The organism is Reyranella sp., from assembly GCF_965279465.1.
Classification (GTDB): Bacteria; Pseudomonadota; Alphaproteobacteria; order Reyranellales; family Reyranellaceae; genus Reyranella.
In genome coordinates this window covers 1,121,521-1,234,614 of the sequence record NZ_OZ257242.1, presented here as the reverse complement: position 1 = coordinate 1,234,614, position 113,094 = coordinate 1,121,521, and the positions used below count along the sequence as shown (strand labels likewise).

At 66.1% G+C, this 113,094-nt stretch carries 104 protein-coding genes and 1 pseudogene (2 of these 105 cut by a window edge); 61 read left to right on the top strand and 44 right to left on the bottom strand.

All coding sequences use genetic code 11. The features are described 5' to 3' along the window. The 12 genes from ACQY8M_RS05945 to ACQY8M_RS05890 form a co-directional block, all read left to right on the top strand. A protein-coding gene (locus ACQY8M_RS05945; RefSeq protein WP_428669844.1) for a sugar ABC transporter substrate-binding protein crosses the window boundary here: on the top strand, window positions 1–388 show its end. It extends 503 nt beyond the left edge of the window; 388 of the gene's 891 nt are visible here — the last part of the coding sequence; its start codon lies beyond the left edge, outside the window; it ends in the stop codon at window positions 386–388. A 6-nt stretch (window positions 389–394) separates the two neighbouring features. Beyond that, a complete protein-coding gene (locus ACQY8M_RS05940; RefSeq protein WP_428669842.1) occupies window positions 395–739 on the top strand; it encodes a ComEA family DNA-binding protein in 345 nt (114 codons plus the stop codon). A 4-nt stretch (window positions 740–743) separates the two neighbouring features. After that, window positions 744–2,126 carry a tRNA uridine-5-carboxymethylaminomethyl(34) synthesis GTPase MnmE gene (mnmE, locus tag ACQY8M_RS05935; protein WP_428669840.1) on the top strand — a complete coding sequence of 461 codons (1,383 nt, stop codon included), beginning with the start codon at window positions 744–746 and terminating at the stop codon, window positions 2,124–2,126. A gap of 65 nt (window positions 2,127–2,191) precedes the next feature. After that, complete coding sequence (locus ACQY8M_RS05930; protein WP_428669838.1) at window positions 2,192–4,273, top strand: catalase; 2,082 nt, start codon at window positions 2,192–2,194, stop codon at window positions 4,271–4,273. Between the two features lie 3 nt (window positions 4,274–4,276). Then, window positions 4,277–6,904 carry a DNA ligase D gene (gene ligD / locus ACQY8M_RS05925; RefSeq protein ID WP_428669836.1) on the top strand — a complete coding sequence of 876 codons (2,628 nt, stop codon included), beginning with the start codon at window positions 4,277–4,279 and terminating at the stop codon, window positions 6,902–6,904. Window positions 6,905–6,911: 7 nt separating this feature from the next. Beyond that, window positions 6,912–7,808, top strand: a complete 897-nt coding sequence (locus ACQY8M_RS05920) for a Ku protein (protein WP_428669834.1) — start codon at window positions 6,912–6,914, stop codon at window positions 7,806–7,808. 100 nt (window positions 7,809–7,908) lie between these two features. Further along, complete coding sequence (locus tag ACQY8M_RS05915) at window positions 7,909–8,124, top strand: hypothetical protein (RefSeq protein ID WP_428669832.1); 216 nt, start codon at window positions 7,909–7,911, stop codon at window positions 8,122–8,124. A gap of 5 nt (window positions 8,125–8,129) precedes the next feature. Continuing rightward, window positions 8,130–8,540 (top strand): PIN domain-containing protein, encoded by a 411-nt coding sequence (locus ACQY8M_RS05910; RefSeq protein WP_428669830.1) that lies wholly within the window; start codon window positions 8,130–8,132, stop codon window positions 8,538–8,540. A gap of 55 nt (window positions 8,541–8,595) precedes the next feature. Next, window positions 8,596–10,503 (top strand): tRNA uridine-5-carboxymethylaminomethyl(34) synthesis enzyme MnmG, encoded by a 1,908-nt coding sequence (gene mnmG, locus ACQY8M_RS05905; protein ID WP_428669828.1) that lies wholly within the window; start codon window positions 8,596–8,598, stop codon window positions 10,501–10,503. A 2-nt stretch (window positions 10,504–10,505) separates the two neighbouring features. Beyond that, the gene (gene rsmG / locus ACQY8M_RS05900) at window positions 10,506–11,165 is read left to right on the top strand and encodes a 16S rRNA (guanine(527)-N(7))-methyltransferase RsmG (protein WP_428669826.1); all 660 of its coding nucleotides are present in this window, start codon (window positions 10,506–10,508) and stop codon (window positions 11,163–11,165) included. Beyond that, the gene (locus ACQY8M_RS05895; RefSeq protein WP_428669824.1) at window positions 11,107–11,973 is read left to right on the top strand and encodes a ParA family protein; all 867 of its coding nucleotides are present in this window, start codon (window positions 11,107–11,109) and stop codon (window positions 11,971–11,973) included. Before rsmG ends, ACQY8M_RS05895 begins: the two co-directional genes overlap by 59 nt. Then, window positions 11,970–12,884, top strand: coding sequence for a ParB/RepB/Spo0J family partition protein (locus ACQY8M_RS05890; protein ID WP_428669822.1), 915 nt, complete (start codon window positions 11,970–11,972; stop codon window positions 12,882–12,884). Before ACQY8M_RS05895 ends, ACQY8M_RS05890 begins: the two co-directional genes overlap by 4 nt. Before the next feature lie 249 nt (window positions 12,885–13,133). Here the strand turns inward: ACQY8M_RS05890 and ACQY8M_RS05885 are convergent, their stop codons facing one another. Continuing rightward, window positions 13,134–16,904, bottom strand: coding sequence for a PAS-domain containing protein (locus ACQY8M_RS05885; protein ID WP_428669820.1), 3,771 nt, complete (start codon window positions 16,902–16,904; stop codon window positions 13,134–13,136). Between the two features lie 349 nt (window positions 16,905–17,253). Between ACQY8M_RS05885 and ACQY8M_RS05880 the strand changes: the two genes are divergently transcribed. The 4 genes from ACQY8M_RS05880 to ACQY8M_RS05865 all read left to right on the top strand — a co-directional run bounded on the left by ACQY8M_RS05880 (window position 17,254) and on the right by ACQY8M_RS05865 (window position 21,119). Continuing rightward, window positions 17,254–17,979 (top strand): response regulator, encoded by a 726-nt coding sequence (locus tag ACQY8M_RS05880; RefSeq protein ID WP_428669818.1) that lies wholly within the window; start codon window positions 17,254–17,256, stop codon window positions 17,977–17,979. Window positions 17,980–18,079: 100 nt separating this feature from the next. Continuing rightward, entirely contained in the window at window positions 18,080–18,487 is a 408-nt protein-coding gene (locus ACQY8M_RS05875) for an encapsulin-associated ferritin-like protein (RefSeq protein WP_428669816.1), read from the top strand. Next, a complete protein-coding gene (locus ACQY8M_RS05870) occupies window positions 18,484–19,299 on the top strand; it encodes a family 1 encapsulin nanocompartment shell protein (protein WP_428669814.1) in 816 nt (271 codons plus the stop codon). Before ACQY8M_RS05875 ends, ACQY8M_RS05870 begins: the two co-directional genes overlap by 4 nt. A gap of 35 nt (window positions 19,300–19,334) precedes the next feature. Continuing rightward, window positions 19,335–21,119, top strand: a complete 1,785-nt coding sequence (locus ACQY8M_RS05865) for a tetratricopeptide repeat protein (RefSeq protein ID WP_428669812.1) — start codon at window positions 19,335–19,337, stop codon at window positions 21,117–21,119. Here the strand turns inward: ACQY8M_RS05865 and holA are convergent. From holA to ACQY8M_RS05850, 3 genes are all read right to left on the bottom strand, one after another. After that, window positions 21,091–22,140 (bottom strand): DNA polymerase III subunit delta, encoded by a 1,050-nt coding sequence (gene holA / locus ACQY8M_RS05860; RefSeq protein ID WP_428669810.1) that lies wholly within the window; start codon window positions 22,138–22,140, stop codon window positions 21,091–21,093. The two genes, ACQY8M_RS05865 and holA, sit on opposite strands and share 29 nt — an antisense overlap. A gap of 7 nt (window positions 22,141–22,147) precedes the next feature. Then, the gene (gene leuS, locus ACQY8M_RS05855; protein WP_428669808.1) at window positions 22,148–24,751 is read right to left on the bottom strand and encodes a leucine--tRNA ligase; all 2,604 of its coding nucleotides are present in this window, start codon (window positions 24,749–24,751) and stop codon (window positions 22,148–22,150) included. Window positions 24,752–24,838: 87 nt separating this feature from the next. After that, window positions 24,839–25,405, bottom strand: coding sequence for a DUF3576 domain-containing protein (locus tag ACQY8M_RS05850; protein WP_428669806.1), 567 nt, complete (start codon window positions 25,403–25,405; stop codon window positions 24,839–24,841). A gap of 398 nt (window positions 25,406–25,803) precedes the next feature. Between ACQY8M_RS05850 and ACQY8M_RS05845 the strand changes: the two genes are divergently transcribed. Next, window positions 25,804–27,183 (top strand): porin, encoded by a 1,380-nt coding sequence (locus ACQY8M_RS05845; RefSeq protein ID WP_428669804.1) that lies wholly within the window; start codon window positions 25,804–25,806, stop codon window positions 27,181–27,183. Window positions 27,184–27,232: 49 nt separating this feature from the next. Here ACQY8M_RS05845 and ACQY8M_RS05840 read toward each other — a convergent pair whose 3' ends face one another. The 8 genes from ACQY8M_RS05840 to ACQY8M_RS05805 form a co-directional block, all read right to left on the bottom strand. Beyond that, window positions 27,233–28,000 carry a class I SAM-dependent methyltransferase gene (locus tag ACQY8M_RS05840; RefSeq protein WP_428669802.1) on the bottom strand — a complete coding sequence of 256 codons (768 nt, stop codon included), beginning with the start codon at window positions 27,998–28,000 and terminating at the stop codon, window positions 27,233–27,235. Next, window positions 27,997–28,683 carry a LutC/YkgG family protein gene (locus ACQY8M_RS05835; protein WP_428669800.1) on the bottom strand — a complete coding sequence of 229 codons (687 nt, stop codon included), beginning with the start codon at window positions 28,681–28,683 and terminating at the stop codon, window positions 27,997–27,999. The genes ACQY8M_RS05840 and ACQY8M_RS05835 overlap by 4 nt, the downstream gene beginning before the upstream one ends. Beyond that, entirely contained in the window at window positions 28,680–30,113 is a 1,434-nt protein-coding gene (locus ACQY8M_RS05830; RefSeq protein WP_428669798.1) for a LutB/LldF family L-lactate oxidation iron-sulfur protein, read from the bottom strand. Before ACQY8M_RS05830 ends, ACQY8M_RS05835 begins: the two co-directional genes overlap by 4 nt. Beyond that, window positions 30,113–30,913 (bottom strand): (Fe-S)-binding protein, encoded by an 801-nt coding sequence (locus ACQY8M_RS05825; RefSeq protein WP_428669796.1) that lies wholly within the window; start codon window positions 30,911–30,913, stop codon window positions 30,113–30,115. The genes ACQY8M_RS05830 and ACQY8M_RS05825 overlap by 1 nt, the downstream gene beginning before the upstream one ends. A 53-nt stretch (window positions 30,914–30,966) precedes the next feature. Further along, complete coding sequence (gene mltA / locus ACQY8M_RS05820) at window positions 30,967–32,070, bottom strand: murein transglycosylase A (RefSeq protein ID WP_428669794.1); 1,104 nt, start codon at window positions 32,068–32,070, stop codon at window positions 30,967–30,969. Window positions 32,071–32,088: 18 nt separating this feature from the next. Continuing rightward, window positions 32,089–32,820, bottom strand: a complete 732-nt coding sequence (locus tag ACQY8M_RS05815) for a Tim44/TimA family putative adaptor protein (RefSeq protein ID WP_428669792.1) — start codon at window positions 32,818–32,820, stop codon at window positions 32,089–32,091. 103 nt (window positions 32,821–32,923) lie between these two features. Continuing rightward, window positions 32,924–33,760: a class I SAM-dependent methyltransferase gene (locus ACQY8M_RS05810; RefSeq protein ID WP_428669790.1), complete on the bottom strand. Its 837-nt coding sequence runs from the start codon at window positions 33,758–33,760 to the stop codon at window positions 32,924–32,926. Between the two features lie 33 nt (window positions 33,761–33,793). Then, the gene (locus ACQY8M_RS05805; RefSeq protein ID WP_428669788.1) at window positions 33,794–34,642 is read right to left on the bottom strand and encodes an MBL fold metallo-hydrolase; all 849 of its coding nucleotides are present in this window, start codon (window positions 34,640–34,642) and stop codon (window positions 33,794–33,796) included. A gap of 216 nt (window positions 34,643–34,858) precedes the next feature. On the opposite strand from ACQY8M_RS05805, the gene hspQ reads away from it, so the two are divergent. Continuing rightward, window positions 34,859–35,182 (top strand): heat shock protein HspQ, encoded by a 324-nt coding sequence (hspQ, locus tag ACQY8M_RS05800; protein ID WP_428675317.1) that lies wholly within the window; start codon window positions 34,859–34,861, stop codon window positions 35,180–35,182. A 10-nt stretch (window positions 35,183–35,192) separates the two neighbouring features. On the opposite strand, the gene ACQY8M_RS05795 is transcribed toward hspQ, so the two are convergent. The 5 genes from ACQY8M_RS05795 to ACQY8M_RS05775 form a co-directional block, all read right to left on the bottom strand. Beyond that, window positions 35,193–36,701, bottom strand: a complete 1,509-nt coding sequence (locus ACQY8M_RS05795) for an ABC transporter ATP-binding protein (protein ID WP_428669786.1) — start codon at window positions 36,699–36,701, stop codon at window positions 35,193–35,195. A 10-nt stretch (window positions 36,702–36,711) separates the two neighbouring features. Then, window positions 36,712–37,386 (bottom strand): biuret amidohydrolase, encoded by a 675-nt coding sequence (biuH, locus tag ACQY8M_RS05790; RefSeq protein ID WP_428669784.1) that lies wholly within the window; start codon window positions 37,384–37,386, stop codon window positions 36,712–36,714. Window positions 37,387–37,396: 10 nt separating this feature from the next. After that, window positions 37,397–38,323, bottom strand: coding sequence for an ABC transporter permease (locus ACQY8M_RS05785; RefSeq protein WP_428669782.1), 927 nt, complete (start codon window positions 38,321–38,323; stop codon window positions 37,397–37,399). Next, complete coding sequence (locus ACQY8M_RS05780; RefSeq protein WP_428669780.1) at window positions 38,323–39,360, bottom strand: ABC transporter permease; 1,038 nt, start codon at window positions 39,358–39,360, stop codon at window positions 38,323–38,325. The genes ACQY8M_RS05785 and ACQY8M_RS05780 overlap by 1 nt, the downstream gene beginning before the upstream one ends. Window positions 39,361–39,546: 186 nt before the next feature. Continuing rightward, the gene (locus tag ACQY8M_RS05775; RefSeq protein WP_428669777.1) at window positions 39,547–40,659 is read right to left on the bottom strand and encodes a BMP family ABC transporter substrate-binding protein; all 1,113 of its coding nucleotides are present in this window, start codon (window positions 40,657–40,659) and stop codon (window positions 39,547–39,549) included. Window positions 40,660–40,875: 216 nt separating this feature from the next. Here ACQY8M_RS05775 and ACQY8M_RS05770 point away from each other — a divergent pair, with 216 nt between their 5' ends. Next, entirely contained in the window at window positions 40,876–41,511 is a 636-nt protein-coding gene (locus ACQY8M_RS05770) for a GntR family transcriptional regulator (RefSeq protein ID WP_428669775.1), read from the top strand. A 55-nt stretch (window positions 41,512–41,566) separates the two neighbouring features. Here the strand turns inward: ACQY8M_RS05770 and ACQY8M_RS05765 are convergent, their stop codons facing one another. From ACQY8M_RS05765 to ACQY8M_RS05745, 5 genes are all read right to left on the bottom strand, one after another. Then, window positions 41,567–42,427 (bottom strand): transporter substrate-binding domain-containing protein, encoded by an 861-nt coding sequence (locus ACQY8M_RS05765; RefSeq protein ID WP_428669773.1) that lies wholly within the window; start codon window positions 42,425–42,427, stop codon window positions 41,567–41,569. Continuing rightward, window positions 42,424–43,587 (bottom strand): radical SAM family heme chaperone HemW, encoded by a 1,164-nt coding sequence (gene hemW, locus ACQY8M_RS05760; protein WP_428669770.1) that lies wholly within the window; start codon window positions 43,585–43,587, stop codon window positions 42,424–42,426. The genes ACQY8M_RS05765 and hemW overlap by 4 nt, the downstream gene beginning before the upstream one ends. Next, window positions 43,584–44,198 (bottom strand): RdgB/HAM1 family non-canonical purine NTP pyrophosphatase, encoded by a 615-nt coding sequence (gene rdgB / locus ACQY8M_RS05755; protein WP_428669767.1) that lies wholly within the window; start codon window positions 44,196–44,198, stop codon window positions 43,584–43,586. Before rdgB ends, hemW begins: the two co-directional genes overlap by 4 nt. Continuing rightward, window positions 44,198–44,917: a ribonuclease PH gene (rph, locus tag ACQY8M_RS05750; protein WP_428669765.1), complete on the bottom strand. Its 720-nt coding sequence runs from the start codon at window positions 44,915–44,917 to the stop codon at window positions 44,198–44,200. Before rph ends, rdgB begins: the two co-directional genes overlap by 1 nt. A 68-nt stretch (window positions 44,918–44,985) precedes the next feature. Beyond that, window positions 44,986–45,318, bottom strand: coding sequence for a hypothetical protein (locus ACQY8M_RS05745; protein ID WP_428669763.1), 333 nt, complete (start codon window positions 45,316–45,318; stop codon window positions 44,986–44,988). A gap of 99 nt (window positions 45,319–45,417) precedes the next feature. Between ACQY8M_RS05745 and hrcA the strand changes: the two genes are divergently transcribed. After that, a complete protein-coding gene (gene hrcA, locus ACQY8M_RS05740; RefSeq protein WP_428669761.1) occupies window positions 45,418–46,503 on the top strand; it encodes a heat-inducible transcriptional repressor HrcA in 1,086 nt (361 codons plus the stop codon). 31 nt (window positions 46,504–46,534) lie between these two features. On the opposite strand, the gene ACQY8M_RS05735 is transcribed toward hrcA, so the two are convergent. The 3 genes from ACQY8M_RS05735 to ACQY8M_RS05725 form a co-directional block, all read right to left on the bottom strand. Next, window positions 46,535–50,881: a hypothetical protein gene (locus ACQY8M_RS05735; RefSeq protein WP_428669759.1), complete on the bottom strand. Its 4,347-nt coding sequence runs from the start codon at window positions 50,879–50,881 to the stop codon at window positions 46,535–46,537. Window positions 50,882–50,904: 23 nt separating this feature from the next. Next, window positions 50,905–54,144 carry a hypothetical protein gene (locus tag ACQY8M_RS05730; RefSeq protein WP_428669757.1) on the bottom strand — a complete coding sequence of 1,080 codons (3,240 nt, stop codon included), beginning with the start codon at window positions 54,142–54,144 and terminating at the stop codon, window positions 50,905–50,907. Between the two features lie 227 nt (window positions 54,145–54,371). After that, complete coding sequence (locus tag ACQY8M_RS05725) at window positions 54,372–54,983, bottom strand: L,D-transpeptidase family protein (RefSeq protein WP_428669755.1); 612 nt, start codon at window positions 54,981–54,983, stop codon at window positions 54,372–54,374. A 52-nt stretch (window positions 54,984–55,035) separates the two neighbouring features. Here ACQY8M_RS05725 and ACQY8M_RS05720 point away from each other — a divergent pair, with 52 nt between their 5' ends. Then, complete coding sequence (locus tag ACQY8M_RS05720) at window positions 55,036–55,737, top strand: fumarylacetoacetate hydrolase family protein (protein ID WP_428669753.1); 702 nt, start codon at window positions 55,036–55,038, stop codon at window positions 55,735–55,737. A gap of 41 nt (window positions 55,738–55,778) precedes the next feature. Here the strand turns inward: ACQY8M_RS05720 and ypfJ are convergent, their stop codons facing one another. Then, window positions 55,779–56,702, bottom strand: coding sequence for a KPN_02809 family neutral zinc metallopeptidase (gene ypfJ, locus ACQY8M_RS05715; protein ID WP_428669751.1), 924 nt, complete (start codon window positions 56,700–56,702; stop codon window positions 55,779–55,781). 36 nt (window positions 56,703–56,738) lie between these two features. On the opposite strand from ypfJ, the gene ACQY8M_RS05710 reads away from it, so the two are divergent. Together ACQY8M_RS05710 and ACQY8M_RS05705 are read left to right on the top strand one after the other, a co-directional pair. Then, a complete protein-coding gene (locus tag ACQY8M_RS05710; RefSeq protein WP_428669749.1) occupies window positions 56,739–57,560 on the top strand; it encodes an exodeoxyribonuclease III in 822 nt (273 codons plus the stop codon). Window positions 57,561–57,573: 13 nt separating this feature from the next. Further along, window positions 57,574–57,822, top strand: coding sequence for a GlsB/YeaQ/YmgE family stress response membrane protein (locus tag ACQY8M_RS05705; protein WP_428669747.1), 249 nt, complete (start codon window positions 57,574–57,576; stop codon window positions 57,820–57,822). Here ACQY8M_RS05705 and ACQY8M_RS05700 read toward each other — a convergent pair. The 3 genes from ACQY8M_RS05700 to ACQY8M_RS05690 are packed head-to-tail and all read right to left on the bottom strand — an operon-like array spanning window position 57,819 to window position 61,523. Beyond that, window positions 57,819–58,307, bottom strand: a complete 489-nt coding sequence (locus tag ACQY8M_RS05700; RefSeq protein ID WP_428669745.1) for a class I SAM-dependent methyltransferase — start codon at window positions 58,305–58,307, stop codon at window positions 57,819–57,821. The two genes, ACQY8M_RS05705 and ACQY8M_RS05700, sit on opposite strands and share 4 nt — an antisense overlap. A gap of 26 nt (window positions 58,308–58,333) precedes the next feature. Continuing rightward, window positions 58,334–58,789, bottom strand: a complete 456-nt coding sequence (locus ACQY8M_RS05695) for a cyclic nucleotide-binding domain-containing protein (RefSeq protein ID WP_428669743.1) — start codon at window positions 58,787–58,789, stop codon at window positions 58,334–58,336. Window positions 58,790–58,808: 19 nt separating this feature from the next. Further along, a complete protein-coding gene (locus tag ACQY8M_RS05690) occupies window positions 58,809–61,523 on the bottom strand; it encodes an ATP-binding cassette domain-containing protein (RefSeq protein WP_428669741.1) in 2,715 nt (904 codons plus the stop codon). 167 nt (window positions 61,524–61,690) lie between these two features. On the opposite strand from ACQY8M_RS05690, the gene ACQY8M_RS05685 reads away from it, so the two are divergent. The 13 genes from ACQY8M_RS05685 (at window position 61,691) to ACQY8M_RS05625 (ending at window position 75,128) form a co-directional block, all read left to right on the top strand. After that, window positions 61,691–62,971: a glycosyltransferase family protein gene (locus ACQY8M_RS05685; protein ID WP_428669739.1), complete on the top strand. Its 1,281-nt coding sequence runs from the start codon at window positions 61,691–61,693 to the stop codon at window positions 62,969–62,971. A gap of 17 nt (window positions 62,972–62,988) precedes the next feature. Next, the gene (locus tag ACQY8M_RS05680) at window positions 62,989–64,245 is read left to right on the top strand and encodes a glycosyltransferase (RefSeq protein ID WP_428675316.1); all 1,257 of its coding nucleotides are present in this window, start codon (window positions 62,989–62,991) and stop codon (window positions 64,243–64,245) included. Between the two features lie 86 nt (window positions 64,246–64,331). Next, window positions 64,332–65,441, top strand: coding sequence for a glycosyltransferase family 4 protein (locus tag ACQY8M_RS05675; RefSeq protein ID WP_428669737.1), 1,110 nt, complete (start codon window positions 64,332–64,334; stop codon window positions 65,439–65,441). Continuing rightward, a complete protein-coding gene (locus ACQY8M_RS05670) occupies window positions 65,438–66,028 on the top strand; it encodes a histidine phosphatase family protein (protein WP_428669735.1) in 591 nt (196 codons plus the stop codon). The genes ACQY8M_RS05675 and ACQY8M_RS05670 overlap by 4 nt, the downstream gene beginning before the upstream one ends. Beyond that, window positions 66,025–67,137 (top strand): glycosyltransferase family protein, encoded by a 1,113-nt coding sequence (locus ACQY8M_RS05665; RefSeq protein ID WP_428669733.1) that lies wholly within the window; start codon window positions 66,025–66,027, stop codon window positions 67,135–67,137. Before ACQY8M_RS05670 ends, ACQY8M_RS05665 begins: the two co-directional genes overlap by 4 nt. Window positions 67,138–67,285: 148 nt before the next feature. Next, on the top strand, window positions 67,286–68,050 hold the full coding sequence (locus ACQY8M_RS05660; RefSeq protein ID WP_428669731.1) for a polysaccharide deacetylase family protein: 765 nt from the start codon (window positions 67,286–67,288) through the stop codon (window positions 68,048–68,050). Further along, window positions 68,047–68,553 carry a hypothetical protein gene (locus tag ACQY8M_RS05655; protein ID WP_428669729.1) on the top strand — a complete coding sequence of 169 codons (507 nt, stop codon included), beginning with the start codon at window positions 68,047–68,049 and terminating at the stop codon, window positions 68,551–68,553. The genes ACQY8M_RS05660 and ACQY8M_RS05655 overlap by 4 nt, the downstream gene beginning before the upstream one ends. Beyond that, window positions 68,550–70,526, top strand: coding sequence for a dipeptide ABC transporter ATP-binding protein (locus tag ACQY8M_RS05650; RefSeq protein WP_428669727.1), 1,977 nt, complete (start codon window positions 68,550–68,552; stop codon window positions 70,524–70,526). Before ACQY8M_RS05655 ends, ACQY8M_RS05650 begins: the two co-directional genes overlap by 4 nt. A 1-nt stretch (window position 70,527) precedes the next feature. Beyond that, window positions 70,528–71,526 carry an ABC transporter permease gene (locus tag ACQY8M_RS05645; protein ID WP_428669725.1) on the top strand — a complete coding sequence of 333 codons (999 nt, stop codon included), beginning with the start codon at window positions 70,528–70,530 and terminating at the stop codon, window positions 71,524–71,526. 1 nt (window position 71,527) lies between these two features. Next, complete coding sequence (locus ACQY8M_RS05640) at window positions 71,528–72,709, top strand: ABC transporter permease (RefSeq protein WP_428669723.1); 1,182 nt, start codon at window positions 71,528–71,530, stop codon at window positions 72,707–72,709. Window positions 72,710–73,095: 386 nt separating this feature from the next. Further along, window positions 73,096–73,713 carry a heme ABC exporter ATP-binding protein CcmA gene (gene ccmA, locus ACQY8M_RS05635; RefSeq protein ID WP_428669721.1) on the top strand — a complete coding sequence of 206 codons (618 nt, stop codon included), beginning with the start codon at window positions 73,096–73,098 and terminating at the stop codon, window positions 73,711–73,713. After that, window positions 73,710–74,375 carry a heme exporter protein CcmB gene (ccmB, locus tag ACQY8M_RS05630; protein WP_428669719.1) on the top strand — a complete coding sequence of 222 codons (666 nt, stop codon included), beginning with the start codon at window positions 73,710–73,712 and terminating at the stop codon, window positions 74,373–74,375. Before ccmA ends, ccmB begins: the two co-directional genes overlap by 4 nt. A 33-nt stretch (window positions 74,376–74,408) precedes the next feature. Further along, window positions 74,409–75,128, top strand: coding sequence for a heme ABC transporter permease (locus ACQY8M_RS05625; RefSeq protein ID WP_428669717.1), 720 nt, complete (start codon window positions 74,409–74,411; stop codon window positions 75,126–75,128). A 170-nt stretch (window positions 75,129–75,298) separates the two neighbouring features. On the opposite strand, the gene ACQY8M_RS05620 is transcribed toward ACQY8M_RS05625, so the two are convergent. Then, window positions 75,299–75,592, bottom strand: a complete 294-nt coding sequence (locus ACQY8M_RS05620) for a CopG family ribbon-helix-helix protein (protein WP_428669715.1) — start codon at window positions 75,590–75,592, stop codon at window positions 75,299–75,301. Between the two features lie 70 nt (window positions 75,593–75,662). Between ACQY8M_RS05620 and ccmD the strand changes: the two genes are divergently transcribed. From ccmD to ccmI, 6 genes and pseudogenes are all read left to right on the top strand, one after another. Continuing rightward, complete coding sequence (gene ccmD / locus ACQY8M_RS05615; RefSeq protein WP_428669713.1) at window positions 75,663–75,824, top strand: heme exporter protein CcmD; 162 nt, start codon at window positions 75,663–75,665, stop codon at window positions 75,822–75,824. A 32-nt stretch (window positions 75,825–75,856) separates the two neighbouring features. Further along, entirely contained in the window at window positions 75,857–76,300 is a 444-nt protein-coding gene (gene ccmE, locus ACQY8M_RS05610; RefSeq protein WP_428675315.1) for a cytochrome c maturation protein CcmE, read from the top strand. Further along, a complete protein-coding gene (locus ACQY8M_RS05605) occupies window positions 76,297–78,246 on the top strand; it encodes a heme lyase CcmF/NrfE family subunit (protein ID WP_428669711.1) in 1,950 nt (649 codons plus the stop codon). The genes ccmE and ACQY8M_RS05605 overlap by 4 nt, the downstream gene beginning before the upstream one ends. A 94-nt stretch (window positions 78,247–78,340) precedes the next feature. Further along, the gene (locus ACQY8M_RS05600; RefSeq protein WP_428669709.1) at window positions 78,341–78,844 is read left to right on the top strand and encodes a DsbE family thiol:disulfide interchange protein; all 504 of its coding nucleotides are present in this window, start codon (window positions 78,341–78,343) and stop codon (window positions 78,842–78,844) included. Window positions 78,845–78,948: 104 nt separating this feature from the next. Then, window positions 78,949–79,389: pseudogene (locus ACQY8M_RS05595) on the top strand (cytochrome c-type biogenesis protein); the annotation flags it as partial. A 93-nt stretch (window positions 79,390–79,482) separates the two neighbouring features. Further along, entirely contained in the window at window positions 79,483–80,808 is a 1,326-nt protein-coding gene (ccmI, locus tag ACQY8M_RS05590) for a c-type cytochrome biogenesis protein CcmI (RefSeq protein WP_428669707.1), read from the top strand. Window positions 80,809–80,908: 100 nt separating this feature from the next. Here the strand turns inward: ccmI and ACQY8M_RS05585 are convergent, their stop codons facing one another. From ACQY8M_RS05585 to dcm, 7 genes are all read right to left on the bottom strand, one after another. Continuing rightward, window positions 80,909–81,133 carry an addiction module protein gene (locus ACQY8M_RS05585; protein WP_428669705.1) on the bottom strand — a complete coding sequence of 75 codons (225 nt, stop codon included), beginning with the start codon at window positions 81,131–81,133 and terminating at the stop codon, window positions 80,909–80,911. A gap of 141 nt (window positions 81,134–81,274) precedes the next feature. After that, window positions 81,275–81,631, bottom strand: a complete 357-nt coding sequence (locus tag ACQY8M_RS05580; protein ID WP_428675314.1) for an HNH endonuclease — start codon at window positions 81,629–81,631, stop codon at window positions 81,275–81,277. A gap of 502 nt (window positions 81,632–82,133) precedes the next feature. After that, window positions 82,134–83,738, bottom strand: coding sequence for an ATP-binding protein (locus ACQY8M_RS05575; RefSeq protein ID WP_428669703.1), 1,605 nt, complete (start codon window positions 83,736–83,738; stop codon window positions 82,134–82,136). 12 nt (window positions 83,739–83,750) lie between these two features. Then, window positions 83,751–84,167, bottom strand: a complete 417-nt coding sequence (locus ACQY8M_RS05570; RefSeq protein WP_428669701.1) for an EcoRII N-terminal effector-binding domain-containing protein — start codon at window positions 84,165–84,167, stop codon at window positions 83,751–83,753. Window positions 84,168–84,169: 2 nt separating this feature from the next. After that, entirely contained in the window at window positions 84,170–86,065 is a 1,896-nt protein-coding gene (locus ACQY8M_RS05565; RefSeq protein WP_428669699.1) for a DEAD/DEAH box helicase, read from the bottom strand. Continuing rightward, window positions 86,062–86,550, bottom strand: a complete 489-nt coding sequence (locus ACQY8M_RS05560) for a very short patch repair endonuclease (RefSeq protein ID WP_428669697.1) — start codon at window positions 86,548–86,550, stop codon at window positions 86,062–86,064. The genes ACQY8M_RS05565 and ACQY8M_RS05560 overlap by 4 nt, the downstream gene beginning before the upstream one ends. Continuing rightward, window positions 86,543–87,841, bottom strand: coding sequence for a DNA (cytosine-5-)-methyltransferase (gene dcm / locus ACQY8M_RS05555; protein WP_428669695.1), 1,299 nt, complete (start codon window positions 87,839–87,841; stop codon window positions 86,543–86,545). Before dcm ends, ACQY8M_RS05560 begins: the two co-directional genes overlap by 8 nt. A 204-nt stretch (window positions 87,842–88,045) precedes the next feature. Here dcm and ACQY8M_RS05550 point away from each other — a divergent pair, with 204 nt between their 5' ends. After that, window positions 88,046–88,429 (top strand): nuclear transport factor 2 family protein, encoded by a 384-nt coding sequence (locus ACQY8M_RS05550; RefSeq protein WP_428669693.1) that lies wholly within the window; start codon window positions 88,046–88,048, stop codon window positions 88,427–88,429. 363 nt (window positions 88,430–88,792) lie between these two features. Here ACQY8M_RS05550 and ACQY8M_RS05545 read toward each other — a convergent pair whose 3' ends face one another. Beyond that, window positions 88,793–89,140, bottom strand: a complete 348-nt coding sequence (locus ACQY8M_RS05545) for a hypothetical protein (RefSeq protein ID WP_428669691.1) — start codon at window positions 89,138–89,140, stop codon at window positions 88,793–88,795. 113 nt (window positions 89,141–89,253) lie between these two features. Here ACQY8M_RS05545 and ACQY8M_RS05540 point away from each other — a divergent pair, with 113 nt between their 5' ends. From ACQY8M_RS05540 to ACQY8M_RS05485, 12 genes are all read left to right on the top strand, one after another. Continuing rightward, window positions 89,254–89,934 carry an MSMEG_1061 family FMN-dependent PPOX-type flavoprotein gene (locus ACQY8M_RS05540; protein ID WP_428669689.1) on the top strand — a complete coding sequence of 227 codons (681 nt, stop codon included), beginning with the start codon at window positions 89,254–89,256 and terminating at the stop codon, window positions 89,932–89,934. Window positions 89,935–90,106: 172 nt separating this feature from the next. Beyond that, window positions 90,107–91,048 (top strand): fatty acid desaturase, encoded by a 942-nt coding sequence (locus tag ACQY8M_RS05535; protein WP_428669687.1) that lies wholly within the window; start codon window positions 90,107–90,109, stop codon window positions 91,046–91,048. Beyond that, entirely contained in the window at window positions 91,045–92,019 is a 975-nt protein-coding gene (locus tag ACQY8M_RS05530) for an alpha/beta fold hydrolase (protein ID WP_428669685.1), read from the top strand. The genes ACQY8M_RS05535 and ACQY8M_RS05530 overlap by 4 nt, the downstream gene beginning before the upstream one ends. 32 nt (window positions 92,020–92,051) lie before the next feature. Next, window positions 92,052–93,506 carry a thioredoxin family protein gene (locus ACQY8M_RS05525; protein WP_428669683.1) on the top strand — a complete coding sequence of 485 codons (1,455 nt, stop codon included), beginning with the start codon at window positions 92,052–92,054 and terminating at the stop codon, window positions 93,504–93,506. Then, window positions 93,503–94,027 (top strand): UGSC family (seleno)protein, encoded by a 525-nt coding sequence (locus ACQY8M_RS05520; protein WP_428669681.1) that lies wholly within the window; start codon window positions 93,503–93,505, stop codon window positions 94,025–94,027. The genes ACQY8M_RS05525 and ACQY8M_RS05520 overlap by 4 nt, the downstream gene beginning before the upstream one ends. 145 nt (window positions 94,028–94,172) lie before the next feature. Next, window positions 94,173–94,658 carry a sigma-70 family RNA polymerase sigma factor gene (locus ACQY8M_RS05515; RefSeq protein ID WP_428669679.1) on the top strand — a complete coding sequence of 162 codons (486 nt, stop codon included), beginning with the start codon at window positions 94,173–94,175 and terminating at the stop codon, window positions 94,656–94,658. A 108-nt stretch (window positions 94,659–94,766) separates the two neighbouring features. Then, window positions 94,767–95,732 carry a FecR family protein gene (locus tag ACQY8M_RS05510; RefSeq protein WP_428669677.1) on the top strand — a complete coding sequence of 322 codons (966 nt, stop codon included), beginning with the start codon at window positions 94,767–94,769 and terminating at the stop codon, window positions 95,730–95,732. Between the two features lie 129 nt (window positions 95,733–95,861). After that, entirely contained in the window at window positions 95,862–98,318 is a 2,457-nt protein-coding gene (locus tag ACQY8M_RS05505; protein WP_428669675.1) for a TonB-dependent siderophore receptor, read from the top strand. Between the two features lie 173 nt (window positions 98,319–98,491). Further along, window positions 98,492–98,806: a hypothetical protein gene (locus ACQY8M_RS05500; protein ID WP_428669673.1), complete on the top strand. Its 315-nt coding sequence runs from the start codon at window positions 98,492–98,494 to the stop codon at window positions 98,804–98,806. Window position 98,807: 1 nt separating this feature from the next. Then, window positions 98,808–100,376: a PepSY-associated TM helix domain-containing protein gene (locus ACQY8M_RS05495; RefSeq protein WP_428669671.1), complete on the top strand. Its 1,569-nt coding sequence runs from the start codon at window positions 98,808–98,810 to the stop codon at window positions 100,374–100,376. After that, a complete protein-coding gene (locus tag ACQY8M_RS05490; protein WP_428669669.1) occupies window positions 100,373–101,080 on the top strand; it encodes a DUF4198 domain-containing protein in 708 nt (235 codons plus the stop codon). The genes ACQY8M_RS05495 and ACQY8M_RS05490 overlap by 4 nt, the downstream gene beginning before the upstream one ends. Before the next feature lie 14 nt (window positions 101,081–101,094). Next, window positions 101,095–101,415, top strand: coding sequence for a DUF3325 domain-containing protein (locus ACQY8M_RS05485; protein ID WP_428669667.1), 321 nt, complete (start codon window positions 101,095–101,097; stop codon window positions 101,413–101,415). A 4-nt stretch (window positions 101,416–101,419) separates the two neighbouring features. Here ACQY8M_RS05485 and ACQY8M_RS05480 read toward each other — a convergent pair whose 3' ends face one another. The 3 genes from ACQY8M_RS05480 to ACQY8M_RS05470 form a co-directional block, all read right to left on the bottom strand. Further along, a complete protein-coding gene (locus tag ACQY8M_RS05480) occupies window positions 101,420–102,478 on the bottom strand; it encodes an alpha/beta fold hydrolase (RefSeq protein ID WP_428669665.1) in 1,059 nt (352 codons plus the stop codon). Further along, window positions 102,453–104,804 (bottom strand): DUF3772 domain-containing protein, encoded by a 2,352-nt coding sequence (locus tag ACQY8M_RS05475; RefSeq protein WP_428669663.1) that lies wholly within the window; start codon window positions 104,802–104,804, stop codon window positions 102,453–102,455. The genes ACQY8M_RS05480 and ACQY8M_RS05475 overlap by 26 nt, the downstream gene beginning before the upstream one ends. Before the next feature lie 106 nt (window positions 104,805–104,910). Then, complete coding sequence (locus ACQY8M_RS05470) at window positions 104,911–106,422, bottom strand: IS4 family transposase (RefSeq protein ID WP_428669661.1); 1,512 nt, start codon at window positions 106,420–106,422, stop codon at window positions 104,911–104,913. Window positions 106,423–106,643: 221 nt separating this feature from the next. On the opposite strand from ACQY8M_RS05470, the gene ACQY8M_RS05465 reads away from it, so the two are divergent. Both ACQY8M_RS05465 and ACQY8M_RS05460 read left to right on the top strand, forming a co-directional pair. After that, window positions 106,644–107,741: a malate/lactate/ureidoglycolate dehydrogenase gene (locus tag ACQY8M_RS05465; protein ID WP_428669659.1), complete on the top strand. Its 1,098-nt coding sequence runs from the start codon at window positions 106,644–106,646 to the stop codon at window positions 107,739–107,741. 9 nt (window positions 107,742–107,750) lie between these two features. Continuing rightward, window positions 107,751–108,371, top strand: coding sequence for a glutathione S-transferase (locus ACQY8M_RS05460; RefSeq protein ID WP_428669657.1), 621 nt, complete (start codon window positions 107,751–107,753; stop codon window positions 108,369–108,371). 60 nt (window positions 108,372–108,431) lie between these two features. On the opposite strand, the gene yddG is transcribed toward ACQY8M_RS05460, so the two are convergent. After that, window positions 108,432–109,313, bottom strand: coding sequence for an aromatic amino acid exporter YddG (gene yddG / locus ACQY8M_RS05455; RefSeq protein WP_428669655.1), 882 nt, complete (start codon window positions 109,311–109,313; stop codon window positions 108,432–108,434). A gap of 69 nt (window positions 109,314–109,382) precedes the next feature. Between yddG and ACQY8M_RS05450 the strand changes: the two genes are divergently transcribed. Then, window positions 109,383–110,138, top strand: a complete 756-nt coding sequence (locus ACQY8M_RS05450) for a DUF1499 domain-containing protein (protein WP_428669653.1) — start codon at window positions 109,383–109,385, stop codon at window positions 110,136–110,138. 6 nt (window positions 110,139–110,144) lie between these two features. Here ACQY8M_RS05450 and ACQY8M_RS05445 read toward each other — a convergent pair whose 3' ends face one another. Both ACQY8M_RS05445 and ACQY8M_RS05440 read right to left on the bottom strand, forming a co-directional pair. Next, a complete protein-coding gene (locus ACQY8M_RS05445) occupies window positions 110,145–111,578 on the bottom strand; it encodes a sensor histidine kinase (RefSeq protein ID WP_428669651.1) in 1,434 nt (477 codons plus the stop codon). A 54-nt stretch (window positions 111,579–111,632) separates the two neighbouring features. Beyond that, on the bottom strand, window positions 111,633–112,259 hold the full coding sequence (locus ACQY8M_RS05440; RefSeq protein WP_428669648.1) for a glutathione S-transferase family protein: 627 nt from the start codon (window positions 112,257–112,259) through the stop codon (window positions 111,633–111,635). Between the two features lie 222 nt (window positions 112,260–112,481). Between ACQY8M_RS05440 and rpmH the strand changes: the two genes are divergently transcribed. The 3 genes from rpmH to yidD all read left to right on the top strand — a co-directional run. Beyond that, on the top strand, window positions 112,482–112,616 hold the full coding sequence (rpmH, locus tag ACQY8M_RS05435; RefSeq protein WP_085934982.1) for a 50S ribosomal protein L34: 135 nt from the start codon (window positions 112,482–112,484) through the stop codon (window positions 112,614–112,616). Between the two features lie 91 nt (window positions 112,617–112,707). Further along, entirely contained in the window at window positions 112,708–112,998 is a 291-nt protein-coding gene (gene rnpA, locus ACQY8M_RS05430) for a ribonuclease P protein component (protein ID WP_428669646.1), read from the top strand. Then, window positions 112,995–113,094 carry the start of a membrane protein insertion efficiency factor YidD gene (gene yidD / locus ACQY8M_RS05425; RefSeq protein ID WP_428669644.1) on the top strand. It continues 206 nt past the right edge of the window, so 100 of the gene's 306 nt are visible here — the first part of the coding sequence; its start codon is at window positions 112,995–112,997; its stop codon lies beyond the right edge, outside the window. The genes rnpA and yidD overlap by 4 nt, the downstream gene beginning before the upstream one ends.

The following is a 113,094-nucleotide window of genomic DNA, read 5'->3' as shown; positions in this document are numbered from 1 at the left end:
CCAACGTGCACCGGCCCGGGAGGCAATGGCCGAGCTCCTGGCTGCGTATCCGAAGATCGACGGCGTATGGACCGCCAACGACATGATGGCCTTCGGCGCCGTCGACGCCCTCGCGGCCGCGGGACGGCGCGCCGAGGTCGTCGGCGTCAACGGGCTGCCCGAAGCGATCGCCAACATCCAGAGTGGTACGATGCTCGCCACGGCCGATTTCAGTGCGCTCAACATCGCCGCCATCGCCACCCGCGCCGTGCTGCGCCATCTCGATGGCAAGCCGGTGCCAAAAGAGATCATGGTGCCGGCCGCGCTGATCGACCGGCGCAACATCGACCAATGGACGGTGCCGATGGCCGACCGGCCCTGTCCCGGCTGGGGCGAGATCGTGCGATAACCAGCCATGCGCTACGCCGTCTTCATCGCCTTTGCGCTGGCGTTCTGCGGACCTCTCGCCTGGGCGCAGACACGCCCGGCGCCGCCGCCCGCGTCCGCACCGGCCAGCAACCAGCTCGAGCTCAACAGCGCGAGCCGCGACGCCCTCATGACGCTCGACGGCATCGGCGAGGTGCGGGCGGACGCGATCATCCGGGCGCGGCCGTTCAAAGCCAAGACCGAGCTGGTCGAGCGCCGGCTGATCCCCGAGGCGCTGTACGAGAAGATCTCCGACAAGGTGTTCGCCCGCCCGCCGCCGCCCGCGCCACCGCCGCCGAAACCTGCTCCGGCCGCACCCGCCAAGCGCGGCTGACGTCATGGACGACACGACGATTTATGCGCTCGGCACGCCGACACCCTCGCGGGCGCATCCCGGCGCGCTCTCGGTCATTCGCCTCAGCGGTCCGCGGGCGGCCGATGCGTTGATCTTCCTGACGGAGCGGAAAGCCTTCGAACGCGGCCGTTCGGCACGTGAGCCCGCCCTGCCCGCGCCGCGGCGCCTGGCGTTGCGCACAGTCCTCGATCCGCTGAGCGCCGAGACGATCGATCGCGGGCTGGTCGTCTGGTTCGAGGCCCCCAACACCGAGACCGGCGAGACCATGGCCGAGCTGCATCTGCATGGCGGGCGCGCCGTGGTGAATGCGGCGCTGGCGGCGATCCAGCGGCTGGGCTTCTGCCGCCTGGCCGAGCCCGGCGAGTTCACCCGCCGCTCTTTCGAGAACGGGAAACTCGGCCTCACCGAAGCCGAGGCGATCGCCGATCTGGTCGGCGCCGAGACGGAGCAGCAACGGCGATTGGCGCTTCAGCAAATGGACGGCGCGCTGCACCGTCTCTACGAGGACTGGCGCATGCAGGGCCTCGGAGCCCTCGCCCATCTCGAGGCGGCGATCGATTTCCCGGACGAGGATCTGCCCGAGGGCCTGGCCGCTGCGGTGACGGCTGCCATCATCCGGCTGCGGGACCAGATCTCGGCCCATCTCGACGACCGGCGCGGCGAGCGCCTGCGCGACGGGCTGAGCATCGCCATCATCGGTCCGCCCAACGCGGGCAAGTCCTCGCTGCTCAACCTGCTGGTGCGGCGCGAGGCGGCGATCGTGTCGGAGACCGCCGGCACTACGCGCGACGTGATCGAGGTTCATCTCGACCTCGGCGGCTGGCCGGTCGTGCTGGCCGACACCGCCGGCTTGCGTGAGACCGGCGATGCGATCGAACAGGAAGGCGTGCGTCGCGCCCGGGCTCGGGCCGACGAGGCCGACCTGCGGATACTTGTGCTCGACGCCAGCGATACCGGTTGGTCGGTCACCCTGCAGGCGCTGACCGCGGCGGCGACGCGCTGGGTCGCGGCGCGAGACATCGTTGTCGTCAACAAGATCGACATCGCGCCCGTCGAGGCAACCGGCGCCGTGGCCTTGTCGGCTAAGTCGGGCGCCGGCTTGCCCGAGTTGTTGGCGCGTATCGAGCGCTCGGCCAGCGAGTTGATGGAGCAGGGTGCCGGCGTGCCGCCGCTCACCCGTGCGCGTCACCGCGAAGCGCTGATGGAAGCCCACGCAGCTCTCGACCGCGCCCTTGAGGCGCCGGAGATAGCGCTGTCCGCCGAGGACCTGAGGCTCGCCATGCGCGCGCTGGGCCGGATCACAGGCACGGTCCGCATCGACGAGCTGCTCGACGTCATCTTCCGGGACTTCTGCATCGGCAAGTAGGAACCGCGGTTCCCCTACTCACGTTCATCTTGTCGAGAGTCATTGCCAGGACGTGGGGATTTTTCATGACCAAGCCGACCAAGCGTTCGTCGAGGACGCCTTCCGCCGTTGTTACGGAAGGTGGCGAGACGCATCAGACCACCACTTCTGGCGACAACACGCTGACGACCAACCAGGGCATCCCGGTTTCGGACAACCAGAACTCGCTGAAGAGTGGCGCGCGCGGTCCGACTTTGCTGGAGGACTTCGTCCTTCGCGAGAAGATCACGCACTTCGACCACGAGCGCATTCCGGAGCGCATCGTGCATGCGCGCGGCTCCGCGGCCCATGGCTACTTCCAGCCCCTGCGCGGCGCTTCGAAGTTCAGCAAGGCGGCCTTCCTGCAGGACCCGAACAAGAAGACGAAAGTGTTCGCCCGTTTCTCGACCGTGGCCGGCGGCGCCGGATCGGTCGATACGCCGCGCGACGTGCGCGGCTTCGCGGTGAAGTTCTATACCGAGGAAGGCAACTTCGACCTGGTCGGCAACAACATCCCGGTTTTCTTCATCCAGGATGCGATCAAGTTTCCGGACCTCGTCCATGCCGTGAAGATGGAGCCGGACCGCGGCTTCCCGCAGTCGGCCACGGCGCACGACACCTTCTGGGACTTCATCTCGCTCATGCCCGAGAGCATGAACATGGTGATGTGGATCATGTCGGACCGCACGATCCCCTACTCGCTGCGCCACATCGAGGGCTTCGGCGTCCACACGTTCCGGATGATCAACGACAAGGGCGAGTCGACCTTCGTGAAGTTCCATTGGCGGCCGTCGGTCGGCGCCATGTCCACCGTATGGGACGAGACCGTGAAGATCGCCGGCGCCGATCCCGACCATCATCGCCGCGATCTGTTCGAGACGATCCAGGCCGGCGACTTCCCGGAATGGACGCTCTCCGTGCAGGCGTTCGACCAGGAAACCGCGGACTCGCTCGATTTTGACATCCTCGACGCCACCAAGATCATTCCCGAGGAGATTATCCCGCTGACGCCGATCGGCCGCATGGTGCTCGACCGCTATCCGACGAACTTCTTTGCCGAGACCGAGCAGGTCGCCTTCCATCCCGGCAACCTGGTGCCCGGCATCGACGTGACCCCCGATCCGCTATTGCAGGGCCGGTTGTTCTCCTACCAGGACACGCAGCTCATCCGTCTCGGCGGGCCGAACTTCCACCAGATCCCGGTCAACGCGCCGGTCTGTCCGTTCCGCAACTTCCAGCGCGACGGCCACATGCAGATGCAGGTGCCGGCGGGGCGGGTTTCCTATGAGCCCAACTCGCTCGATCCGGACGGTCCGCGCGAGAACCCGGCCCGCGGCTTCGCGAGTTTCCCCGATCCGGAGTCGGGCCCGAAGCTGCGCAAGCGGCCGGAGACCTTCGCCGACCATTACTCGCAGGCACGCCAGTTCTATCGCTCGATGACCCCGCCCGAGCAGACCAACATCGTGAGCGCACTCACCTTCGAGCTCAGCAAGGTCGAGACGGTCTCGGTGCGCACGCGCATGCTGGGCCATCTCGACCTGATCGATCCGGACCTCGGCAAGCGGGTCGCCGCCGCGATGGCGATGACCGGGATGGCCGACAAGATCGCCCCGGCCGTCGCGCCGCGCGACGACCTGAAGCCCTCTCCCGCGCTCAGCCTGGTGGCCAAGGCGCCGGCCACGATCAAGGGCCGCACGCTCGCCGCCCTGATCACCGACAGTAGCGATGCCAAGGCGATCGTTGCGTTGCAGAAGGCGGTGAAAAAGGAAGGCGCGACCCTCAAGCTGGTCGCGCCCAGGATCGGTCCGATGAAGAATGGCCTGACGCCCGACATGACGATCGACGGTGGACCATCCTGCCTGTTCGACGCGGTGGTGCTGCTGCCGGGTCAGGCCGAGATGCCGATCCTGCTGGGCATGGCGGCTTCCATCAACTGGCTCCGCGATGCCTTCGGGCATCTCAAGGCGATCGGCTTCAACAATGCCGCACAAGCGATGTTCGGCAAGGCCGGCCTGGATGCGGCAGCGCCAGGCATCGTCTCGGTCGGCAAAGGCGTCGACGACTTCATCGCTGCGGCGAAGAAGCATAGGATCTGGGACCGTGATCCTCTGGTGAACCCGCCCCGGTGAGTCATGCGCCGAGACAGCCTCGCACCCTATCGCGCCAAGCGTGATTTCGGGCAGACGGCCGAGCCTTCGGGCAAGGCCTCCGTCTCGGCGGCGCCGCAGTTGCGTTTCGTCATCCAGCGTCACGACGCGACGCGGCTGCATTACGACTTCCGGCTCGAGCTCGATGGCGTGTTCAAGTCGTGGGCGGTGACAAAGGGCCCGTCGCTCGACCCCAAGGTCAAGCGGCTGGCGGTCGAGGTCGAAGACCATCCGCTCGACTACGGCGACTTCGAAGGCACCATTCCCAAAGGCCAGTACGGCGGCGGGACGGTGCAACTCTGGGATCGCGGCTACTGGATCCCCGAGGGCGATCCGCATGAGGGGCTGAAGCGCGGCGACCTGAAGTTCACCCTGGCCGGCGAGCGGTTGTCGGGCAGCTGGGTGCTCGTCCGGATGAAGTGGGATCGCAAGGGCGGCGGCGGGAAGCGGACCAACTGGCTCCTGATCAAGCATCGCGATGATGCGTCGAAGGACGGTAGCGACGATGCGGTGCTCGAGGAGAACGAGACCTCGGTCGCGTCGGGTCGCACCTTGCGCGAGATCGCCATCGGCAGCGGCAAGGCGCCGACGCCCTTCATGACGGCGAGGAAGCGGACTGCGGGCGCGGTCTGGGACAGCAAGAAGAAGGGCGGCGGCGACAAGGCGGTGGCACCCGAGCCCAAGGGCGAAGCGAAGAAGGTCCGCGCGATGCCGGACTTCATCGAACCGCAGCTGACCAAGCTCGTCGACCGCGCGCCGTCGGCCCCCGGCTGGGTGCATGAAATCAAGCTCGACGGCTATCGGCTGCAGCTGCGCGTCGAGGACGGCAAGGCGACACTGAAGACGCGCAAGGGTCTCGACTGGACGAAGAAATTTCAGGCAATTGCCGATATCGCCGAGCAGTTGCCGGACTGCATGATCGATGGCGAGGCCTGCGCCCTGGACCATACCGGTGCGCCCGATTTCGCCGGGCTGCAGGCGGCATTGTCGGAAGGCAAGTCCGAAGACCTGATCTACTTCGCCTTCGACCTGATGTTCGCCGACGGAGAGGACTTGCGGCAATTGCCGCTGGTCGACCGCAAGGCGCGGCTGGAGGAGCTGCTCGCCGGGTTGAAGGACAAGCGCAAGCAGATCCGGTACGTTGAGCATCTCGAGACGGCAGGCGACGCGGTGCTTTCCTCGGCCTGCCGGATGCATCTCGAAGGCATCGTCTCGAAGCAGCGGGACGCGCCCTACCAGTCGACGCGTTCGGGCACCTGGACCAAGGCCAAGTGCCGCGGCGGCCAGGAAGTGATCATCGGCGGCTGGACGCAAGAGGGTCGTAAGCTTCGCTCGCTTATCGCGGGCGTGTATCGCGGAGAAGGAAAGCACGCCAAGCTGGTTCATGTGGGTCGGGTCGGCACGGGCTTCAGCGAGCCGGTGATGCGCAAGCTGCTGCCGGAGCTGAAGAAGGTCGAGAGCAAGACCAGCCCATTCGCGGCCGGTGCGAGCCCGCGCAAGGAAAGCAACATGCATTGGGCACGGCCGGAACTCGTCGCCGAGATCGAGTTTGCCGGCTGGACCGGTGACGGCAATGTACGGCAGGCTGCGTTCAAGGGGCTGCGTGCCGACAAGCCGGCCGCTGAGATTGAAGCTGAGAAGCCCGCCAAGCCGGAGAAGACCAAGGTGGCCAAGCCGAAGTCTGCCGTATCGGGTCCTGCGCCATCTGGTCCTGCCGTTGTGATGGGTGTGACGATCTCCCATCCCGACAAGCCGCTGTGGCCGGACGAGAAGCCGCCGATCACGAAGATCGAGCTGGCGCGCTATTTCGAGGCGGTCGGCGACTGGATGATGCCGCATCTCGAGGGCCGGCCCTGCTCGCTGGTGCGCACGCCCGACGGCATCAAGGGCGACCAGAAGTTCTTCCAGCGCCATGCCATGCCCGGCAGCTCCCACCTGATCACCGAGGTCAAGGTGAGCGGCGACCGGAAGCCCTATGTCCAGCTCGATCGCAAGGAGGCTCTCGCCGCCGTCGCGCAGATCGGTACGACCGAGCTGCATCCGTGGAACAACCAGCCGGGCGTTCCCGATCTGCCGGGACGGCTGGTGTTCGATCTCGATCCCGCACCCGACGTCGGCTTCGACGAGGTGATCAGGGGGGCGCTCGAGCTGCGCAAGCGGCTGGAGAAGCTCGGCCTGGCGACTTTCTGCAAGACCACCGGCGGCAAGGGCCTGCACGTCGTCACGCCGCTGACCAACGACAGGAAGAGTCCCGACTGGGATGCTGCCAAGGCCTTCGCCAAGGAGGTGTGCCGGCGGCTCGCGGACGAGGAACCTGACCGTTATCTGCTCAGCATGGCGAAGAAGGACCGGACCGGTCGCATCTTCCTCGACTATCTTCGGAACGACCGGACCTCGACGGCCGTCGCGCCGCTCTCGCCGCGCGCGCGCGACGGAGCGACCGTGTCGATGCCGCTGGTGTGGAGCCAGGTGAAGGCCGGCCTCGACCCGAAGCGTTTCACGATCCGCACCGTGCCGGCGCTGCTCAAGAAGACCAAGGCCTGGCGCGACTACGACAAGAGCGCCGTACCGCTGCGGCAGGCGATCCAGGCGCTGATCAATTCCAAGGGGTGACGCGGCGATGGCGAAGGCACAACGCAAGGCGATGCGGCCGACCTGGGAGGGTCATCTGCGTCTGTCGCTGGTGACCTGTCCGGTGGCGCTTTACACCGCGACCGAGCGCACCGCCGATGTCCACTTCAACCTGATCAATCCGAAGACCAACAACCGCATCCGCATGCAGACGGTTGATGCCGTCACCGGCCGCGCCCTCGACCGCGCTGATCTGGTGAAGGGCTTCGAAGTCTCGAAGAACAAATACATCCTGCTCGACAAGGATGAACTCGATGCGGTGAAGCTCGAGTCGACGCGCATCATCGACATCCGGGAATTCGTCGATGCCGACGCAATCGACCGCATCTACTGGGACGAGCCCTACTACCTCGCCCCGGCCGGCAAGACGGGCATTGAGGCCTTCGCCGTGATCCAGGCCGCCATGAAGAAGCAAGGCAAGGTCGCGCTGGGCCAGCTGGTGCTGCATCAACGCGAACGGCCATGCGCGCTCGAACCCCGCGATGGCGGTATACTGCTCACCACCTTGCGGACTCATGACGAGATCCGCAGCAGCGCCGGCGTGTTCGAGCGTCGCCTGCCCAAGCCCGACGCCGGCATGCTCGATATCGCCGAGAAGATCATCGCCCAGCAGGAGGCGAAATTCGACCCGACGCGGTTCAAGGACCGCTACGAGGATGCGCTGCGCGAGCTGATCGCGCGGAAGAGGAAGGGCCAGCCCGTAACTGCCGAGGAGCCTGAGGCAAAGGACGAGAAGGTCGTCGATTTGATGGCCGCCCTGAGGGACAGCTTGAAGGGCGGCGGCGCATCGCGCGCCAAGGCCGAACGTTTCATGGCTGCGCGCAAGGACAAGGCAAAGACGAAGGCGAAGACCAAGAAGAAGCCGGCCCGCAGGCGCGCCGCCTGATGGTGAGGTCCTGACGCAGCATTCTCAGCCTGAATGATCTTGCCTTGAAATGCGCTGTTCGAGGCGTTACTGTGTTTCTGTGAGAAATATCACAGTTTCTGTGGACGACGAAGTGTACCGTCGGGCGCGCATGAAGGCTGCGGAGCGGGACACATCTGTGTCAGCCCTTGTTCGGCAGTTCCTCATCGATCTGGCAGCAGATGGCGGCGAATTCGAGCGGCTGAAACGACTTGAGACGGCCGTGCGTGAGCAGATCACCAATTTCAGCGCGGCCGACCGGCTGAGTCGCGAAGAATTGTACGATAAGCGGCGATAGACTGGGTGCTTCGGTTCGTTGACACCAATGTCCTGCTGTACTCGATCAGCAGTTCGCCATCCGAGCGACGAAAGCGCGAGCACGCGATCGAGGTTCTGGAGGGGAACAACGTGGCGCTGTCAGCGCAGGTGCTGCAGGAATTCTATTGTCAAGCGACCAGGGCGACGCGTTCAAACCCCGTCCCGCATCAGGCCGCTGTTGCGTTGATCACGGCGTGGAGCCGCTTTCCTGTTCAGAAGATCTCGCTGAATATCGTGAGGGCTGCACTCGAGATCTGCGGAAGGCACCACCTGTCCTATTGGGACAGCGCGATCATCGCCTCTGCGCAGGCGTTGGGTTGCGAAGAGCTGCTCTCGGAAGATATGCAGCACGGTCGCCGTATCGGCTCCCTTCTCATTGTGGATCCATTCCAATGACGGCAACCTCAGGCTGCCCTTGACCGGGGAACCGTAATCGCCGACTTACCGCACCATGCGCACAAGCTTTCGCTATGACGTGATCGTGGTGGGTGGCGGCCATGCCGGCTGCGAAGCGGCAGCGGCCTCGGCGCGACTTGGCGCGCGCACGCTGCTGCTGACCCATCGACTGGATACGATCGGCGAGATGTCTTGCAATCCGGCCATCGGCGGGCTGGGCAAGGGCCATCTGGTACGGGAGATCGACGCGCTGGATGGCGTGATGGGACGGGCAATCGACCGAGCCGGCATCCAGTTTCGCATGCTCAATCTTTCCAAGGGGCCCGCCGTTCGCGGACCGCGCGCCCAAGCCGATCGAAAGCTCTATCGGCAGGCCATGCAGTCGCTGCTGGGCGAGCAGGCCAATCTTGAGATTTGCGCGAAGGCAGTCGCGGATGTTGTTGTGAATGCGGCTGGCGCCTGTGCGGGCGTGGTCACGGAGGATGGCGAGGAGATCGGCGCGGGCCGCGTGGTGTTGACCACCGGAACTTTCCTTCGGGGCTTGATTCATTTGGGAGAGATCAAGATCCCGGCGGGACGCGCGCGTGGCCAGAGGGATGGCGTTCCCGGTGATATCGCAGGAGATGCCGTCGAGCCACCGTCGACTGCACTGGCCCTGCGATTGCGGGCGGCTGGGTTTGCCTTGGGCCGGCTCAAGACCGGCACTCCGGCGCGGCTCGATGGCCGCACGATCGACTACGGCGCGTTGGAACGGCAGGATGGCGATACGCCGCCGCAGCCCTTCTCCTATCTGTCCCGCGAGATCACCACGCCGCAGGTCGCCTGCCACATCACGGAGACGACGGCGGCCACCCACGAGATCATCCGGGCCAACCTTCACCGGGCTCCGATGTACTCCGGCCAGATCGAGAGCGTGGGACCTCGCTATTGTCCGTCGATCGAGGACAAAGTCGTCCGCTTCGCCCAGCGCGAGCGGCACCAGATCTTTCTCGAACCCGAGGGTCTGGACGACCCGACCGTCTATCCCAACGGCATATCGACCTCCCTGCCGCAGGAGGTTCAGGCGGAATTGCTGCGGACCATCCCTGGGCTCGAGCGGGCCATCATGCTTCGGCCGGGTTATGCGATCGAGTATGACCATATCGATCCCCGAGAGTTGCATGCGACCCTGGAGACGCGGCAAATGCCGGGCCTTTACATGGCCGGGCAGATCAACGGGACGACCGGCTACGAGGAAGCTGCCGCGCAAGGTCTGATCGCCGGCCTCAATGCCGCGTTAGCCGCCGCCGGCTCGCCGGCGTTTCAGGTCGATCGCGCTGACGGCTATCTGGGGGTTCTGGTCGACGATCTTGTCAGCCTGGGCGTGACTGAACCGTACCGGATGTTCACCTCGCGTGCCGAGTATCGACTATGGCTGCGCGCGGACAATGCGGACCAACGCCTGACCCCCAAGGGATTGATCGTGGGATGTGTCGGCTCGGAGCGAGCCCAAGTGTTTCACGTGAAACACCAAGCCTTGAAAGATGGGCGCGCGCGCCTCACGGCGCTTCGGTCTAGCCCTTCGGCCCTGGCCAAGCGCGGCGTTGCGATCAACCAGGATGGCATCGTTCGCTCGGCGATGGATTTGCTGGCCTATCCGGATATCGATTGGGGTCGCCTCGTCGCCCTGTGGCCGGAACTTGCTGGCATCCCTCCGGCAATTGCGGAGCAGTTGTCGGTCGATGCCCGCTACGAAGGTTACCTCGGTCGCCAGCGTCAGGACATCGCGGCCTATCGGCGCGACGAGGCTTTGGAACTGCCGGATGGTCTGGACTATTCAGAGGTCGGCGGACTTAGTAGCGAAATCCGGCAGAAGCTTGAAATCCATCGGCCGGCGACCCTGGGCCAGGCTGCCCGGATTTCCGGTGTGACGCCGGCCGCGTTGGTATCGCTGCTTCGCTTCGTTCGGCGCCGCGCGGCCTGACCATGAGCCATATTCATGCCGGGCGAGAGCTCTTTTTGGAGGAGATGCGAGACCTTCGTGTGGATGTTTCACGTGAAACACGAGACCAATTCGAAGCTTTGGTCTACACATTGGGGCGATGGCAAAAAGCAATCAATCTGGTTGGAAAGGCGACGCTGGCAGAAGTCTGGACACGCCACATTCTCGATTCGGCGCAGCTTCTACCCCTGATCCCGAAAGATGCCAGAACACTGGTCGATCTCGGCAGCGGCGGTGGATTTCCCGGTCTGGTCCTCGCGGCGCTACGGCCCGACCTCGGCATAACCTTGATCGAATCGGACGCCCGGAAAGGTGCCTTCCTGGGCGAGGCCGGCCGCCGTATGGGCTTGAAAAACCTGCCAAAAGTCGTCGTCAGCCGGATCGAAGCCGCGCCCGCGGTCAAAGCCGATATCGTCACCGCCCGCGCCCTCGCTCCGCTCGCCCAGTTGCTCGCTTGGGCCTCCCCGCATCGTTCGGATACTGCTATTTGCCTTTTCCACAAAGGCAAAGGCTGGCAAGCCGAATTGACCGAGGCCATGACCGACTGGGACATTCAATCCCAATCTTTTTCCAGCGTGACCGATCGTGACGCCGTCCTCCTCCGAGTTACCCAGTTCAGCGCCAAAGGTCTTCGCGATCGCTAACCAGAAAGGTGGCGTCGGCAAGACCACGACGGCCATCAATCTCGCGACAGCCTTGGCAGCCATTGGCGAGAAAGTCCTATTGATAGACTTGGATCCCCAGGGGAATGCTTCAACCGGATTGGGCGTCGGCAGAAGCGAGCGCTCACCCGGATCGTATGAGTTCGTCCTCGGCCTTGCTTCGCTCGACGACTCGATTAGAGCAACCCAGATCCCGGGTCTGGCGGTGATGCCGGCCGACCAGTCGCTCGCCGGCGCCGAGATCGAGCTTATCGATATGGAACGGCGCGAGCATCGACTGGCCGACGCGCTGACGGCGCCTGGCAACAACGCACGTGCCCGGTGGGACACCATCCTGATCGATTGCCCGCCCTCGCTTGGCCTGGTGACCTTGAACGCGCTCGTCGCGGTCGATGCGGTCCTCGTGCCGCTGCAGGCTGAGTTCCTGGCTCTTGAGGGTATCGGCGCTATCCGGAACACCGTGGATCGGGTCCGCAGGTCTCTCAATGCTCGCCTTCATATAGCCGGGGTCATTCTGACGATGGTCGATCGCCGCATGACGCTCAGCCAACAGGTCGTGGCCGACGTGCGCGGCCATTTCGGAGAGCTGGTATTCGGCACGACAATTCCTCGCAACGTACGCATCGCCGAGGCGCCGTCGCATGGCTTGCCGGTGCTGATCTATGACAATGCCTGCGCCGGTGCGCAGGCCTACATTCTCTTAGCGAGCGAGTTTATCCACCGCCGCCGCACCGCCGCCGAAGCTGCACAGGCTGGCGAAGCGGAACCGTCAGAAACAGGACCGTCATGAGCCAAGCTCCCAAATCGCGCGGCCTTGGCCGTGGTCTGTCCGCCCTTCTCGGTGACCAGGAAGTCGCTGCCGCAGTCGCCTCGCCGACTGCTACGCCGGACACGGCGCCGCGTCCGGCGAGCCGTGCACCGATGACTTTGCCGACCGCGCATCTGCGTGCCGGCAAGTACCAGCCGCGTACGACCTTCGAGAATATCGACGCACTCGTCGATTCGGTGCGCCAGTTCGGTCTTTTACAACCGATCCTAGTGCGACCGATCGCCGCCGAATCTGATGCTTACGAGATCATCGCCGGCGAGCGCCGCTGGCGGGCGGCGCAGAAGGCGCAGCTCCACGAGGTGCCGGTCGTCGTCCGCAGCCTCGACGATCTGGACACGCTGCAACTCGCGCTGGTTGAAAATCTGCAGCGCGCGGACCTGACGGCCATCGATGAAGCGCAAGGCTACCGCCGTCTGATCAGCGACTTCGGCCAGACCCAGGAAGACGTCGCGCGCACCATGGGCAAGAGCCGTCCACACATCGCCAACACGTTGCGGTTGCTCGACCTTCCGGAGGCGGTGCGCGACATGATTCGCCGCGACGAGATCTCCGCCGGGCACGGCCGTGCGCTGCTGGCCTTTCCCGACCCCGAAGCGATCGCCAAGCGCGTCGTTGCCGAGAAGCTCAATGTCCGCGACCTCGAACACCTGGCCTCCGGCGAGCGGCTGAAGAAGGCGTCCGGCGGCAAGAAGGGCGCAGCCGGTGGCGAAACCAAGAGCGCCGATACGCGTGCGCTGGAAAAGCGACTCGAAGAGGCACTTGGCCTGAAGGTTGCGCTCACCGCGCGCGGCGGCGAGAAGACCATGCTCACGTTGGAAATCGATGATTACGATCAGCTCGACACGGTAGTGGACCGCCTGACTCGCCGCTGATCGGGCCTGTCATCGTGATAGCTGGTGACCCCTCGTATTGCTGGGAGCGCGGCTCTCCAGAGCCGCTCATATTCGTTGGTTGCAATACTCCATGAGCGGCTCTGGAGAGCCGCGCTCCCAGCAGCAAGATGATGGCTTGCGTGGACAAACATTCGCAGGCGCTGAGCTTAGTCGAAGAGAGATTGTGCGCGTGGTCCAACGATCATGATCACGCGCCCGATCGACGGACGCTCTCCGACGGGTTGGCCCTCACCTGGCGCCGAGTTCGGCCGCTACTCTGTGCCACTCCATCTGCAGGGCATCGACATCTTCACCGCGTCCCGACTTCTCCAGGGTCGCAGCGAGATCGCCCAGCGTCATGGCACCGGCTGCACGCGCCGCCCCTTTCAACTTATGCGCGAGTTCGGTGAGTCGCTCCCGGCTCTCGCGCGCGGCGCCGATCTCGTCGACCATCCGTCCGCCGGCGTCCTTGAAACGCGCCAGTATGCGCGCGACCGCCTTCTCGTTGCCACCGAACATCTCCTCGACGATCGAGCGGTCGACAGCCGGTTCTTCGGTGTGGTCCATAGCCCAGTGTGCCACGGCTTGGCGCAGCCGATCCAGGGTCAGCGGCTTGGTCAGATAGTCGTCCATGCCGGCGGCGAGGCAGCGATCGGACTCGCCCTTGAGCGCATTGGCGGTCAGCGCGACGATCGGTGTGCGCGGACGCCCCGGCATCATACTCTCCTCTGCGCGGATCTGGCGGGTCAGCTCGAAGCCGTCCATGTCGGGCATGTGGATGTCGGTCAACACGAGCGCATGCGCCCGTGCGCGCCACAGCGTCAGCGCCTCGATGCCGTTGATCGCGGTGTCGAGGGGAAGACCGAGGATCTCGAATTGGCCGACCAGCACTTCGAGATTGACCTCGGAATCGTCGACTGCCAGCACGCGCACGCCCTTGGGGGGCAAGGGCGGCGGCTCCGCCGGGTCGTCGGCCCCGGCAGGATCGCCGCCACGCCGCACTTTGACCGTGACCGTGAAGGTCGAGCCTTGGCCGACCGTGCTCTCTACTGTCGCCGTGCCGCCCATCAGCTCGGCCAGGCGTCGCACGATTGACAGGCCGAGGCCCGTCCCGCCGTAGCGGCGGGTCGTCGAGCTATCGGCCTGGGAGAACGGCGTGAACAGCCGCGCCTGCTGCTCGGCAGTCATGCCGATGCCGGTGTCCGTCACTGACAGCGCAAGGGTGACTGCACTGTCGTCCATCGCCAGCGCGCGGGCGCGCACGGCGATGCTGCCGACCTCGGTGAACTTTGCCGCGTTGCCGATCAGATTGAGCAGGATCTGGCGCAGGCGCGTGGCGTCCGCCAGCAACGCGTCCGGCGTGCCGGCATCGATGTCGATGGCGAGGCCGAGGGCCTTCTTCTCGAGCTGGGCCGACAAGGCTTCGGCGGTGCCCGAGATCAGCGTGCGCAGCGAGAACGGCGCTTCCTCGAGTTCCATGCGCCCGGCCTCGATCTTCGAGAAGTCGAGGACGTCGTCGATGATGCGCATCAGCGCCGCCGCCGACCCGCGCACCGTCCTGACCATGCGCCTCTGGCGCTCGGTCAGCGGCTCGCGTGCCAGCAGCTCGGCCGTGCCGACCACGCCGTTCATCGGCGTGCGGATCTCGTGGCTCATGGTGGCGAGGAAAGTCGATTTGGCCTGGTTGGCGGCCTCCGCCTCATCGCGTGCGGCCTTGGCGACGTCGCGCTCCCTGCGCAGCTCGCTCTGGCGCTGGCGCAGCTCGCTGATGTCGGTGAACAGCGAGACGAAGCCGCCCGACTTCGTTCGCGCGGCGGTGAGGCGTGTCCAGGCTTTCGGCCCGATCGGGAATTCCAGCGCGCCCTCGCCGTGCCGGTGCAGCTCGACGATGGTCTTGGCCAGGCGCTCGACCTCGTCGACCGGGACCGGTAGGTCGAGCAGCTCGTACTGCGCCCGCATCGCCGCGCGTGCCGCTACCTCGAGCGTGGTGCCGGGCGCCACGATGTCGGGGATGTCCCGATTGACCGCGCGATAGGCGGCATTGCACTGGATCAGGCGCTCGTCGGGCCCCCAGATGCCGACGCCGCCTGTCATGCTGCCCAAGGCATCGTCGAGCAGGGTTTGTGCGGCCTCGGCGCGCGCGCGCGCGCGTTCCACCTCGGCCTGCTGCTCCTTCAATGTCGTGATATCGCGATAGATCGCCAGCATGCCGCCATCGGGGATCGGGCGGAAATTGAACTCGATGAAGCGTCCGGACTGGCTGCGGCGCTCGTAGCGCAGGCCACCCGACTGCCGCATCGAGTCAGCGCGTTCGACCACCCTAGCCACGAGCTCGTCTTCGGAGTCGACCGGACCCAGGTCGCCGCGCCGCGCCTGGTAGCGCAGGATGTCGTAGGCCGAGGCGCCCGGCGTCGCGACCTCTGGCTCGAGCTTCAGGAAGTCGTTGACCTGCCGGTTGATGAAGCGGAGCTGGAAGTCGCGATCGACCAGCATCACGCCGTCGATCATGTTGTCGACCACGCTCTGCAAGGTCTCCCGCGTCTTCTCCGATTCGATACGCGCGGCCCTCAGCCGCTCCTCCTGCTCGACGATGTCGGTCAGGTCACGATGGATGGTGAGCACGCGCTTGTCGGCGAGCCGCCGATAGGTGACCTCGACGGTGCGGCCGGTCGTGGTGCGCCGCCGCTCGGCCGGCTGGTCGGCGAGGTTGAAGCGTCGCACCCGGCCTTCGATCCAGCCTTCGAGGCCACCGGGCAGCGCGTCGAGTGGTCCGTAGTCGCCGCGTTGGGCGCGATAGCGAATGATATCGGCAAAGGTCGGCAGGGTGTGCAGGAGCGTGTCCGACATGTCGTGCAGCTTGGCCATCGCCGGGTTCTGGTAGACCCAGTGTCCGTCCGCTTCATAGAGCAGCACACCGTCGCTCATGTTGTCGAAGACCGACTGCAGGACGGCGTGCGCCTGCATCGCTTCCCGTTCGCGCCGCTTGACCTCGGAGATCTCGACCAGGCTGGTGACTACGCCGCCCGACTTGGTGCGGCGCGACTGGCCGCGTACCCAGCGGTCTGGACCGACGCGATACTCCGAGACTCCGCCGTTGCTGCGGTGCAGGTCGGTCGCTGTCTTGAGGAAATGCTCCTCGCGGCCCGGCCGAGCGAGCGGCACCGGCAGCTTGTAGGTGGCCGCGCGCACGGCGTCCTCGAAGCGCACGCCTGGCGCCGTTGCTTCCGGCAGATGCTGCAGGTGCCTCGCGTAGGTCTGATTGCACATCACCAACCGGTCTTCGGAATCCCATATCGAGATCGCGATCGGCAGGCTCTCCATCGCATCGTGCAGGTAGCTGTGTGCGGCTCGGGAACTCGCCTCGGCCTCGGCATGCCGACGTGCCAGCTCCTGGTTGGCGAGGGAAAGCATCACCTGGTCGCGCTGGTTGCGATACTGGACCGCGTTCTGCATCAGCAGCGCCACCAGGAAGAGCAGAGCGCCGACCGCCATGGCAAGTGCCAGGGGATCGCCCGACATCAACGCCCCGATGGCCAGCGGTCCGAGATTGCCGGCCACAAAGACGATGTAACTGCGCGGTTCGTAGAAGCGGCCGGGTGCCATGGTGGCCGCGAGAGCGAGCGCCGCGGCCACCAGCAGGCGCGGTTCGCTAAAAGGTTGCAACAGCAGCAGCGCGCCGCCGATGCCGTAGGCCAGGCCGGTCAGGCTGGCATAAAGGATATACAGGCGACGCCAGGTCTCGGTCGGCCGCGACTCGGGCTCGCGGCGATAGGCACGCGCCAGCCACAGGAAGCCGATGATCGATAGGAAATGCAGCGTGAACGGGGACGCCAACGTCCACAACGGCGCGTTGCCCTGATAGGCGAGACCAAAGAGCGGCCAAAGGCCAAGCGCCAGCAAGCGAAGGTTATGGCCGCTGCTCATCAGACGGTCGGTGAGAGCCCGTTCCACGCGGACGGGATCCGGACCGTCGGCCGGGATTTCGCGCGGCGGCGCGTCCGCCTTCAGGAGCCCATCCATGATCCCCATCGTCCCACGAGCGTCACTTGAGGTGCGTTTCCAGCAGGTAACGCGACGCCGAAAAAATGTTTCTTTGGTTACACGAAGGGCTTTCGACGAAACGGACGAAACGAATTTTGGGTTGAGCGCAATTAGTACGAAATCGGTTCCGATTAGGTTCAGGGCGTCAAGCGGGCATCCAGCTCTGCGGCTAGCGAATTCTTCCCCGAGCGTCGGCCTCACACCACCGACGCTCCCTACGGTCGGCCCCTCCCAAATCTCCGACCGTACAAGACGGCGCCCCACCCCGGGGCGCCGTCTTCACGTCTAGGTCCTTGAGATTGGTGGATTCGGCCGTCAGGATAGGCCGATGGCGGCTCGGCCCAAGGATCCTCGTCCCCACGTCATCGTGGTGGAGGACGAACAGTTTCAGCGCGAAACCCTCGTCGACTTCCTCGACGACAGGGGTTATCGCGCGACGGGCGTCGATTCCGGCTCGGCGCTGCGCAAATTGGTCGAGAAGGATCCGCCCGCCCTCGTGCTGCTCGACCTGCGCCTGCCGGGCGGCGAGGATGGCTTCTCGCTCGCCCGATACCTGCGCGAGCGCAGCCGCCGTATGGGAATCATCATGGTGACGGCAAGCGATGACACCGTCGACCAGGTCGTCGGTCTCGAGACGGGAGCCGATGACTACATCGCCAAGCCCTACGAGGCGCGCGCCCTGCTGGCCCGGATCAAGGCCGTGCTGCGCCGCGCCGGCGGCGCGGAGGCCGCCACTCCGGGGGAACGCGTGCGTATGGGCAAGTGCCTGCTCGATCTCGCGGGCCGTCGCATGACGGCGCTGTCGGGCGAGGATGTGCCGCTGCGGGCCGGCGAGTTCGAGCTGCTCAAGCTGTTTGCCGAGAATCCCAATCGGCCGCTGACCCGCGACTGGCTGCTGGAAACGACGAGCCATCGCGAGATGGAAGCGTTCGACCGCGCGATCGACATCCGCATCCTGCGGATCCGCCGCAAGATCGAAACCGATCCGGCACGGCCGACTTCGATCCGGACGGTGCGGGGTGCCGGCTACATGTTCGTGCCCCCCGAAGATTGATTCGATTCATCGTTCGTCATGGAACGGACTACAGTTCTGTGCGTTCATCCGAAGGAACGGCCGGACTACGCGTTCGTCCGCACAGCGGGAGGTAGGACGAATGTCGAGTGAGTCCCTGCATGAGAGCGCCGAGGCGCTCGGCGCCGAGGCAATTGATACCCATCGCGCGATTGTTTCCTTGATGGAAGAGCTCGAGGCGGTCGACTGGTACAACCAGCGCGCCAAGGCCACGAGCAATCCCGATCTGCGTGCCATCCTCGAGCACAATCGCGACGAAGAAAAGGAGCATGCGGCAATGGCGCTCGAGTGGTTGCGCCGCAACGATCCGAAGCTCGCCCAGCATCTCAAGACTTTTCTCTTCACCGAGGGCCCGATCACCGAGATCGAGGCCGAGATGGTCCATGGCGAGGCCAGCAACAAAACAGGCGGAGCAAGCGAACCGCGCGCGGCGGCCAGCGACGGCAGCCTGGGCATCGGCAGCCTGCGCAAGGCAGGAGACGGCAAATGAATCATCTTTTTCGCGATCGCGCGCCGATCACCTCTGCCGGCTGGGAAGAGATCGAGAAGGAAGCGCGCCGCACCTTGCGCGCCCTGCTGGCGGCCCGCCGCGTCGTCGACTTCAAGGGTCCACTCGGGTGGGGTGCGTCGGACGTGGAACTGGGCCGTGCCGATCCGATCCCCTCGCCGCCCAGCGGCAAGGAGGTACAGGCGCGCCTGCGCCGGATCCAGCCACTGGTCGAGCTGCGCATTCCCTTCGATGTGAGCCGCGCGGAACTCGACGCGATCGATCGCGGCGCGCGTGATCCCGATCTCGATTCGGTGACGTCGGCGGCGCGCGCCATCGCGATCGCCGAGGATCGCTCGATTTTCCACGGCTATCAGGCCGCCCAGATCACGGGCATCTGCCAAAAGCTCGAAAATGTGGCCGTGCCGTTGGGCAGCAGCCACGCCGACTATCCCCTCGCGGTCGCGACAGCGCTCACCAAATTGCGCGACGAGGGCATAGAAGGCCCATTTGCGGTTGTGCTGAACGACCAGCTCTACAAGGATCTCTCGGCGCGCACCGACGGCGGCTATCCCATCATCAGCCATGTCCAGCGCCTGATCGACGGCGACATCGTCTGGGCGCCCGGAATCGATGGCGGTCTCGTGATCTCCCAGCGTGGCGGCGATTTCGAGCTGTCGGTCGGACAGGACTTCTCGATCGGCTATCTCGAGCATGACACCGAGCGGGTGCGACTCTACATCGAGGAAAGCTTCACTTTCCTGATCCTGACCGAGCAGGCGGCGATTCCGCTCAGCACGGCCAGGACGCCCTAGCCTCCGGCTGCGTCGCTAGGTACGGTCCGGCTCGCATGGCCGGACCGCCCAATCCAAATCTCGCCTTCCAGCAAGCCGTCGCGGCCTATCGCCAGGGCCGGCTCGACGAAGCGGAAAGCCTGTGCCGCAGGACGCTCAGGAGCCAGGCCGCCCATGTCGGCGCGCTGCACTTGCTGGGCGTCATCAATCTGCGCAAGCGCAATCCGGCGAAAGCAATCGAGGCGTTCGACCGGCTGCTGAAGCTGCAGCCGAACAGTCCCGATGTCCTCAACAATCGCGCGATGGCCCTGTTCGACATCGGCCAGAAGGAGAAGGCGCTGGCGAGCCTGGACAGCGCCCTCGCGCTCAGGCCCGACTATCGCGAGGCGCTGAACAACCGCGCCGGACTTCTCGACGCGTTGCGCCGGTTTTGCGAGTCGGCGGAGACCTACGCTCGGCTATGGGCCTTGTCCCCGGATCAGCCGAAGGTGCTGGGAAGCCTTTTTCAATCGAGGATGAATGCCTGCGACTGGACCGACTACGAGAAGATCTCCGCGGAGATCGTCGATCGCGCTGCCCGCGGGGAACCGGCAGATCAACCGGTACCATTCACCTGGCACTCGCTGTCGCCGTCGCTGCAGCGGCGTTACACGGAAGAATATGCCGCGCGCAAATATGCCCTTCAGCCGCTTCCGTCCGTTCCGCGAGCAGGGCATGACCGCATTCGCCTGGCCTATCTGTCATCCGATTTTCGCGAGCATCCGATTTCGTACATGTTCGTGCACCTCTTCGAACGGCACGACCGTGCGCTCTTCGAAGTGGTCGGCCTGTCATTCGGACCGGATGACAAGAGCAGCATCAGGGCCCGCGTTCAAAAGGCCTTCGATCGCTTCATCGATGTGCGAAAGCTTAATGACCTGGAAATTGCCAAGCTCATCCAGCGCGAGGAAGTCGACATCCTGGTCGACCTGGTCGGCTATACGGCGGGAAACCGCGCGCAGATCCTCACCTTCCGTCCCGCGCCGATCCAGGTCAATTTTCAGGGCTTCGGCCTGGGCGGTCCCCTCATCGATTACGTATTTTCCGATGTCCGGACAACGCCGGACAGGCTGAGAGGAGAGACCTACCGCGAGAAGGTCGTTCGCCTGCCCGATACCTGGGTTTCGACCGACACCGCGCAGCCGATCGCGGTAGCAACGCCCGGCCGGGCAGATGAAGGCTTGCCCGAGCATGGTTTCGTCTTTTGCTCGTTCAATTCGTCCTTCAAGATCAATCCTCCGGTGTTCGATGTGTGGATGCGCCTTCTCGCCGCCGTGCCGGGCAGCGTGCTGTGGTTGCGCTACGACAGCGAGGACGCAACCGCGAACCTCCGAAAGTCGGCGGAACGTCGCGGCGTGGCTTCCGAACGTCTGGTTTTCGCGCGCCGGACCGAATTGTCCCTGCATCTGGCACGTCACCGCCTGGCTGACCTGTTTATCGATACCTACCCTTACGGCGCTCATACAACGGCGAGCCACGCACTGTGGGCTGGGCTGCCGGTTCTCACCCTACGCGGCGAGACATTCGTTTCGCGCGTGAGCGCAAGTATCTTGCATGCCGCCGGATTGCCCGAATTGATCACGGAATCGCTGACAGCCTACGAAGCCCGTGCGCTCGAGCTGGCACGCGATCCCGGCCAGCTCGCGTCGTTGCGACAGAAGCTCGCGCGGCTGCGCCTGACGGCGCCGCTGTTCGACAGCGAGCGTTACCGCCGCCATGTCGATCGGGCCTATGTCGGGATGTTCGAGCGCTGGCGTCGCGGCGAGCCGCCGGTCAGCTTCGACGTTGCGGCCGTCGACTAGCGGCGCTGCGGGCGAACGCCAGGCACAACCGACGGGCGATCACCTGGTCGGGAAGGCCGGTGGACTTGCACTCCAGCTCCGCCTCGAGGATGCGTTTCAGCGCCTCGCCCAGCCGGCCGATCGGCCAGCTCCGCAGATGATTCTCGAAACGCCGCCGGACCGGTCCGAAGCGCGGCACGCCGCGCGCCTTGAACATCGCGGACTCGAGATTTCCGCCATTGGCGGCATGGGCCAGGACGAGATGGAGCTGGTCGGCATGGCGCTGGAGCGCTCGCACCAGCTGTACGGGGTTCCCGCCCTCGGCGAAGACGCGGTCGAGGGCCCGGTCGAGCGTGACGAGGTCGCCGTCGAAGGTTGCACCGACGACGTCGTCGATCTCCATCGACGAGCTGTCGCCCATCACTGCAGCAGCATCCTTGAGGGTGATTGCCTTCGATTCGGCACCAACCATGTAAAGCATGAGCTTGTCGATTTCGCTCCGGGTCTGGCCCCGGTCGCCGCCCAGCCGCTCGACGATCCACGCCAGCGCATCCTCTTCCACGGTGAAGCCGTGCGTCCTGGCCGCGCCCTCGACCAGGCGTTCGAGGTCTTCTTCGGAATCGGGGTAGCAGGGCAAGGCGGCCAACGTGTCTTCCGTCTCCGCCAGCGTGCGCAGGCTGGAACGTGGCGTGAGATTGCCCCCTTCCAGCACGACGAGCGCGTCGCCGGCGCCGGCCTCCACGAGGTTCTGGAGCGCGGTTGCCGACTCCTCGCCGGCAGGCCGTACACGGATCACCCTCCGTCCACCCATCAGGGACATCGCCGAGAACTCGTCGGCCAGGCGCGCCGGATCGCCCTTGAGCACATCGCCGGCGATATCGACGACGCGGAACGGATCATTGAGATCCTCACACACGCTCCGCGCGAGTTGCGCGGCCCGCTCGGCGATCAGCCCGTCGTCGTTGCCGTAGACGACGACGCCGCGAATCCGGGCATCCGGCCTCCTCAGGAAAGCGTCGACCTGGCGCGGCTCGATCTTCACGCGGCGCTTACAGCACGACGTTGACGATGCGGTTCGGCACGACGATCACCCGCTTTGGGGCCTGACCGTCGAGGGCGCGTGCGATTTCCGGGAGCGCCAGCGCGGCCTCCTCCGCCACGTCCTTCGCGGCATCCTTGGCGAGCTGCACCGTGCCGCGCAGCTTGCCGTTTAGCTGCACCGCGATCGTGAGCGTGTCGTCGACCAGCAGCGCCTCCTCGGCCACCGGCCAGCCCGAATCGGCGAGCAGCGTGGTGTGTCCGAGTGCCACCCACAGCTCCTCGGCGAGATGGGGGGTCATCGGGCCGATCAGGCGTACGAAGATCTCCAGCGCCTCGCGCAGCGCCCATGGGCAGGTCTCGTCCGTCGCCTCGAAGCCGCCGATCGTGTTGGCGAGTTCGTAAAGGCGTGCCACGGCCTTGTTGAAATGGAAGGCCTCGATGTCGGCCGACAGGCCGGCGATCGTCTTGTGAGCGGCGCGTCGCAACGCAGTCGCAGCGACGGAAAACGCCTCGGGTCTTGCGGCATCGGCGGCCGGCAGCTTCGCCATCGCCTCGTTGGCGATCCGATGCAGCCGCTGCTGGAACCGCCAGGCGCCGGTGACGCCGGCTTCGGTCCATTCGAGATCGCGCTCCGGCGGGGAGTCCGACAGCATGAACCAGCGCGCGGTATCGGCACCGAAATCGTGGATGATCTGGTCCGGGTCGACGACGTTCTTCTTGGACTTGGACATCTTCTCCGAGCGGCCAACCTCGACCGGACTCTTGTCGGAGAGACGGACGACCTTGCCGCCGTCGATCCGCTCGATCTCCTCGGGCAGCAGCCAGGTGCCGTCGGCCGCGCGGTAGGTTTCGTGGCAGACCATGCCCTGGGTGAACAGCCCGTCAAACGGCTCGTCGCGGCTGGTCATCTGCACCTCGCGCATCGCGCGGGTCCAGAAGCGCGAATAGAGCAGGTGCAGGATCGCGTGCTCGATGCCGCCGATATACTGGTCGACCGGCATCCAGTAGTGGTCCTCCTCGCGGTCGAACGGGGCGGTGGCGAGGTTCGGTGAGGTGAAGCGGTCGAAGTACCAGCTCGAGTTCACGAAAGTGTCGAAAGTGTCGGTCTCGCGCCGCGCCGCGCCGCCGCAGCTCGGGCAGGCGACGTGCTTCCAGGTCGGATGGTGGTCCAGCGGATTGCCCGGCTTGTCGAAGGTGACGTCATCCGGCAGTTCGACCGGCAGGTCCTGCTCCGGCACCGGCACCACGCCGCACGTCTCGCAATGGATCGCCGGGATCGGTGTCCCCCAATAGCGCTGGCGCGACACCAGCCAGTCGCGTTGGCGGTACTGGATCGTGCCCTTGCCGACGCCGAGTTCCTCGAGCCGCGCGATGACCTTCGCGATGGCGTCCTCGACGCCGAGTCCGTTCAGGAAGTCCGAGTTGATGATCACGCCATCCTCGACGAACGGGGCGGCGGCGACACTGAACCTCGCCGGATCGGCATCCTTCGGCATCACGACGGGCAGGATCGGCAGGCCGTACTTGGTCGCGAACTCGTGGTCGCGCTCGTCGTGGCCCGGGCAGCCGAAGATCGCGCCGGTGCCATACTCCATCAGCACGAAGTTGGCCGCATAGACCGGGATGGTCTTGCCCGGCATCAGCGGATGCCTGGCAAGCAGTGGCAGCTTGTAGCCCTGCTTTTCCGCGGTTTCGATCTCGGCCGCGGCCGTGCCGGTCTTGCGGCACTCTTCGATGAAGCGCTGCAGGCCGGGATCCTTGGCCGCCAGCTCGGAGGTGATCGGATGATCGACCGACAGGGCGGCGAACGACGCGCCATACAGCGTGTCCGGACGGGTCGTGAAGATCTCGAGCTCTCCGCGCGCGGCGCCGGCAGAATCCGCGAGTGCCCAGAAGACGCGGGCGCCGCGGCTCTTGCCGATCCAGTTGGCCTGCATCAGGCGCACCTTCTCGGGCCAGCGGTCGAGCGTGTCCAAGCGCCCGAGCAGCTCTTCGGTGAAAGCCGTCATCTTGAGGTTCCACTGCGTGAGCCTGCGCCGCTCCACTGTGGCACCGGTGCGCCAACCCTTGCCCTCGATCACCTGCTCGTTGGCCAGCACCGTATTGTCGATGGGATCCCAGTTGACCCAAGCCTCGCTGCGATAGGCGAGACCCGCCTTCCAGAAGTCGAGGAACATCTTCTGCTCGTGCCGATAGTAGGCGGGATCGCAGGTCGCGAGCTCGCGACTCCAGTCGAGCGACAGGCCCATCGACTTGAGCTGCGCCTTCATGGTGGCAATGTTCTCGTAGGTCCAAGCCTTGGGATGGACCTTCTTCTCCATCGCCGCGTTCTCAGCCGGCAGGCCGAAGGCGTCCCAGCCCATCGGATGCAGGACGTTGAAGCCCTTGGCGCGCTTGTAGCGGGCGATGACGTCGCCTTGGGTGTAGTTGCGCACGTGACCCATGTGGATGCGCCCCGACGGATAGGGGAACATCTCGAGCACGTAGTATTTCGGCCGCGCCTTGTCCATGACGGCGCGGAAGGTCTGGCGGTCCTCCCAGACCTTCTGCCACTTGGCTTCGGTCTCGCGGAAATTGTAGCGCGCCGGTTGAGGCGCCTGGGGCGACGACACGGATGGACTCCCGAAAAAACTAAGGCCGCAGCGGATGCAAGCTGCGGCCCCTCAAGTCAAGCCCTGTGACGCCGGTCAGCCGCCGCCTCAACCGCCTTGGGCGATGCGAAGCTGCCGGGCGCGGGTCAGGATAGCGTTTTCGATCTCGGTATTGGTGCGCGGATCGACCTGCGCATCGACCCAGGTGCTGCCTGTGCGGGCCCCCTGCTGCTGCTTGAACACGGCAACCCTCACGCCATCGGCCCTTAGTTCCCGGTCGAGAATGGTGATCTGGACCTTCATCCGCTCGCTGGGCGACTCCGCCGGCGTGTACCAGTCGGTGATGATGACACCACCAAACGGATCGGCCGAGACCAATGGAATGAAATTGATGGTATCCAGCGAGGCGCGCCACAGGTAGGCGTTCACCGCAACGCCCGTTCCAGACGTGTCCTTGGCGTTGTTGGCCTTCGTCCCGAACAGCCCTCCCGGCCCGAACAGACTGCCCTCATCCCGGTTGCGACCGCCCAAGCCAGCGGAGGCGTCGCGCCTGCTCCGGTCGCCCGACGGTCCGGACCGCTTTTCCGTCACGGAATCCGGATCTCCGCAGGCTGCCAGGCTGAGCACCGTGAGACCCAGCAGCGAGAAGCGGAAGGCATTGGAAAAACCCGACATTTCGTCATTCCCCGACGGTTTTGGCCCGATATCGTCACGATATCGTCTCGTCCCGGCTTTTTCGGGGCGTGATGGCGCGCAGACGATAAGCATCGGCTTCGCCGACTTCAAGCGATCGGTTGGCGCACCCTTAGTTGCGTAATGAGATTTATAAGATCTCTTCTGCGAACTAACGTCCGATGACGGTCGTTAGGCCGGCCCAAATGTGACAAAGGCGCCACAGGTAAGGGGAGAATCGTTCAGCGGAGCGTCCATTTCTTGACCCTTCTTTCACCGCTGTGTTCTATTCTCGCACCGTCTAGGCGGGAGTAGTGGGTTGCTGCGTTCCGAGCCTCCACCTTCCGCCGGTCGGGCAGGCCTTTGGTACGTACCAGTTTCTGATCAACGAGAGAGGGAGAATGATGAAAAAGCTTCTGCTGGGATCGACCGCCTTGGTCGCCGGTGGACTGATGGCCGCCCCGGCCATGGCAGCTGACCCGATCAAGATCGGCGTCGGCGGCTACTACCAGTTCTACGCGCTGGCCGGCGGCATTGAGGGCGTCTACGCCCCCGATGGAACGTCACTCCAATACAAGGGTCTCCAGTTCATTCAGGAAGGTGAAATTCATTTCATCGGCCAGTCGAAGCTGGACAACGGCACCACGGTCGGTCTGACCGTCGAGCTCGAAGGCTGGAACAACTCGGTCACGACCTCCACCGGTGGCCATGCCCGCCAGATCGACGAAGCGTTCCTGTTCGCCTTCGGCGATTGGGGCCGCCTCGAGTTCGGCTCGCGCGACCAAGCCTCCTATCGTATGTACTACGGCGCGCCGTCGGCGCTCCTGGGTTGGGGTTTCTTCCAGCACAACTCGAACTTCAACTGGGCGAGCGCCGCAATGCTCGCCAACCCGGCACAGGGCGCGGCGACGTTCTTCACGATCGGCGGCCAGTTCCAGGACGTGAACCGGATCAACTACTTCACTCCGCGCTTCATGGGGTTGCAGGTTGGTGTCGGCTATGCACCGAAGATCAACATCAACCCGAACGCCGTGGCGTCCAGGGGTATGAGCGTCGGTCCCGGTCTCGGCGGCGGCATTTGCGGCACGAACGACGCGACGACGGCGAGCAACTGCCCGACCAACGACAACTCGTACCAAGATGTGTTCGACGTCGGCGCCAACTACCTGAACAAGTTCGGAGACGTCACCGTCGCCCTCTTCGGTGCGTGGATGTATGCGAACTTCGTGCCGAGCTTCAACAATCTCGCCGCCAACAACGCCAACACGGTCACCGGCGCGAACCTGGCTCCGTGGAAGCAGTGGGTCGTCGGTGTGCAGTTCGGCTTTGCCGGCTTTACGGTCGGTGGCTCGTACGGCTACGACAACAACGGCATTGGCGGCAACTACTACACCGGCGTGGCCGCCGAAAGCCGCAAGTGGGCGGCGTCGATCATGTACGAAACCGGTCCGTGGCAGATGTCGCTCGGCTGGGGTCACGTCAACACCGACAACGGCAACGGCGCGAGCCCGCTCGCGACGGTTGGTCAGGGCACCACCAGTGGCATCACTACGGTGGCCACCGCTGGTTCGTCCTCGGGCTACTTTGGCACGAACCCGCTTGCGGGCGCGGCCGTCTTTGGTGGCTACGTTGCGGACAAGTACGAACTCGGCGTGAACTACGCTCTCGGACCGGGCATCAAGCTGGTCGGCGGCGGTATCCTCTGGAACGTGGGCGGTCCGGTCAACGGCACCCAGGGCCAGTCTTGGGCTCTGATGATGGGCATGGACCTTCGTTTCTAGTCGCAAGACTTCAGACAAATCGGAAAGAGCGGGCGAAAGCCCGCTCTTTTTATGTGGGGGGCTTGCGACCCACGAGGTTGACGAACAGGGTCGGCAGATAGGTGCGCGATACCGGCAACCGCTCGGTGGCTTGGCGGGCCAGGATCGCCCGGTTGTCCTCGTGATCCAGAACGAGCTGGAACAACCCCTGTTCGACAGCGCCAGCGGCGGCTTCGAAGTCGAGCTGCCCGTTGCGCTCCAGTCGGTAGGCAACGTCCAGGCCGACATCGCCGCCGCTGTAGAACGACGACAGGATGTCGAAACCGTCGAACAGCAGCTTCAGTCCGCGAATGGAAAAGCGCCAGTAATCGTCGGGCGCCGCATGGAAAGCCTGCGACCAAGGTGTCGCGATATAGGCAAAACCGCCCGGCCGCAATGCGTTCCCGATATTCCGGGCGGCTTTCCAGGGCGACACGGTGTGCTCCAGAACATGGCAACACACGACGAAGTCGAATGATCCCTGGCCCAATGCCTGTCGAACTGCCTTGGGCGGACCGCAGATGTCGAGCCGACGGTCGACATTGCTCCCCTCGGCAAGGTCGACACCGATGAAGTGCGCCCGATTACCGAAGCGCTTGGCGATCAACGCTCGCCAGTTCCGTTCGTTTCGATCCAAGACCGACGTCCGGGATCCGACCTGCAGGACACGCGGCGCGCGCCGACCCACGGTTTCGGCGACGCGGTCGAGCAACAGCTCGATCTCGCGCGTGACGCTCGTGCCGACGATGCGCAACTCACCCTTGCGAGCGGAGAGGGGCGCGCCGCCGGCGGCGGTCATTCGCGGACCACGATGATGTGCAGGCGTCGCGGCCCGTGCGCCCCGAGCTCCATGGCTTGCTCGATGTCGCCGGTGCGCGAGGGACCGGTGATGGTATTCACCGTGCGTGGCATGGCGTCCTTACCGTAGCGCTCGCGCAGCCGCGCCCAGACCTCCTCATAGCCGGCCACGATGTCGTCCTCTCGCAACACCACGACATGGGTATCGGGGAGCAGGTTCAGCGAAACGGGGTGATCGGGCCCCGACGCCATTACCAGAGTGCCGGTCTCGGCGATACCGGCAAACGCTCCGGTGATCGCGACCTGATCGGTGCCCTCGCCGCGTCCGCGCCGCAGCGCCAGCATCTTCTGGTTCGCCCAATCGTAGCGGTCGAGCAGCGGCGATGGCGCCATCGCGGCCCGGGCCGGGAGGTTGTTTCGCGCCAGATAGGCCGCGACTTCTTCCGCGACCTCGCCGGGCGCCGCTCGCACGACCGTCGCGTTGTTGGTTTCCGCCCATTGGCAGAACAGAGCAACCCTTTCCGGCTGAGGGAGCTGCGCCCGGGCGACCGATGGGCCGCGCGGCGGCGTGGCGAGACGCGCCTCGACGGCCTCTCGCGCCGGACCGGCCAGCTCGCCCCGCCGAAGCGAGCGGCGAATGCCGTTCAGGATCTGGGCGCGGGCTTCGCTTCCGGTCTCGCTCATGGCCGGGTCCGCGCTCCGCCGTGCCGCACCCACTGTGCATGGAATGTGCCGCCGGCCTCGGGCGCCGGAAAGTCCCGGAACCGCGTCCAGCCCGATGCCAGCGGCAGAGCGTGGAAGCGGCCCGCGCCGCGCCCGAACAGGGCAAGCATACGGTTGGCCCAGCCTGTCAGGAGCCGATACAGCTTCGGGCGGCGCGCCACGAAGCTCCAGAGCGCCAAGCCCTGACGAACCGCTTTGGGGGTGAGATGGCGCTCGAATTCCCTCTCGCGCCAGTGCCGCATCAGGCGGGGCAGGGGGATGCGCACCGGGCACACGCTCTCGCAACGGCCACAGAAGGTCGACGCATTGGGAAGATTGCTCGCCTCCTCGACGCCGATGAGCTGCGGCGTCAGCACGGCACCGATCGGGCCGGGATAGACCCAACCATAAGCATGGCCGCCAATCGCGCCGTACACCGGACAATGGTTCATGCACGCGCCGCAGCGGATGCAGCGCAGCATCTCCTGCATCTCGGTGCCCAGCACCGACGAACGCCCATTGTCGAGGATGACGACGTGATACTGCGACGGCCCGTCGAGATCGCCGACGCGCTTGGGGCCGGTGTTGAACGTCGTATAGGTCGACGATTCCTGGCCGGTCGCCGAGCGCGCCAGCACACGCAGCAGCACCGCCGCATCCTCGAGCGTCGGAATCACCTTCTCGATGCTGGCCAGCACGATATGCATCTTGGGGAGCGTATTGGAGAGGTCGGCGTTGCCCTCGTTGGTGACCAGCATCGACGAGCCTGTCTCGGCGACGAGGAAGTTGGCGCCGGTCAGCCCGACATCGGCGTCGAGGAATTTCTGCCGCAGCACATGGCGCGCTTCGGCGACCATGTCGCTGCGCTCAGTCAACCGCTTGGTGAAGCCCAGCGCACTATGATGCTCGAGGAAGGTGTCGGCGACCTGATCCTTGGTGAGATGCACCGCGGGTGCGATGATGTGGCTCGGCGGCTCGTGCCGGAGCTGAATGATGTACTCGCCGAGATCGGTTTCGATCGGCGCGATGCCCAGGGACTCGAGGTGATCGTTGATGCCGATCTCTTCCGAGATCATCGACTTCGACTTGGCGATCGTGCGCGCACCGACGCTCCGGCAAAGCCCGGCGATGACGCGCCGCGCATCTTCCGCCGTCGGCGCCCAATGGACATGGCCACCCAGCGCAGTGACCTTGCGCTCGAATTCCTCGAGGTAGAAATCGAGATTGGCGAGCGTATGGTTCTTAATGTCGCGCGCGGCGTCGCGCAGCGCTTCGAACTCGGGCAGCCGCTCGGCCGCCTGCCGGCGGCGCTCCGAAAACCCGACCTTAAGCTTGGCGAGCGAATCCTGGAGGTTGGGATTGGCGAGCGCGGCGCCGACGTTGTGATTGAAGTCGCGGGCGGTCGATTGCACTAGCGCTGCCCCTCGACCTCGCCGATCGGCGGCAGGTCACCCATGTCGGCCAGCACCTCGGCGACGTGCCGGACTTTGACGGCGCTGCCGTCGCGCTGCAGCTTGCCCGCCATGTTCATCAGGCAGCCGAGATCTCCCGCCAGCAGCGTGCCTGCGCCGGAAGCCACGATATCGGCCGACTTCTCGCCCACCATGGCATTCGAGATCTCGGGATACTTCACGCAGAAGGTGCCGCCGAAGCCGCAGCAGACTTCGGGCGTGCTCATCTCGCGCAGGGTGAGACCTTGCACCGACCCCAGCAGGTGCCGCGGCTGCTGCTTGACGCTGAGCTCGCGCAGGCCCGAACAGGAATCATGATAGGTGACAGCGCCGTGGTAGCGCGCGGCAACCGACGTCACGCCCAGCACGTCGACCAGGAAGGACATCAGCTCATGGCTGCGCGCCGCAAGGTCCTCGGCCCGTGCCTTCATGGCTGGATCGTCGCCGAACAGGCCGGGATAGTGATGGGCGATCATGCCGCCGCAGGAGCCGGACGGCGCGACCACGGCTTCGTATCCGTCAAACGCCTCGATGACTTGCGCCGCAATCGCCCGCGTGGTGGCACGATCGCCGGAATTGTAGGCCGGCTGCCCGCAGCACACCTGCAGCGGCGGCACCTCGACGGTGCAACCCGCCTCCTCGAGTAGTTTCACCGCGGCGAAGCCGACGGACGGCCGGAACAGGTCGACGAGGCAGGTGACGAAAAGCGCCACACGGCGCGGGCGAGAACAGGCGAGCGGACTGGGCACATCGGGCACCATGGCAGCCGCAAAAATGCGGTGCAACGGGGGGTGCCGGATAATTCCGTCGCGGCTCAGCCCCGGTTGGGCACCAGCACGATGGCCTGGCCGCTGCCCACCATTCGGCCGGCCCATTCCGAAGCGTTGGCACCACCACCGAAGAACACGTCGCCGCGCGCAGGGCCCTTGATGGCGGCACCGCTATCCTGGGCAATCAGCAGGCGGCGATAAACCTCGACCTGGCCCGGCTTGCCGATCACCGGCCGCTGGGTGGCGATCCAGATCGGCGTGCCGTACGGCGTGAAACGCGGATCGACCGCCAGGCTGCGCTGCGCCGTGAGCGGCACGCCCTGCGACCCTGCTGCGGCGGTGCTGCGGGTGTCCTTGAAAAAGATGTAGCGCTCGTTTTTGCGCATCACGTCGCGGCCCTTGCCAGGATTGCGCTTCAGCCAGTTGCGGATCGCCGGCCAATTCGCGTCCTCGCGCTGCATCACGCCCATGTCAGCCAAGACGCCGCCGATCGCCGTGTATGGGCGATTGTTGGAGCCGTCGAAGCCGATGCTGAGCATGCCGCCTTCGGCCAGATGGATTCGGCCGCTGCCCTGGACCTGCACCTCGAACAGCGCGACAGGATCCTGTACCCAGGCGATTTCCAGTCCTTTGCCCTTGAGCGCGCCCTGCTCGATCTCGGCGCGCGTATAGTAGGGCCCGTCGCCGAGATCGGGCGGGCGGCGATAAACCGGCACCGTGTAGAGGCGCGAGGGCGCACGGCTGCCGCGCAGCTCCGGCTCGAAATAGCCTGTGAAGTTACCGGGCGACTGCACCACCAGGGGGCGGAAATTATCTTCGAAGAAGCGCCGGGCAGCGCGGGTGTCAGTGTCCTTCACTCCGTTGGCGGCGTCGCAGATCGCCTTCCATTCCGCCGTGGTCACGGTTTTTTCGCCACCATCGGTGACGATCCTGGTCTCCGGGCCGGTGATCAGCTTGGGGCAGGAACGCTTGTACGCGACGAGCGCTTCGCCCTGGCGGTCGTCGGCCCATCCCGGAATCTCATTGAACGAGATCGGCGCCATGCGCGCCTTGCTTTCCACGGCGTTGCCGGCGCTGCCGGCGCATGCAGACAGAAGTCCCGCGGCGACCAGCAAGGCTGCGCCGCCGGACAGGAAGCTCCAGCGCATGCGGACGTCTGCCTCCCCCTAGCCTTCGCTTTCGGTCTTGATCAGCAGCCAGTTAGGGTCGCTGGACCTGGTGTCGCGGCGGAATGTCCAGAGATCCACGACCTTCTGCACTTCGTTGGGGTTGCCGTCGGCGATCTGCCCGTCGGCGTTGCGCAGGACGTTGATCTGCTCGCTGACGAAACGGACAGTGACCTGGGCGAAGCCGCCCTGCATTTCCGCCATTGCGATGTCCGAGGCCTCGAAGCCGATCAGCGTGGTTTCGGCCTTCTCTCCCCGCTCGATGCGGCTCGTGATGGCTCCCTTGAAGCTGGCGAAGGTCTGCGGGTCGAGCAGCGACTGCAACGGACCGATGTCGCCCTTCGCGAAGGCTTCCACGATCGTCGTGAAAGCAGCGCGCGCACCGGCCGCAAAGCCGGTGGGCTCGAAGCCCGGATCGACGGCTCGGATCGCCGCAACGCCCGGTGCGGCCGCCGGCAGGACGCTCGACCGGATGCCGCCCGGTGCATTGACCGCGAGCGGCGGCCGCGGGCTGGGCGTATTGCTGTTCGGCAGGGGAATGACATTGTCGTTGCCCGACGGGGCATCGCCGATGCGCGGCGGGCCGGCTGTCGGCGGCGGTGTCGGGGGCGAAAAAGGATCGCGCGCCGGAGGGCGTTCGTTGCCGGTACGCTTGCCCAGCACGGCGCGCAGCCGCAGGATCAAGAAGATCGCGACGAGGCCGATCAAGATGATGTCGTAGTTATTACCCACGATGGCTCTCCGCCAGCCCGCAACCCAATCCCTCGAAGTTACATAGGCTGCGATTGGGGAAAGGGCAAGGCAGGCACCGGAGCGCCCGGCCAAATCGCCGCCATCATCTTTTCTCGAGCCAGAGGCTTGTCGACAGGGCCTCGCTCGGCGACGGCAGGCGTGCCACCACCGATCGTGTGAGCCGGTCACCCAGCCTCCGGGCTGCCCATACGCTCGAAAAGACTGGGATATAGGCGCCCGTCGTCAGCAGCGGCAGCACACCCTGCTGCTCGTTGTAGGCACGCCAGCCCCAGATCGGGGGGTAGTCGAAGGGCAAAAAGATATCGTGGATGTGGACCAGCACGCCGGAGGGCAAGCGCGGCAGGACGCGATTGAGAAGCAGGTCGACGTCGCTGCCCGGCATCAGGATATGACTGGAGTCGATGAACAGGATATCGCCGGGACCCAGACCGTCGAACAGCTCCGGTGCCGCCGCCTGGACCGTGGACAGCACCACCTGCACGCCAGGCAGGCCCGCGATATCGGCGCGCGGCGCGGGGTCGATGGCGAGGATTTCGCCCAAGCCGCCCAGCGCCTTGGCCAGAACGCGCGTCGAATGGCCGGAGCCGACCTCCACGACGTGCTGGGGTTTGCGGTCGCGCACCAGCGCATAGGCTGCCGCGGCGTCGAGCGAGGGAAACCACGACTGATCGAGCAGGCTGCGCTTGGCTTCGAGCGCCGCCGCGTGGCCGTCGATCAGGTCGATCACCACCTCGAAGGCGGCGGCATGCCGTTCGAACAACACCTCGACCGCCGGATAGGGTGGCTGCGCGCCGGGCGGCGGCAGCAGCGGCGCGTAGCGGTGCGGGATGAACCAGCCGCGTGGTGTCAGCCCCAGCACGGTCGGCAGGCCGAGCGCCAGCCGCCGCCAGCGGCCCCGAAGGCCGAGCGCGGATCTCACGACACCATGCCCACGATATTCATGATGCAAGGCTCATGGGACGAGCGTCAGGCCTTCGTGCGCGACGATCACGCGCGGCAGCCCGCTGGCGACGGTGCCGCGCCGCAGCGCCGCCGCCTCGCGTGCGACGTCGTCCATGAAGGCGTCGTTATGGCTGGGATCGTGATGGAAGATCACGAGCGTCCCGACGCCGGCCGCATCGGCCACACGCACGCCTTCCTGCCAGGTGGAGTGTCCCCATCCCTTGTAGCGCTCGTACTCGGCGTCGGTGTAGCTCGAATCGTAGATCATGACGTCGGCGCCGCGACAGAGCTCGACGATGGTCTTGTCGCGCTCGCCCGGCCGATGTTCGGTGTCGGTGATATAGCAGATCGCCTTGCCGTCATGCTCGATGCGATAGCCGGTCGCGCCATTGGGATGGTTGAGCGGCGCCGTCAGCATCGTGACCGTGCCGCAGAGCAGCGGGTCGCCGGCCTTGAACTCCGTGAATTTCACCTGTGCCTTGAAGATGTCGAGCGTCACCGGATAGATCGGTGCCTGCATCAGGTTGCTGACCACTTTCTTAAGCGTGTAGGGCGCTTCGAGATGGCCCGCCCACATCCGTACCGAATTGCGCGCGTCGAACAGCGGCGCGAAGAAGGTGAGGCCCGACAAATGGTCGAGATGCGTGTGCGTGAAGTAGATGTCGATATCGAGCGGTGCCAGGCGTGCCAGCTCGAGCCCGAGCGGGCGGATGCCGGTGCCGGCGTCGAAGATCAGCCGCCGGCCGCCGGCGCTCACTTCCAGACATGAGGTGTTGCCGCCATAGCGGGCGTACTCGGCGCCGGAACACGATATCGAACCGCGCACGCCCCAGAAGCGAACCTTCAGTCCCTCGGCCAATCGGCTTCCCCGAACTATCCTCTCATCAGAGTCCACAGGTGGCGGGCGGCGTCAACCGAACTGCGACCGCGGCTGTTTGGCCGCAATCTTGCGTAGACCCGAAGGAGGTAATCCGGATCGCGTGGAGTAACGTATTCTTGCATGTGTCCGGCCAATACGTTCCCAACGGGATGCGTTGCAGCCGAGCTCAAAGAGGGTGATACTTTAGCCATGGAAATGCGCACGGCCAAGTTCGCCATCGGGCAGGTGGTGAAGCATAGGATATATCCCTTCCGCGGCGTGATCTTCGATGTCGATCCGGTGTTCGCCAACACCGAGGAGTGGCTGTCGTCGATCCCCGAGGAGGCCCGTCCACGGCGCGATCAGCCGTTCTATCATCTGCTGGCGGAGAACGCCCAGACCACCTACGTCGCCTACGTGTCGGAGCAGAATCTGCTGCCCGACGAAACCGGCAAGCCGGTGTCGCACCCCCAGGTGCCACATTTCTTCAAGGAGATGAGGCGCGGCTACTACGTCAGCCGGGACCGCGCCCTGTACTGAGCCGGGCTGGTTAGTGCCCGGCCATGGCGCGGCCGATGGCGCCGACATCGGCCGATGCGCCCGGGGTCTGCAGCGCCAGCTTGCCGTCGAACATCACGACGATACGGTCGGAGAGCTGAAGTATCTCGTCGAGATCCTCGCTGACCAGCAGCACGGCGGCGCCGCGGTTGCGCGCCTGGATGATCCGCGCGCGAATCTCGGCGACGGCAGCGAAGTCGAGGCCGAAGCACGGATTGGCCACGATCAGCAGATCTCCCTCGCTCGAAAGCTCGCGCGCCAGAACGGCGCGCTGAACGTTTCCGCCGGACAGGCCCTTGATCGCCGCGTCGGGGCCGGGCGTTTTCACGCGATAGGCCTCGATCAGCTTGCGCGCTACATCGCGCATCGGCGCGCGACGCAGCCGGATGCCGTCCGGCGAGGACGGCGGCTGGTCGAACGAGCGCAGCGCCATGTTCTCCGCCACCGACATGTCGGCGACGCAGGCGTTGCGCAGCGGCTCCTCGGGCAGGCAGGCGATCTTGTGCCGGATCATCTCCGGCCGCGTCGCGGTGTAGCGCTCGCCATGGACCTTCATGCCGCCCGACCGGGCGTGGCGCTGGCCGGCCAGCGTCTCGACCAGCTCGCGCTGGCCGTTGCCCGAGACGCCTGCCACGCCGACGATCTCGCCGGCCCGTATTTCGAGTGACAGGTCTTCGACTGCGAGCTGGCCGACATTGTCGGCGACGCTCAGCGCCTCGACCTGCAGCACCGGTTTGCCCGGCCCGCGGCGGTCGCGCTCGACGACGGCGCGCGTTTCGCGCTGGCCGACCATCATCTCGGCCATGGCATCGTTATCGAGCTCGGCGGTGGGCCTGGTGCCGACCAGCTTTCCGCGGCGGAGCACGGTGACGGTATCGCAGAAGGCATTCACCTCCCGGAACTTGTGGGTGATGACGACGATGGTGAGGACCTTGTCCTGGGTCAGCTTCTTCAAGGTCGAGAGCACCTCGTCTGCCTCGTCGGGCGTCAGCACCGAGGTCGGCTCGTCGAGGATCAGCAGGTTCCGCTTGAGATAGAGCTGGCGCAGGATCTCGCCCTTCTGCTTCTGTCCGGCGGCGAGATCGGCGACCGGCGTGTCGAGCGGCACGGCGAACGGCGTGGTCGAGAAGAAGTCCTGCAGCTGCTTTCGCTCGCTCGCCCAATCGATGACGGCGGGGACGTGCTCACGGGAAAGCACGAAGTTCTCCAGCACCGTCATGTTCGGCACCAGCGTGAAATGCTGGTAGACCATGCCCAATCCGAGCTCATGTGCTTGGCGCGGATGGTCGATCGTGACCTGCCGGCCGTTCAGGAGGATCTCGCCCTGATCGGCCGCGTAGTATCCCATGGCGCATTTCACGAGCGTGCTCTTGCCCGCGCCGTTCTCGCCCAGCAGCGCATGGAAGGCCCCGGCCTGGATCTTCACCGAGATATTGTCGAGCGCCGCCAGGGCGCCGAAGCGCTTGGAGAAATCGATCAGCTCGAGCGATGGGGCGCTCATGCATCCCTCCTCATGCGATCGCCGCGATCACCGCCGTCGAATTGGCGACGGCGCCGAACACGCCGCCTTGCATCTCGACCATCTTGAGCGCGGCGGCGTGGTTGCCGGCATCGGTCGCGCCGGTGCAGTCCTCGAGGATCAGGCATTCGAAGCCGCGGTCGTTGGCCTCGCGCATCGTGGTGTGGACGCAGACGTCGGTCGTGATGCCGGTCAGCACAATGTTGTCGATGCCGCGCGTGCGCAGCATCAACTCGAGGTCGGTGGCGCAGAACGAGCCCTTGCCCGGCTTGTCGATCACCGGTTCGCCGGCGATCGGCGCGAGCTCGGGAATGATCTCCCAGCCCGGCTCGCCGCGCACCAGGATGCGGCCGCAGGGACCCGGATCGCCGATGCCGGCGCCGATCTGCTGCGAGCGCCAGCGCTTGTTGGGCGGCAGGTCGCTGAGGTCGGGACGATGGCCCTCGCGCGTATGGATGACGGTCCAGCCGGCCTTGCGCGTCGCCGCGAGCAACTTCCTGATCGGCTCGATCGGCGCGCGGGTGAGCGAGAGGTCGTAGCCCATCTTGTCGACATAGCCGCCGACGCCGCAGAAGTCGGTCTGCATGTCGATCACGATCAGCGCGCTGTTCTGCGGCCGGAGATCACCGTTCCACGGCCAGGCGTAGGGGCGGGATTTGACGTGCATGCGAGGTCCTCTACTTCACGGCGCCGAGTTCGCCGGGCGCCCCGCGCAGGCTGCGCTCGGGCGAGCAGGTGGCGATCATCAGGGCAAGGGTGAGTACATAGGGCGCGGCGCTGAACAGATAGTAGCCCTGGGTGACGCCGACCGACTGCAGCGCCGGGCTGATCGCCCCGGCCGCGCCGAACAGCAGCGACGCCCACAGGCAGCGCACCGGATCCCAGCGTGCGAAGATCACCAGCGCAACGGCCATCAGCCCCTGACCGCTCGACAGGCCTTCGTTCCAGCTGCCCGGATAGTAAAGCGACAGGAATGCGCCGCCGACCCCGGCGAAGGCGCCGCCGATCGAGGTCGCGATCAGCCGCACCTGATTGACCGAGGCACCGATCGCGAGCGCCGCATCGACGCTTTCGCCAGCCAGGCGCACGATCAGGCCCCAGCGCGTATTCTTCAGCGCCCAGGCCAGGGCGAAAGCGAGCACGATGCCGATCAGGAACAGGTAGTTCACCTGCAGCGCCTGGCGGACCTGCGGGACGCTGCTCCACCAGCCGAGGTCGATCGCGCCGAGGTTGGGTGCCTTGGGCTGGATGTAGGGCTTGCCGAGGAAGAAGGCCAGGCCGGTGCCGAACAGCATCAGCCCGATGCCGGTGGCGATGTCGTTGACCCGCGGCAGCTGGCAGATGCCGGCATGCAGCGCGCCCAGCAGCAGGCCGACCAGCGCCGCGACCAGCACCCCGAGCCAGGGCGAACCGCTCACCAGCGCGGTGCCGTAGGCGCTCATCGCGCCCATCACCAGCGTGCCCTCGAGGCCGAGATTGATACGGCCAGAGCGCTCGGTGAGGCACTCGCCGATGCTCACGAAGATGAACGGCGTGCTGACCCTGATCGCGCCTGCCAGCATGGCCAGGGGCACACCCCAGAATCCGAGGCCGGTGTCGTCCATCAGGTGGCTGCCTTCGGCTTCCACAGCCGGCCGTAAAGGGTTTCGCTGGCCAGGATGGCGACGAAGATGATGCCCTGGAGCACCACGACGGCGGCATCAGGGAGGTCGAGCCGGCGCTGCAGCAGGCCCCCTGAGGCGCCGATTCCGCCCAGCAGGATCGCGACCGGCACGATCGCCACCGGATGGTGGCGGGCGAGGAAGGAGACGAGGATGCCGGAGTAGCCGTAACCGACCGCCAGCGAGGCATTCGCCTTGCCGTGCACGGCGGCGACCTCGACCATGCCCGCGAGCCCCGCCGCCGCGCCGCCGGCACCGCAGGCGAGCAGCACGTAGCGGCCGACATCGAGGCCCATCATGCGCGCGGTCTTCGGGTTGCCGCCGATCACCTCCATCGCGAAGCCCCAGGTGGTGAAGCGCTGGAAGAGATAGATCACCAGGCAGGCGACGATGCCGTACACCAGGCCCCAGTGCACATCGGTGCCGGCGATGGTGCCGAGCATGTTCGCGTCACCGATCGGGAAGGTCGACGGCTTGTTGAGGCTCGACGGATCGCGCAACGGACCCTCGACGAAATGATTCATCAGCGCGATGGCGATATAGGTCAGCAGCAGGCTCGAGATCGTCTCGTTCACGCCGCGCCATTGGCGCAGACCTCCCGCGAGCGCGATCCAGGCGCCGCCCATGATCATGGCGGCCAGCGCCATCGTCATCAGCACCACGACCGGCGGCGCGCTCGACACCGCGATGCCGGCGGCCGCAGCGGCCACGCCGCCGACCACCAGCGCGCCTTCATTGCCGATGATCACCAGTCCGAGCCGCGCCGGCAGCGCGGTGCAAAGCGCCGTGAGGATCAGCGGCGCGGCGCGCGTCAGCGTGTTCTGCCACGAGAACCAGCTGCCGAATGCGCCTTGGTACATCAGCGCGAAGGCCTCCAGCGGATCGACTCCCGCGTAGATCGCCAGCAGTAGGCCGAACAGGACAGCCGAGGCCAGCAGGGCCAGCACCGGGACGGCGATTCGTTCGAGAGCGGTGTTCATCTCGCACTCATGTTCTCAAACTCTCAATTCCGCCCCTCCCCCGCTTGCGGGGGAGGTGGCGCGGTAATCCGCGACGGAGGGGCCGTGACGCGAGATGGTGCGTCACGGCCCCTCCGTCAGCGTAAGACGCTGACACCTCCCCCGCGAAGCGGGGGAGGGACGATGGTGTTATGTGCCGTTGCTCCGCTACGACGTCGCGCCGAGCACGCCTTCGACGAGGTAGTTCATGCCCTCGAGCTTGGGCTCGGTGATCACGTAGGACGTGCCCGCCGGAATGACGGTGTTGCCCTTGTTGTCCTTGAGCGCGCCCTTGTAGATCGAGAGGCTGCCGTTGAGGATCGCCATCTTCGCCGCGTCGGCCTTGTCCCGCGCTGCTGCCGGCACGGCCGGACCATAGGCGGAGGAGCGAACATAGCCTTCCTTGAGGCCGCCACGTACGAAATTACCGGGCGCCTGGCCCTTCTTCATCGCGTCGACCATGTCGACGTAGATCCGCTCCCAATTCCACTCGGCGCCGGTCAGGTAGCCCTTTGGCGCCAGCTTGGCCTGGTTGCAGTGATAGCCGCAGGTGTAGATGCCGGCGCGCTCGGCGGTCTCGATCACGACCTTGGGCGAGTCGACGTGGCAGGTCACGACATCGACGCCCTGCGCGACCATCGAGTTGGTGGCTTCCGCCTCCTTGACCGGCAACGACCAGTCGCCGGTGAAGATCGCCTGGGTGGTGATCTTCGGATTGACCGACTGCGCGCCCAGGGTGAAGGCATTGATGTTGCGCAGAACCTGCGGGATCGGCTTGGCGGCTACGAAGCCCAGCTTGCCGCTCTTGCTGACCGAGCCCGCGATGATGCCGGAAAGATACTGCGCTTCGTCGATGTAGCCAAAGTAGCTGCCGGTGTTCTTGGGATGCTTGCCCTCAGTCCACAGGCCGCCGCAATGGCGGAACTGGACGGCCGGGAACTTTCCCGCTTCCTTCAGCATGTGCGGGTCGAAATAGCCGAACGATGTCGGGAACACGAGTGTGGCGCCGTCGAGGTTGATCATGCTCTCCATCGATTTCTCGACGGCGACAGTCTCGGGCACCTTCTCCTCTTCGACGACCTTCACGCCCGGCATCTTCTTCAGGATCGTAGCCGCCTCGGCATGGGCCTGGTTGTAGCCGTAATCGTCGCGCGGCCCGACATAGATGAAGCCGATCACCAGAGGCTTCTGCGCGTTGGCCGCGCCCGCAAGTGCGAGTGCCGCTGTCCCCGCCGCACCGCCCAGCAGCGCACGCCGGCCGATTGTGAATCTGTCGATCATTGCTCTCCCTCCGCAATTTTTTGCCCGCCGAGTGGCGGCCTAAGGAGAGGTCAGCAAGGGGTGTGCCAGCGATTTAAGGTCGGAATCGTTGAGAAAATTCGACCTGCCGGCGCGAGATTGTATGCAACTCCCGCAAATTGCATTCTTTTTGGGCACTAACAGAACATTGGCACTTATCTTGTATGCATGAAAACCATGTCCTCGGAAAACCCAACCTTGACCGAAAAGCTGGCAACCGCGATCGCCGACGGCATCCTGGACGGCACCTTCAAGCCGGGCACGCATCTCGACGAGGTGAGCCTGGCACACCAGCACGGCGTCTCGCGGACGCCGGTCCGTGAGGCGCTGCGACAGCTCACGACCAGCGGTCTGATCGACATGCGCCCGCGGCGCGGCGCGGTCGTCTCCAAGGCGACGCAGGAGCAGATCGAGAGCCTGTTCGTCGCCATGGCCGAGATGGAAGCAACCTGTGCGCGGCTCTGCGCGCTCAGCATGACGCCGGTCGAGCGGCGGCGGCTGCAGGCCCGACACGAGGCGATGACCGGGCTGGCGATGAGCGGCGACCCCGACGCCTATTCGAATGCCAACGTCGCCTTCCACTCGGCGATCTATGCCGGCGCACACAACGCCGCGCTGGCGGAGTTCGCGATGGGACTGCGCCGCCGGGTCGGCCCGTTCCGCCGCGCCCAGTTCCGGGTGGAGGGCCGACTCACGCGCTCCACCCAGGAGCACGACGCGGTCGTGCGCGCGATCCTCGCCGGCGACGCTGCCGGCGCGCACGCTGCGATGCTGCATCATGTGAGCCTGGTGGAAGATGCTTTCGAGGCCTTCGCCGCGATCAACGTGGCGTAGCTGCTCTTGGTCTTGCCGGGAGCGCGGGTCTCCAGACCCGCGCTCCCGGCGATGATCAGTTCAGGGGGAACGGGAAGTATTTCTCGCTGATCTTCTTGTACGTCCCGTCGCTCATCATCTCGCCGAGCGCCTTGTTGAAGGCGTCGCGCAGCTTGATGTCCTCGCGCCGGATGCCCGCGGAGACGCCGACGCCCAGCGTCTGGGTGTCCTTGATGTCCTGGCCCATCACCTCGCAGCATTTGCCTTCCGGCTTCTGCGACCACAGCCACAGCTGCACCTTGTCGCCGAACACCGCGTCGACCTCGTCGCTGGTCAGTGCGTTCAGCGCGTCCGCCACGGTTGGGTAACGCTTGATCTGGGCCGAACGGCGAAAGCTCTTGTCGAGCCAGTCGAGGTGCGTCGAGTCCTTCTGCACGCCGATCTTCCTGTTGCGCAGCAAGGACGGCGGCCCGTCGAACGGCTGGCCCTTGGCGGCGATGAAGGCGCCAGGCGAGAGATAGTAGCGTCGCGACATGCCGAGCCGGCGGCGCCGCTCGTTGTTGACCTCGAGCGAGGACATGACGATGTCGAACTTCTTGTCGATCAGTCCCGGCACCAGATCGTCCCATTTGGCGGCGACGAACTCGCACTCCGCTTTCATCCGCTGACAGGCGTCCTGCGCCAGCTCCATCTCGAAGCCCGCCGGCAGGCCCTTGCGGTCGAGATAATTGAACGGCGGATAGGCGCCCTCGGTGGCAATCGTGATCTTGAAGGCGGGCGGTGTGAAGGGCGATTTGGGCGCGGGCGGCTTGGCCGGCGCGGGCTTGGCCGGTTGCGCCGCAGGTCGCGGCGCCGGCTTGGCCGGGGGCGGTTGCTGCTGCGCCAGGGCACCCGTCGCCAGTGCCAGCATCGCCAGGAACAGGACGACCAACCTCATGCGATGAGACGCTCCAGGAGCGCATTCAGCCGCTGGCGGCCGGCGGCTGTCGCCTTGAGATGGGCCTGGTCGACCGTGAGGAAGCCGGCCTCGACCAGCGGCTCGAGCTTCGCCTCGCCCAGCGCTTCGACGGGATCGGCGCCGGCGATCGATGCGAACAGCGCGCGGTCGATGCCGTCGGCGAGCCGCAAACCCATCATCAACGCCTCCTCCACCCGATCCTGCCCGGCCACAACCGAGGTCTCGACCGTGCCATGGCCGTCGCGCTCCACGGCTTCGAGCCAGTTCTCCGGCCCGTTCGCCCGCCGCGTCGCGCGCTTGGTCTCGCCTTCCGCGAAGCGGCCGTGTGCGCCCGGCCCGATGCCGACGTAATCCTGATACCGCCAGTAGATCAAATTATGGCGGCACGCCGCCCCCGGCCGGGCATGGTTGGAGATCTCGTAGGCCGGCAGCCCGGCGGCTTCGAGCCGCACCTGTGTGCGCTCGAACATCTCGGCCGCCTCCTCTTCGCCGGGCAGCACGAAACCGCCGCGCGCATGCTCGGCAAAGAAGCGTGTGCCGCGCTCGATGGTGAGCTGATAGAGCGATAGATGCTCGCCGGTGAGCGCCAGCGCGCGGTCGAGCTCGGCCGACCAGGCGTCCGGAGTCTGGCCCGGCCGGCCGTAGATCAGATCGAAGGAATAGCGCTCGTAATGGCGGCGCGCGGTGTCGATCGCCTGCAGCGCTTCATCGGCGGAATGCTCGCGCCCGAGGAACGCGAGCGCGGCAGGGTCGAGGGCCTGCACGCCGAGCGACACGCGGTTGACGCCGGCCTCGGCGAGAGCCGCGAACTTCGCCTGCTCGACCGAGGTCGGGTTGGCTTCGAGCGTGATCTCCACGTCGGGCGCGGTGTCCCAGAGCTGGCGCGTGCGCGCGATCACGGCGCCGACCGTTTCGGGCGCCATCAGCGACGGCGTGCCGCCGCCGAAGAAGATCGTCTCGACCCGTCGCGCCGGCGCTTCGCGCGCGGCGTGCTCGAGCTCCGTCAGCAGCGCCTTGCGCCAGCGCGCCTGCTCGACGCCGTCGCGCACATGGCTGTTGAAGTCGCAGTACGGGCACTTCGACTTGCAGAACGGCCAATGGATGTAGACACCCAGAGGAGCCGAGCGCGCCGCCGTCATCGAAAGCAGGCCTCGACCAGCTGGGCGAAGGCACGGCCGCGGTGGCTGATCGCGTTTTTCTCGTTGGCCGTCATCTCGGCCGTGGTGCGGGTCTCGCCGAGCGGCTGGAAGCAGGGATCGTAGCCATGTCCGCCGCTGCCGCGTGGCGGCCAGACGATGCGGCCTTCGAGTGTGCCGTGCACCAGCTCGAGATGCTCATCGGGCCACGCCAGTGCCAGGACGCAATGGAACGTCGCGCGCCGCGCCGCATCGGTGTCGGGCACGCCGCGCCGGACGAACTCGTCCTGGATGCGCTGCATGCCGACCATTGCGTCGCGCGTCGGACCTTCCCAGTCGGCGGTATAGACGCCGGGCTGGCCGTCGAGCGCATGCACGCTGAGGCCGGAATCGTCGGCCAGCACCGGCAGCCTGGTGGCACGCGTCGCGGCCAGCGCCTTGATCGTGGCGTTGCTCTCGAATGTCGTGCCTGTCTCCGGGGGCGCCGGCAGGCCGAGTTCGGCGGCCGAGACGATTTCCACCCCGAAGCCGGACAGCATGGTGTGGATCTCGTCGGCCTTGCCGCGATTGTGCGTCGCCACGACCAGCTTCGGCAGGACGAAGCGACGCGGCATCAGGCTTTTCCGATCGCCAGCCGCTGCAGCCGCGTCAGTTCGACAACGCCCTTCTTGGCAAGCTCCATCAACTCGACGAACTGCGCCTCGCTGAACGGCTCCTTCTCCGCCGTGCCCTGGACCTCGACGATGCCGCCGGTGCCGGTCAGCACGAAATTGGCGTCGGCGTCGGCCTTCGAGTCCTCGGGGTAGTCGAGGTCGAGCACGGCCGTGCCCTGCCACAGGCCGCACGACACGGCGGCAACCTGGCCGGTGATCGGGTTGGCGGTGAGTTTTCCTTCCTTGATCAGCCATTCGAAGGCGAAATGCAGGGCGACCCAGGAGCCGGTGATGGCGGCGGTGCGCGTGCCGCCGTCGGCCTGCAGCACGTCGCAGTCGATGTTGATCTGGCGCTCGCCCATGGCGGGCAGGCTCACGACGGCGCGCATCGAGCGGCCGATCAGCCGCTGGATCTCCTGCGTGCGGCCGGACTGCTTGCCGCGCGCGGCCTCGCGGTCGCTGCGGGTATGGGTCGAGCGCGGCAGCATGCCGTACTCCGCCGTCACCCAGCCGCGGTTGGTGTTGCGCATCCACGGCGGCACCCGCTCGTCGACCGAGGCGGTGCACAGCACGTGGGTATCGCCGAACTTCACCAGGCAGGAGCCCTCGGCGTGGCGCGAGTAGCCGGGCTCTAGGGAAATCTTGCGAAGCTGGTCGGGGGCGCGGCCGGAAGGGCGCATGATCTGTCTCCTGGGGTCGGGACAGGCGCTTATGGCCAAGTCGGCCGCGGGGGACAAGCGCGGGCCGGTCAGCCCTGCCGTACCATCCAGCCGCGGTGGCGATAGGCGCCCTTGAGCATCCGGAGCATCGTGGCGCCCTGGGCGATGATCAAAGTAGGGATCATCGCCAGCAGGATGGCGGCCTGAATCCTGAGCGGCACCACCCAGGATGTCACCGCCCACACGCCGACGAAGAAAAGCAGATAACCGAGATTGATTGCAAAGGCCTTCGGAAACAGTCGTCCAAAGCCATGCCGCCAGAGGTAGAAGGCGCCGAACAGGCCCGCCCAAAGGTATGACCAGCCGCCGACCTCGACGACGGTCTCATCCCTCGGATGTTCAAATCGATAGCCCCGGAACACGCGATAAACATACTATAGCCATCCGTTTACGGCCCAGTGACGCGTTGACCGCGAAGGCTGCAGTACCTAGGTTTTGTCATGGCTCTTCATCGATTCGGGATGCCCATAGCGACTCTGCCGGATTCGTCCTCGGGTCAGCGTCAGGCCGTAACGCCGATCGCCGCCTTGAACGATCGGGCGCGCGAGGTTCTGCGCCTGGTCGTGGAAAGCTACGTTGAAACCGGCGAGCCCGTCGGATCGCGCGCGCTCACGCGCAAGATCACCGAGACGCTGTCCCCGGCCACGATCCGCAACATCATGGCCGACCTGCAGGATGCCGGGCTGCTTTACGCGCCGCATACCTCGGCCGGCCGGCTGCCGACCAATGCCGGGCTGCGGCTGTTCGTCAACGGCCTGCTCGAAGTCGGAAATATTTCTGACCAGGAGCGCGAGAGCATCGAGGCGCGCTGCACGGCCGCCGGCCGCAGCATGAATGAAGCGCTCGAGCAGGCGACCAGCCTGCTGTCGGGCCTGTCGCGCTGCGCCAGCGTGGTCATGGCGCCCAAGACCGAGCAGCCTCTGAAGCACATCGAGTTCGTGAACCTGGGACCGGGCCGGGCGCTGGTCGTGACGGTCACCCAGTCGGGCCAGGTCGAGAACCGGCTGATCGACACGCCGATCGGCATGCCCGCCTCGGCGCTGACCGAAGCGAGCAACTACCTCAATGCGCGGCTCTCCGGCCGCACCTTCGAGGATGCGCGCAGGCTGATCCTCGAAGACATCAAGCTGAAGCGCGCCGAGCTCAACGACCTCACCGCCCGGGTGATCGAATCCGGCCTCGCGACCTGGGCGGGCGAGCCGGGCGGCGCGCTGATCGTGCGCGGCCAGGCGCGCCTGCTGGAGGACATCACCGCGATCGGCGACCTCGAGCGGGTGCGCCTGCTGTTCGATGCGCTGGAACGCGGCGAGAGCTTCGCCCGCCTGCTCGAGCTCGCCAACAGCGCCGCCGGCGTGCAGATCTTCATCGGCGCCGACAATCCGCTGTTCTCCAACACCGGCTGCTCGATGGTGGTGGCACCGTTCCGCGATTCGCAGGAGCGCATCCTGGGCGCCATCGGCGTGATCGGCCCGACGCGGCTGAACTACGCCCGCATCATCCCGCTGGTCGACTACACGGCGCGGACGATCGGACGGATGGTTGGCTGAGAACGCCGCCGCTCACGCGCTCGCTCAGGCTCTATCCTTGCACCATCGCCGCATCCAGTTCGATGATCTCCGCGTAGATGATCCGGCCGGGTGCCCGCCTGTTCTCCGCATAGTTTGCGGAGATATACTCAAACTCCTCGATCAGCAGCCGATACGCGCCGGGAGCCGGCGCTGTGACGAAGGTAACGCCGCCGGCCCATAGGCCGAGGTCTTTCTGCAACAGCGCATGGCCCTCATAGAGCTGTGTCACGCTTGCTTCGGCTGCCGGGGCGTCATGCCATTCGAGTTCACTTCCGCCCGGCGGCTTCTTCTGGACGCGCACTTGGATGTGAGTGGGCCGCGCCGGCCGGTCCGCTGCGGGTCCGGCTGGAGGTGGCCCGCTGGGCGCGACACCGCTGATGGCGATCCTGAGCGTGCGCGGGTGATGCGGGTCGGCGGTCACGGTCGCCACACGGTCCGGCGTCAGCTGCGCGAACGACGCGAGCGCCACCCGCGATATGCGGGCATCATCCAGCGCGTGCGGCTGATAGCGCACGAGCGCCAGTCGCACGAACGGGGCGTAAGTGGGCCCGTCCCTGAGGTCGATGGTGAGATCGGCGAACCACAGCTTACGCTCGCGGTCGAATTGCGGCTCGAAGCCCACGATGTCGACCCGCCCGGGCTCGCTGTCCGAGATGCGGGCGCTCGCCTCCTCGAGGGAGACGTAGTAGTCGGACGCCAGTGCGTCGGGGAAGTGGCGGGTTTCCGGCACTGCCCGCAGCGGGCCCGTATCCCAAATCGGGTCCATGCCCCACTGCGTGAATACGCTCTTGAACTTGTCACGGTTGGCGTCGTTCAGTGGACCGTTGGCACCGTTCCACAGCGCCACGCCGAGAAGCTCGCCGGTACCTGAAGAGAACCATGGCCTGTTCAGCCAGACGCGCAGACCGCCGCCATAGCGGATGCTGCGCTTCATGTTGGTGTCGCTCTGCCGCTGCCAGCCGAAAGTTGGCACGACGTAACAGATGTCGGGCGCCAGCGGCCGACTGGAGGCCGGCACGTCCACAACAATCGGTGCGCTGGTGCGCGTGAAGTCGAGATCCTGGGCGAAATACTCGCGATAGCGCGAGGTCGCGACGGCGACGTAGCGCACAATATGACGTTTTGTGTCGCCCAACTCGTGGCGTGGTGCCGCGTCCCTTAAATAAAGATCGCCGGCGGCTGCTGGCCCGGCGTTGTCGCCGGCGCGCACCATGGCGATCTGGTCGTGCTCCGGGTCGTAGTACCCGACCCGCCGCGGCGGCGTGCCGGGCGCGGCGAGGTATCCTTCGCGCAGCCGCGTGAGCGGCAGCTCGTCGGCATGCGCCTTGAAGCTCCGTTGGGCCGGCGCGGGTTCGTCCGGCAGGTCGACGGGATCGATCCACTCCGCCAGCAGGTCTACCTTGGCTGTGCTGGCGCCATGGATTCTCACCGCGCCCAGCAAGCAGGTATAGGTCTCGTCCAGGCGACGTGCCGCCACGATCGGCGTCAGCTCCTGTGGATCGGTACGCCCGCGCGAGCGATCGGTCTGAAGGTTGCCCGCACCGGTGGCCTCGCTGCGGTTCAGGTTGAGCGCTGCAAATTCAGGCCGGCCGATCGGCTGTTGGACAGCATGAACCAAGATGAGCAGCGTCGGCGGATTGATCATCCAGTGGCCGCCCTCGACGGCGCGTTGCAGGACATGAGCGATCAGATCGACAGCCTTGCCTGGCATGAGATGTCCCGGCTGTGCGCCGAACACGGCCGCGATGTCCACGAACTCGCGCAGCCACTGCCATTGGCCCATGAGCTTGAGGTCGCCAGACGTCATATAGCTGCTGAGCGGCACCACGGCCGTGCGCCCCTTGGCCAGGAACACGGTGAGCACGCGCTTGGCCGGATCCCACTCGGGTGGCGCGTCGCCGGGGCCTGCCGGCTCCGCAAGGGCCAGACGGAAGCCTGTGCATTGCTGCCAATCTTCGGTGGAGTTGAACGCGATGAGCGTCGCCGAACCGGGGCGTGGATTGATGTCCGACAGGCTCGAATAGGCGATGGCGCCCGCGGCAGGGTCGCCAGGCGCGGCGCGGCCGACCGTGGCATTGCCGCTACCCGGCAGATCGCGAAACGCCGCCCCCCGCGACAGCAGATCCGGCAGGTATGGCAGGGGAGCCACCGTCTCGCCCGCTTCGATCGGAACGTCCGAAGCGAGCTTGCCCGCGATTTCGAAGCTGTCCGTGGCGAACTTGCCCTCGTCGCGTGCTGCCGCCAGGCTCCAGGTCGCGGCATCTGTCTTCAGCTTGCCGTCGGGTCCGTCGAACATGCCCATGCGCTCCCCCAGCTCGACGCTGGTGCGCGGGGGCAGGATATGGCGGTCGCTGGCGGCAAGCGCAGCCGCCGCGCGATCCTTGGCGATACTGTCGTTAAACGTGCGAATCACCAGCCGATGCACGGCCGAGCCAGGTCCCGTGACGGCGTCGCGCTCGCGGATCACGACCAGCGGCGCTGCCACGGGTTCGTAGCGCAGATAGGCCCGGCCCTCGACGTCGTCCGGCAGCGCCATCGACAGTGCCAGCGTATCGGCAAGAGCATCGCCGACAGCGAGGCTGTTGCCGGCGAGATCGACCGCGCGCGCCCGCATCCGGTAGCGCAGGCCGAAGCGAAGCAGCGGCAGCGTCCCGGGAACGACCTTGTAGGTCGCGCGGACCTTGAACGCGGTAATCGGCTCGTCCGTGCGGTAGTCGGCATCGTCGCCGTCGGGCGGGATCGCCTTGTCGGGATCTCCGTAGCGGCTCAGCGCCTTGCCCGGGAAGGGGACGCTGAGGCTCCAGCCTGCCCAGCGGGCGATGATCTCGTGGGCGTAGAGGTCCTTGTCGTTGGTCGGCGCGCCCGGCGCCGGCTGGGTCGCGGCGAGCTGAAAGAAGCCCTCTTCGTCCGCGGTATCGAACGGCAGGCCTTCGTCGCCGATTGCGTAGCTGCCGTTCCGACGATGCAGGGAGAGCCACTTCTTCGCGCGCGATTCCCAGATGTCGAGCCGATAACCGCGCACAAGGTCCTCGGCATAGAAGGGGCGTGGCTGTGCGCCGCCCGACTCGAGAACCTGGTTGAAGGCCTTCGACTGCCGGATGGCGTCGATCAGGGTGGCGCCACGGCCGTCGAGGTAGAGTTGCAGGCCGCCAGAGCGGATTGACGGCAGGGTTGCTTCAGGATCGTAGACGTCGGGATGCGGCGCAGGCTCCGGCGGCACCGGCTTGACGCTGCGGCCGGGGTCGGGATTGTTGTGGATCTCGGCGGTCGTGATGACCTTGTGCATGCTGCCGTCGACATCGACCTGCGCCAGGCCGAAACGTGCCGGGTCGAGGTTGAGCAGGCCCAGCACCTGCAATGGCGAGCCCGCCGTCGTTTGCGCGCGTGAAGCGCAGCAAAACAGGCGCACGCCCGAGCCCGCGAAGTGAATGCACGCAGTCTCGAGCGGCGAGGACTTGGTCGGCTGCTGCCATGCAAAGTCGGTCGACTGCACGGCCAGCGCCACCGGCGTGCCGCTCCCGGTCGCCGGCATGAGATCGAGCGGCAGGTCGAGGTCGAAGACCAGACCCAGAGCGCGTTGCAGCGCGGGATGCGATTCCAGGGCGCTCAGCGCCTGGTGGAAGTCGAAGCCGTCGGGATCGACTGCGACCGGACCAGCCTGCTGTTCGGTCGGCGTCGGCATATGATGGTAGGCGGTGAATGGGCCGGCTATGTTCTGGAACGCGCCGGGATTGCGCGCCGCCGTGATCAGCCCCTCCCTGTCGAGCGGACCCACGAGTGCACGCGATTGCATGCCGGCCGCGCTGCGATGGCGGGCGACAGCGCGCCAGCGCTTCGCGTTGTTGCCATTCCAGTGCACGTCCAGTCCGCCCAAGATCGCCTGCAGACGATCACGGTTGGAGATGCCCGGAGCGCCGCCGCGCTGCGATTCCGGGTCGAACGGATCGCGTTCGTCCGGCGCGTCGGGCAGGGCGAGCACCACCCCCGCTTCCTGGTAGACCGCCTTCAGGGCGCTGAGAGTTTCGCGCACGGAGAACGACATCACGCCGTGCGAGGAATAGTCGTCGAAGGCGTGGCCGCGGACGAAGGTGTCGCTGTTGAACAGCGCCCGCCACAGCCGTGGCTGAAGGACAGCGGCGTCAATGGCTGCCGTGGCGGTGCGGGTGCCGCAGCGGAAGCTCAGTCGCAGCCCGTTGGTCGCAAGCTTCCGCGTCCAGTCGACGAAGTCCGGAAAGGCCTCGAGCCGGTCGGCGCCGCCCAGGCGCGGCGACACGATGACCGATACCGGCAGCGTCTGACCATTGAGGCTGATGCCCCGCGGCATGACCGTGAACAGGACCGTCTGGGAAATCGCCATCTTGCCGTCTCCGGATGCCGCCATCAGGCGAAGGCTTCTGCGTATTCGCTCCACGTGTCGGCGGAGGAGAACAGCTGGCCGAAGGAGGGATCGCCGCTCTTGCCACCGAAGGCGCGCTCGACGGTGATGTCGACCGAGGTGCTGAAGAAGGCGATCTCGACCTTCACGGTCAGCGTTGCCCGTCCGTAGGCTTTGTCGCGGCCGCCGTCGTAGGTGAAGCTCAGCACGAACTCGAGCGATACCTTGATCAGGCCGATGACGCTCAACTCGCCGCCCATGCGCAGGTAGCCCGACAGCGTCGGCGCGAGGTCGCTGCCCGGCTCCTGGCGTTCCAGCTTGAAGTAGATGCCGGCCATGATGTGCACGCCGCCGCTGGCGACGCCGAGGTCGATGGACGCGGTCACCCCGAACTCCAAGGCGGCTTCCACGACCTTGATACCTGCGGTGTCGAGCTGCAGGTGGAAGAAGCCGCCGCCGCCGAAGATGCCGACCGACAGCAGGAAGGGATGCGGCCGTTCCGAGACGTTGAAATCGAGCGTCGGCCGGCCGTCGAGGAAGGGAAGCGATAGGCCGGCGCCGAGGCTCACGTCCTTGAGCGCGAACACGCCGACGGCGACCGGCGGCAGCGCGAAAGAGAAGCCGGCGCGGATGCCCGCGGGAGACAGGTCGAGGCTGGGACCCTTGCCGAACAGGTCGGGCGGGATGACCTTGCGCAGCTCCTCGACGAACTTCAGCTGGCCCGTGAAGGCGAGCGGGTTCGCGGGATCGAGCTTGACGGTGACGTCGGGTTTTCTGCCGCTTTGCGAGTCGAAACCGAACTCCGCGACCTTGATCTCGACCGACTTCAGGACGGTCACGCTGAAGTCGGTCAGCTTTCCCCAGAAGTGTGACGTCGGCGCGACGGCCGGCTGGTCGACCGGCTTTTCGATCAGGCCATGGACATCGAGCTTGGTGGTGTCGCCTCTCTTGAAGGCGGCGATGACGAGATCGACGTCCCGGACCTCGGGCGTCCAGTCCAGCGTCGCCACCAGCTTGTTAGCGGCCTGGTCGAAGCGCGTCTCCAGCTTGGGCGCGCCTTGGCCCAGCGTGGCATCGACCAGCAGCTTGACCAGATCGAACGTGCCGAACAGCGAGGCGGTGCCGGCCGGGAAGAACGACGTGGGATCGAACTTGTCGATCAGCGCATCGGCGATATTGCCGGCCAGCGGCCCGCGATCGCGTGACAGGGACGTCACGCCGAGATTGGGCGTGGCGAAGCCGCCCGCCTGATCGCTCGAGAAGGTGACGTCCATGGTCGCAGGAGACACTGCCTCGAACGGCTTGGCGGCCGGCGTCTCCTTCACGACCTCGGCGAACACCCCCGCGCCGGCGTCGAAGCCCGAGCTGACATAGCCTGGATAGAGCCGGATGGTGGTGGGCGCGTCCTTGCCCAGCAGCTGTTGCACCTGCGGGACGTCGATCTCTGCTTTCAGGAGTTGCGGCGCTTCGCCGGCAAGGGCGAAGGTGAGAGTGCGCGTGGCGAGCCGCATGTTGTCGGCGGTCGAGGCACCGCGTTCGGTGAAAGCGATCTTCTGACCCGGCACCAAGGCGCTGCGGTCCGCGAGTTTCTTCGACGTGGTGCTGTCGTTGTAGACGTCGAGCACGGCCTGTCGCATGCCGCCCTGTGCTTTCTGCGACAGGAAAAGCATCGGGATCGAGAGATTGTGGACTTCGCCCTGGGGATCGGTGGCGATGACCGGAAAGCGCAGGCGCACGCGGTCGGTCGGTACCGGGCTTCGCATCACCTCGACCCAGAACGAGCGTGAATCAGTCACGACGTAGCTTGGATCCGCGATGTCAGGGGTGACCAATGTGGTGATTTCGACGCGCTTGAAAGGCATGCCACGATCGCCGGCGTCGAAGCGCTTCTCGGGTTCGCGCACGACGAGGAAGAAGCGCTGGAAGAGGTTGGCGACGATGAGGCCGCCATTTTCCTTGAACTTGCGCTCGGTCACCTTGACCAGAGCAGCGCGATGATGGAACGGCAGCAGCTCGCCTTCGTACACGACCTTGACATAGTGGTCGCGGCCCTGGGTGGCATGGTGCACCCATTCTGAAAGGTCGAGGCCATCCTCGTCTCGCTGTCCCCCTGCCAGTCCGATGGCGATTGGACTCAGCGGCGTGAAGGCCGAGGCGATCGCGTCACGGCCGGTGGCAGGCGCGCGCGCCTCGCGGGCAAGCCGCCCGCCTTCGCCCACCCTGCCCAACAGGTCGCGAACGGCGAAATCCTGGAGGAACGGCGACGGCTTGGCCTTGCGAACCACGGCCCACGCGCCGCGCGAGTTCAACCACCCGCCGAGCGACGACAGCATGAGCTGCTCGGCATAGAAGGGCTGCGGTACGAAAGGGACCCAGAATTTCAGCTCAATGCCAGGCCGGTCCAAGATAGACGCCACCGTGCCAAGCCCGCCGAAGCCAATGCTGAGCCCGACCGACACCTCATTCTCATAGCCGTGAAACGCCGACGTCTTGACCACGATCTGGTGGCGGTCGTCGGGCGCCATAGCTGCACGCGGCAATTCGGGATCATCGGTCTTGCGTATGCCAAAGTCGGGCGACCAGATGGCGCGCAGCGACGCCGGTCTTTGCGCGCTGAGGTCCGCCGGGGCATCGGCTTCCGCCGCGCCGAGCAGCTGCAGGCGCGTATGCCAGAGCTCGGTGCGGCCACGCGAGGTGAATGCCGTGCGCCGGTGGCCCCAGCTCACCTCCGCCGTCGGCGAGACGATCAGCCGGTAGGGCAGCTCGATCGCCGTCTCGGTGTCGCGCGGCCTGGCGATCGGCGGCGCGGCGGCGATCTCGGCCGAGGTCGGCACCGGACCGATCGCGGCAATGGCGTTGACGCTGAGGCCGAGGCCCGACCAGTCAAGCACGCCCTCGATGGTGAAGGGGATGCGCGCCTGTGGCGGTACCTTGAATACCAGCCGGCTGCTCCCCCCGATGCGCACCGGCGTCTGACCGGGCGGATCTACCGCGCCGATCGTGATGGGCGGCGGCTGGGGCTCGGCGTCGTCCGGTACGTCAGACTTGAGGATCGTCGCTTCGTAGTAGCCGCCTTCGGCAATCGCCTGCGGCTGGAAATGGACGATCAGGAAGGCAGGTTGACTGGCGTTCTCGACAACCAGCTCCGGAGAGCGGCCCGGCGATCGGTCGATGCGCAGGTTGCGCGCTTCCATCTCCAGGCGCAGCAGGTCTTCCGGCCGGACAACCTCGAAGGAGAACGTCACGGGCTTCCCCTTGTGTAGCGTGACTTCTGCGCAGATGCAGGAAGGCGAACTCGTTGCGTCTTACCGGGCGCGGCTCGCAACAATATGCGCCGTTCACGCGGAAATGGAGCGTAGAGAGGCGATGTACAGTTTTATAGGCGGTCATCTCGTCATGCGAAATACAACCTTTGGCATCAGGGTGACCGCGCTGTCCTGCGCCTTGGCTCCTTCAAGGCCTCGGCCAAGCGTTACCAGTCCTTGTCGTCGAAATCCTCGAATTGCTTCATGTCTTCGTCATCTTTGTCGGACGCTGATGTGCCTTCCGCGGCCGACAGGCCGAGCACGCGAAGTGCCGTCCGCGGCGTGAGCAAGGGGACCAGCTCGAGAAGATCGTCGCGGGACAGGGCGACACACCCCTGGGTCGGGCTCAAATCGTCGCGAGCGATGTGCAGGAAGATGGCGCTGCCCCATTCGCCTTCGGGCGGATCGTCGTTGTATCCGACGACCACCACCAGATCGTACAGCCCGTCGGCGCGCCACATCTCTTCGTGGCTCCACTCGTTCGGAATGCGGACGAGGCGGTTGTAGGACGGCGAACGCGGATCGTCGCACCAGCCGTCATGCTCGCTGATCGGCCGGGCCGGGAGCTGGACCGTGGGCAGGACCAGCCGGTCGTTGCGGAAGTAGATCCGGCGCAGCGGGAAAGTGCCGACCGGCGTGGCGGCATCGCCCTCGACCTTGTCTTCGCGCGCGCCGCCCGCGCCGATCGTGCAACGCCATCGGCGTTCGCCCAGCGTGGCCCAGCCGAGGCTCGAATCGGCGGAGTCCGCCTGGACGGTTAAAAGCTCGGGATCAGACATTGAATCAGGCTCCTGCCGCCTTCATAAAGGCGCGCGCCAGAGGGAGAAAGCGATGGGTTATGTCGTCAAGGCGCCGGCCATCGTCGGCGTTCCGGTCCATGGGATCTCCGATCTGTTCCCGGTGCGCCGCATCTTCTGTGTCGGTCGCAACTACGCCGCCCACGCGCGCGAGATGGGCCATGATCCGGATCGCGAGCCGCCTTTCTTCTTCAGCAAACCGGCCGACGCCATTGTGATCTGCGCCGACCCCAGGAACCCGACCAAGATCCCCTACCCTCCGGCGACCAAGAACCTGCATCACGAGATGGAGCTTGTTGTTGCCATGAAGTCGGGCGGCGCAGACATCCCGGTCGAGCAGGCACTGGAACACGTCTTCGGCTACGGCGTCGGCCTCGACATGACGCGCCGCGACCTGCAGAACCAAGCGAAGGACATGGGCCGCCCCTGGGACATGGGCAAGGGCTTCGACCAGTCTGCGCCGATCGGCGAGATCTTCCCGGTGGCCCAGGTTGGCCATCCGGCCAAGGGCACCATCCAGCTCGACGTAAACGGAAAGACCCGACAGAAATCGGACCTCAATGCGCTGATCTGGAGCGTGCCGGAGACGATCTCGTACCTATCCGGCCTCGTGACGCTCGCGGCCGGCGATCTCATCTACTCTGGCACGCCGGACGGTGTCGCGGCGGTGGTGAAAGGCGACACGCTCTCCGGCTTCGTCGATGGCTGCGGGACGGTGAGCTGTACTTACGTGTGAGCGCTTGGCTTACGCGGGGGCAGACCGGAATAGACCCTTCGTCAAAGTTGCTGCGCCCGGAATGTATCGCAGCGTCTCAAGTCGCCTGACTCGAGGCCCTTCCTGAACCAGCGCACCCGCTGGGCGCTGGATCCGTGGGTGAAGGAGTCCGGCACGACCCGGCCCTGCGACTGACGCTGCAGCCGGTCGTCGCCGATCGCCGTGGCGGCCGCCAACGCCTGATCGACGTCCTTGTCGGTGATCGTCGCCGTGCCGCCGCGCTCCCTGTTTGCGTGATAGGCCCAGACGCCGGCGAAGCAGTCGGCCTGCAGCTCGACCCGCACCGACATGGCGTTGGCGTCGCGCTTGCTCATGCTTTGCTGCATCTGCTGAACCTTGCCCGAGATGCCCAGGAGGTTCTGCACGTGATGGCCGATCTCGTGGGCGATCACGTAGGCCTGCGGGAACTGGCCGGGTGCGCGAAAGCGGCTTGCCAGCTCGTCGAAGAAGGAAAGATCAATGTACACGCGCTGGTCGGGCGGGCAGTAGAACGGACCCATCGCCGACTGTCCCGTTCCGCAGGCCGTCTGCGTCGCGTCACGGAAGAGCACCAGACGCGGTTGCCGATATTGCCGGCCCATTTGCTGGAACAGCTCGCCCCAAACGTCCTCGGTGCTCTTCAGCACCCGCGCCACGAACTGCGTCTCGGGATCGGCAGTCGCCGACGGCCGCGAGGCCGGGCGCGTCTGGCTTTGCGGCGCCACGCGGCTGGTGCCGTCGTCCATGCCGCCCAGCAGCGACAGCGGATTGACGCCCAGGATCATGCCGATGACCACGACGGCGATCAGCCCGAAGCCGCCCTTGAACAGGCCTCCGCCCATCGGAACGCCACCGAATCCGCCGCCGCCGAACCCGCCGCCGCCGAATCCACCGCCTTCGCCGCGGCGATCCTCGATGTTGCTGCTCTCGTCGCCATCCATCTGCATGGCAGCGTCTCCGTTGGCTGACTATATTCGACGGCGATGAGTCTGACCGTTGCCACCTGGAACATCAATTCGGTTCGCCTGCGGATCGCAAACGTCGAGCGCTTCCTGAAGTTGCGCAAGCCCGACGTCCTCTGCCTCCAGGAGACCAAATGCCCCGATGAATTCTTCCCGCACCAGGCCTTCGAGGCGCTGGGCTACACGCATCGGCTGGTCCAGGGCATGAAATCCTACAACGGCGTCGCCATCGTCTCGAAGCTCCCGTTCACGGCGATGAACGTGCACCATCGCTGCGGCAAGGAGGATTGCCGGCACATCGAGGTGGCGCTCGATGTCGGCGGCGATCCGATCCTGCTCGACAATCTCTACATCCCGGCAGGCGGCGACATTCCCGATCCCGAGGCGAACGACAAGTTCGCGCACAAGCTCGACTTCTATCGCGAGATGGCCGGCTGGTACGCCGAGCGCAAGCCCGGCCCGCGCCAGAAGACGGGCGTGCACCGCATCGCCGTCGGCGACCTCAACGTGGCGCCGCTCGAGCATGACGTGTGGAACCACAAGCAGCTGCTGAAGATCGTCTCGCACACGCCGATCGAAGTGGAACTGTTCGGCAAGATGATGGCGGCGATGGACTGGATCGACGTACCGCGCCGCTTCGTGCCCGAGGATGAGAAGCTCTATTCGTGGTGGAGCTATCGCAACAACGACTGGCGCGCCTCCAACCGCGGCCGCCGGCTCGACCATATCCTGGCGAGCCCGGCGCTGTCGGGCGCGCTCCGCGGCTATCATATCGACACCGAGCTGCGCGACTGGGAGCTCCCTTCCGATCACGTGCCGGTGCTGGCGACGTTCGAGGTATAGGGGGATTCACGACATGATGACTTTCATCGGCATCCTGCTGATCGGGCTGGTCGTCGGCCTGCTGGCGCGCTTCCTGACGCCCGGCCCGACGCCGCGCGGCGTCCTGGTCACCATCGTGATCGGCATCGTCGGTTCGGTGATCGCGACCTATGGCGGCCAGGCGCTGGGCCTCTACCAGAACGGCGAGACCGCCGGCTTCATCGGCTCGGTCGTCGGTGCGATCGTCCTGCTCGTGCTGGCGCGGCTGTTCAGCAGCCGTTAGCCCACCCGATAGAGGAAATAGCGGTCCTTCGGCACGCCGGGCGGCTCGGGCTGGCGTTGCCAGCGGGCGACGTCGAGCGCCTGATTAGCGAGGATCCAGCCGCCGGATGCGGCCAGCGCGTCCAGCGCAAGGCCGAGCCATTCGCCCATCGCCATATTCGCGGCGTGGTCGCCGGTGCCGAGGTCGGTGTGGATCAGTGCCGCCGTCGGGCCGAGCTGCTGCGCCGCGAGCCGGAGCGTGTCGCGCGCCTCGCCGAGGAACAGGCGGTCGGCGGGCGGTATGCAGTCGGGATGGGCCGCCACCTTGCGCTCGAAGACGTGGATGTCGCGGCCGGGAAAGAGATCGCGAAGATGGTCGTAGGTCCGGCCGTTGCCGAGGCCGACCTCCAAAATCGGGCCCGGCAGGGCATCGACGGCCGGTTTGAGGAAGTTCAGGCAGTCGCGCTGCGCCTGCATGCGCGCGATGAAGCTGTCGAGCCGGCTCATGGATTCCTGGTGATGTTTTCTGTCGGTCAGGCGGCTTTGTTGGCCGTCGCTTCGCGCAGCTTCTGGTTGGTGTCCTCGACGCGATGCGCCAGCTCGCGCATCATCTCTATCGCCATGCTCGGGAACTCCGCGACCAGCCGATAGAACATGTCCTTGGAGATCTTCAAGGTCAGCAGCGACTCGCTGGCCGAGATGGTCGCATTGCGAGGCGCGTCGCACAGGATGGCGGTCTCGCCGAAAAAGCCGTTCTTCCTGAGTTGAGCGACTTGCAACTGCCCCTTGGGCGTGTCGATCAGGACATTCGCCACGCCGCCTAGGATGACGTACATCGCGTCGCCGGGATCGCCCTGGTGGCAGACCTCCTGGCCGGTGCCAAAGGTCATGCGCTCGCCGGTGAAGGCCAGCAGCTTGAGCTTGGCCGGTTCCATCTTGGCGAAGAGCGGCACGCCCTTGAGAATTTCGACTTCCTCGTTGAGGTTCATCGCACCCTCCTGAACTACCTTACGCTGAAGCCATGAGCTCGGCATAGAGCCCGCCGCGGGCTTCGAGATCGGCCTTGGCGCCCTGCATGGCGATCCGGCCGCCCTCCATGACGACGATCCGATCGAACGGTTCGGCCTGGCTCGGGCGGCTGGCGATCCAGACCACGCCGCGGCCGTCGGACGATGCGAGAATATGGTCGCGGATTCTGTCCTGGGTGCGGCCGTCGAACACCGCGACGGCCTCGTTGACCACCAGGAACTGCGGCCGCTTGATCAGTGCCCGGGCGATGCCGAGCTTCTGGCGCTGGGTCGCCGGCAGGCGCTTGCCCGCCACGCCCACATTGTAATCGAGGCCGACCTCGATCACCGAATCGCGCAGGCCGAGCTCGGCCAGCACCTCGGAGATCAGCGTGCCGACGCGGACGTCGGCCTGGGCCTGGCCATAGATCAGGCGGCCGAACAGGATGTTGTCCTGCAGGGTGGAGGCGCTGTTGTAGCGCTCGAAATCGTAGAACTCGACCGAGCCGCGCAACGGCGCCGGCAGGTTGGCCGCGAAGGCGCGCCGCGCCGCGAGCAGGCGGTCCTCCATCTCGGCGTCGATCAGGCCGAGGCGATGGCGCGCCTCGATGTAGCGCAGCGGCAGGGTCATCAGCCGGGCGCGGTCGGCCTCGGGCACGGCGTCGGCGCCCTTGCCGCCCAGCCGCTGCAGCAGCAGGCGCACGTTGGGCAGCTCGTCGGCCGAGATGAAGCTGTACTGCTCGAACAGCGGATTGTCGGGCGACAGGCCGGAGAACAGCTCGACCATCGTCTCGGCGATGCTGAGGCCCATGCGCAGCAGGTCGCGGTCGAGGCCGAGCTCCTTCAGCACCGTCTGCATGTACGGATCGGCGGCGAGGTTGTCGCCGTCGAAGTCCTTGCCGACCGGCGTGCCGAACAGCAGGTTCTCGGCGACCGACAGGTTCTTGTTGTACTTGTCGACGTTGAACGGCTCGACCAGCCCGGCATAGGCCGGGGCCTGCAGGCGGCCGTGCAGCTCATGCCGCACTTTCAGGATCTTCTCGGCAAGGTCGGGACGCTTGCCGGCGTCGATCGCGCCGCGCAGGCCTAACGAATAGATGTCCTCGTCGAACTCGACATGCTTCAGCACCTGCACCATGCAGGGCAGCAGGTCGGCCGGGCCGGTGGCGCCCGCCAGCTCATAGTCGATCCAGTCGGCGGTGGGATCGAGCGGCGGATTTCCCGCTCGCTCGGCCTCGCGCCAGAACGCCTCGCGGACCGCCTTCGTGGCCGCGTCGTAGGTTGCCGGCGCGACCGGCCGGTGCTTCAGGCCGAACAGCAGATTGTCGCGCACCGACAGCGGGAACAGGTAGGTTTCCTGGCCGATGTAGGCCGTCCGCGCGCCCATGACGTATTCGGGGACCTGGAGGAAATCCTGGCCATCGAGCTTGATCGAACCGCCGGTCGGCAGCACGAGCCGCGCCAGGACCTGGCCCAGCACGTCCTTGCCCGATCCCGATCCGCCGATCACCGCCACCCTTGCGTCGGTCGCCAGCGTCAGCGAGATGCCGTCGAGCTGCTTGACCCGACCGTCCTCGGAGACCGTCACGCCGGCCAGCACCAGCTCGTGGCCGAGGGGCGGCGGCGGACCCTCGGGGATGGCCTGCAGCTCGGGCGCCATCATGCCCTCGGGCTGGAACTGGTCGATCACCTGCTCGTACTTGATCTGCACGTCCTGGCGCTGCTGGTCCCAGTCGATCAGCTCCTTGATCGGCGAGGGCAGGTCCTTGTACGCAAGAAGCACGCCGACCACCGCGCCGACGTCCATCTGGCCGGTGATCGCGAAGTAGCCGCCCACCAGGTAGATCGCGAACGGCGTGACCTGCGACAACAGGTTGTTCCAGAACTTGGCGACGAACTTCTTGTTGTAGAGCTCGAAGCGGATCCGGAAGATGTGACCCAGCCGCTCGGAGATGTCGGCGCGCTCGTAATTTGCCGCACCGTGGATATGGATCTCGTTCACGCCGTCGGCGGTTTCGGCGATGCGGCCGGCCAGCAGGCGGGCCGAGAGTTGCCGCTGGCGGCCCAATACCAGCACCGGGCGGCGCAGCCGCGGAATGATCGCCATCTGCACCGCCAGCAGGACGATCACGATGATCGACAGCAGCCAGTTCTGCATCATGATGAAGATGATGGCCGTCAGCGCCTGGCCGCCAAGGAACATCGGCTGCACGTAGGCGTCGCCGATGAAGCCGCCCAGCGGCTCGACCTCGTCCTTGATCATGGTGGCAAGCTCGGCCTGCTTGACCTTGCGGAAATGGGCGGGCGGAAAGCGCAGGATGCGGTCGTAGAGCTCGTAGCGCAGGCGGCGCAGCATGCGCTCGCCCATGCGGCCCTTCTGGGTGTTGATGCTCTTCTTGAACTGGCCGTTCACCACCACGGCGGCCAGGAAGACGAAGCTCATGGCCACGAGATAGGTCAGCTGATCGACCGTGAAGCCGTCGAACAGGTGGACGTGAAACCCGCCGAGGAAGCCCGGGAGGCTGAAATCGATCGCGCCCCACTGGATGATCGCCGAGTCCTTGAAGGCGTTGCCCGAGATGCCGTTGTTGACGATCGACTTCGGCACGCTAAGCGACAGGAAGTAGAATATCTGTGCGAAGACGACGAGGATCAGAATGACGATCTGCTCGGGTCTGCTGTAGCGCCAGATGTAGGAAAACAGATTTCTTTGCATCAGAACCCAAGTGTCGCTCAGGCCGTCTCCTACCTATATTCGATCAGGCCCTTGATTACATTCGATTTTTTCGGCGAAAGCCCCCGGCTTTCGCACTGCCGCAAATCCGTGGCATAGTCCGCCGGCATGGCCGGGGCAGGAGGCTCGACGGCCAGGGAGAGCCTCACATGCCCGACAGCATCCGATCCAAGCGTGTGCTGATCTATAGCCACGATTCCTTCGGCCTCGGCCACGTGAGCCGGTGCCGCACCATCGCCAACGCCATCGTCGAGGCCTATAGGTCGGTATCGGTGCTGATCGTCTCGGGCTCGCCCATGATCGGTTCGTACGAATTCCGCTCGGGCATCGATTTCGTGCGCATTCCGGGGGTTGTTAAGCAGATAGACACCGGCGAATACGACTCGGCCAATCTGCGGGTCGGCGTCGACCATACGCTCGAGATGCGCACCCGTATCATCCGCGACACTGCCGACATTTACCGGCCCGACCTGTTCATCGTCGACAAGGAACCGCTCGGCCTGCGCGGCGAGGTCGTTCCGACGCTCGAGATGCTGAAGGAACGCGGCACCCCGCTGGTGATGGGCCTGCGCGACGTGATGGACGACCCTGACAAGCTTGCCGCCGAATGGGAGCGCAAGAACGTCGTGCCTGCCCTGCGCGACCTTTATGACGAAATCTGGATCTACGGCCTGCCGCAGATCAACAAGCCCCTGACCGGCATCGCGGCGCCACCCTCGGTGCGGCACAAGTTGGTCTATACCGGCTATCTGCACCGCGACCTGCCGCTTCACACGGACGTGCCGCACGAGGCCGAGGAAATCGGCGGCCCTTTCATTCTGGTGACACCTGGCGGCGGCGGCGACGGCGTCGAGCTGGTCGACTGGGTGCTGACGGCGTATGAGACCGATCCGCACATTCCCTACGGCGCCGTGATCGTGTTCGGCCCCTTTATGCCGTCCGCCGCGCGCGAGGCCTTCAAGGAGCGCGCCGCGCGGTTCCGCAACATCCGCACGCTGACCTTCACCAACAATCTCGGCGCCCTGATGAAGAATGCCGCAGGCGTGGTGGCGATGGGCGGCTATAACACCTTCTGCGAGATCCTGTCCTTCGACAAGCGGGCAATCGTCGTGCCGCGCATGCGGCCCCGTCTTGAGCAGTTCATCCGCACGCGCGCTGCCCGCAATCTCGGCCTGCTGGAGATGCTCGAGGCCGAGCGTGGCCGCGATCCGCATGCCATGGCGACGGCGCTGCGCCAGCTGCCGCAGCAGCGCCCTCCGAGCGACGTCGTCGTGCCGGGCCTGCTCGACGGCGTGGGTAATGTGCTGCGTTTGGTGCACAAGCAGCTCGCCAATCCCCATCGCGGGCCCGCCTCGCTCGATGCGATCGGACCGATGCAGCCGGCCGGGGTTTCTGTCGCGTCGCCACCGTCGGCGCGCTTCAGGAGTTGATCGGGAAGTTCATGTCGATGACGTCGGGTCCGCGCGTAGCCGTCGTTATGAAGGGCTGGCCGCGCCTGTCCGAGACCTTCATCGCCCAGGAGGTCGCGGGCCTCGAAGCGCGCGGCGTCGCGCTCGAGATCTGGTCGCTGCGCCGGCCGACCGACAAGACCCGCCATCCGGTGCACGATCGCGTCGTCGGCCGTGTCGTCTATCTGCCGGAATATCTCAGGGACGACCCGGGCCGCGTGGCGCGCGCCTGGCTGACGGCACGGCGCCTGCCGGGCTACGCCGCTGCTCGCGCCAGGCTCCTTGCCGACCTGCGGCGCGATCCGACGGGCAACCGGGTGCGGCGCTGGGGGCAGGCGCTGGTGATGGCGGCCGAGCTGCCCCCTACGGTCGAGCATCTGTACGCCCACTTCCTGCATACGCCGGCGTCGGTGACGCGCTACGCCGCCATCATGCGCGGCCTGCCGTGGAGCGTGTCGGCCCACGCCAAGGACATCTGGACCAGCGAGCCTTGGGAGATCTCATCCAAGCTCGCCGACTGCGCCTGGCTCACGACCTGCACCGCCGTCGGCCTGCAGCGGCTGCGCGAACTGGCGCCACGGCCGGAGCGCTTGCAGCTCATCTATCATGGCCTCGACTTCGCTCATCTGCCGCCGCCGCCTGCGGCCCGGCCGCTGCGCGACGGCAGCGACCCCGCCGATCCGGTCATCATCCTGTCGATCGGCCGCAAGGTCGAGAAGAAGGGCTACGGCGATCTGCTGAACGCGCTGGCCCGCCTGCCGGGCGACCTGCACTGGCGTTTCGAGCATGTCGGCGGCGGCGCGCTGGGCGACGCGCTCGCGACTGAGGCAAAGGCGCTCGGCATTGCCGAGCGCTGCCTCTGGCTCGGCGCTCAGCCGCAGAAAGCCGTATTTGCGGCCCTCGCGCGGGCCGACCTGTTCGTGCTGGCGAGCAAGAAAGCCGCCGACGGCGATCAGGACGGCCTGCCCAATGTCCTGATGGAGGCCGCCCACCAGGGCCTGCCGATCGTCTCGACCCGCGCCGCCGCGATCGGCGAGTTCATGGAGGACGGCACCAACGGACTGCTGGTGGCTCCCGGCGCCCCGGCCGAGCTCGCCATGGCGCTCGAACGGCTGGTGCGAGATCCGGCACTGCGCCGCCGCTTCGCCGCCGCCGCCGGCCACACGGTGCGGACGCGTTTCTCCTACGAGTCCGGCGTCGACTGGATCGCTGGCGCCCTCGGCCAGCCGTGCGCCTCCGCCCGTGCCGCGGAGTAGTCATCCCTGCCGGACCGCGAGCTTCCAGCTCGCTCATGAGCATGAGCGAGCTGGAAGCTCGCGGTCCGGATGAGCGAAGACCCGCGATGCGCGTGCTGCTGCACACGCCGCTCAAGCCTCCGGACAGCGAGGTCGCATCGGGCGATCGCGAGATGGGGCGCGGCTTCGCGCGGCTGCTGCGGCAGCTCGGTCACAGCGTGATCATGCCGCCGCTCAGCCGGATCGCGCCGGGCGTGCCGATATTCGAGCGCCATATGGCGCTTCAGCGCCGCGCCCGCGCCCAGGCCGGGCGGCTGATCGCCCGCTGGCGCGCGCTGCCCGCCCGCCATCCCGAGCGCTATGACCTGTGGTTCACGTACCATTGCTACTATCGCAAGCCGGACTGGCTGGGCCCGATCGTCAGCCGGGCGCTCGGCATCCCCTACGTCATCGCCGAGGCCTCGCACGCGCCGCGCCGCGCGCAAGGTCCGACGCGGCTCGGCCATCGCGCCGTCGAACGCGCGCTGGCTGAAGCTGATCTGGTGCTGAGCGTCAATCCGCGCGACGTCCCCGGGGTGAAGGCCCGGCTGCGGCCCGGCGCCCATCAGCGCTGGCTGCCGCCGTTCATCGACACCCGGCCATTTCGCGAGGCAGCCGCCAAACCGCGTCCTGCCAATGCCGTGCCCGTGCTCCTGAGCGTCGGCATGATGCGCTCGCGCGACAAGCTCGCCTCCTATCGCGTGCTGTCGCAGGCCTTTGCGCTGCTGCTCAGCCGGCCGTGGAAGGCGCTGCTGGTCGGCGACGGCCCGGCACGCGGCGAGATCGAGCGCATGATGGCGCCGTTCGGCGACCGGATCCGCTTTACTGGCGCTCTGTCCCGGGCCGCGCTGCCGGATGTCTATGCCGGCGCCGACCTCTATCTTTGGCCGGCAATCAACGAGGCGTACGGCATGGCATTCCTCGAGGCGCAGGCGGCGGGTCTGCCCGTCGTCGCCGGGCGGACCGGCGGCGTGCCCGCCGTGGTGACCGACGGCGTCACCGGCATGCTGACGCCGATCGGCGATCCCGTTGCGTTCGCCGACGCCGTCCGCCGCCTCCTCGAGCGGCCCGATGAGTGGGAGCGGTTGGCTGCCGGCGCCGCAAATCGCATCGCCACCCATCACGACGAGCGCGCGGCGGCACGCGCGCTGGCAGCCTCGCTCGCGCTGCTGCGATGAACGTGCCGTTCGCCATCCTGCGCCACGCCCCCACCGGCTGGAACGCCGAGGGCCGTCTGCAGGGCTCGACCGACATCTCGCTCAGCCCGGCGGGTGAAGCCGCAGCCAAGAGCTGGCGGATTCCCGCGCCGGCCGACCGCTGGCGGCGGATGTGCAGCCCGTTGCAGCGCGCCCGGCGGACAGCCGAACTGGTGCAACCCCCGGCGCCCGTTACCATCGAGTCGCGGCTGCGCGAGATGAGCTTCGGCGTCTGGGAGGGCAAGAGCGTCGCCCAGCTTCGTGCCGAAGGCGGCGAGACCTTTGCCGCCGCCGAACGGCTCGGTCTCGACTTCCATCCCCCGGGCGGCGAGTCGCCGCGCATCGCCATGGACCGCATCGCCGGCTGGGCGCGGGAGATCGCCCACAGCGGCGAACCGCTTGTGGCGGTGACGCACAAGGCCGCGATCCGCGCCCTCCTGGCGCTGGCGACCGGTTGGAACATGACCGGCCGCCAACCGGTCAAGCTCGACTGGAAATGCCTGCACTTCTTCACCGCGCGCAGCGACGGGAAGGTGACACTCGACCAGCCGAACGTGCCGTTGTCATGAGCCGCGTCTTTTTTCATGTGCAGCATCTGCTGGGCATCGGCCATATCCGCCGAGCCGCGGTCCTCGCGCGCACCCTGGCGGCAAGCGGCTTCGACGTATTGCTGGTCTCGGGCGGCGCGCCGCTCCGTCTCGATCTCGGGCAGGCACGCTTCCACCAGTTGCCGCCCGTGCGTGCGCGCGACGAAGGGCTGCGCGCGCTGAGCCGCCTCGACGGGTCGCCGCTCGACGACGCCTTCAGGATCGAGCGGACGCGCCAGCTTCTCGAGCTGTTTCGTGCCGAGGCGCCCGATGTGCTGATCACCGAGCAGTTCCCCTTCGGCCGCACGCAGCTGCGGTTCGAATTGCTGCCGCTGCTCGAAATGGCGCAGGCACGCCGGCCGAAACCGCTGATCGTGTCGTCGGTGCGCGATATCGTGCGGCGCTCGATGTCGCTGCAGCGCGTGCAGCAGGCGGTCGATCTCTGCCGGCGCTTCGACCTCATCCTGATCCATGGCGATCCGACCCTGATCGGCTTCGACCGGAGCTTCGCCGGCTGGGAGGCGATCCGGACGCGCGCCGCTTATACCGGCTATATCGCTGAGAATATTGGCGAAACGTCTGAGGACGGCATGGACGAAGTTCTCGTCTCGGTGGGCGGCGGCGCGGTCGGGGCGCCGCTGCTTCAAGCGGCGTCGGGCGCACGCGCACGCGGGCCGTTGGCCGACCGGACCTGGCGGCTGCTGGTCGGCGCCAATCTCGGCCAGACGGTCGACGCTACGGAGGGCATGATCGTCGAGCCTGCGCGCGCCGATTTCCGCGCCCTGCTGCGCAACGCCACGCTTTCGATCTCGCAGGCAGGCTACAACACCGTCGTCGATACTCTGTGCAGTGCCGACCGGGCCGTGCTGGTGCCGTTCGGCACCGACCGCGAGACCGAGCAGACCGATCGCGCGTTGTGGCTCGCCGAACGCGGGTTGGTGGCCTTCGTGTCCGCTCCGGAGCTGTCGGCTGAAACCCTGTCGGCGGCCATCGACCGCGCGATACGCGGGCCGTCGATCCGCAGCTTCCCGCCCTGCGACGTCAACGGTGCAGCGGCAACCGCCGCGCTCCTCCATCGAAGGCTGTCATGACCGCAGGACGACGATCGCGCATGGGCTTTCCTCGCCCATCATACGGGGGAGGTGGCGCCGTCATACGGCGACGGAGGGGTAGAACGACGCGGCCGCTCTCTCCGATTTCAGATCATGATCTGGATTTCCAGATGCGATCGTCCAGGTCATGACCGGCTGGCACGCGATCGACGAGGAACTCGCGCGCTGGCGCGAGGTCGGCCGCGATCCCGTCCTGTGGTGGCGCGACGACGATGCGACCGACGCCACGCCGGCGCTCGACCGGCTGCTCGATCTGCAGCGTGCGGTGAAGGTGCCTCTGGCGCTGGCGATTGTGCCGGCGTACGCCACGCCGGCGCTGGCCGAACGCCTCGGGCAAGCACCGGGCGTCGATTTGTTGCAGCACGGTTACGCCCACACCAACCATGCCCCCGCACCCGACAAGAAGATGGAGCTCGGCCTGCACCGGCCGGCGATGTTCGTGCTGGGCGAGCTCGGCACCGGCCGGATGGCGCTGGAGAGGCTGTTCGGCAACCGTGTGCTGCCGGTGCTGGTGCCGCCCTGGAACCGCATCGCGGCGCAACTCGTGCCGACCTTGCCGGAGGTCGGCTATCGCGGGCTGTCGACCTTCGGTATCCGCCGCCGTGCCTACCCTGTCTCCGGCCTGTTGCAGGTAAACACCCACGTCGACCTGATCGACTGGCAGGCCCGGCGCTTCGTCGGCGAGGACCCGGCCCTGGCCGCGCTCGGGCAGGCGCTCGCCGCGTCGCGCACCGGTACGGACGAGCCGATCGGTATCCTCAGTCATCATCTTGCGATGGACGAGGGGGCTTGGGATTTCCTAAATTCCTTGTGGATGAGAATAAGCAACATGCCGGGCCTCAAAACAACACCGGCACACGATTTGTTCGCGTCAGGGGAGCCGCGGGTTTGAGTTCTGTCGATCTGCGCTATCCACGCCAGACGTTGTGGGCGGACTATCTCCGAGCGGGAACGGGAGCGGTGCTGTGCGGCCTGCCGCTGGCGGTGATCGAGGTCAATCAATGGGTTGCGATGATCCTCGGCGCCGGCTTCGTGCTGTTCGCCGTCTTCTTCGTGCGCACCGCGTTGCGCCAGAGGACGCGCTACGTGCTCGGACCCGACACGCTCTGCGCCGACGGCCCGGCGGGCACGCTGGTCGAATGGAGCCGGATCGATCGCCTGAAGCTCAGCTATTTCTCGACCAAGCGCGACCGTTCCGACGGCTGGATGCAATTGGCCGTGGGGTCGGCAGGCGGGCGTCTGGTCAGGGTCGATTCCGCACTCGAGGGTTTTTACGATATCGTCGAACGGGCCGCGCGCGCGGCCGAGACGATAGGCCTCCCGCTCAGCGTCGCGACGCGCGCCAATCTCCGATCGATGGGTATCTCCGTGGCGGGTCAGGAAGAGGCGGTATGAAGGATCTGCTGCGGGTCGAGAATCTGACCGTCGAGTTCGGCGTGCACGAGGGCATCCTGCGCGCCGTCGACAACGTCTCCTTTTCCATTCCGCCGGGCGGCACGCTGGCGCTGGTCGGCGAATCGGGCTCGGGCAAGTCGGTCTGCAGCCAGGCGATCATGGGCCTGCTGCCGCGCACCGCGGCCATTCCGTCGGGCTCGATCCTGTTCGCCGATCCACGCGACAAGACGCCGGTGACCGATATCGCCAAGCTCGACCGCATGGGCCCGGAGATGCGCGAGATCCGCGGCGGCGAGATATCGATCATCTTCCAGGAGCCGATGACCTCGCTGTCGGCCCTCCACACGGTCGGCGACCAGATCGGCGAGGCGGTCGAGCTGCATGGCGGCGGCGGCCATCTCAGCAACGTCCATTCGCTCGGCAACCAGCTGCATGAGGCGGTCGAGCGATCGCACCAGCGCATGAGCCGCGCCGAGATCGACCAGCTCACCGCCGACATGCTGCGCATGGTCGGCTTCCCCGATCCCAAGCGCGCGCTGCGGACCTATCCGTTCGAGCTCTCGGGCGGCCTGCGCCAGCGCGCCATGATCGCCATGGCGCTGGTCTGCCGGCCCGCGCTGCTGATCGCCGACGAGCCCACGACCGCGCTCGACGTCACCATCCAGGCCCAGATCCTTCGCCTCATGAAGGACCTCCAGAAAGAGCTCGGCATGGCGCTGCTGATGATCACGCATGATCTCGGCGTGGTCGCCAACGTCGCCGACGATGTGGTCGTGATGTATCGCGGCAAGGTGGTCGAGTCGGGCAGCCTGCGCGACATCTTCGCCGACCCGCAGCATCCCTACCTGAAGGCGCTGCTGCATGCGGTGCCGCGCTTCGACATGAAGCCGGGCGAGCGCCTGCAGCCGATCCGCGAGATCAAGGCGTCGACCGGCCACCTGCTCAAGCAGAAGCCGGACGTCGCGCCGATCGAGAGCTTCAATCCGAAGGCGCCGGTGCTGAAGGTCCGGCATCTCTCCAAGACCTTCAGGATCCGCAAGGCCGACACGCTGCTCGAATCGCTGCTCGGCGGCGGCACGACGCGCACCGTACGCGCCGTCAACGACGTGAGCTTCGATGTCGAGCGCGGCGAGTGCCTGGGGCTGGTCGGCGAATCGGGCTGTGGGAAGACCACGCTATCGAAGATGCTGATGCGCGGCCTGTCGACTGATCCCAACGAGGGGGCCGGCCGGGTCGTTTTCGACGACTGGGGGCGCAAGATCGACGTCATGATGCTGGAGGGCGAAGAGCTCAACCGCTTCCGGCGCAAGCTGCAGTTCATCTTCCAGGACCCGTTCGGCTCGCTCAACCCGCGCATGACGGTCTACGACATCCTGGTCGAACCGCTGGTCATCCATGGCATCGGCGACGCCGCCTACCGCCGGGAGATGGTCGGCGAACTGATGGAGATGGTCGGCCTCGACCGCCGCCAGCTCAGCCGCTACCCGCACTCCTTCTCCGGCGGCCAGCGCCAGCGCATCGGCATCGCCCGCTCGCTCGCGCTCAGGCCGGACATGGTGATCTGCGACGAGCCGGTTTCCGCACTGGACGTGTCGATCCAGGCACAGGTTCTCAACCTGCTCAAGGACCTGCAGAAGCAGCTCGGCCTCACGCTGCTGTTCATCAGCCACAATCTCGCGGTGGTCGACTATATTGCCGATCGCATCGCCGTGATGTGCGCCGGCCGGCTGGTCGAACTCGCGCCGTCGGGCGAGCTGTTCCGCAATCCCATGCATCCCTATACCAAGGCGTTGCTGTCGGCGGTGCCGGTGCCTGATCCCAACCAGCGGCTCGATCTGCGGGCGCTGATGGAAGGCAAGGCCTCTGATCCCCGTGCTTGGCCGGCGCCCTTCACCGACGACGGGTCTCGCCCGGTCCTCTGGACCGAGGCAGCGCCCGGCCATTTTGTCCGCATTGCGCGGGAAGGCGCCTGACATGCTGAATTACGTCGCGCGGCGCCTCCTGCTGATGATCCCGACGCTGTTCGTGATCAGCGCGCTGGTCTACGTCATCATCGACCTGCCGCCAGGCGACTGCGTCACCTCGCAGATCGACGAGCTGCTGTCGCGCGGCGATCCCGACGCGCTTCGCCGGGCCGACGAGCTGCGCCACCTCTACGGCCTCGATCAGTCGCTGGTCACCCGATACTTCCAATGGGTCGGCGGCATCTTCCGCTGGGACTTCGGGCTGTCTTGCCAGGACACGGTGCCGGTGAAGGACCTGATCGGCGAGCGGCTGGGCCTCACCATGGTGATGGAAACCAGCACCATCGCCTTCATCTGGATCGTGTCCTTCATCATCGGCGTCTATGCCGCGACGCATCAGTACCAGGTCGGCGACTACGTCGCGTCGTTCATCGGTTTCGTCGGGCTCGCGGTGCCGAACTTCCTGCTGGCGATCGTGCTGCTCTATGTCGGCAAGGTCTATTTCGGCCTGTCGATCGGCGGGCTGATGGACCCCGAGTTCATCGAGCAGCCGATGAGCTGGGCCAAGTTCGTGTCGATCAGCCAGCACCTCATCATCCCGGTGATCGTGATCGGCACCTCGGGCACCGCCGGCATGATCCGCCGTCTGCGCGCCAACCTGCTCGACGAGCTGCAGAAGCAGTATGTCACGACCGGCCGGGCCAAGGGCCTGCCGCCGCTGAAGCTGCTGATCAAGTATCCGCTGCGGCACGCCATCAACCCGTTCGTCGCCGACATCGGCCATCTGCTGCCCGAGGTGATCTCCGGGTCGGTGATCGTCTCGGTCGTGCTGTCGCTGCCGACGACGGGACCGATGCTGCTCGGCGCGCTCAAGACGCAGGACGTGAACCTTGCCGCCACCTTCCTGCTGTTCGTGGCGGTGCTGACGGTGATCGGTATGCTGGTGTCGGACCTGCTCCTGGCGGTGCTCGATCCACGCATCCGCTTCGGCGCGACTTCAGAGAAGTGACATGACCGACACGGCCGATCGCCCCGGCGCCTCGTCGCCCACGCCACACTACGTCAATCCTGCGCCGTGGGACCCCTACGTTTCCGAGAAGCTCTCGGCCGAGCAGGAAAAGTACTACATGGCCGGCCAGTGGAAGCTGATGTGGTGGCGCTTCCGCCGTCACCGGCCGGCCGTGGTCTCGGCGGTCTTCCTGCTGCTGATGTACTTCTCCTGCGCGATCAGCGAGTGGATCGCGCCGTACGACCTGCATACCCGGCACGTGAAGTACATCTTTGCGCCGCCGCAGGGAATCCACTTCATCCACGAGGGCAAGTTCCTCGGGCCCTTCGTCTATGGCTTCAAGATGGAGCGCGATCTCGACACCCTGCAGCGCGTCTACACCGAGGACCACACCAAGCCGCAGCCGCTGCGCTTTTTCTGCAGCGGCGAGCCCTATGAATTCTGGGGGCTGGTGAAGGGCTCGTTCCATTTCGTGTGCCCGGCCGAAGGCGGCACCCTGTTCCTGCTGGGCACCGACCGGCTGGGCCGCGACATGTTCAGCCGCATCGTCTACGCCGCGCGCATATCGCTCACCATCGGAGTGATCGGCATCGTGCTGTCCTTTGCGCTCGCCCTCGTCCTGGGGGGTCTGGCGGGTTACTACGGCGGCTGGGTCGACATGGTGGTCCAGCGGATCACAGAAATCCTCAAGAGCTTCCCGCACCTGCCGCTCTGGCTGGCCCTTTCCGCGGCGCTGCCGGTGACGTGGTCGCCGCTACTGATCTATTTCGGCATCACCCTGATCCTCGCCCTGCTCGACTGGCCGAGCCTCGGCCGCGCGGTGCGCTCCAAGCTCTTGTCGCTGCGCGAGGAGGATTACGCCATGGCCGCCCAGATGATGGGCGCCAAGCCCGGCCGCATCATCGGCCGGCACCTGCTGCCCGGCTTCATGAGCCACCTGATCGCTTCGGCGACACTTTCGATTCCCTCGATGATCCTGGCGGAAACCGCCCTGTCGTTCCTGGGCCTCGGCCTGCGGCCGCCGATCACCTCCTGGGGCGTGCTGCTGAACGAGGCGACCGACATCAATGTCGTGGCGGTGAACTGGTGGCTGATGCTGCCGGTCGTGCCGGTGATCCTGGTCATCCTCGCCTATCAGTTCATGGGCGATGGGATGAGGGACGCGGCGGATCCATACGCTTAGGCGCTACGCGCCTAAGCGTCGGCGGGCGGCAGCGCCTTCACAGGCGCGAGAGCCCGCACGGGGCCGAATAGACAAGTCCGTGGCGTCAAGCGCTTGAGATTTCTTGCCTTTTCTGCGCGGTGCGGGCTCTCGCGCCTCAGAAGGCGCTGCCGCCCGCCGGGCAAAACCATGATTTCTGAAGCCCGCGAAGCGCGGCTTCAGAAATCATGGTTTTGCCCCAATTGGGTCTAGCGACGGCCACCCGGGGCTTCCATCTAGTGTCTTGTATCTCCCCCGAACGTGGTCTCCCCAAAGCCACGTTCAGCCTCTTCGGAGGCGTTTGGCCGTCCTGTCACCTCCCCCGACAGGACGGCCTTTTTCTTTCCCGCGTGCTATCGACGGTCTCGATGACGACCGTCTCCCTCGAAGTCACCGGCCTGTCCTGCCGCCGCGGCGGCAGGCCGGTGTTCGAGGGCCTGTCCTTTGCACTGGCCGGCGGTGAGCTGCTGGCCCTCACTGGGCGCAACGGAAGCGGCAAGACCACCCTGCTGCGGGCGCTGGCCCTTCTGGTCACGACCGAGGCCGGCCAGATCCGCTGGCGGGGTGAGGACGTTGCTGGCGACCGTGAGGCGTGGCGCCACCGGATCGCCTGGCTCGGCCATCTCGATGGGCTGAAGGCCGACCTCAGTGTCCGGGAGAACCTCTCCGTCGCCGCAAGGCTGCGCGACGAGCCGCCGGACCGCATCGACCATGCCCTCGCTTCCTTGGACCTCGTGCCCCTGGCCCTGCGCGAGGTGCGGACGCTTTCGGCCGGCCAGCGGCGCCGGGTGGCGCTCGCCCGCGTGGCGTCCTCCCACGCTCCGCTCTGGCTGCTCGACGAGCCGTTGAACGCGCTCGATGCGCCGTCGCAAGCCGCCTTGCGCGCCGTGCTCGGCCGGCACCTCGCCGCAGGAGGTCTCGCCGTCGCCGCGACGCATGCGCCGATCGATGTCGCCGGCGCCCGCGCCCTGGAGCTCGGCCGATGACCGGTTTCGCGGCGCTCCTCGCCCGCGACCTGCGGCTGGTCTGGCGGCGGCCGGGCGACGTCATGGTCGTGCTCGCCTTCTTCGTCGTGGCGACGGTGCTGTTCCCGCTCGGCATCGGGCCGGAGACCAACCTGCTGTCGCGGATCGCTGCCGGCATCCTGTGGTGCGCCGCCCTGTTCGCCTCGCTGCTGTCGCTCGACCGGCTTTTCGCCGGCGACTACGAGGACGGCGCGCTCGACCTCCTGCTGCTCGCCCCCTGGCCGCTCGAGCTGGCGGCCCTGGCCAAATGCCTCGCTCACTGGATCGTGACAGGCTTGCCGCTCGCCGTGCTGGCGCCGCTGATGGGCGTGGTGTTCGGCCTGTCGGGCGAGGGGCTGGGCGCGCTCTGCCTCACCCTGCTGGTCGGCACGCCGACCCTGTCGCTGGTCGGCGGGCTGGCGGCGGCCCTGACGCTGGGTGCTCGCCGCGGCGGCGCTTTGCTGGCCTTGCTCGCCCTGCCGCTCTGCGTGCCGACCCTGATCTTCGGTGCCGGCGCGGTCGAGGCGGTGGCGATGGGCGAGGGTTTCGCCACGCACCTTGCGATCCTGGGCGCCCTTGCCCTGATGGCGCTGGCGACCCTGCCGTGGGCGATCGCCGCGGCCTTGCGGCAAGCCGGCGAGTAGACAAGCCGCCCGGGAGGACGAATACAGGCGCCGATGGCCACGCTGCATTTTCTCGCCAACCCGGCGCGCTTCCGCCGGTTCAGCCAGCGCGTTCTGCCGGCGCTGTCGGCGGTGACGGCGCTGGCGCTCGCGGCCGGCCTCTATCTCGCGCTCGTCCAGTCGCCGCCCGACTACCAGCAGGGCGAGACCGTCCGCATCATGTTCGTGCACGTGCCCTCGGCCTGGATCGCCATGGCGGGCTACGGGCTGCTCGCCGCGCTCGGCGCTGCGCTGCTGGTGTGGCGCCATCCGCTGGCCGCGCTGATGGCGCGCGGCGCGGCGCCGGTCGGCGCGGTGTTCGCCGCGGTCTGCCTGCTCACCGGCTCCCTGTGGGGCCGGCCGATGTGGGGCACCTACTGGGTGTGGGATGCGCGGCTGACCTCGATGCTGCTGCTGTTCTTCCTCTATCTTGGCCACATTGCCTTGAGTCGGGCCTACGACGATTCCGAGCGCGGCGACCGCGCCGCCGCGATCCTGGCCCTGGTCGGCGCCATCAACCTGCCGGTGATCAAGTTCTCGGTCGACTGGTGGAACACGCTGCACCAGCCCGCCTCGGTGATGAAGCTCGGCGGCCCGTCGATCCATCCCGCGATCCTGACGCCGCTGATGGTTATGGCCGCCGCCCTGCTGCTGTTGTTCGTGGTGCTGGTCCTGCTGCGCACCGAAACCGAGATCGACCGCCGCCGCCTCGAAGCCGCCGAGCTCGCCGGGTAAAGCGTGGTGGACCCAACTCCCTCCCCGTCTTCGGGGGAGGTGTCAGCGTCTTACGCTAACGGAGGGGGAGGGCAACGGAGATGGTGCGTCACACCCCCTCCGTCGCGGATTACCGCGCCACCTCCCCCGCAAGCGGGGAGGGAAATTGAGCCTCGCCGTGCGAATAGCCGCTACTTCCGCTTCGCTCTGCGCGGCCGGCGCCTGGTGCGCACAGCTTGCTCGACCGCCGCATCGAGATCCCGCATCGCGTGTTCGTGTGGGATGGTCTTGCCGGCGCGAGCCTCCTCGAGCCCGATACGGATATCCTCGATGATTGCGGTCTCGCGGGCGATCCAGGCCTCCAGCGCCTCCTTGGCGATGGAAGACCGTGTGCGCCGGATTGCGGCGGCGACGGCGTCGAGGCGGCGCAAGGTTTCGGCCGGCAGCCGGATATTGAGGATCTCCTTGGCGGGCATGCGCACCATGGGTGGATGAGGCTGCAGGCTATTGCGCGGCGACAGTTGCGGCAAGGTAGCGGTATGCCGGGCGGCCCGATTGGGCTATCCCCCACAGGCCATGATGGATCATGCGGCCTTTATCTGGTCGGCCTATGCCGTGGCCCTGCTCGGGCTGGGCGGGCTGGTCGTTGCCTCGCTGCTGGCGCGGCGCAAGGTGAGGCGGGAGCTGGGCGCGCGCGGGTTGGAGCGGCGGCGATGACGCCCCAGCGCACGCTGAGCGCCAAGCGCAAGATGACTCCCAAGCGCAGGCGGCTGTGGCTGCTGGTCGGCTCGCTCTGCGTGCTGGGTGCCGCGGCGGCGCTGGTGCTGACGGCGCTCAACGACAACATCGTCTTCTTCTATTCGCCGACCCAGGTGGCGGAGAAGCATCCCGGTCCCGAGCGGCGCTTTCGTCTCGGCGGGCTGGTCGAGGAGGGCAGCGTGAAGAAGGACGGGCAGGAAGTCCGCTTCACCATCACCGATCTGCAGAAGACAGTGCCGGTGGTCTATCGCGGCCTGCTGCCCGATCTTTTCCGCGAGGGCCAGGGCGTGATCGCCGAGGGCACGCTCGGCGCCGACGGCACCTTCGCTGCGCGCGAGGTGCTGGCCAAGCACGACGAGAACTACATGCCGCCGGAGGTCGCGAAGGCGCTGAAGGAGAGCGGGCGCTGGAACGAGGGGAGCGGGAAGAAATGATTCCTGAGCTCGGCCACTTCGCGCTGATCCTCGCGCTCGCTGTCGCGCTGGTGCAGGGAACGTTGCCGTTCGTCGGCGCGGCGCGGAACGACATCCGGCTGATGGCGCTCGGCAGCACGGCGGCGCTGACGCAGGCGTTGCTGGTGATCCTGGCGTTCGGCGCGCTGACGCAGGCGTATGTGACGTCGGACTTCTCCGTCGCCAACGTCGTCGCCAACTCGCATTCGGCCAAGCCGCTGCTCTACAAGATCAGCGGCGTATGGGGGAACCACGAGGGCTCGATGCTGCTGTGGGCGCTGATCCTCGCCCTCTTCGGCGCGGCGGTCGCGGTCTTCGGCAGCAACCTCCCCGACAGCCTCCGCGCGCGCGTGCTGGGCGTGCAGGCGCTGATCGGCACGGGCTTCCTCGCCTTCCTGCTCTTCACCTCGAATCCGTTCGAGCGCGTCTCGCCCGCGCCGCCCGACGGCAACGGCCTCAACCCGCTGCTCCAGGACCCCGGCCTCGCCTTCCATCCGCCGCTGCTCTATCTCGGCTACGTCGGCTTCTCGGTGACCTACGCCTTCGCCATCGCCGCCCTGCTCGAAGGACGGGTCGACGTCGCCTGGGCGCGCTGGGTGCGGCCGTGGACCCTGGCGGCGTGGTGCTTCCTGACCTGCGGCATCGCGCTCGGCTCGTGGTGGGCCTACTACATCCTCGGCTGGGGCGGCTTCTGGTTCTGGGACCCGGTCGAGAACGCCTCGCTGATGCCGTGGCTCGCCGGCACCGCGCTGCTGCACTCCGCCATCGTGGTCGAGAAGCGCGAAGGACTGAAGAGCTGGACCGTGCTGCTCGCGATCCTCGCCTTCTCCCTCAGCCTGCTCGGCACGTTCCTGGTGCGCTCCGGCGTGCTGACCTCGGTCCACGCCTTCGCCCAGGACCCGGCGCGCGGGATGTTCATCCTGGCCTTCCTGCTGCTGGTCACCGGCGGTGGCCTCGCGCTCTACGCCTGGCAGGCGCCGAAGCTCACCTCCAACGCCCTGTTCCAGCCGGTCAGCCGCGAGGGCGCGCTGATCCTCAACAACCTGCTGCTCTGCACGCTCGCCGCGACCGTGCTGCTGGGCACGCTCTATCCGCTGTTCCTCGACCTCCTGACCGGCAACAAGGTCTCGGTCGGCCCGCCGTTCTTCAACGCGACCTTCGTACCGATCTGCGCACCGCTGTTCGCCGCGCTCTGCGTCGGCCCGTTCCTCGCCTGGAAGCGCGCCGAGCTCTGGCCAGCGCTCGCCCGCCTGCGCATCGCCTTCGCTGTCTCGGTGGTCGCCGCGATCGTCACCGCCGCCGCGATCGACGGCCGCGCGACGCTCTCGGCGGTCGCCTTCGGCTTCGGCGTCTGGCTGATCGCGGGCAGCGTCACCGAGTTCGTGATCCGCGCGCGCCGTGGGCGGCTCCGCACCATGACCCGCGCGGCGATCGGCATGACGATCAGCCACGCCGCGCTCGGCGTCGTCGTGCTCGGCGCCGTGGCGACCGCGTCGTGGCAGGTCGAGCTGATCCGGACGATGAAACCCGGCGACACCGCCCAGTTCGCCGGCTACGGCGTGACGCTCGAGCAGGTCGTGCCGCTGCAGGGCCCCAACTATATCGCCGAGCGCGCGACGATCACGCTCACGTCCGGCGGCGCGCCCTACACCGTGCTGACGCCCGAGCGGCGGCTGTTCACGGTGCAGAAGCGGCAGATCTCCGAGACCTCGATCCACACCAACCTGCTGCGCGACCTCTACGCCACCCTGGGCGAGGGCGACGCGACCCAGGGCTGGACCGTCCGCCTCTACTGGAACCCGCTCGCGCCGTGGATCTGGCTCGGCGCCGGCCTGTGCGCCCTGGGCGGCTTCGTCTCGCTGACCGACCGACGCCTGCGCGTCGGTGCCCCGCGCCGCTCGCGCGCAGCGGTACAGGCGGCGGAATGAAGAGTTGTCGTCCTGAGCGCAGCGAAGGACCTAAGGGTCCAACACCGCGGTGTCGACGCGCTAGGTCCTTCGCTGCGCTCAGGACGACAAGGAGATGAACCGCACCCTCTTCCTCCTGCCGCTGATGATGCTCGTCATCCTGACCGGCTTCTTCGGCTGGTCGCTGCTGTCGGGCCGCGACCCGGCGTCGATCGGCTCGGTGATGATCGGGCGGCCGGCGCCGGCGCTGCCGTTCGCCGATGCCCTGCTGAAATCGGGCAAGCCGGTGCTGGTCAATTTCTTCGCCAGCTGGTGCACACCCTGCCTCGCCGAGCATCCGCTATTCACGCGGCTGAAGGAGCGCGAGGGCGCCACGATCATCGGCATCGCCTGGAAGGACAAGCCCGAGGCGACGCGCGCCTGGCTGGCGAAGCTCGGCGATCCGTTCGCGCAGGTCGCCTTCGACCAGGACGGCAAGCTGGCGCTCGACTGGGGCCTGTCGGGCGTGCCCGAGACCTACCTGATCGACGCCCAGGGCATCGTCCGCCTGCACTTCCGCGGTCCGCTCACCGAGCGGGATTTGGCGACGATCCTGCCGCTGCTGAAGGCCGGGTCGTGACGCACTTCCGTCGCCACGAGCACAATTGTCATCCCGAGCGCAGCGAGGGATCTTTCGCGACCAGGAAAGATCCCTCGGCTTCGCCTCGGGATGACAGTTTTCGCTTGTGGGCGCTGTGCGTCCTGATCCTCGGCCTCTTCGCCTTCCCCGCCCTCGCCGTCGAGCCGTCCGAGATGCTGAAGGACCCCGCGCTCGAGGCGCGGGCGCGCGAGATCGGGCGGGCGCTGCGCTGCGTGGTCTGCCAGAACCAGGCGATCGACGATTCCAGCGCCGAGGTGGCGCACGACATGCGCCGCGCCGTGCGCGAGCGCCTCACCGCCGGCGACAGCGACGACGCGGTCATGGCCTTCATGACCGCGCGCTACGGCGACTACGTGCTGCTGAAGCCGCCGTTCAAGTCGGGGACGCTCGTCCTGTGGCTCGGCGCCCCGCTGGTCCTGCTCCTCGCCGGCGCCGCCCTGCTGCTCGCCGCCCGCAAGCGCCGCGCCCCCGAGCCGCCCGCCCCGCTGACCGAGGAGGAACGCGCCAGGGTCGCCGTGCTGTTGGCAACGAACGACCCTGTCATCCCGAGCGAAGCGAGGGATCCTTCCGGCCCCGGAAAGATCCCTCGCTTCGCTCGGGATGACAGCTAGGCCGTCATGCTCGAATTCCTCCTCGCCCTCCTGACCACCGCGACCGTCGCCACGCTGCTCGTCCCGCTGCTCCGGCCGCGTCTCGCCGCGACCGACCGGCTCGACAACGACACCGCCGTCTATCGCGACCAGCTTGCCGAGGTCGAGCGCGAGCGCGCGGCCGGCACGCTCCCCGACTCCGACGCCGCCGCCGCCCGCACCGAGATCGAGCGCCGCCTCCTCGCCGCCGCCGAGCGCGATCTTGCGCTGGGGGCGCGCTCCTCCAGTAGCGCCTCGTGGCACCGCTTCCTCACCCCCGCCCTCTGCCTCGTCATCCCCCTCTTCGCCCTCGGCCTCTACCTCCAGCTCGGCCAGCCCGGCCTCCCCGCCGCCCCCTTCATCGCCCGCCCCGCCGCGCCGCCGTCGCCCGACGCCGCGCCCGCCCCCACCGTAGCCGAGACGATCGCCGCCGCCCGCGCCCGCCTCGCCGCCCAGCCGGACGATCCCGACGCCCTGTCGGCGCTGGGCGAGGCGCTGACCGCCGAGGCCGACGGCGTGGTGACCCCGCCCGCCCGCGACGCCTTCCGCCGCGCGCTCGACCGGAACCCGGACGATCCGCGCGCGATGTTCTATCTCGGCCTGCACGAGGCGCAGAGCGGCGACGCGAAGGCCGCGCTCGAGCGCTGGCGGGCGCTCGAGCAGCGCTCGCCGCCGCAGGCGCCCTGGCTGCCGGCGCTGCGCGCCGAGATGCAGCGGGTCGCGCGCGCCGCGGGCCTGCCGGTGCCGCAAAGCCCGACCCCGCCGGCGAGCCCCGGAACGGCCTCACCGGCGCCGGGCATGCCCAACCCGACCCCCGACCAGATGCAGGCGATGCAGGGCCTGACGCCCGAGCAGCGCCAGCAGGCGATCCGCGGCATGGTCGAGGGCCTCGACGCCCGGCTGCGCGCCGCGCCGCCGGGCCGCGTGGAGGACCGCGACGCCTGGTTGCGTCTGGCCAACGCGCGCCGGGTGCTGGGCGAGAACGACAAGGCCGTCGAGGCCTATGCCCGGGCCGACGCGATCGCCGCCCTCGCGCCGGCGCAGCTCGTCGACTGGGCCGAGGCGCATGTCCGCCAGATCAAGCCGGGCGCCGCGCCGGGGCCCGAGGCGGTGGCGGTGCTGGAGCGGCTGGAGAAGGCCGAGCCCCGCAACGCGCTGGCGCTGTTCTATCTCGGGGCCGCGGCCTTCGCCCAGGGCGACAAGGCGGCGGCGGCGCGGCGGTGGAAAACGCTGCTGGCGTTGCTGCCGGCGGATGCGCCGATCCGCGCGATGCTGGAGGGGAAGATTAGGGAGGCGGAGGGGGCGGTTAAATAAAGCTGCCCTTACCTGCGAGCGCCGTTAATTAGAATTTTCGCGATTTCTTCACTGACGTGGAGCCCATTGAGAGGGGCGCGTCGTCTTCCGGACCGGAAGCTCAGCCGCCAATTAATTTACGGCGAATCTCGCTCAAGGTTACGGCGGGCTCATCGGGATTGAGCCGATGGTGCGCCAAGCGCTCCCTCAACTCGAGGATCTGCTCGGGGGTCACTGGCGGCGGCGATTCGTCGAAGGCGGCATCGTCGAGCAGTACATCGACGATTTCCATTCGCTCCCGCAGCGGGAGCTGTTGAAGCTGGTCCAGCAAGGCCTTCTTATCCATGCGTTCAAGATACTCGCCATGGTCGGATTTTCAACGACGCCCGGAAGCCCAATCTGTTTGTCGGCCGTCAGGCGGGCGACACTAACAGTGAAGGTGTCCGCGTCCGGAGTCCGTTCATGTGAAAAAGAACTCATCCGACAATCACTTGCTTCTGCTTGCACCGCTGGAGTTTGAGGCGATCAATTGCCTAAGTTCTTCGACGCCGATCGGTGGTTCTCTCCGATGAATCACCCCATGGCAATTAGGGCAAAGCGGAACTAAGTCACACTTGGGGTCCACGGAGTATCCTGGGCCGAGCTTCGATACTGGGGTGATGTGGTGGACTTCAATGAAACCAGCAGCCGCATCACCGTAAATTGACGTAAGCTCCGTCTCGCAGCCCTGACATCGAAGGCCATGGATTGCAAGCGCTGCGGCTCTGTTCCGCCGGTCCCGTTCGTATCTGTTAACTTGGACTCTGGTCAGCCCTCCTTCCGGGAAGCCGGTGGGGACGTCCATCAAGTCATCCCCGAGTTCTTCAAGCGGAAGCAGACAAATCACAGCTGCCGCAGTTCGCGAAATCCACCTTGAAATGAGCTTCTCGTCTTCTGCTGCACTGCCCAGTCCGATTGGAAGTTGACCCCTACGAACCTCGATCATGGCGGAATACCAAGGAAACATAGGTGAGCCTAGATCTTCAACCCTTGAGGTTTGATCATTGATCTTAAGATCGACAGTTGCGCCATCTTCGATGCACGCCTCCAAAACTGCTCTGAAGGCCCCATGTCGCGCTCGTTCCGCCTTCCCCATCTCCGTCACCAATTGGCCGCTGAACGCACCAGGTTCAAATCGCACCTCTACCGATCGCCAACGCGTGATAGCCGTGATCGAGAACGTCTGGGAGCTGGGATGGCCAGCGGGCGTTACCTCTATGAAGGGGTTATCCAATGACTTGAAGCCGCCACGCCCGTCAAAAGGCAACCCAGTCTCTTGGGTTACCAACAACGCGACTTTCTTCGGATCAGGTGGCATCGTCTTCTAAATCTGGATCCGGAAGTTGTTCTACAAGTTTCTCCAGAATTCGCGACATCTCATATCGCAGATCTTTGAAGTATTCTGAAGTTTGAGCTCGCATCGCCGTTAGCTCGGCCACTGCTAATGCCCAAAGCAAAGAGTCCATTCCCTGTACAGTGACGCTCCGACTGAGGTTCGGGACGTACACTTTGTGATAGTAAGGGTGGGACCGATTAATTCTAACGGCCCGCTTCTGCTCGACCATGATCGGTTCGAAGAGCATGCCGTTGGCTATGCCATCGGCCGGTTGCACATATACTTCGCCGGGAGCATTGGCGGAGCCCACAGGAAGCTTCAACCTGAACCGACCATGCGAATTGTTGACCTCTACTTCGCCCGTAGCCGGATTTACAACTTGAACGTCAGCTCCACCAACTGACGGTTCCCGATCGCGAATGTTGTTATTTGAATTTTTGTGCGCCCCTTCACTTTCCTTAGTCACTCGCTTCTGTTCGCCAACTCTGTATCTCCGGTCTGCTTCGCGCCGCGGCGCTGGCAGGAACGAGTCGTGCAGCCAGTCGTAAAGATCGTCGTTTAGACCGATCTGCGATTTTTTGATATCCAGATGAAATGCATCATCTAGGCGGTGATCAAACGAAAATTCTACGCGCAGCAAAGAACCATGCGGCTCATGCTGATACATTCCAAGCCATGTAGCCGCAACTAGAAGCCGATTTTCACGATAGATATATATACCTTGGCGAGGAGCTGAGATCTTTGCCTCATCTGCCAGTTCTTTCGACGGAAACTCTTCTCTTCTAGGTAGTATGAACGCTCGTACCGAAAATGATGCTTCGGCGTTTTTCCCCAAGTCTACCGGGACTGTCTGATTACCCACCATTTCCGAGAGTCCTTCGGCAAAGGGGTTCCAAGCCCCTATTTTTACATCGTTAACGTTCATCTCGACGTTGCGCGCCCTAGTGTCTTCTAGGTCTAAGAAGCGCTGATAAACCATGGAAAGATGGTCGCGTGCCTTGATAACAGTCTGCTTCAGCGCATTGCGGGCATGCCCCCCGCTGGGATTCGCATAATCCTTGAGCAAACGGTCGATCTTCGACCATACGACGACGGTTCCCGCTCGATCTGGAGCCACCTTATTGAGATGCTCGACGCCCTCCTTGTCGGGATCTCCAAGCTGCAGGTGCCACTTGCCGACTTGGCCAACATGATCCAAGTCCCATACCGCCATGATCGGTTTAGCTTTGCCCGACGCCCTTGAAATTACGGAAAGTCGTCTGCAGAAAGCCGTCGACGCGGTCTTGAGCCCGAGGCCGTACTTGCCAAGGCTTGCAGGATTGGGGCGCGCTCTTGCACCATAGCGCATCGCGTTCTTAAGCCCTTCGACATCCATTCCGTCGCCATCATCCGCAATGGCCACGCGCAAATTACCTCGGAAATCCATAGCAATTCGGAGGTCGATCAAATTGGCATTCGCGGCAACGGAATTGTCGACGATATCCGCAATTGCCGTATTGAAGTCGTAGCCTGTGTCACGAAGTCCTTCTATGACCCGCTTTGGATCAGGTAAGAGCTCGACATCGGTGGTAGCCATGATCTAATCCCCTCATATCTGCACGATTCGCCAACCCGATCCCAGCTTCAAAACACCAGGTGTGCTATCGGTCTGTTTCGCCCGCCGATGGCAAATTCGATACTCGTCAGGCGATTCCCGACTTAAGATAATGGTGTCGCCGGCGTTAAGAGCCTTTTGCCGGATGTATTTGGTCATGCGCGTGAGCCTGTACTCATTCCGCGTTCCGCCAAAGTGCCGATTATTGTAGTAAATGAACGCGAATTCCCAGTTGGTTCCATCATCAGCGCGAAAGAAGAGGTGACAACGTGGGTTGAGAGACCGAGGTTGGAGGCGCGGGAAGAACGCAAGAATGCGCTCATCCTTAGGTACAAGCATACCTGCCTGGTGTCCGCCCGTTTCGCCGGTATCGTTGGCGCTCAACGTCTTCGTGATTTGCGCAACTGTCATTGCTACAGCTTCCTTTTGCCGGCCAAAGGTGACCGCTCTAACGCTGCCATTACATCAGCCAAGTCCTCTTGTTCTCCACTCACGCCGACGACCGCGCCTTCGCTCATCTGCCGCTTGCGGTCCAAACGCTGATTAACAATCTCTTCGACGGTACCCGCAAAGAACAGCCTATGGACTGTGACCGGTAAATCTTGCCCCCGCCGGTATGCCCTGGCTGAAGCTTGGTCTTCAACTGCGGGATTCCATTCTAAGTTGTAGTGTATCACATGATTCGCTGCAGTAATATTCAAGCCCGTTCCTCCAGCCCGGGGGTTCAGCACGAGAGCCGCAGGGCCTCTCTGGTCGCTAAACTCATCGATGAGTGGCTGGCGTCCGTCTATGGCGAGGCGTCCGTCAAGTGACTTCGCAAATACGCCAAATTGCGTGTGGATCTCTGATACAATGATGTCCGACATCTCGGTGAAGGATGTAAAAATGAGTGCCTTCTCGCCGCGATCAAACAATTCAGCTAAGATTTCAAGCAACCGCTGGGTTTTTGAAAACGAGGCAGTGTCGCCTCTCTCGGACACCTCGATCAGCGCGGGATGCGCGCAGAACATACGAAGCTTGGTCAGTGCTACAATTGTCGCGGCTTTCCCGTATTGCTCGACGATTGATAAGCGCATTGCTTCATATGCGGTGGCCTCTGCTTCTTCTAATTCTAACGCTTGAGGAATATCGATCCGATCAGGTAAGTCGGTAGCGACATCGCGAATGCGGCGCCGAAGGGTGAAGGGGCTTATGAGTGGTTCCAATTCGATCGCGGCTTGGATTCCATCCTTGAAGGTCTTGGTGAAATCGGCTCGCTCACCAAGGTAATTGTGGTTGGTGAAGTCGAGTATCGACCAGAGGTCGAGGAGCCGATTTTCAAATGGCGTACCGGTCACGGCAAGTCCCGACTGCCGAGGTAAAGCCTTTACGGCACGGGTTCTCAGAGCATCCGGGTTCTTGATATTTTGCGCCTCGTCCAAGACCACAACCCTCCACTCGATCATGGTAAATAGAGCTGAGTCACGATGGATGTTGTCGTAGGATGTAATTACGACATCGTACCGGCGTAACTCCGCCGGCCGCCCCGTTCTGGTTGGCCCGTGATGTTTAAGGACCGATAGGGAAGGCGAAAACCGACTTATCTCCCTCTTCCAATTTTCGAGAAGAGACCCTGGTGCGATGATGAGCGAAGGAGAAAGCTTTCCCTCAGGAGTTCCGTCGGTGATCGCGCTAATGACTTGAAGTGTTTTTCCTAAGCCCATCTCGTCTGCGAGAAGAGCACCGACCTTTTGTTGCAGCAAGAAGCGTAGCCAACGCCAGCCGTCGAGTTGGTATGGATAAAGTTGGGCAACTATACCCCGCGGTCCATGCAGCACCTCAGGCGCCAAGGCTAACGCCATTTCCGCATCCAGCGGCAGGCGGTCTTCCACCGACGCAGCATCATTTGCCGCAGCGCGCTTCAGCGTTAGCAGTGCTGGAAGCGATCTAATTGGGACGCCAAGGCGTACTCCGGCCTGCGCGCAAAGACTATGCAGGTCTGCAGTAGCAACAGGATCGAGCGGATACCAAACGCCGTCATAAAGAAAATGACCGGTCTCAAGAGCTGAGGGTTCGAGGGAGGCTCGTATCCCATCTGATAGAGAGGCATCCAAGATTAGCCGGGGCAGCCCTTGAACCTGCTGCAACAGCGCAATTGGATGAGCTGGATAGCGCGAAAATGTGAGTTCTGCAGCCGCTCCCGTTTGGCCCGGCTCAACGTCACTCCATACATGTTCGCCTTCGACGATCGACCGAAAGACTTCTTCCGCTGAAACTTCGTCTCTTCCGTCCAGTACAAGACGGCCATCTACAACCGCCCAAGATCTCATGACGCCGACAGTCCATGTCTTGGAACCAACAATTGGCGGCCTTGAATTTCCAGCCTTCTTGTCCCGCCCTCCAGCCAGTTGACGCACTGCTCCATTACGTCATCGAAAGGCAGTTTGGTTCGTCCCTTGAGTGCGCATTCCCAGATCAGAGCAATACGCCATCCAGCTTCTGCCAATGCTGTCGAGGCTCGACAATCTACAATCTTATTGCCTTCGATCTTGTTGCGCCAGAATCGAGGGCGTGTACTTGGTAGCTTGTACAGATGGCAGTGGTGGCCATGCCAAAAGCAGCCGTGGACGAAAATCACCGCTTGCCATTTGGGCAAGACGATATCGGGCCGGCCAGGCAAATTCTTGGAATGTAGCCGATAACGAAACCCCCGACTGTGTAACGCAGATCTTATTTGCAGTTCCGGTTTGGTGTGTTTGCCCCGGATTCCGGCCATCATTTGGCTACGCACCATGGGCGAAACCACATCAGCCATAGGCTTCACCTATGGCTATGCGCTGGCGACGAAGCAGTGGTAACCTCGGTTCATCAGCCGTTTGCTCCAGTTCGAGCATCGGTGCCAACATTGCGTGAGCAACAGCTTGGATTACCGGAACAACGACGGAATTTCCAAACTGCTTGTACGCTTGCATATCAGAGACTTCGATTCGGAAAGTCCTGTCCTGGTTATCAAAGCCCATGAGTCGGGCGCACTCTCTCGGCGTCAAACGTCTAGGAGGTTTCGTGGGACCTTGGGATACCAATATTTCGGACCCGTCCTTATAGTAGCGAGCGGAGAGAGTCCTTGCGACGCTCTTGCTGTCAACTAAACCAAAGCCAAATCCATTCCCCGCCGCGCGATGTTTCTCTGCATAGTTCTTAAGATAGGACCAGAGATGCGGTGTCAGGGTGTACTTTGGGTTTACTTTCCCGTGAGGACCCACTACAAAACGGCCGTCTGCTTCATCGTCTTTAGAATGAAGAATTGTCCCGATCTTCGGCCCTTGTTCGGGGGAGGGAATACGAACGTCGTCCCAAGAAAACCCAACTTCGCGCTGAAATCCAACAATTATCGTGCGTTCACGATGCTGAGGAACGAAACCTTTCGCATCAAGGACTCGATAGTCGACCCAATATCCAAGCTCCCGCCGAAGAACATCCATTATAACTTTGAAAGTGATCCCACCGGCGTGGTTCACCAAATTTTTCACGTTTTCGAGAAGGAACGCCTTTGGCTTCTTGATACGGATAATCTTGGCAAGCTCAAAGAACAACGTGCCTTGCGCATCGCAAGCGAAGCCATGCGGGTTTCCAAGTGCGTTCTTCTTTGATACCCCAGCGATGCTGAACGGTTGACATGGGAATCCAGCTACAAGAACATCATGGTCTGGAATTCGGAGCATGGAAGCGTCGTTTTTCGTTACCTCGCAGATGTCACCATAGAATGGATGAGCAGCGATCGGAAAGTTAGCCGCATAAGTCTGTCGCGCATACTTGTTCCATTCGCAAGAGGCCACGCAAAGACCTCCCGCAGATTCGAACGCTATTCTCATTCCACCAATGCCAGAGAATAAGTCAACAAAGCGGAATTTTGCGTTGCTGGTAGTAGCGCATGCACGACTTTCAGCACGCTCCGCCAATAACAAGGTGACCGCTTTGCGTGGTTCGACCTCGCCACGTTCCCACCGATAGACCGACCTCAAATCGCAACCAACTAACTCGGCAACCTCATCCCGACTTAAGCCGGCGCGTTCACGTAGTTCTTGGAAGCTGAACTCATTCTTCATAAATGAACCTCGGTGGGGAATAATTTTGACAAAATGACATCAAAAGACCCCCAGCGCAATACAACTGCAGGTTTAGATGCCGGGGAGATAGTATCCCATTTTGGTGCTACCCGAAAAGAGCGCGCTAATTACCTCCCACACAATCGCCTCGCGCCCCATTCCGCGCTGACCTCCCGCGCATCATCACTCTTGAAGGAGGAAGCCATGCCTGATTCAACCCCCGCCACCACATCCACCGCCCCCGATGCCACCGTCGAAGCCTACGTCGCCACCTGGAACGAGACCGACGCCGCCCGCCGCCAGGCCGGCATCGCCCGAGCCTGGGCCGAGGCGGGCCGCTATCGCGATCCGCTCATGGCGAGCGACGGGCATGCCGGCATCGATGCCATGCTCGCGGCCGTGCAGGTCCGCTTCCCGGGCTTCGTGCTGCGGCGCACGTCCAAGGTCGACAGCCACAACGGGCAGCTGCGGTTTTCCTGGTCGCTCGGGCCGGAGGCGGGGCCGGCCGTCGTCGAGGGGGTCGATTTCTGCGCGCTCGCGGCGGATGGGCGGCTGGAGCAGGTGGTGGGGTTCATTGATCGAATGTGAGCGCCCGTGGCGCTCATCCCGAGCACTTGCGAGGGACCTTTGGGGCGGGTGGCTCCTGTGTCCTCCCCCTCCGACCGCGTAAGACGCGGCCACCTCCCCCGCGAAGCGGGGGAGGGAGGCTTTCTACGGGGTGAGGGGGAAAGAAGGAGGTGCGGAGGTGACGTCCGAGGGGACCGAATTTCGCTCCGCGCCATTTCTTTCGGCTCGCCCACAACTTGCTCACCCAGACGTGAAGAAACCCCCGGCACGGTTGTGCTAGGGGTCCCTATCAGACAGAAGGCCTGTCTTGCCCGGACCGCGCTACACACTTTGCGCGGCCGGGCTTTCTTTTTGCCCGCGCGGTGGCGCGGGCCGGGGAGAGGCCTACTGCGGGGTCGTCGTCGCCGGTGGCGCGGGACGGTCAACCGGAGCCGCGGGGGCCGGGTTGGTCGGGGTCAGGCCCGGGGCGCCGGGAGCTGCCGGAGTCGGGACCGTCCGCTCGATCGCGGGCTTGGGCGCCTGGGCCACCTCGGTGCCGGTGTTCGGCGCGCCGTTGAAATAGAGCATGCCGCCGATCAGGCCGATCGCGACCAGCAGGCCGAGCAGAATGTACGGGCCCTTGCTCGAACTCTCTTCTACCGCGGGCTCGAACGTTGCATTGCCGTAGCGGTCGTAGCCGGTGCGGTCGTTCGGGTTGGGCGTGAGAGGGTCCTTGGGGATATAGTCGCTCATGGGGGTTCTCCTCGTGTGTGTTGTCCTGCCCTTCCCAACGACTCCCGATTGCGATGGGTTGCGCGGTTTGACCGCTGAGCTGGACCGCTTCTGGACGCAATGGAGCCATAGTCATGCCTGATTCCGCGCTTCCCCGGTCGTCTGCCGTGCCCCCGGCCGTGCTCGACGACGCGGGCGCCGCCGCCCTGGTCGGCTCCTACGCGGCGGTCGGCGTCACCGCCGCGCAGAAGGACATCGGCCGGATCGACGCGCATCTCGCGAAGTTCATCGCCCTGTCGCCGATCTGCTTCGTCGCCACGGCCGATGCCGCGGGCAAGCAGGACGTCACGCCGCGCGGCGACCCGCCGGGCTCGTTCAAGGTGATCGATGCGCAGACCGTCGCGATCGCCGACCGGCCGGGCAACAACCGGCTCGATACGCTGAAGAACCTGCTGGAGAACCCGGAGATCGGGCTGATCTTCCTGATGCCCGGCACCAACGAGACGGCGCGGCTCGCCGGGACGGCGAAGCTGTCGGTCGATCCCGAGCTGCTCGCCTCGATGGCGGTGCAGGGCAAGGCGCCGAAATGCGCCATCGTGGTCAGCGTGCGCCAGGCCTATTTCCATTGCGCCAAGGCGCTGCTCCGCTCGCGCCTGTGGACCGGCGAATACGCCCAGCCCAAGGGCACCCTGCCCTCGATCTCGCGCATGGTCGGCGACCAGCTCGGCCTGGCCCTGAGCGAGGACGACAAGCTCAAGCGCGAGGCCGCCCTCGAGGCCAACTATCGCGACGGCCTGTGGGCCGATCCGAAATGACAGCTCGGGGAGGCTGGGAGCGCGGCTCTCCAGAGCCGCTCATGGGATTTGGCAACGCGATGAAGAGCGGCTCTGGAGAGCCGCGCTCCCAGCATGCCGCGGGCCTGCGATTGGCGCACGTCTTGCGTAAGGGCAAAATTGTCATCCCGAGCGCAGCGAGGGACCTTTAGCGATGCCAGACACTTACGTCCCGCCCCCCTACGTCGTCACCGGTCAGCGCGCCCGCCAGATGCGGGTCGTGCCGGCTGCCGTGCTCAAGAAGCTGTACGCGCGCTCGGACTGGGCCGGGCTGAAGCAGACCGCGGCCCACGTGCTGCTGCTGGTCGCCGGCGGTTGGCTGGTGCTGGAGACCCGGGGCACCTGGTGGGTCCTGCCGGCGCTGCTGCTGCAGGGCATCCTGGTCAACGCGCTGTTCGGGGCGATGCACGAGTCGGTGCACTACGGCTCGTTCAAGACGCGGCGCTATGCCGACCTGCTGGCGTTCTTCTCCGGCGCCGCGATCCTGAACAACGCCGGCTTCTACCGGCACTACCACATGGCGCACCACCGCTACACCCAGGACCCGCTGCGCGATCCCGAGCTGGTGACCTCGGGCACGCCGCGGACCTGGGGCAACTATCTCTACCGCGTGAGCTCGATCCCGTTCTTCAAGCTGCGCGTCCGCGACATCCTGCTGTTCCCGTTCGGCTTCCGCGGCAACGTCACCTACATCCACGAGAGCGCCTGGCCCGAGGTGCGGCGCTGGGGCCGCTGGCTGCTCGCGCTCTATGCCGTGCTGCTCGTGGGCTCGATCGTGCTGCGGACGGATGCGCTCCTGTGGGTGTGGCTGATCCCGCTCGCCGTCGGCGCGCCGCTGCTGCGGCTCTACCTGGTGTGCGAGCACACGCTCTGCCCCAACTCCGACGACGGTTTCGCCAACACCCGCACCACGCTCTGCAACCCGCTGCTGCGCTTCATCATGTGGAACCTGCCCTATCACGCCGAGCACCACCTGCTGCCCAACATCGCCTTCCACCACCTGCCCGAGGCGCACCAATACCTCCGCCCGCACCTCGAGCACGTGGCGAAGAGCTACACCCAGGTGAACCGCGAGATCGTGCGCAGCTTCGCATGAGAACCAGTGAAGGCGTCTTCGAGTGCGGCGACCTCGCGCTGCAGCGCGGCGGCACGCTCAGGGGCGCGCGCATCGTCTACAAGACCTACGGCACGCTCTCGCCGACGCGCGACAACGTCATCGTCTATCCGACGAGCTATTCGGCGCAGCATACCGACATCGAATGGCTGGTCGACGTGCAGCACTGCCTCGATCCCAGCCGCTACTTCATCGTCATCCCGAACATGTTCACCAACGGGCTGTCGACCTCGCCGTCGAATTACGACGGTGAATTCCCCGAGGTGACGACCTACGACAACGTCACCCAGCAGCGCCGGCTGATGAACGAGGTCTTCGGCGTCGAGCGGGTGAAGATGGTCTACGGCTGGTCGATGGGCGCGCAGCAGGCCTATCACTGGGCTGCGCTGTTCGGCGCCTCGGTCGAGCGCATCGTCGTCAACTGCGGCTCGGCCCGGACCGCGCCGCACAACTTCGTCTTCCTCGAGGGCGTGCGCACCACCCTGCTCGCCGCGCGGACCGAGGAGGAGGGCAAGCGCGCCATGGGCCGGATCTATGCCGGCTGGGCGCTGAGCCAGACCTTCTACCGCCGCGAGATGTGGCGCGGGCTGGGCTTCACCTCGCTCGAGGATTTCCTGGTGCGCTCCTGGGAGGCGGGCTTCGTGCGCCGCAACAGCCCCGACCTGCTGGCCCAGCTGCGGACCTGGCAGCTCGGCGACATCTCGGCCAACGACCTCTACCGCGGCGACCTCGAGATGGCGCTGGCCGGGATCAAGGCCCGGGTGCTGCTGATGCCGTCGGCGACCGACCTCTATTTCCAGACCGACGACAATCGTGCGGAATTACCGTTCCTGGCCGACGGAAAACTGGTCGAAATTCCGTCGGTCTGGGGCCATCGTGCGGGTAATCCGGTGGCAAATGCGGGCGATTCGGCGTTCATCGACGCCCAGGTGACGGCGCTTCTCGAGTCCTAGCCGCGCCGGGGCGGCTGTGCCAAGCTGCCGCCATGCCTGATTCGCTCCTGCCGCGGGATGGCCTTGTCATCGTCGCCAAGCGCGACTGCCCGACCTGCGTGCTGGTCGAGCCGGTGATGCAAAACCTCGACCGCGCCGGCCCGCTGACGGTGTTCAGCCAGGACGATCCGACCTTCCCGTCCGGCGTGCGCTCGGTGGTGTACGACAGCGAGCTCGAGCGCTCGTTCCATCTCAGGATCGAGGCCGTGCCGACCCTGATTCGCTTCGCCGGCGGCCAGGAAATCGAGCGTGCCGTCGGCTGGGATCGCGCCGAATGGCTGCGCGTCGCGGGCGAGGCCGCGACGGGCGACGGCCTGCCGGCGTGGCAGCCCGGCTGCGGTTCCAAGAGCGTCGAGCCCGGCGTGCAGGAAGCGTTGATCGCGCGCTACGGCGAGACCGGCCTGCAGTCGCGGGCGATCGCGCTGGGCCATTGGGACGACCCGATCGAGGCCTGCTTCGAGCGCGGCTGGAGCGACGGCCTGCCGGTCGTGCCGCCGACCGACGAGCGCATCCTGCGCATGCTGGGCGGTACCGAGCGCAAGCCCGACGAGATCGTCGGCAACATCCCGCCCAACCTGTCACCCTGCACCGTCGAGAAAGTGGCGATCAATGCGGTGATGGCCGGCTGCAAGCCGGAATACATGCCGGTCGTGCTGGGCGTGCTCGAGGCGGCGCTCGATCCGCTGTTCACGCTGCACGGCCTGCTCTGCACCACGCATTTCTCCGGCCCGCTGGTGATCATCAACGGCCCGGTCGCCCGGTCGATCGGCATGAATTCGGGCGTCAATGCGCTGGGCCAGGGCAACCGCGCCAATGCCACGATCGGCCGCGCGCTGCAGCTCATCGTGCGCAACGTCGGCGGCGGCATTCCGGGCGCGATCGATCGAGCGACCCTGGGCAACCCGGGCAAGTACTCCTTCTGCTTTGCCGAGGACGAGAGCGATCCCGCGTGGGAGCCGCTGGCGCAGCGCCGCGGCATCGCGGCGGGCAGGAACGCCGTCACGCTGTTCCATGGCGAGGGCGTGCACGGCTTCATCGACCAGAAGTCGCGTACGCCGGAGGAGCTGGTGCGCTCGCTGGCGATGGGCCTGTTCGGCGTCGGGCACCCGAAGCTGGTGCGCGCCGGCAACGCGGTGCTGGTTCTGTCGCCCGAGCATTACCGGATCTTCAAGGACGGCGGCTGGTCGCGCCGCCAGATCGAGGACGCGCTTTACGAGGCGTTGAAGCGACCCGGCAAGGACCTGGCCTGGGGCGCCCAGAATGTCGCCGAGGGCATTCCGCCGACGCATGCCGAGGAGATGATGGACAAGTTCGATCCGCCGCCCGACGGCGTGCTGATCGTTCGCGCCGGCGGCCCGGCCGGTCTATTTTCCGCGATCATCGGCGGCTGGCCCGGGCAGCGTGTCCGCGAGGAATGCCAAGCCGTTACCAGGGAGATTCGCCCATGACCTACGTCGAAAAGCTGCGCGATCCCACCGCCGAAACCTCGCCGACCCGGCGTGCCCGCCTCGCGCCGCCGTCCTCGCTCGACGGCAAGACGGTGGCGCTGATGGATATCGGCAAATCGCGCGGCAAGGAATTCATCGACCGCCTCGAAGGCCACTTCAAGGCTGCCGGCATCGCCACGAAGCGCTACGCCAAGCCGACCAACACCAAGGTCGCTCCCCTGGCGGTGATGCAGCAGATCGCTGCGGAGGCGCAGCTCGCGGTGATCGCCTTAAGCGATTGAGGCTCCTGCACATCGTGCAGTCTGCACGACCTCTACAATCTCGATAACCGCGGCCTGCCGGGCGTCAACATCGTCACTACCGAGTTCGTCGACGGCGTCACTGCGCAAAGCGACTCACTGGGCTTCGAGCCTGCTGTCGTCTACGTCCCGCACCCGATCCAGAACCGCACAAGGGAAGAGATCGAAGCCCTCGCCGATACCGCCTTCGAGAAGGTGCTGGCGGCGCTCAAGATGTCCTGAAGTCCAGCTCTTGGCTCCCGCCATGTCGATGCCATCGGGCGCACCGAACACCGCCAAACAAATTTGCGAACGATTCGCACTTGCGGTAATCTCTGCCGCCTCGGCGATAATGTTGGGAAATCAGGTACGCCTCGTGACAGCTGATATGGCGACCCTCTTCGTTACGCATCGCGGCTCGCTGGTGGACTACGCGAACGCCATCCTGCGGGATCGGGCGGGCGCCGAAGACGTCGTCCAGGAAGCCTGGCTGCGCTTCAGTGCAGCGATCGACGGCGACAAGGTCATCAATCCCGTCGGCTATCTCTACCGGATCGTGCGCAATCTCGCGCTCGACGGGGCGACCCGGCGTTCCGTCGAGGCACGGAAGACCGCGGAAGCCGCCGACCTGCTGCCGTCCGAGGCTCCGAGCTCCGAGCAGGTGCTCTATTTTCGCGACGAACTGCGCGTGCTCTCGGCGGCGCTGGCCGAACTTCCGGAACGCACCCAGGCGGTGTTCCGCATGTACCGGCTGGAGGGCCGTACCTTGCAGGCCATCGCCGGCCATTTCGGTATTTCTGTCGTCCGCGCTCACCAACTTGTGAAAGAGGCGTTGATGCACGCCGCAGCGCGACTGGAAGCATCCGGGGAGTAAGCCGGCTGGAAGTCCCGCGCGCCGCGCCTTAAAACCGACAGGGGCTTTTTCGTCTGTGGTGAGAGAGGCGCGCCGCGTTCCTCTCGCTGAGACGCAAGCGAGGATCGATTGGGGGCAGCTGCAGACAAGGGGGAACCGTCCCGCGCGGAAGCCGCGGAATGGCTCCTGCGCCTGCAGGCAGCGCCCGAGGATCTGGCTCTTCGCCAGGACTTCGAGACGTGGCTGGCGGGCGACGAGTCCCGCCCCCGAGCGTGGCGGAGTGTCCAGCGGGTCTGGGGATTGTCCGGCGGCCTGCCAGCCCCGCCCGAAGACACGGGCGCAGTCGCGCCGCCGCCACGAGCTCGCATCAAGGGCTGGCGCGTGCTGGGCGTCGCGCTGGCAGCACTCGCCGCCTTCTATTTGGCGCCGATCATCGCCTTGCAATGGGAAGCCGATTACACGACCTCCGTCGGCGAACTGCGGGACGTGACGCTTGAGGACGGCAGCCTCATCCATCTCGACGCCGGCAGCGCCATCGCGGTGAACTACGGCGCGACGCGGCGCGAAGTCTCCCTGCTGGCAGGTCGTGCCTTTTTCGAGGTCGTCCCCGGCGCGGACCGGCCGTTCGTCGTCCGGGCCGACGATGTTACCGTAACCGTCACGGGCACGGCCTTCGAGGTCCGCGCCGCTGCCGACGGGCTCGCGGTCTCCGTGCGGTCGGGAACGGTGGAGGTCGAGGCCGACCGTGACGGCCGGCCTGCCCGAAGGCTGACTGCCGGCGAGCGCCTGGCGATCGACCGCCATTCCCGGAAGGTCGAGCAGGCGAGGATCGCGCCCGAAGATGTGGCGTCGTGGCGCGAGGGCCGGCTCGTGGTCGACGGCGTGTCGCTTGCGGAAGTTGTCGAAGAGCTAGGCCGCCATCATCGGGGCTTCATCGTCATTCGCGATCCGGCGCTCGCGGCCCGGCGCGTCACGGGAGTGTTCGACCTCCGCCATCCCGTAGACGCGCTGGACGCGATCGCCCGCAGCCAGCGGGCCTCGATCACGCAGATCACGTCGCACCTTCTGCTGCTCGCGCCAGCCCCCGGGTCTTGAGAGCTTCCGGATTTTTCGCGGCGCCTCCTTAAATCGCCGCCTTCCTGACCGTCCTCCTTCGAAGGCGAATGATCCTCATTCGCCACAGAGGCCCGCACCTGCCGGCACGGGCCATCGGCGGAGTGTCTCGTGCCTGCGACCAAGTTCGGCCACCATACCTCTCTCCTGACCGCCCTTCTGGTTGCCGGCTTGCCAGCTGCGGTATTGGCGCAGACCGCATCGGGCGACGCTCCGCTCGAGGCGCAGGCGGCCCAGCGCACATCGTTCGACATTCTGGCGCAGCCTATGTCCCAGGCCTTGACGGCATTCGGCCGTCAGTCGGGTCTGCAAATCGCCGTCGATTCATCCGCGGTCGCCGGCAAGTCCAGCCCGGGGGTGAGCGGACAGATGGCGCCCGACCAGGCGCTGCGCCAGCTCCTGGCAGGCTCCGGCCTCACCTACCAGTTCAACTCGGCCACCGCCGTGACGGTCACGGGGCCGCCGCCATCCGCACCGGGGCCGGGCCCGGGATCGAGCGCCGTGCAGCTCGATCCCGTGCGTGTGCAGGCGGCTACCGTGCCGCCGCAGGCAGAGATCGGCAACCTGCCGCCGCCCTATGCCGGTGGCCAGGTGGCGCGCGGCGGCAAGGTCGGCCTGCTCGGCAACCGCGACTTCATGGATACGCCGTTCAGCCAGACGACCTACACCAACGACTACATCAGGAACCAGCAGGCGCGTTCGCTCACGGACGTGCTGTCGACCGACCCGACCCTGCGCACGGGCTATCCGAACGGCAACGTCTTCGACGACCGAGTCGTCATCCGCGGTATCCAGGTCTTCAATCCCAATTACGGCTTCGGCGGCCTCTACGGCATCGTGCCCAACCAGGTGGACCTGACCGGCGTCGAACGGATCGAGGTCTTCCGGGGGCCGACCGCCTTCCTGAATGGCGCGCTGCCGCAGGCGGTCGGCGGGACGATCAACCTGGTGCCGAAGCGGGCGACCGACGATCCGATCACGCGTGCGACCGCCCTCTATTCGTCCGATGCGCAGTTCGGCGGTGCCGTCGATGTCGGCCGCCGCTTCGGCCCGGACAACGCCATCGGCGCGCGGGCAAATGCCAGCTACATCTCAGGCCAGACCTCCGTCTGGAACCAGACGTCCGAGAAGCTGGCCATGACGCTGGGCCTGGACTATCGCAGCGAACGCACGCGCCTCGATGCCGACATCGGCTACCTGAAGCGCAACATCGGCGCTTTCCAGGGCGGCATGTTCCTGGCGGCCGGCGTGCCGCTGCCGCCAGCGCCCGACGCGCGCCGCAGCTCCTACCAGCCCTGGGAACGACTCCAGGGAAACGATCTCTACGGCGCCTTGCGCTTCGAGCATGACATTCTCGAAGGCCTCACCGGCTTCATCAAGGCCGGCGCCCGGCGCAGCAACTACACCTCGATGTTCCTCAACCAGAACATCAACAACTACAACGGCAACACGAGCACACTGTCGGCCGGGCAGTTCCAGTCCTCGGTCGAGTCGCTGTCTCTCGAGGCGGGCTTGCGGGGAACCTTCAATACCGGCCCCCTCAAGCATGAGGCGGCGCTGATCGGCGACTACCTGAAGACGCAGAACTTCACCTTCAACAGCGCGCTGGCGATTCCGACCGCGTCCAACATCTACTTCCCGACCTACCTCTTCGCGCCCAACACGGCCACCGTACGCACCGCGCCGCCGCCGTTGTCGTCCGATACGGTCTATTCCAGCGTCGGCGTCGCCGACGCCGTGTCCTTCTACGGCGACATGTTCCAGATCATCGGCGGCGCGCGCTGGCAGCGCATCCAGAGCGCCAACTACAGCGCCGTCACCGGCCTTCCGACGAACGGCAACGACACGGCCATCATCTCGCCGTCGGTCGCCCTGGTCGTGAGGCCCGTCAAGCAACTGATGTTCTACGGCAACTACATCCAGGCCCTGCAGCAGGGGCCGATCGCCGGCGCCGGGCTGCGCAATGCCGGCGAGCAGTTTCCCGCCTTCGTCACCAACCAGTTCGAGATCGGCGCGAAGGTCGACTTCGGCACCTTTGGCGCGACGCTCAGCGCCTTCCAGATCACCCTGCCCAGCTCCTACACCGACCTCGCGACCAACACGCTGGTGACCAACGGCCAGCAGCGCAACCAGGGCCTCGAGTTCGTCATGTTCGGCGAGCCGGTCAACGGCCTGAAGCTCAACGGCGGCTTCACGGTTCTCGACGCCAAGCTGACCAATACCCAGGGCGGGAGGAACAACGGCAACCAGGCCGTCGGCACGACACCGTTCCAGGCCTCGCTCACCGCCGACTGGGACACGCCGTTCCTGCCGGGCTTCGGAGTGCTGGGCCGCGTCATCTACAACGGCCAGGTCAACCTCAATGCCGCCAATACGCAGTGGGCGCCGCCGTGGACGCGATTCGACGCCGGCTTGCGCTACACGTTCGAGCGGGCGGACGGCAAGCCGATCAGCCTGCGGGCCAACGTGATCAACCTGTTCGACGCCAACTACTGGGTCGCGACCAGCTCCTTCTTCGTCCAGAACCAGCCGCGGACCTTCATGCTGTCCCTGACCGCGGACTTCTAGGACAGCGCATTGATGATGCCGCACACAGGTCAGATGCGCCGGGAGCGCGGGTCTCCAGACCCGCTCGGAGTCATGAGCGGGTCTGGAGACCCGCGCTCCCAGCAGAACGATGAGCATCTCGCATGCAATGGCGTGGGCACGGTACGTCGCCATCGAGGGCGGCGGTAGCGACGATGGTGGGCACGGCATCCCGCTCGGACCTGCATGATGCCGGACGGATCGTGCTGCGCGTGCTGGGCGTCGCCGTCGGCGCCTATGCCGCAAGCGCCGCGCTCGTGGCCGGCGCAGTGGCCCTCCTGATGCTGGCGGGTGCCGACAAGAGGGATGCCTTCACCGTGTGCAGCATCCTGGGTTTCGCGGTCTATGTCGCGCTCGCGCTGTGGGCGGCCGCCGTGCGCCGCCTGTCCGTGCTGTTCGGCGTGCTCGGGCTGACGACCGCGCTCGGTGCCGCGCTCGGCTTCCTTCCTGCCTTCGTCGGCCGGGCGTGACATGGGCGCGACATTCAGGGAATCGCTGAACTGGTTGCATACCTGGACGGGCCTGGTCGTCGGCGTTCTGCTGTTCGCGATCGTCTGGACCGGCACGCTCTGCGTATTCGACCGCGAGATCGACCGCTGGATGAACCCGTCGACGCGGCTGGTCTACGGGGGCGAGCCGGTCTCCATCGACGAATTGCGCGCGGAAGCGGCGAAGCTCTCGCCACGCGCCGCCCCCTGGGCGATCGCGCTGCCGACACCGCGCGATCCCTTCCTGTGGATCGGCTATCGTGCGCGAACCGGCTTCGACCGCAGGTTCTTCGATCCGGCGACACTGAAACCCGTGGCCGCGCCCGAGAGCTGGGCGGGCACGCGGTTCCTGTTTCCCTTCCACTACTCGCTCCATATCAAGATCTGGAATCTCGGCATCTGGCTGGTCGGTTTCGCGGGCGCGGCGATGGTGGCGCTCTGCGTCTCGGGCGTGATCATCCATCGCAAGATCTTCGCGGATTTCTTCACCCTGCGCCGGTCGCGCCAGCCGCAGCGCCTGCTGCTCGATCTCCACAACGGCGCCGGCGCGCTGGGCTTCGTCTTCCACATCGTCATGGCCTTCACCGGCCTGACGATCCTGGCTTCGGTTTATTTCCCGTCAGGCGTCTGGGTCGCCTTCGACGGCGGCCGTGCGGGCTATGTGCGTGAGACCTACGATGTCTTTTCCCGTCCGCGGCTCGGCCAGCCAGGCGGGCCGCTCGCCTCGCTCGATGCGATGGTCGAGACCGCCCGCAAGGAATGGGACGGGCTCGGTCCCGGCCTGGTGCGCGTGTTCTACGACGGCGACGCCAATGCATACGTCGAGGTGCGGCCCTCGATCGAGCGCGAGGTCGAGATGCGCACCGATCCGTTCTACTTCGATGCCGCGACCGGTACCGTGCTTCATCGCACGCAGATCCGGCCCACCTCGCAGTTCCAGCAATACCTCACCGGCCTGCATTTCGTGCAGTTCCGGCACTGGACCCTGCGCTGGCTGTTCTTCGGCCTGGGGCTGCTCGGCTGCCTGCTGATCGCTACGGGTTTCCTGTTCTGGGTCGAATCGCGCCGCAAGGCGCACGAAGCGGCAGGCAAGGCTGCCAGCCTCCGGCTCGTCGAGGGGCTTGCCGTCGGCAGCACGGCAGGACTGGTCGTTGCAACGCTGGCGTTCTTCGTCGTCAATCGCCTCCTGCCGCCGGGTGCGACGTGGCTGGGTGCGGCCCGGTACGAACTCGAGATCTGGGCCTTCTTCGCCGTCTGGGTCTTGTCCTTCGCCCACGGCTGGGGGCGGCGCGGCAGTGTTGCCTGGAGCGAGCAATGCTGGATCGCTGCAGGCCTTGCGGGGTTGGCCGTCATCCTGAATGCGCTCACGACAGGCGATCACATCCCGCGTGCGCTCGCCGACGGGAAGCTCGCCGTGGCCGGCATGGACCTCATGCTGCTGGCGGCTGCCGCAGCGGCTGCCGTCACCGCCTGGCGCCTGCATCGGAACCGGCTGTCTGCCGCGCCCGAACGCCGACATCTGCATCATCCAGTGGGGAGCCAAGTGCCATGAGATCGTTTTTCGCCGCCGCCGTTGCGGCATCCCTGTTCGCCGTTCAGCCGGTGTCGGCGCATCACCTCTGGATCGAAGCCGACGATGGCGGCGCAAAGATCTTCTTCGGAGAGTTCGGAGAGAATCTGCGCGAGGCCTCGCCGGGCACTCTCGACAAGATGGAGCCGAAAGCAAGGCTCGTGACGCCGGCCGGCGAGCGTCCCCTCGACGTCCGCAAGACCACCGACGGCTTTGCCGTGCCGGGCAAGCCCGGCGCTGGCGATAGCATTATTGCCGAGGATACCCGCTATCCGGTGTACGTCGGCACCCGCGACGGCAAGACGACTCGCTCAATCTACTGGCCGGCCGCCCGGTTGGTCGGTGACCGCACACCACGAGCCGGCGTGCTGGATCTCGACGTGGTGCCTATCGCCGGCAACAGGTTCCAGGTCGTCTTCAAGGGCAAGCCGCTGCCCAAGGCGAAAGTCGAGGTCATCACGCCGTCCGGCTGGGGTCGTGAGGCGCTCTCCGGAGAGGACGGAAGCTTCGCAGTCGCGTTGCCGTGGCAGGGCATCTACGTATTCGAAGTGCATCACAACGACCGGACCCCGGGCAAGCGAGGTGAGGACGCCTATGATGTGATGAACTACGTCACGTCGCTGACGGTCATGCAGCCGCAGGGATTGGAGCCGCTGCCACCGCCGCCGCCGGCCAAGCCTCACTGAGCCCGGCGGTACCGATGGCGGCGGGCCTGCTGATCGCCCTCGCGCTGGTTTCCTACTTCGGCTTCGCGCTGCTGGCTCTCAGCCAGGACCGTCATTGGCTGCGGGCGGGCGGCAAGCAGACCTGTCCCGCGCGCCTTGCGATGCCGATGCGTGCGGCGGGCTATGGCCTGCTGCTGGCCGCACTGGGCCTCGCCTTGCTCCGCGACGGCCCGAGCTTCGGCAGCCTGCTATGGGTGGCCATGCTGACAATCGCCGCGCTCTGCGTCGTTGCCACTCTCGCCTGGCGCGCAGCCTGGCTGCGTCCGGTCGTTCGCGCGCTCCAGCGCATCGCGTAACGCTTCAATCCTTTTCGGGGATCACCGACGGCGCCACGATCTGGTCGCTGTCGGGGGGTGTCGGGGCAGCTTGCGGTAGCGGCGGCGGGGGCGTCGCCGGCAGGAAGGCGGCGACGGCAGCGGCGGTGCCTTTGGGGTCCTCCTCCATCGGGTCGTGGCCGGGCTTCTCGAAGATTGCGAGCTTCGCGCCCTTGATGTCGCCTTGGAGGCGGAAGGCGTCGGCGACCGGTACCCAGCGGTCCTGAGCGCCCCAGATGATCAGAGTCGGCACGTCGAGACGCCTGAGCGGCGTCGGGTCGAGCGGGTCCTGGCTGCGTGCGCGCAGCAGGGTGGCCGGCCTGTTGCCGGGAAAGCGCTGCAGCTCGCCGAAGCGGCGCACCCGCTCGGACGTGATCAAGGCCGGGTCGCTGTAGATCTCGGTCATTGCCCGACGCAGCATCCAGTCCGGCTTGAAATAGATGCCGATGTCGCCGATCAGCGGCGCGCGGGCGAGTCGCGTGCGCAGCGGTGCTTCGCCTTCGGGCGGATAGGCGGACGCGTCGACCAGGATCAGATGGCTGACCCGCTCCGGCCGCGTCGCCGCGAAGCTCCAGGCCACGGCGCCGCCCATCGAATGGCCGGCGATGGCGAACCGATCGAGCTGCAGCGTGTCGGCCAGCACTTCGATGAAGTCTGTATAGGCCTCGATCGTATAGTCGCTGCGCGGCCAGGAGCCGGTCAGGCCGTGGCCCGGCAGATCGACCGAGATCAGCCGGTAGCGGTCCCTGAGCTCGGCGACCCAGCCCTCCCACATATGCAGCGAGCCCAGCGAGCCGTGGATCAGCAACAGCGGCATGGCGTCGGCCTTGCCCTCGTCGCGGACATGGACATGTGTGCCGCCGACGTCGATGAAGCTCGACGGCGGCTGGCCGTAACGTTCGATCAGGTAGTTGCGTGGCAGATCGGGCGCGTAGGCCCAAAGCGCCACGCCCGACAGCCCGCCCAGCGCGAACAGCAGCACGAGCGGCAGATGCCGCCAGCGCGAAAGCCGCTGGTCCTCAGCCCTGCTGCGGCGCGGCGGCATGGTCGGTCGCGGGCTTATCGCGCAGCACTTCGGCCAGCCGGTCGAGGTCGCGCAGCTTGAATTCCGGCGCCGCCTTCGGATCGACGATCTTCTCCTCGATCAGCCGGGCCAGGATCGTGCGGTTGAGGTCGTTGCTCACGATCAGCCGGTCCTCGAGCTTGGCCACGAAGACGAACAGCTCGAACTCGAGGCCGGTCGGGGCGATCCGGGCGAATCGGATGATCGGCTGGGGCACGCGCAGCACGCGCGGCTGGTTGAGCGCCGACTCGCGCAGAATCGCCTCGAGCTTCGCGACATCCGTGCCGAGCCCGACGGTCAGCAGGATGTCGACCCGGCTCGACGTGTCGGAGTAGGTCCGGTTGATCACCGGATTCTGCAGGAAGACGCTGTTGGGCACGATGACATGCGTGCGCTGGAAGGTCTCGATCTCGGTGGCGCGGATGTTGATGCGCCGCACGAAGCCCTCGTGGCCGGTCACCGACACCCAGTCGCCGGCCTTGATCGGCCGCTCGATCAGCAGCATGACGCCCGAGATGATGTTGTTGGCGATGTTCTGCAGGCCGAGGCCGATGCCGACCGACAGCGCGCCCAGCACGATCGCGAGGTTGGTGAAGTCGATGCCCAGCGCGCCGATGCCGACCAGCACGGCGATGATCACGCCGGCATAATTCAGGCCGGCATCTATCGACTGGCGCAGCGGCATCGGCGCCTCGACCGTCGGCATCACCCGATCGCGCACGATGGCCCGCACCAGCCGCGCCAGCAGCAGGCACACCGCGAAGGTGACGATCGCCATGCCGAGATTGGCGAGCGAGATGGTGACGCCGCCGATCCGGATGCCGTAGAGCAACTGGCCGAAGCCCCTCTCGACGGCGTCGACGTCGATATTCCACGCCTGCGGCAGGCCGAAGGCGAGCAGCAATACCAGCAGGCAGTCGAACAGCAGCAGCGCGATATGCTGGCCGTACAGCGCCTGGTGCGACGCCATCCCGAAGACGCGGCGCACCCAGGCGCCGGTCGGGGTGTCCGGCGCGGCCATCGTGTCGAGCAGGTCGTCGACGACGCGATGCGCCAGCAGCGCGCCGACGATCATCAGGCCGCTGTTCGCCAGTGCCGACTGGATGTGCGAGGCGAGCGTCGTATAGCCCAGCAGGGCGAACAGGATCGCGGAGAGCATGGCGACGCGCAGCACGACTCGCGACGCGGTCCACCAGGGGCCGCCGACCAGTGCCGGGCGGTCCTCCCCGCCCTCGGCTTCCCTGGCATGCCAGGCCTTGTTGGCCAGGACTGGGAGGGCGAGCAGGGCGACTGTGGTGGCGAGCACCAGGGCAGCGACTGACGCGAGGGCGCTCCGCTCGCCGCCCTGGGTCAAGGCGACGAACAGGATCTCCAGGCTCGTGCTGCCAATCATCAGCCGCCGCAGACTGGTCGATAGGTGCTGGGCGCTCGAGTCGGTAAAGTCGAGCACGCGGGTCGACCGGTTCGGCGCCAGCAATGTCGCACTGAGACCGACGACCAGCAGCACGAGGATGATGCTCGAGATCGTGTGCGGGAGCAGGACGTCGATCGGCGAGGGCGGCTGGCTCGCCACCAGCAGCCGGCCGATCAGCCAGACGGCGAGGATCGGCACCAGTACCAGACCGAGCCCATCGATGGCGGCGGCGATAGTACGGTCGTGCGGGCCGAGCAGCGCGGCGCGCGCGCGGCCAAAGCGGAGGCGAAGGCTGCGGCCGGCCCACCACAGGCCCGCCGTGATCAGGGCCCAGATCGCCAGTGGCGCAAGATCCCGCTCGTCCGATGTGAGAGTCCGCGGGCCGTCGCGGCTCCAGACCGTGAGGGCAGCCCACAAGGTGCTGCTCGCGTCGAGGAACTGCGGCCACAGCCCGCTCCAGACCTGCCGCGACAGCGGCGAAGAATCCTTGTGCAGCAGGGTCTGCAGCACGACCTGCCCCCGCAGCTTGGTCAGGCGCTCGAGCAGCTGGTCGGCGCGCGCGATCACGACCTCGCATTGCTTGACCCGGCTTTCGCTGATCGTGGCCTGTTCGGTCAGCCGCCCGCGCTCGGTCTTCACGTCATCGGTTTCGGCCGCCTGGTCGGGACCCGGCTTGACCTCCAGCGGTGCCAGGAGCTTGCGGGTGTCGGCGAGCTCGTTTCGCGCGAGGGCCGCCGCGGCAAAGGCCGCCGCGCGAACATCCGAGGCCTGCTCGCGCAGGGCATCGATCTCCGCCGGCACGAGGCTTTCCTGGTCAGATCGGTTGGCGATGCGGTCGAGCTGGCGGGTCCACAGCTCGATGAGCTGCGAGAACGGCCGCTGCGGTGGCGTCACGGTCTGCCCGGACGCTGGGATCGCGAAGCTCAGAAAGGCGAATAGCAGGCACGCAAGGACGGGAAGGAGGCGTCCTCTTTTCCCTCCCCCGTAATCGCTGTTGGATTCACACATTTCGAAGCCCGAGGGTGGTGCCGTATTTGATGTCGTTGAACTTTGCGAGACCGATGCGCATGAGCTTTGGCCCGGGCTTACCGTAGTAGCCGGTCCAGCCGCCGAGGCGGGCGATGACCCAAGCAGCGAAGGCCAAGCTGCCTGTGGGATGGGGATTGCGTTGGCGCGCAGTCTTGCCTTCGAGCCTTGCCGAGACGGCCTCGAGGATGGGCCGGTCGTCGGGATCGAAGGCATCGCCAAGCTGTCGATCGGTGTTGCCGTCGCGGGCCTGCACGAGTTGCTTGATTGTTACGGAGGCAATCGTGGCGGCGGCGACGAAGTTGATCATGGCCTGCGGCTCGCCGATGTCGGCGTCTTCGATGTCGAAGCCAGCGGTCTTGAGGGTGCGGAAGAACTCCTCGATGGTCCAGCGCTGGCGATACAGGTCAATGACGCGCCGTACCTGGCCGCACTCTGCGACCGGATGGGTCGTCAGCAGTCGCCAATGTATCGGCTTGCCGTCGGGCGGTGTCGAGATCTCGCGGACATCGACCAGCGTCAGGCCGACTGTCGCAGGCAATGCCGGATCGGCGCCATGCAATGGCCGGCGCAGAGCCACCGGCGCAAAGCGCAGGGCCAGTTCAGCGTGACGCTTTGCTCGTCCGGGGGCGGCCGGGATGGTCGTGGCGAAGCGGCCCTGCTCGGGTTGGCCGTCAATCATCCCGAACAGCAAGCCGTCCGCCGGCTCTTCGGTCAGCCGTTCGATCCGCCGGTTCTGGCAGGCGCGCACGATCAGATGCACGTTCGCCGGCCGGCGCGCGAACAGCTCGTAAAAGTCGCTCTCGCGGTCCGATACCACCGTGATGCAGCGCGCCTCGGCCAGAACCTCGCCGGCCTGCTGCGCTCCCTCGATCCAGCGACGCGACTCCTTGGCCGCCGTCGTCCGTCGGCGCCGCGGCGCCAACTCGGCCCGGCCGCGGTTCCACACCTGCATCGACACCAGGCCGAGCAGTCCGCCGCTCCCCGCTTCCACTGCCAGCACCGGATGAAGCAGCAAACCGCTCAGCACACCGCCCTTGCCGACCGCGCCATAGCCCGCCTGCCGGGCCCGACGGCCGCCCAGCACCAGTTCGCTGGTATCCTGGATCGCGACAACATCGCGCCCTGCGACGCGCTGCGCCGTCAGCGCACCGGCGTGCCGCGACATCGCCCCGGCCGTCACCGACCGGTTGCGCAGAAAGCGGGTGAACTGAATCTCACGGGCCCGCGTGCCGCCAAGCCGACGGATGCAAGACCCAGGATCGCCAACCAGAGCCGCGTGCAGGCAGGCCCCCCTTTTTCCAGGCGGCGGTCGCCAAACCGCCCCAGTCCGTACTCCACAACAGACATCGACTTCTCCCATCGCCAAAACGGCTTCAGGGAATCGACGTTCTGCCTCCCGCGCAACTACGATGTGTGAATACGATAGCCCGTAATCGGGGGAGGTGGCGCGGTAATCCGCGACGGAGGGGGCGTGATGCACCATCTCCGCCGCCCTCCCCCTCCGTCGGCGTAAGACGCCGACACCTCCCCCGCAAGTGGGGGAGGGAACGTTGCGAGCCTTGATCCTCCGCATGCCCGCTAGGTACCACGGCCCGCCGTTGATATCCGTGGTTTATCAGCGCCTTCCTGCCCGACCGTTGACACGGCGGTTCGGCCGGGGAACCTTGCAGTCCGAAAATCAACCGTCTGAGGGGAGTGAATGGCATGGCCGACAGCAAGAGCACGGTGGGTGAGGTTCGCGTTGCGCCCGACCGGCTGCATGCTTTCACCATGGCGATCTGCCGCGCCGACGGCAGTTCCGAGGCGGAGGCCCGGCTGGTCGCAGACCATCTGGTCCTCGCCAACCTGTACGGTCACGACAGTCACGGCGTCGGCATGATGCCGGCCTATATCCAGAACACCACGACCGGCCGCTGCATCCGTAACCATCATGCAAAAATCATCAAGGATAATGGTGCAGTGGTCGTGATCGACGGCGGCGTGGGCTACGGCCAGGTCGTTGCCAAGGAGACGATGGATATCGGCATCGAGCGGGCGAAAAAGCACGGCGTCTGCGTCATCGGTCTCACCAATGCGCATCACATCGGACGCATCGGTCATTGGGCCGAGCAGTGTGCGCGGGCCGGTATGGTCAGCACCCACTGGGTGAATGTTCACGGCCACAAGTCGCTCGTCGCGCCGTTCGGCGGCGCCGAGCCGCGCTACTCGACCAACCCCTACTGCACGGCCGTGCCGCGCAAGGGCAAGGAGCCGATCGTGCTCGACTTCGCGACCAGCCAGGTGGCGATGGGCAAGGTCCGGGTCGCCAACAACAAGCAGATCCAGATGGAGCCCGGTCTGCTGATCGACGCGGCCGGCGTCGACACCACGGAACCGGGCGTGATGTACAATCCGCCCTACGGTGCCATCCTGCCGTTCGGGCTGCACAAGGGCGGCGGGCTGGCCGTGATCTGCGATCTGCTGGCCGGCGCGCTGACCGGGGGCAAGACCCATTCGCCGGCGACCATCCGGGAAGGCACCGACATCGTGAACAACATGCTGTCGATCATCATCGATCCGGCGGCGATGGGCGGCACCCAGGCGTTCGAGGACGAGGTCGAGACCTTCATCACCTGGGTGAAGTCGGCCAAGCCGCGGCCGGGCGTCCCCGAAGTGCTGGCACCGGGCGAGCCGGAGCGCGCCCGCAGGATCGACCGCGAAAAGAACGGCGTGCCGATCGACGGGACGACCTGGCAGCAGCTTCTCGACGTCGCGCGCAAGGTCCGCCTCAACGATACCGAGATTCCCGGCGTCGCCGCCTAGGAGACGATCATGGCCAAGATGAAGCTCTACTACTCGCCGTCGTCGCCGTATGCGCGGAAGGTCCGGGTGGTGGCGATCGAGACCGGGCTCGACAAGAAGATCGAGATGGCGAACGTCGCGCTGACACCGGTCGCGGCCAATGCCGACGTCGACAAGCACAATCCGATCGGCAAGATCCCCGCACTCTCGGTCAAGGGCATGGACCTCTTCGACTCGCCGGTGATCTGCGAATATCTCGACAGCCAGCACAAGGGCCGCAAGCTCTTCCCACGCAAGGGCCGCGACCGCTGGATGGCGCTGCGCCAGCAGGCGATGGCCGACGGGCTGCTCGATGCCGCACTGCTGACGCGCTACGAAGGCGCGCTGCGGCCTGAGGAGAAGCGCTGGCCCGACTGGAGCGAAGGCCAGATGAAGAAGATCAACGGCGTGCTCGCCCAGCTCGAGGCCGAGGTGAAATCGCTCAAGGGCAAGCTCACCATCGGCACCATCTCGATCGCCTGCGCGCTCGGCTATCTCGATCTGCGCTTCGTCGACATGGGCTGGCGCGACAGGTATCCCAAGCTCGGCAAGTGGTTCGCCGCCACATCGAAGATCCCGTCGATCAAGTCGACCGCCCCGCCGCCGGTGTGACCGGCCGGGCGTGACCGCCGACGAGATCATCGCGCCGGCTCTTCGCTTCTCTCCCAGCCTTTAACGCTTCCACATCTCGCGCGAGGCCAGCACGGCGCCGGCGGTGACGAGGAGGGCGGCGATGAGGAGCGTGACGGTCGGCGGCGCGAGGCCGCACATCACGAGCAGCGCCGTCGACAGGATCGGCGCGGCATAGCTCAGAGCGCCGAGCGCCCGGATATCGCCGCGCTTCACGGCATGGTCCCAGAGGTAGAACGCGCCGCCGGTCGGGCCGATGCCGAGCGCCAGGACGGAGAGCCAGGCGGTCGGCGTCGCGGGCCAGACGGTCGGCTCGAACAGCAGGTGACAGGCGAGCGACAGGATCGCGGCGGCGGAACAGAAGGAGGCGATGGCATCGGTCGGGGTTTCGCCGAAGCGGCGCGACAGCACGGAGTAGAGCGACCAGGCGAAGGCGCAGCCCAGTGCCAGTGCATAGCCCAGGGCATGGCTGCCGGCGAAGCTGACGCCGCGGCCGGCGGCGAGCAGGGCGACGCCGGCGAAGCCCAGCAATGCCCCCACGAGGTGCGGCCAGCCGAGACGTTCGCCGGCCAGCGGCGCGGACAGCAGCACGATCAGCAACGGCCACAGATAATTCACCAGGTTGGCCTCGGCCGGCGGTGCAAGTTGCAAGGCGGCGAAATAAAGCGCGTGGTAACCGAACAGCCCGCCCACCCCCAGGAGCCAGACCTTGACCGGCCAGCGCACCAGTTCGATCCAGGCGAGGCCGCGCGCGCGGGCTCGCACGATGCCGATCGCCGCACCGATGGCGAACGTCATGGCCACCATCTGGAAGGGTGGGATCGGGCCGGCCAAGACCGAAAGGGTCGCGAGGGCTCCCCAGAGCGAGATGGCACCCAGGCCCGCCGCCATCGCCTGTCGCCGTTCGGCGGTGGCTATTGTCATACGCGCCGCATAGACAACCCGGTCGCATCTGTCGATAGGGCCGGTTACGATGACAAGACAGCAGAGGGCATGTTCAGTCGACCGACAAACCCGGTAAGTCACCGTCTCGCGCGCTTCGCTTTCTTCCTCGCCTGCGCGGCGGCGCTGACTGTCGCGGCCTGCGGCCCGGCGCACCGTTTTCTCGGCATCGACCTCGACCTCGTGTTGATCGTCTTCCGTTACGGCTTCTATGCCGCCACTGCCGCGATCGCGCTTGGGCTCGCGACCGTCGTGCCGACGCGGCCGGGCGAGCGGCGACGCGGCTTCGTGGCGGCCGTCCTGGCGCTGGTGATCGGCGTCGCCGCGGCCTGGTCGCCCGCGCAATGGCTGCTGCAGGCGCGCGCGGCGCCTCGCATCAACGACGTCACGACCGACCCCGCGCGGCCGCCGGCGATGGTCGTCACCCTGCAGATGCGCAAAGGTGCCGCCAATCCGGCGGCCTATCCAGGCGAGAGCGCAGCGGCGCAGCAGCGCACGGCCTATCCCGACATCGTGCCGATCGTGCTCGCCGTGCCGCCCGCGGAAGCCTTCAAGCGTGTCGATCGCGTTGCCATGGCGCTGGGCTGGGAGGTCGTGGCGCGCGCGCCGCCGGAGGGCCGGCTCGAGGCGGTCGACACCACCGACTGGTTCGGCCTCCAGGACGACATCGTGGTGCGCATCCGCACCGAAGGCACGACCGGCAGCCGCGTCGACATCCGCTCCAAGAGCCGCCTCGGCGAGTCCGATTTCGGCGCCAACGCGCGGCGTATCCGGGCATTCGCCGAGCAGTTGCGCGCGGAGCAATGAGGAAGATCAGTGCGCGCTTGCCGGCAAGGTGAAGCGGAAGGTCGTGCCTTCGGGGCCGGTCTCGGTCATGGCGATCTCGCCGCCGTGGCAGCGTACCAGATCGCGGGCGATGGCGAGGCCGAGGCCCGCGCCACCGGCGCGACCGCCGGTGGTGAAGGGCTTGAAGAGCTGCTCGGTGACGTGCTTGGGCACGCCCGGACCATTGTCGGTCACATCGACCAGCAGATAGGCGCCGCCGTTCTGCGTCCGCACCGTCACCGTGCTGGCGCCGGCATCGAAGGCGTTGCGGCCGAGATTGATGAACAGGCGATAGAGCAGGTCGCGGTCGGCACGCACCTTGCACTCGCCGTTCAGCGCGTTGACCCAATTGCGCAGCAGGTTGGGATCGGCGTCCTCGCCCTGCTCCTGCAGGGTGACGCCGACTTCGTCGACCAGGTCGGTGAGATCGAACGCCTCGAGCCGAGGCGTCGGGAGGTCGCGCACATATTCGATCGCCTCGCTCGCCAGCCGCGTCGCGCGGTCGATGGTCTTCATGATGGTCGGGGCGAGATTGCGTGTGCGCTCGTCGTTGCTGCTGGCGAGGCGGTCCGACAATAGCCGCGCGGTCGACAGGATGTTGCGCAGATCGTGGTTGATCTTGTTCGACGCCGCGCCGACCTCGGCCAGCCGCGACTTCTGGCGCAGTGAAGCGCGCAGTTCGCGCTGCAGGCTCTGGAACTCGCGGTCGACCACGCCGATCTCATCGTTGCGCTCGGCCCGCAGCCGGTCGCTGCGTGCCTCCTCGGGATCGCGGCGGAAGGCCACCATGTCGGCCGACAGATGCTGCAGCGGCCGGATCACCAGCCAGCGCAGCGCGAGGTAGAGCAGCGCCGCGGTGAACAGCGCGATGATGATCGACAGCACCAGCACGCGTACGCTGTAGTCGTACATTGCGATGCGCATCGGCAGCTCGTCGACCACGATCCAGACCATCGCGCGCGGCAGCCGCATCGATTCGCCGCCGATCCGCGTGTAGTAGGCGCCGTCGCGCGTCATGGCCGCCAGCGCATCCCAGATCAGGCCGAGCGCGCCGCGCTCCTTGAGGTTGAAGGTCGGCATATCGGGCCGTGGTGCGATGTTGAGCAGCCTGCGGCGCGGCTTGTCGGGCTCGGCCAGTATCACGGCGTCGACACGGGCGTGGTTGAGCAGGGCGCGCTTGACCTCGTCGGTCACCATGTTGTCGGGTGTGGCGTCGAGCGCCAGGGCGGCCAAGGTGCCGCTCTCGATAAGCTGCTCGAGATAGACCAGCCGGAAGCGCGCGATCGAGGGCAGGAACAGCAGCAGCTCGGCGGTCATCACCGCTGCGATCACCAGCCCGAGGATCCGCCATGACAGGCCGAAGGTCGCGAACCGCCGGGCAAGCGGACTGGTTCCGGCGCGGAGGGAGACGGCGGCGGGCATGGCCGGACCTTACCGGACCCGGCCGGTCGGGCCTAGCCGGGGGCCATCAACTCTTCAGGCAGGCGGCGGCAGGCCGGGATCGGTGGCGGCGAAGCTCGGCCGCGCCGACAGCGCGGCCCACCAGGCGGCGAGCCGCTCGTACCGCTGCAGCAGCGCGGCGCCTTCGGGCGCCAAGGTAAAGTAGGCCATCATTGCGCCGAGGTGGAGGTCGGCCAGCGTCGGTCCCGCCTCGGTGATCAGCGGCTCGAGAGCCGCCATCACCTTGGCGGAAGCAGCAAGGCCGCGCTCGACCTCGGTGACGTCGCCCGGCTGGCCGAGCCGTGGCCGGAACACTCCCTGGGAGAAGACCTGCCGCACCATCGGCCAGTAGCCGTAGGAATCGACGATGGCGACGATCTGGTCCATCCGCGCCAGGGCCTGCGGCCCGGTCGGCTGCAGCGCCGGACCCGGAAAGGCGCGGTCGATATAGCGGGTGATGGCGCCGGTCTCGTAGAGCACGAAGCCGTCGTGGACCAGGGCGGGCACCCGGCCGAACGGATGCAGCGCCAGATAGGACGCCGGCACATCGGGCGCGAACGGATTGACCTCCACCCGATCGTAGCCCACGCCTTTCTCGGCCAAGGTGAGCCGGACGATGCGGAGATAGACGCTGTAGCGGTAACCGTGCAGGACGAGGAGCATAGGCTGTATCTCATGCTCTTTCGGACCGCGAGCTTCCAGCTCGCTCATGAGCTTGAGCGAGCTGGAAGCTCGCGGTCCGGAAGAGCATGACGTTTTCGACGTGGGCTCATAAAGGAGCGGTGGGTAACATTGACTCCGCCTGCCCCCGCGACTATTACCCTCGCCCACGGAATTCAGCCCCCGGCGCCAGCGCGGGGGCCTTGTATTTGGAGGAGTTGCGTCATGAAACGCACGTATCAGCCCAGCAAGCTGATCCGCAAGCGCCGGCATGGCTTCCGGTCGCGGATGGCAACGGTCGGCGGCCGCAAGGTCATCGCCAACCGTCGCCGCTCGGGCCGCAAGCGCCTGTCGGCCTAGCCCGGGCCACCAGCCCGTGGCGCCGGTCCGCCCCGGGCGACTGCCAAATCGCCGGGATTTCTTGCGCGTCCAGGCCGGACGCCGCTGCGCCATGCCCGGCTTCGTCCTCCAGGCCGCCCCGGTCCCGGCCGATCGGCCGCCGCCTGTCGTCCGGGTCGGCTTCACGGTCAGCAAGAAGGTCGGCAATGCCGTCGCCCGCAACCGGGTGCGCCGCCGACTGCGCGAAATCGCCCGCATGGTCATCCCGGAGCAGGCCCGGCCCGACCTGGATTATGTGCTGGTCGGCCGCCAGGGCGCCTTGGTGCGTGACTTCGCCGTCCTGCGCCAGGAGCTGGTCGAGGCGCTCAAACGGCTGAAGGCGCTCGCCGTCGCGACGCCATGACCCTGAATCCATGGCTTGCGCCCGCGCCGGTGAATCGCCAGTTTCCGGGCCGCATGCTTTCCCTGCTCCTGCGCGGGGCGATCCGTCTCTACCAGC

Coding starts and splice junctions, on each gene's coding strand:
- ACQY8M_RS05675 (WP_428669737.1), top strand. CDS start 64,332: ATGCGCGTGCTGCTGCACACGCCGCTCAAGCCTCCGGACAGCGAGGTC.
- ACQY8M_RS05765 (WP_428669773.1), bottom strand. CDS start 42,427: ATGAGGTTGGTCGTCCTGTTCCTGGCGATGCTGGCACTGGCGACGGGT.
- ccmE (WP_428675315.1), top strand. CDS start 75,857: ATGACTCCCAAGCGCAGGCGGCTGTGGCTGCTGGTCGGCTCGCTCTGC.
- yddG (WP_428669655.1), bottom strand. CDS start 109,313: ATGACAATAGCCACCGCCGAACGGCGACAGGCGATGGCGGCGGGCCTG.
- mnmE (WP_428669840.1), top strand. CDS start 744: ATGGACGACACGACGATTTATGCGCTCGGCACGCCGACACCCTCGCGG.
- rsmG (WP_428669826.1), top strand. CDS start 10,506: ATGAGCCATATTCATGCCGGGCGAGAGCTCTTTTTGGAGGAGATGCGA.
- ACQY8M_RS05580 (WP_428675314.1), bottom strand. CDS start 81,631: ATGGACGTCCCCACCGGCTTCCCGGAAGGAGGGCTGACCAGAGTCCAA.
- ACQY8M_RS05645 (WP_428669725.1), top strand. CDS start 70,528: ATGCTGAATTACGTCGCGCGGCGCCTCCTGCTGATGATCCCGACGCTG.
- ACQY8M_RS05485 (WP_428669667.1), top strand. CDS start 101,095: ATGGCGGCGGGCCTGCTGATCGCCCTCGCGCTGGTTTCCTACTTCGGC.
- ACQY8M_RS05870 (WP_428669814.1), top strand. CDS start 18,484: ATGAATCATCTTTTTCGCGATCGCGCGCCGATCACCTCTGCCGGCTGG.
- ACQY8M_RS05535 (WP_428669687.1), top strand. CDS start 90,107: ATGCCAGACACTTACGTCCCGCCCCCCTACGTCGTCACCGGTCAGCGC.
- hrcA (WP_428669761.1), top strand. CDS start 45,418: ATGCCCATAGCGACTCTGCCGGATTCGTCCTCGGGTCAGCGTCAGGCC.
- ACQY8M_RS05865 (WP_428669812.1), top strand. CDS start 19,335: ATGGCCGGACCGCCCAATCCAAATCTCGCCTTCCAGCAAGCCGTCGCG.
- ACQY8M_RS05450 (WP_428669653.1), top strand. CDS start 109,383: ATGTTCAGTCGACCGACAAACCCGGTAAGTCACCGTCTCGCGCGCTTC.
- ACQY8M_RS05700 (WP_428669745.1), bottom strand. CDS start 58,307: ATGAGCCGGCTCGACAGCTTCATCGCGCGCATGCAGGCGCAGCGCGAC.
- ACQY8M_RS05720 (WP_428669753.1), top strand. CDS start 55,036: ATGGGTTATGTCGTCAAGGCGCCGGCCATCGTCGGCGTTCCGGTCCAT.
- rnpA (WP_428669646.1), top strand. CDS start 112,708: ATGCCCGGCTTCGTCCTCCAGGCCGCCCCGGTCCCGGCCGATCGGCCG.
- rpmH (WP_085934982.1), top strand. CDS start 112,482: ATGAAACGCACGTATCAGCCCAGCAAGCTGATCCGCAAGCGCCGGCAT.
- mnmG (WP_428669828.1), top strand. CDS start 8,596: ATGCGCACAAGCTTTCGCTATGACGTGATCGTGGTGGGTGGCGGCCAT.
- ACQY8M_RS05780 (WP_428669780.1), bottom strand. CDS start 39,360: ATGAACACCGCTCTCGAACGAATCGCCGTCCCGGTGCTGGCCCTGCTG.
- rdgB (WP_428669767.1), bottom strand. CDS start 44,198: ATGCCGCGTCGCTTCGTCCTGCCGAAGCTGGTCGTGGCGACGCACAAT.
- ccmI (WP_428669707.1), top strand. CDS start 79,483: ATGCTCGAATTCCTCCTCGCCCTCCTGACCACCGCGACCGTCGCCACG.
- ACQY8M_RS05795 (WP_428669786.1), bottom strand. CDS start 36,701: ATGAGCGCCCCATCGCTCGAGCTGATCGATTTCTCCAAGCGCTTCGGC.
- ACQY8M_RS05550 (WP_428669693.1), top strand. CDS start 88,046: ATGCCTGATTCAACCCCCGCCACCACATCCACCGCCCCCGATGCCACC.
- ACQY8M_RS05545 (WP_428669691.1), bottom strand. CDS start 89,140: ATGAGCGACTATATCCCCAAGGACCCTCTCACGCCCAACCCGAACGAC.
- ACQY8M_RS05885 (WP_428669820.1), bottom strand. CDS start 16,904: ATGGATGGGCTCCTGAAGGCGGACGCGCCGCCGCGCGAAATCCCGGCC.
- ACQY8M_RS05525 (WP_428669683.1), top strand. CDS start 92,052: ATGCCTGATTCGCTCCTGCCGCGGGATGGCCTTGTCATCGTCGCCAAG.
- ACQY8M_RS05600 (WP_428669709.1), top strand. CDS start 78,341: ATGAACCGCACCCTCTTCCTCCTGCCGCTGATGATGCTCGTCATCCTG.
- ACQY8M_RS05470 (WP_428669661.1), bottom strand. CDS start 106,422: ATGGTGCATCACGCCCCCTCCGTCGCGGATTACCGCGCCACCTCCCCC.
- biuH (WP_428669784.1), bottom strand. CDS start 37,386: ATGCACGTCAAATCCCGCCCCTACGCCTGGCCGTGGAACGGTGATCTC.
- ACQY8M_RS05670 (WP_428669735.1), top strand. CDS start 65,438: ATGAACGTGCCGTTCGCCATCCTGCGCCACGCCCCCACCGGCTGGAAC.
- ACQY8M_RS05565 (WP_428669699.1), bottom strand. CDS start 86,065: ATGAGATCTTGGGCGGTTGTAGATGGCCGTCTTGTACTGGACGGAAGA.
- ligD (WP_428669836.1), top strand. CDS start 4,277: ATGCGCCGAGACAGCCTCGCACCCTATCGCGCCAAGCGTGATTTCGGG.
- ypfJ (WP_428669751.1), bottom strand. CDS start 56,702: ATGCAGATGGATGGCGACGAGAGCAGCAACATCGAGGATCGCCGCGGC.
- ACQY8M_RS05880 (WP_428669818.1), top strand. CDS start 17,254: ATGGCGGCTCGGCCCAAGGATCCTCGTCCCCACGTCATCGTGGTGGAG.
- ACQY8M_RS05460 (WP_428669657.1), top strand. CDS start 107,751: ATGGCCAAGATGAAGCTCTACTACTCGCCGTCGTCGCCGTATGCGCGG.
- ACQY8M_RS05440 (WP_428669648.1), bottom strand. CDS start 112,259: ATGCTCCTCGTCCTGCACGGTTACCGCTACAGCGTCTATCTCCGCATC.
- ACQY8M_RS05775 (WP_428669777.1), bottom strand. CDS start 40,659: ATGATCGACAGATTCACAATCGGCCGGCGTGCGCTGCTGGGCGGTGCG.
- ccmA (WP_428669721.1), top strand. CDS start 73,096: ATGACGACCGTCTCCCTCGAAGTCACCGGCCTGTCCTGCCGCCGCGGC.
- ACQY8M_RS05665 (WP_428669733.1), top strand. CDS start 66,025: ATGAGCCGCGTCTTTTTTCATGTGCAGCATCTGCTGGGCATCGGCCAT.
- ACQY8M_RS05690 (WP_428669741.1), bottom strand. CDS start 61,523: ATGCAAAGAAATCTGTTTTCCTACATCTGGCGCTACAGCAGACCCGAG.
- mltA (WP_428669794.1), bottom strand. CDS start 32,070: ATGCGCTGGAGCTTCCTGTCCGGCGGCGCAGCCTTGCTGGTCGCCGCG.
- ACQY8M_RS05845 (WP_428669804.1), top strand. CDS start 25,804: ATGATGAAAAAGCTTCTGCTGGGATCGACCGCCTTGGTCGCCGGTGGA.
- ACQY8M_RS05890 (WP_428669822.1), top strand. CDS start 11,970: ATGAGCCAAGCTCCCAAATCGCGCGGCCTTGGCCGTGGTCTGTCCGCC.
- ACQY8M_RS05490 (WP_428669669.1), top strand. CDS start 100,373: ATGAGATCGTTTTTCGCCGCCGCCGTTGCGGCATCCCTGTTCGCCGTT.
- ACQY8M_RS05685 (WP_428669739.1), top strand. CDS start 61,691: ATGCCCGACAGCATCCGATCCAAGCGTGTGCTGATCTATAGCCACGAT.
- ACQY8M_RS05465 (WP_428669659.1), top strand. CDS start 106,644: ATGGCCGACAGCAAGAGCACGGTGGGTGAGGTTCGCGTTGCGCCCGAC.
- ACQY8M_RS05875 (WP_428669816.1), top strand. CDS start 18,080: ATGTCGAGTGAGTCCCTGCATGAGAGCGCCGAGGCGCTCGGCGCCGAG.
- ACQY8M_RS05605 (WP_428669711.1), top strand. CDS start 76,297: ATGATTCCTGAGCTCGGCCACTTCGCGCTGATCCTCGCGCTCGCTGTC.
- ACQY8M_RS05515 (WP_428669679.1), top strand. CDS start 94,173: ATGGCGACCCTCTTCGTTACGCATCGCGGCTCGCTGGTGGACTACGCG.
- ACQY8M_RS05940 (WP_428669842.1), top strand. CDS start 395: ATGCGCTACGCCGTCTTCATCGCCTTTGCGCTGGCGTTCTGCGGACCT.
- hemW (WP_428669770.1), bottom strand. CDS start 43,587: ATGACGGCGGCGCGCTCGGCTCCTCTGGGTGTCTACATCCATTGGCCG.
- dcm (WP_428669695.1), bottom strand. CDS start 87,841: ATGAAGAATGAGTTCAGCTTCCAAGAACTACGTGAACGCGCCGGCTTA.
- ACQY8M_RS05920 (WP_428669834.1), top strand. CDS start 6,912: ATGGCGAAGGCACAACGCAAGGCGATGCGGCCGACCTGGGAGGGTCAT.
- ACQY8M_RS05530 (WP_428669685.1), top strand. CDS start 91,045: ATGAGAACCAGTGAAGGCGTCTTCGAGTGCGGCGACCTCGCGCTGCAG.
- ACQY8M_RS05840 (WP_428669802.1), bottom strand. CDS start 28,000: ATGACCGCCGCCGGCGGCGCGCCCCTCTCCGCTCGCAAGGGTGAGTTG.
- ACQY8M_RS05570 (WP_428669701.1), bottom strand. CDS start 84,167: ATGACAGTTGCGCAAATCACGAAGACGTTGAGCGCCAACGATACCGGC.
- ACQY8M_RS05835 (WP_428669800.1), bottom strand. CDS start 28,683: ATGAGCGAGACCGGAAGCGAAGCCCGCGCCCAGATCCTGAACGGCATT.
- ACQY8M_RS05850 (WP_428669806.1), bottom strand. CDS start 25,405: ATGTCGGGTTTTTCCAATGCCTTCCGCTTCTCGCTGCTGGGTCTCACG.
- ACQY8M_RS05640 (WP_428669723.1), top strand. CDS start 71,528: ATGACCGACACGGCCGATCGCCCCGGCGCCTCGTCGCCCACGCCACAC.
- ACQY8M_RS05825 (WP_428669796.1), bottom strand. CDS start 30,913: ATGGTGCCCGATGTGCCCAGTCCGCTCGCCTGTTCTCGCCCGCGCCGT.
- ACQY8M_RS05575 (WP_428669703.1), bottom strand. CDS start 83,738: ATGGCTACCACCGATGTCGAGCTCTTACCTGATCCAAAGCGGGTCATA.
- ACQY8M_RS05660 (WP_428669731.1), top strand. CDS start 67,286: ATGACCGGCTGGCACGCGATCGACGAGGAACTCGCGCGCTGGCGCGAG.
- ACQY8M_RS05560 (WP_428669697.1), bottom strand. CDS start 86,550: ATGGCTGATGTGGTTTCGCCCATGGTGCGTAGCCAAATGATGGCCGGA.
- ACQY8M_RS05705 (WP_428669747.1), top strand. CDS start 57,574: ATGATGACTTTCATCGGCATCCTGCTGATCGGGCTGGTCGTCGGCCTG.
- ACQY8M_RS05650 (WP_428669727.1), top strand. CDS start 68,550: ATGAAGGATCTGCTGCGGGTCGAGAATCTGACCGTCGAGTTCGGCGTG.
- ACQY8M_RS05930 (WP_428669838.1), top strand. CDS start 2,192: ATGACCAAGCCGACCAAGCGTTCGTCGAGGACGCCTTCCGCCGTTGTT.
- ACQY8M_RS05625 (WP_428669717.1), top strand. CDS start 74,409: ATGGCCACGCTGCATTTTCTCGCCAACCCGGCGCGCTTCCGCCGGTTC.
- ACQY8M_RS05710 (WP_428669749.1), top strand. CDS start 56,739: ATGAGTCTGACCGTTGCCACCTGGAACATCAATTCGGTTCGCCTGCGG.
- ACQY8M_RS05540 (WP_428669689.1), top strand. CDS start 89,254: ATGCCTGATTCCGCGCTTCCCCGGTCGTCTGCCGTGCCCCCGGCCGTG.
- ACQY8M_RS05695 (WP_428669743.1), bottom strand. CDS start 58,789: ATGAACCTCAACGAGGAAGTCGAAATTCTCAAGGGCGTGCCGCTCTTC.
- ACQY8M_RS05785 (WP_428669782.1), bottom strand. CDS start 38,323: ATGGACGACACCGGCCTCGGATTCTGGGGTGTGCCCCTGGCCATGCTG.
- ACQY8M_RS05480 (WP_428669665.1), bottom strand. CDS start 102,478: ATGCCGCCGCGCCGCAGCAGGGCTGAGGACCAGCGGCTTTCGCGCTGG.
- ACQY8M_RS05495 (WP_428669671.1), top strand. CDS start 98,808: ATGGGCGCGACATTCAGGGAATCGCTGAACTGGTTGCATACCTGGACG.
- hspQ (WP_428675317.1), top strand. CDS start 34,859: ATGCGCACGGCCAAGTTCGCCATCGGGCAGGTGGTGAAGCATAGGATA.
- ACQY8M_RS05585 (WP_428669705.1), bottom strand. CDS start 81,133: ATGGATAAGAAGGCCTTGCTGGACCAGCTTCAACAGCTCCCGCTGCGG.
- ACQY8M_RS05680 (WP_428675316.1), top strand. CDS start 62,989: ATGACGTCGGGTCCGCGCGTAGCCGTCGTTATGAAGGGCTGGCCGCGC.
- ACQY8M_RS05445 (WP_428669651.1), bottom strand. CDS start 111,578: ATGCCCGCCGCCGTCTCCCTCCGCGCCGGAACCAGTCCGCTTGCCCGG.
- ACQY8M_RS05620 (WP_428669715.1), bottom strand. CDS start 75,592: ATGGTGCGCATGCCCGCCAAGGAGATCCTCAATATCCGGCTGCCGGCC.
- ACQY8M_RS05735 (WP_428669759.1), bottom strand. CDS start 50,881: ATGGCGATTTCCCAGACGGTCCTGTTCACGGTCATGCCGCGGGGCATC.
- rph (WP_428669765.1), bottom strand. CDS start 44,917: ATGCGCCCTTCCGGCCGCGCCCCCGACCAGCTTCGCAAGATTTCCCTA.
- ccmB (WP_428669719.1), top strand. CDS start 73,710: ATGACCGGTTTCGCGGCGCTCCTCGCCCGCGACCTGCGGCTGGTCTGG.
- ACQY8M_RS05725 (WP_428669755.1), bottom strand. CDS start 54,983: ATGTCTGATCCCGAGCTTTTAACCGTCCAGGCGGACTCCGCCGATTCG.
- ACQY8M_RS05500 (WP_428669673.1), top strand. CDS start 98,492: ATGGTGGGCACGGCATCCCGCTCGGACCTGCATGATGCCGGACGGATC.